General features: G+C 65.4%; 119 protein-coding genes, 1 tRNA gene, 5 pseudogenes and 1 riboswitch (2 of these 126 only partly in view). Of the genes and pseudogenes, 78 read left to right on the top strand and 47 right to left on the bottom strand.

All coding sequences use genetic code 11. From position 1 onward, the window contains the following. The 5 genes in view from pcaD to Ga0609869_RS16200 are tightly spaced (at most 56 nt apart) and all read right to left on the bottom strand, a layout consistent with a single transcriptional unit that may run on beyond the window. Positions 1-694, bottom strand: the 5' portion of a protein-coding gene (gene pcaD / locus Ga0609869_RS16220; protein WP_125404565.1) for a 3-oxoadipate enol-lactonase. The gene continues 95 nt to the left of window position 1, outside the view; only the first 694 of its 789 coding nucleotides appear in the window; its start codon is at positions 692-694; its stop codon lies beyond the left edge, outside the window. Between the two features lie 56 nt (positions 695-750). After that, complete coding sequence (locus Ga0609869_RS16215) at positions 751-1,938, bottom strand: endonuclease/exonuclease/phosphatase family protein (RefSeq protein ID WP_125404567.1); 1,188 nt, start codon at positions 1,936-1,938, stop codon at positions 751-753. After that, positions 1,935-2,915 carry a threonine ammonia-lyase gene (locus Ga0609869_RS16210; RefSeq protein WP_125404569.1) on the bottom strand — a complete coding sequence of 327 codons (981 nt, stop codon included), beginning with the start codon at positions 2,913-2,915 and terminating at the stop codon, positions 1,935-1,937. The genes Ga0609869_RS16215 and Ga0609869_RS16210 overlap by 4 nt, the downstream gene beginning before the upstream one ends. Next, positions 2,900-3,742, bottom strand: a complete 843-nt coding sequence (locus Ga0609869_RS16205) for an alpha/beta fold hydrolase (RefSeq protein WP_125404571.1) — start codon at positions 3,740-3,742, stop codon at positions 2,900-2,902. Before Ga0609869_RS16205 ends, Ga0609869_RS16210 begins: the two co-directional genes overlap by 16 nt. 2 nt (positions 3,743-3,744) lie before the next feature. Beyond that, on the bottom strand, positions 3,745-4,431 hold the full coding sequence (locus tag Ga0609869_RS16200; RefSeq protein ID WP_125404573.1) for a haloacid dehalogenase type II: 687 nt from the start codon (positions 4,429-4,431) through the stop codon (positions 3,745-3,747). A 192-nt stretch (positions 4,432-4,623) separates the two neighbouring features. Here Ga0609869_RS16200 and Ga0609869_RS16195 point away from each other — a divergent pair, with 192 nt between their 5' ends. The 3 genes from Ga0609869_RS16195 (at position 4,624) to Ga0609869_RS16185 (ending at position 6,020) form a co-directional block, all read left to right on the top strand. Then, complete coding sequence (locus Ga0609869_RS16195; RefSeq protein ID WP_125404575.1) at positions 4,624-5,052, top strand: FKBP-type peptidyl-prolyl cis-trans isomerase; 429 nt, start codon at positions 4,624-4,626, stop codon at positions 5,050-5,052. Between the two features lie 69 nt (positions 5,053-5,121). Then, positions 5,122-5,715 carry a hypothetical protein gene (locus Ga0609869_RS16190; protein WP_125404577.1) on the top strand — a complete coding sequence of 198 codons (594 nt, stop codon included), beginning with the start codon at positions 5,122-5,124 and terminating at the stop codon, positions 5,713-5,715. A gap of 116 nt (positions 5,716-5,831) precedes the next feature. Beyond that, positions 5,832-6,020, top strand: coding sequence for a hypothetical protein (locus Ga0609869_RS16185; protein ID WP_148102862.1), 189 nt, complete (start codon positions 5,832-5,834; stop codon positions 6,018-6,020). 287 nt (positions 6,021-6,307) lie between these two features. On the opposite strand, the gene Ga0609869_RS16180 is transcribed toward Ga0609869_RS16185, so the two are convergent. The 3 genes from Ga0609869_RS16180 to fabA are packed head-to-tail and all read right to left on the bottom strand — an operon-like array spanning position 6,308 to position 8,864. Then, positions 6,308-7,096: an enoyl-ACP reductase FabI gene (locus Ga0609869_RS16180; protein WP_125404581.1), complete on the bottom strand. Its 789-nt coding sequence runs from the start codon at positions 7,094-7,096 to the stop codon at positions 6,308-6,310. 6 nt (positions 7,097-7,102) lie between these two features. Further along, positions 7,103-8,332 (bottom strand): beta-ketoacyl-ACP synthase I, encoded by a 1,230-nt coding sequence (gene fabB, locus Ga0609869_RS16175; RefSeq protein WP_125404583.1) that lies wholly within the window; start codon positions 8,330-8,332, stop codon positions 7,103-7,105. A 22-nt stretch (positions 8,333-8,354) separates the two neighbouring features. Continuing rightward, entirely contained in the window at positions 8,355-8,864 is a 510-nt protein-coding gene (gene fabA / locus Ga0609869_RS16170; protein WP_125404585.1) for a bifunctional 3-hydroxydecanoyl-ACP dehydratase/trans-2-decenoyl-ACP isomerase, read from the bottom strand. Positions 8,865-9,022: 158 nt separating this feature from the next. Here fabA and irrA point away from each other — a divergent pair, with 158 nt between their 5' ends. Continuing rightward, positions 9,023-9,463, top strand: coding sequence for an iron response transcriptional regulator IrrA (gene irrA, locus Ga0609869_RS16165; protein ID WP_125404586.1), 441 nt, complete (start codon positions 9,023-9,025; stop codon positions 9,461-9,463). Between the two features lie 36 nt (positions 9,464-9,499). Here irrA and Ga0609869_RS16160 read toward each other — a convergent pair whose 3' ends face one another. Next, positions 9,500-10,381 (bottom strand): hypothetical protein, encoded by an 882-nt coding sequence (locus Ga0609869_RS16160; RefSeq protein ID WP_125404588.1) that lies wholly within the window; start codon positions 10,379-10,381, stop codon positions 9,500-9,502. A gap of 121 nt (positions 10,382-10,502) precedes the next feature. Between Ga0609869_RS16160 and miaB the strand changes: the two genes are divergently transcribed. From miaB to Ga0609869_RS16050, 22 genes and pseudogenes are all read left to right on the top strand, one after another. Further along, the gene (miaB, locus tag Ga0609869_RS16155; RefSeq protein ID WP_125404590.1) at positions 10,503-11,828 is read left to right on the top strand and encodes a tRNA (N6-isopentenyl adenosine(37)-C2)-methylthiotransferase MiaB; all 1,326 of its coding nucleotides are present in this window, start codon (positions 10,503-10,505) and stop codon (positions 11,826-11,828) included. A 288-nt stretch (positions 11,829-12,116) separates the two neighbouring features. Next, on the top strand, positions 12,117-12,620 hold the full coding sequence (locus tag Ga0609869_RS16150; RefSeq protein WP_125404782.1) for an OmpA family protein: 504 nt from the start codon (positions 12,117-12,119) through the stop codon (positions 12,618-12,620). A 13-nt stretch (positions 12,621-12,633) separates the two neighbouring features. After that, positions 12,634-12,933 carry a hypothetical protein gene (locus tag Ga0609869_RS16145; protein ID WP_125404592.1) on the top strand — a complete coding sequence of 100 codons (300 nt, stop codon included), beginning with the start codon at positions 12,634-12,636 and terminating at the stop codon, positions 12,931-12,933. 229 nt (positions 12,934-13,162) lie between these two features. After that, the gene (locus tag Ga0609869_RS16140; protein ID WP_125404593.1) at positions 13,163-14,179 is read left to right on the top strand and encodes a PhoH family protein; all 1,017 of its coding nucleotides are present in this window, start codon (positions 13,163-13,165) and stop codon (positions 14,177-14,179) included. Positions 14,180-14,253: 74 nt separating this feature from the next. Beyond that, positions 14,254-14,754: an rRNA maturation RNase YbeY gene (gene ybeY / locus Ga0609869_RS16135; protein WP_125404595.1), complete on the top strand. Its 501-nt coding sequence runs from the start codon at positions 14,254-14,256 to the stop codon at positions 14,752-14,754. A gap of 37 nt (positions 14,755-14,791) precedes the next feature. After that, a complete protein-coding gene (locus Ga0609869_RS16130; RefSeq protein ID WP_125404597.1) occupies positions 14,792-15,688 on the top strand; it encodes a hemolysin family protein in 897 nt (298 codons plus the stop codon). Positions 15,689-15,691: 3 nt separating this feature from the next. Continuing rightward, the gene (gene lnt, locus Ga0609869_RS16125) at positions 15,692-17,206 is read left to right on the top strand and encodes an apolipoprotein N-acyltransferase (RefSeq protein ID WP_125404598.1); all 1,515 of its coding nucleotides are present in this window, start codon (positions 15,692-15,694) and stop codon (positions 17,204-17,206) included. A gap of 41 nt (positions 17,207-17,247) precedes the next feature. Then, positions 17,248-17,297, top strand: a riboswitch (SAM-SAH riboswitch). Between the two features lie 6 nt (positions 17,298-17,303). Continuing rightward, entirely contained in the window at positions 17,304-18,455 is a 1,152-nt protein-coding gene (metK, locus tag Ga0609869_RS16120; protein ID WP_125404600.1) for a methionine adenosyltransferase, read from the top strand. A 369-nt stretch (positions 18,456-18,824) separates the two neighbouring features. After that, on the top strand, positions 18,825-19,535 hold the full coding sequence (gene trmB / locus Ga0609869_RS16115) for a tRNA (guanine(46)-N(7))-methyltransferase TrmB (RefSeq protein WP_125404602.1): 711 nt from the start codon (positions 18,825-18,827) through the stop codon (positions 19,533-19,535). 150 nt (positions 19,536-19,685) lie between these two features. Then, a complete protein-coding gene (gene aroA, locus Ga0609869_RS16110) occupies positions 19,686-21,038 on the top strand; it encodes a 3-phosphoshikimate 1-carboxyvinyltransferase (RefSeq protein WP_125404604.1) in 1,353 nt (450 codons plus the stop codon). Continuing rightward, complete coding sequence (locus Ga0609869_RS16105; RefSeq protein WP_125404606.1) at positions 21,035-21,436, top strand: GFA family protein; 402 nt, start codon at positions 21,035-21,037, stop codon at positions 21,434-21,436. The genes aroA and Ga0609869_RS16105 overlap by 4 nt, the downstream gene beginning before the upstream one ends. Continuing rightward, a complete protein-coding gene (gene cmk, locus Ga0609869_RS16100; RefSeq protein ID WP_125404608.1) occupies positions 21,433-22,053 on the top strand; it encodes a (d)CMP kinase in 621 nt (206 codons plus the stop codon). The genes Ga0609869_RS16105 and cmk overlap by 4 nt, the downstream gene beginning before the upstream one ends. Position 22,054: 1 nt before the next feature. Then, on the top strand, positions 22,055-23,053 hold the full coding sequence (locus Ga0609869_RS16095; protein WP_125404610.1) for an aldo/keto reductase: 999 nt from the start codon (positions 22,055-22,057) through the stop codon (positions 23,051-23,053). Positions 23,054-23,421: 368 nt separating this feature from the next. Then, on the top strand, positions 23,422-23,655 hold the full coding sequence (locus Ga0609869_RS16090; RefSeq protein WP_125404611.1) for a hypothetical protein: 234 nt from the start codon (positions 23,422-23,424) through the stop codon (positions 23,653-23,655). 220 nt (positions 23,656-23,875) lie between these two features. After that, positions 23,876-25,576, top strand: a pseudogene (rpsA, locus tag Ga0609869_RS16085) (30S ribosomal protein S1); the annotation flags it as partial. A 281-nt stretch (positions 25,577-25,857) separates the two neighbouring features. Beyond that, entirely contained in the window at positions 25,858-26,139 is a 282-nt protein-coding gene (gene ihfB / locus Ga0609869_RS16080) for an integration host factor subunit beta (RefSeq protein ID WP_125404614.1), read from the top strand. A gap of 14 nt (positions 26,140-26,153) precedes the next feature. Then, positions 26,154-26,519: a LapA family protein gene (locus Ga0609869_RS16075; RefSeq protein WP_125404616.1), complete on the top strand. Its 366-nt coding sequence runs from the start codon at positions 26,154-26,156 to the stop codon at positions 26,517-26,519. A 9-nt stretch (positions 26,520-26,528) separates the two neighbouring features. Further along, positions 26,529-27,176 carry a phosphoribosylanthranilate isomerase gene (locus Ga0609869_RS16070; protein WP_125404617.1) on the top strand — a complete coding sequence of 216 codons (648 nt, stop codon included), beginning with the start codon at positions 26,529-26,531 and terminating at the stop codon, positions 27,174-27,176. 1 nt (position 27,177) lies between these two features. Continuing rightward, positions 27,178-28,398 (top strand): tryptophan synthase subunit beta, encoded by a 1,221-nt coding sequence (trpB, locus tag Ga0609869_RS16065; RefSeq protein ID WP_125404619.1) that lies wholly within the window; start codon positions 27,178-27,180, stop codon positions 28,396-28,398. A gap of 152 nt (positions 28,399-28,550) precedes the next feature. Next, a complete protein-coding gene (locus tag Ga0609869_RS16060) occupies positions 28,551-29,219 on the top strand; it encodes a PepSY domain-containing protein (RefSeq protein ID WP_125404621.1) in 669 nt (222 codons plus the stop codon). Positions 29,220-29,332: 113 nt separating this feature from the next. After that, on the top strand, positions 29,333-29,899 hold the full coding sequence (locus Ga0609869_RS16055; RefSeq protein WP_125404623.1) for a hypothetical protein: 567 nt from the start codon (positions 29,333-29,335) through the stop codon (positions 29,897-29,899). Positions 29,900-29,932: 33 nt separating this feature from the next. Then, a complete protein-coding gene (locus tag Ga0609869_RS16050; protein ID WP_125404625.1) occupies positions 29,933-30,454 on the top strand; it encodes a helix-turn-helix transcriptional regulator in 522 nt (173 codons plus the stop codon). Here Ga0609869_RS16050 and Ga0609869_RS16045 read toward each other — a convergent pair. Genes Ga0609869_RS16045 through pth form a run of 3 tightly spaced genes read right to left on the bottom strand, consistent with a single transcriptional unit; the run spans position 30,433 to position 32,564 of the window. Continuing rightward, positions 30,433-30,816 (bottom strand): DUF2237 family protein, encoded by a 384-nt coding sequence (locus Ga0609869_RS16045; protein WP_125404626.1) that lies wholly within the window; start codon positions 30,814-30,816, stop codon positions 30,433-30,435. The genes Ga0609869_RS16050 and Ga0609869_RS16045 overlap by 22 nt on opposite strands. 10 nt (positions 30,817-30,826) lie before the next feature. Further along, a complete protein-coding gene (locus Ga0609869_RS16040) occupies positions 30,827-31,903 on the bottom strand; it encodes a DUF2332 domain-containing protein (RefSeq protein WP_342772217.1) in 1,077 nt (358 codons plus the stop codon). Further along, entirely contained in the window at positions 31,884-32,564 is a 681-nt protein-coding gene (gene pth, locus Ga0609869_RS16035; RefSeq protein WP_125404628.1) for an aminoacyl-tRNA hydrolase, read from the bottom strand. Before pth ends, Ga0609869_RS16040 begins: the two co-directional genes overlap by 20 nt. Before the next feature lie 91 nt (positions 32,565-32,655). On the opposite strand from pth, the gene hmuQ reads away from it, so the two are divergent. Both hmuQ and Ga0609869_RS16025 read left to right on the top strand, forming a co-directional pair. After that, complete coding sequence (gene hmuQ / locus Ga0609869_RS16030) at positions 32,656-32,967, top strand: heme-degrading protein HmuQ (protein WP_125404630.1); 312 nt, start codon at positions 32,656-32,658, stop codon at positions 32,965-32,967. A gap of 285 nt (positions 32,968-33,252) precedes the next feature. Next, a complete protein-coding gene (locus Ga0609869_RS16025) occupies positions 33,253-33,804 on the top strand; it encodes a hypothetical protein (protein WP_125404632.1) in 552 nt (183 codons plus the stop codon). Between the two features lie 72 nt (positions 33,805-33,876). On the opposite strand, the gene Ga0609869_RS16020 is transcribed toward Ga0609869_RS16025, so the two are convergent. Together Ga0609869_RS16020 and Ga0609869_RS16015 are read right to left on the bottom strand one after the other, a co-directional pair. Beyond that, positions 33,877-34,515 carry a 50S ribosomal protein L25/general stress protein Ctc gene (locus Ga0609869_RS16020; RefSeq protein ID WP_125404633.1) on the bottom strand — a complete coding sequence of 213 codons (639 nt, stop codon included), beginning with the start codon at positions 34,513-34,515 and terminating at the stop codon, positions 33,877-33,879. Between the two features lie 104 nt (positions 34,516-34,619). After that, entirely contained in the window at positions 34,620-35,783 is a 1,164-nt protein-coding gene (locus Ga0609869_RS16015; RefSeq protein ID WP_125404635.1) for an alpha-hydroxy acid oxidase, read from the bottom strand. A gap of 104 nt (positions 35,784-35,887) precedes the next feature. Between Ga0609869_RS16015 and Ga0609869_RS16010 the strand changes: the two genes are divergently transcribed. Beyond that, complete coding sequence (locus Ga0609869_RS16010) at positions 35,888-36,661, top strand: ZIP family metal transporter (RefSeq protein ID WP_170168800.1); 774 nt, start codon at positions 35,888-35,890, stop codon at positions 36,659-36,661. 5 nt (positions 36,662-36,666) lie between these two features. Here the strand turns inward: Ga0609869_RS16010 and Ga0609869_RS16005 are convergent, their stop codons facing one another. Further along, positions 36,667-37,815, bottom strand: a complete 1,149-nt coding sequence (locus tag Ga0609869_RS16005; protein WP_170168801.1) for an MFS transporter — start codon at positions 37,813-37,815, stop codon at positions 36,667-36,669. 118 nt (positions 37,816-37,933) lie between these two features. Between Ga0609869_RS16005 and Ga0609869_RS16000 the strand changes: the two genes are divergently transcribed. After that, a complete protein-coding gene (locus Ga0609869_RS16000; RefSeq protein WP_125404638.1) occupies positions 37,934-38,695 on the top strand; it encodes a TIGR01458 family HAD-type hydrolase in 762 nt (253 codons plus the stop codon). A 4-nt stretch (positions 38,696-38,699) separates the two neighbouring features. On the opposite strand, the gene trpA is transcribed toward Ga0609869_RS16000, so the two are convergent. Next, complete coding sequence (trpA, locus tag Ga0609869_RS15995) at positions 38,700-39,491, bottom strand: tryptophan synthase subunit alpha (RefSeq protein ID WP_125404640.1); 792 nt, start codon at positions 39,489-39,491, stop codon at positions 38,700-38,702. 194 nt (positions 39,492-39,685) lie between these two features. On the opposite strand from trpA, the gene ychF reads away from it, so the two are divergent. Next, entirely contained in the window at positions 39,686-40,783 is a 1,098-nt protein-coding gene (ychF, locus tag Ga0609869_RS15990) for a redox-regulated ATPase YchF (RefSeq protein WP_125404641.1), read from the top strand. 13 nt (positions 40,784-40,796) lie between these two features. Here the strand turns inward: ychF and Ga0609869_RS15985 are convergent, their stop codons facing one another. Beyond that, positions 40,797-41,771, bottom strand: coding sequence for a LysR family transcriptional regulator (locus Ga0609869_RS15985; protein WP_125404643.1), 975 nt, complete (start codon positions 41,769-41,771; stop codon positions 40,797-40,799). An 88-nt stretch (positions 41,772-41,859) separates the two neighbouring features. Between Ga0609869_RS15985 and Ga0609869_RS15980 the strand changes: the two genes are divergently transcribed. From Ga0609869_RS15980 to Ga0609869_RS15915, 14 genes are all read left to right on the top strand, one after another. Further along, positions 41,860-42,726: an ABC transporter permease gene (locus Ga0609869_RS15980; RefSeq protein ID WP_125404645.1), complete on the top strand. Its 867-nt coding sequence runs from the start codon at positions 41,860-41,862 to the stop codon at positions 42,724-42,726. Continuing rightward, positions 42,726-43,511 (top strand): ABC transporter permease, encoded by a 786-nt coding sequence (locus Ga0609869_RS15975; protein ID WP_125404647.1) that lies wholly within the window; start codon positions 42,726-42,728, stop codon positions 43,509-43,511. Before Ga0609869_RS15980 ends, Ga0609869_RS15975 begins: the two co-directional genes overlap by 1 nt. Positions 43,512-43,564: 53 nt before the next feature. Continuing rightward, a complete protein-coding gene (locus tag Ga0609869_RS15970) occupies positions 43,565-44,704 on the top strand; it encodes an ABC transporter substrate-binding protein (RefSeq protein WP_125404649.1) in 1,140 nt (379 codons plus the stop codon). A gap of 54 nt (positions 44,705-44,758) precedes the next feature. Beyond that, positions 44,759-45,835, top strand: a complete 1,077-nt coding sequence (locus tag Ga0609869_RS15965) for an ABC transporter ATP-binding protein (RefSeq protein ID WP_125404651.1) — start codon at positions 44,759-44,761, stop codon at positions 45,833-45,835. Between the two features lie 7 nt (positions 45,836-45,842). Beyond that, positions 45,843-47,198, top strand: coding sequence for an aminotransferase family protein (locus tag Ga0609869_RS15960; RefSeq protein WP_125404653.1), 1,356 nt, complete (start codon positions 45,843-45,845; stop codon positions 47,196-47,198). 9 nt (positions 47,199-47,207) lie between these two features. Beyond that, entirely contained in the window at positions 47,208-48,134 is a 927-nt protein-coding gene (gene kce / locus Ga0609869_RS15955; RefSeq protein ID WP_125404655.1) for a 3,5-dioxohexanoate:acetyl-CoA acetone transferase, read from the top strand. A gap of 3 nt (positions 48,135-48,137) precedes the next feature. Further along, positions 48,138-48,620 (top strand): GNAT family N-acetyltransferase, encoded by a 483-nt coding sequence (locus Ga0609869_RS15950; RefSeq protein WP_125404657.1) that lies wholly within the window; start codon positions 48,138-48,140, stop codon positions 48,618-48,620. Beyond that, positions 48,617-49,648 (top strand): histone deacetylase family protein, encoded by a 1,032-nt coding sequence (locus Ga0609869_RS15945; RefSeq protein WP_125404659.1) that lies wholly within the window; start codon positions 48,617-48,619, stop codon positions 49,646-49,648. Before Ga0609869_RS15950 ends, Ga0609869_RS15945 begins: the two co-directional genes overlap by 4 nt. 228 nt (positions 49,649-49,876) lie before the next feature. Beyond that, positions 49,877-52,747: a monovalent cation/H+ antiporter subunit A gene (locus tag Ga0609869_RS15940; protein ID WP_125404661.1), complete on the top strand. Its 2,871-nt coding sequence runs from the start codon at positions 49,877-49,879 to the stop codon at positions 52,745-52,747. Position 52,748: 1 nt separating this feature from the next. Beyond that, positions 52,749-53,114 carry a Na+/H+ antiporter subunit C gene (locus Ga0609869_RS15935; RefSeq protein WP_125404663.1) on the top strand — a complete coding sequence of 122 codons (366 nt, stop codon included), beginning with the start codon at positions 52,749-52,751 and terminating at the stop codon, positions 53,112-53,114. Further along, positions 53,111-54,673: a monovalent cation/H+ antiporter subunit D gene (locus tag Ga0609869_RS15930; protein ID WP_125404665.1), complete on the top strand. Its 1,563-nt coding sequence runs from the start codon at positions 53,111-53,113 to the stop codon at positions 54,671-54,673. The genes Ga0609869_RS15935 and Ga0609869_RS15930 overlap by 4 nt, the downstream gene beginning before the upstream one ends. A 3-nt stretch (positions 54,674-54,676) precedes the next feature. After that, entirely contained in the window at positions 54,677-55,168 is a 492-nt protein-coding gene (locus Ga0609869_RS15925; RefSeq protein ID WP_125404667.1) for a Na+/H+ antiporter subunit E, read from the top strand. Further along, complete coding sequence (locus tag Ga0609869_RS15920) at positions 55,165-55,434, top strand: K+/H+ antiporter subunit F (protein WP_125404669.1); 270 nt, start codon at positions 55,165-55,167, stop codon at positions 55,432-55,434. Before Ga0609869_RS15925 ends, Ga0609869_RS15920 begins: the two co-directional genes overlap by 4 nt. A 9-nt stretch (positions 55,435-55,443) precedes the next feature. Beyond that, a complete protein-coding gene (locus Ga0609869_RS15915) occupies positions 55,444-55,863 on the top strand; it encodes a Na+/H+ antiporter subunit G (protein WP_125404671.1) in 420 nt (139 codons plus the stop codon). Between the two features lie 62 nt (positions 55,864-55,925). Here Ga0609869_RS15915 and Ga0609869_RS15910 read toward each other — a convergent pair. The 10 genes and pseudogenes from Ga0609869_RS15910 to Ga0609869_RS15865 all read right to left on the bottom strand — a co-directional run. Beyond that, a pseudogene (locus tag Ga0609869_RS15910) lies at positions 55,926-56,336 on the bottom strand (DDE-type integrase/transposase/recombinase); the annotation flags it as partial. Positions 56,337-56,523: 187 nt separating this feature from the next. Further along, positions 56,524-57,087, bottom strand: a complete 564-nt coding sequence (locus Ga0609869_RS15905) for a contact-dependent growth inhibition system immunity protein (protein WP_125404674.1) — start codon at positions 57,085-57,087, stop codon at positions 56,524-56,526. Beyond that, positions 57,084-58,706 (bottom strand): endonuclease toxin domain-containing protein, encoded by a 1,623-nt coding sequence (locus Ga0609869_RS15900; RefSeq protein ID WP_125404676.1) that lies wholly within the window; start codon positions 58,704-58,706, stop codon positions 57,084-57,086. The genes Ga0609869_RS15905 and Ga0609869_RS15900 overlap by 4 nt, the downstream gene beginning before the upstream one ends. Before the next feature lie 177 nt (positions 58,707-58,883). Beyond that, positions 58,884-59,807: a transglutaminase family protein gene (locus Ga0609869_RS15895; protein ID WP_125404677.1), complete on the bottom strand. Its 924-nt coding sequence runs from the start codon at positions 59,805-59,807 to the stop codon at positions 58,884-58,886. Between the two features lie 258 nt (positions 59,808-60,065). Then, positions 60,066-60,599 carry a hypothetical protein gene (locus Ga0609869_RS15890; protein ID WP_125404679.1) on the bottom strand — a complete coding sequence of 178 codons (534 nt, stop codon included), beginning with the start codon at positions 60,597-60,599 and terminating at the stop codon, positions 60,066-60,068. 79 nt (positions 60,600-60,678) lie between these two features. Further along, positions 60,679-60,858: a hypothetical protein gene (locus Ga0609869_RS15885; protein WP_125404681.1), complete on the bottom strand. Its 180-nt coding sequence runs from the start codon at positions 60,856-60,858 to the stop codon at positions 60,679-60,681. 90 nt (positions 60,859-60,948) lie between these two features. Continuing rightward, positions 60,949-61,755, bottom strand: a complete 807-nt coding sequence (locus Ga0609869_RS15880; protein ID WP_125404683.1) for a transglutaminase-like domain-containing protein — start codon at positions 61,753-61,755, stop codon at positions 60,949-60,951. A gap of 34 nt (positions 61,756-61,789) precedes the next feature. Continuing rightward, a complete protein-coding gene (locus Ga0609869_RS15875; protein ID WP_125404685.1) occupies positions 61,790-62,650 on the bottom strand; it encodes a hypothetical protein in 861 nt (286 codons plus the stop codon). Positions 62,651-62,697: 47 nt separating this feature from the next. Continuing rightward, positions 62,698-63,042, bottom strand: coding sequence for a hypothetical protein (locus tag Ga0609869_RS15870; protein WP_125404686.1), 345 nt, complete (start codon positions 63,040-63,042; stop codon positions 62,698-62,700). Then, positions 63,039-63,353 carry a hypothetical protein gene (locus Ga0609869_RS15865; RefSeq protein ID WP_170168802.1) on the bottom strand — a complete coding sequence of 105 codons (315 nt, stop codon included), beginning with the start codon at positions 63,351-63,353 and terminating at the stop codon, positions 63,039-63,041. The genes Ga0609869_RS15870 and Ga0609869_RS15865 overlap by 4 nt, the downstream gene beginning before the upstream one ends. 272 nt (positions 63,354-63,625) lie before the next feature. Between Ga0609869_RS15865 and Ga0609869_RS15860 the strand changes: the two genes are divergently transcribed. The 5 genes from Ga0609869_RS15860 to Ga0609869_RS15840 all read left to right on the top strand — a co-directional run bounded on the left by Ga0609869_RS15860 (position 63,626) and on the right by Ga0609869_RS15840 (position 65,669). Continuing rightward, positions 63,626-64,051 carry a hypothetical protein gene (locus Ga0609869_RS15860; RefSeq protein WP_125404688.1) on the top strand — a complete coding sequence of 142 codons (426 nt, stop codon included), beginning with the start codon at positions 63,626-63,628 and terminating at the stop codon, positions 64,049-64,051. After that, complete coding sequence (locus Ga0609869_RS15855; RefSeq protein WP_245972221.1) at positions 64,048-64,461, top strand: hypothetical protein; 414 nt, start codon at positions 64,048-64,050, stop codon at positions 64,459-64,461. Before Ga0609869_RS15860 ends, Ga0609869_RS15855 begins: the two co-directional genes overlap by 4 nt. Positions 64,462-64,676: 215 nt before the next feature. Beyond that, a complete protein-coding gene (locus Ga0609869_RS15850; protein ID WP_125404690.1) occupies positions 64,677-64,865 on the top strand; it encodes a hypothetical protein in 189 nt (62 codons plus the stop codon). 132 nt (positions 64,866-64,997) lie between these two features. Beyond that, positions 64,998-65,171, top strand: coding sequence for a CsbD family protein (locus Ga0609869_RS15845; RefSeq protein ID WP_125404691.1), 174 nt, complete (start codon positions 64,998-65,000; stop codon positions 65,169-65,171). A gap of 333 nt (positions 65,172-65,504) precedes the next feature. Then, a complete protein-coding gene (locus Ga0609869_RS15840; protein ID WP_125404693.1) occupies positions 65,505-65,669 on the top strand; it encodes a DUF3309 family protein in 165 nt (54 codons plus the stop codon). Positions 65,670-65,694: 25 nt separating this feature from the next. Here the strand turns inward: Ga0609869_RS15840 and Ga0609869_RS15835 are convergent, their stop codons facing one another. Beyond that, positions 65,695-66,429 carry a Crp/Fnr family transcriptional regulator gene (locus Ga0609869_RS15835; protein ID WP_125404695.1) on the bottom strand — a complete coding sequence of 245 codons (735 nt, stop codon included), beginning with the start codon at positions 66,427-66,429 and terminating at the stop codon, positions 65,695-65,697. Between the two features lie 150 nt (positions 66,430-66,579). On the opposite strand from Ga0609869_RS15835, the gene Ga0609869_RS15830 reads away from it, so the two are divergent. The 4 genes from Ga0609869_RS15830 (at position 66,580) to Ga0609869_RS15815 (ending at position 69,220) form a co-directional block, all read left to right on the top strand. Next, positions 66,580-66,816, top strand: a complete 237-nt coding sequence (locus tag Ga0609869_RS15830; RefSeq protein ID WP_125404697.1) for a hypothetical protein — start codon at positions 66,580-66,582, stop codon at positions 66,814-66,816. 194 nt (positions 66,817-67,010) lie between these two features. Further along, positions 67,011-67,298, top strand: a complete 288-nt coding sequence (locus tag Ga0609869_RS15825) for a co-chaperone GroES (protein ID WP_125404699.1) — start codon at positions 67,011-67,013, stop codon at positions 67,296-67,298. A gap of 44 nt (positions 67,299-67,342) precedes the next feature. Then, positions 67,343-68,980 (top strand): chaperonin GroEL, encoded by a 1,638-nt coding sequence (gene groL / locus Ga0609869_RS15820; RefSeq protein ID WP_125404701.1) that lies wholly within the window; start codon positions 67,343-67,345, stop codon positions 68,978-68,980. Between the two features lie 105 nt (positions 68,981-69,085). Next, positions 69,086-69,220 carry a hypothetical protein gene (locus tag Ga0609869_RS15815; RefSeq protein ID WP_093164402.1) on the top strand — a complete coding sequence of 45 codons (135 nt, stop codon included), beginning with the start codon at positions 69,086-69,088 and terminating at the stop codon, positions 69,218-69,220. Between the two features lie 326 nt (positions 69,221-69,546). Here the strand turns inward: Ga0609869_RS15815 and Ga0609869_RS15810 are convergent, their stop codons facing one another. Together Ga0609869_RS15810 and Ga0609869_RS15805 are read right to left on the bottom strand one after the other, a co-directional pair. Then, the gene (locus Ga0609869_RS15810; RefSeq protein WP_438826886.1) at positions 69,547-69,792 is read right to left on the bottom strand and encodes a hypothetical protein; all 246 of its coding nucleotides are present in this window, start codon (positions 69,790-69,792) and stop codon (positions 69,547-69,549) included. After that, a complete protein-coding gene (locus Ga0609869_RS15805; RefSeq protein ID WP_438826893.1) occupies positions 69,789-70,475 on the bottom strand; it encodes a YcbK family protein in 687 nt (228 codons plus the stop codon). Before Ga0609869_RS15805 ends, Ga0609869_RS15810 begins: the two co-directional genes overlap by 4 nt. Here Ga0609869_RS15805 and Ga0609869_RS15800 point away from each other — a divergent pair. Beyond that, positions 70,391-71,176 carry a phage minor head protein gene (locus tag Ga0609869_RS15800; RefSeq protein ID WP_125404707.1) on the top strand — a complete coding sequence of 262 codons (786 nt, stop codon included), beginning with the start codon at positions 70,391-70,393 and terminating at the stop codon, positions 71,174-71,176. The two genes, Ga0609869_RS15805 and Ga0609869_RS15800, sit on opposite strands and share 85 nt — an antisense overlap. Before the next feature lies 1 nt (position 71,177). Further along, positions 71,178-71,480, top strand: coding sequence for a hypothetical protein (locus Ga0609869_RS15795; protein WP_125404708.1), 303 nt, complete (start codon positions 71,178-71,180; stop codon positions 71,478-71,480). A gap of 2 nt (positions 71,481-71,482) precedes the next feature. Here Ga0609869_RS15795 and Ga0609869_RS15790 read toward each other — a convergent pair whose 3' ends face one another. The 7 genes and pseudogenes from Ga0609869_RS15790 to Ga0609869_RS15760 all read right to left on the bottom strand — a co-directional run bounded on the left by Ga0609869_RS15790 (position 71,483) and on the right by Ga0609869_RS15760 (position 74,701). Then, positions 71,483-72,112: a DUF6441 family protein gene (locus tag Ga0609869_RS15790; protein WP_125404710.1), complete on the bottom strand. Its 630-nt coding sequence runs from the start codon at positions 72,110-72,112 to the stop codon at positions 71,483-71,485. After that, a pseudogene (locus Ga0609869_RS15785) lies at positions 72,109-72,419 on the bottom strand (head-tail joining protein). Before Ga0609869_RS15785 ends, Ga0609869_RS15790 begins: the two are co-directional and overlap by 4 nt. Then, positions 72,419-72,658 carry a DUF2190 family protein gene (locus tag Ga0609869_RS15780; protein ID WP_369022874.1) on the bottom strand — a complete coding sequence of 80 codons (240 nt, stop codon included), beginning with the start codon at positions 72,656-72,658 and terminating at the stop codon, positions 72,419-72,421. Before Ga0609869_RS15780 ends, Ga0609869_RS15785 begins: the two are co-directional and overlap by 1 nt. A 55-nt stretch (positions 72,659-72,713) precedes the next feature. Continuing rightward, positions 72,714-73,205, bottom strand: coding sequence for a hypothetical protein (locus Ga0609869_RS15775; RefSeq protein ID WP_245972223.1), 492 nt, complete (start codon positions 73,203-73,205; stop codon positions 72,714-72,716). A 27-nt stretch (positions 73,206-73,232) separates the two neighbouring features. Continuing rightward, entirely contained in the window at positions 73,233-73,595 is a 363-nt protein-coding gene (locus Ga0609869_RS15770; RefSeq protein WP_245972225.1) for a hypothetical protein, read from the bottom strand. Continuing rightward, entirely contained in the window at positions 73,595-73,807 is a 213-nt protein-coding gene (locus tag Ga0609869_RS15765) for a helix-turn-helix transcriptional regulator (RefSeq protein WP_074219579.1), read from the bottom strand. Before Ga0609869_RS15765 ends, Ga0609869_RS15770 begins: the two co-directional genes overlap by 1 nt. A 210-nt stretch (positions 73,808-74,017) precedes the next feature. Continuing rightward, positions 74,018-74,701: a hypothetical protein gene (locus Ga0609869_RS15760; protein ID WP_125404712.1), complete on the bottom strand. Its 684-nt coding sequence runs from the start codon at positions 74,699-74,701 to the stop codon at positions 74,018-74,020. Positions 74,702-74,809: 108 nt separating this feature from the next. Here Ga0609869_RS15760 and Ga0609869_RS15755 point away from each other — a divergent pair, with 108 nt between their 5' ends. From Ga0609869_RS15755 to Ga0609869_RS15725, 7 genes are all read left to right on the top strand, one after another. Further along, positions 74,810-75,487, top strand: a complete 678-nt coding sequence (locus Ga0609869_RS15755; protein WP_115394950.1) for an XRE family transcriptional regulator — start codon at positions 74,810-74,812, stop codon at positions 75,485-75,487. Between the two features lie 26 nt (positions 75,488-75,513). Then, positions 75,514-77,721, top strand: coding sequence for a KAP family P-loop NTPase fold protein (locus Ga0609869_RS15750; RefSeq protein WP_125404714.1), 2,208 nt, complete (start codon positions 75,514-75,516; stop codon positions 77,719-77,721). Positions 77,722-77,918: 197 nt separating this feature from the next. Further along, complete coding sequence (locus Ga0609869_RS15745) at positions 77,919-78,137, top strand: hypothetical protein (RefSeq protein WP_125404716.1); 219 nt, start codon at positions 77,919-77,921, stop codon at positions 78,135-78,137. Next, the gene (locus Ga0609869_RS15740) at positions 78,134-78,631 is read left to right on the top strand and encodes a DUF2924 domain-containing protein (RefSeq protein WP_125404718.1); all 498 of its coding nucleotides are present in this window, start codon (positions 78,134-78,136) and stop codon (positions 78,629-78,631) included. The genes Ga0609869_RS15745 and Ga0609869_RS15740 overlap by 4 nt, the downstream gene beginning before the upstream one ends. Beyond that, entirely contained in the window at positions 78,628-79,326 is a 699-nt protein-coding gene (locus Ga0609869_RS15735) for a recombinase family protein (RefSeq protein ID WP_342772220.1), read from the top strand. Before Ga0609869_RS15740 ends, Ga0609869_RS15735 begins: the two co-directional genes overlap by 4 nt. A 3-nt stretch (positions 79,327-79,329) precedes the next feature. Continuing rightward, positions 79,330-79,953 (top strand): recombinase family protein, encoded by a 624-nt coding sequence (locus tag Ga0609869_RS15730; protein WP_369022879.1) that lies wholly within the window; start codon positions 79,330-79,332, stop codon positions 79,951-79,953. Then, positions 79,953-80,336: a hypothetical protein gene (locus Ga0609869_RS15725; protein ID WP_125404719.1), complete on the top strand. Its 384-nt coding sequence runs from the start codon at positions 79,953-79,955 to the stop codon at positions 80,334-80,336. Before Ga0609869_RS15730 ends, Ga0609869_RS15725 begins: the two co-directional genes overlap by 1 nt. A 3-nt stretch (positions 80,337-80,339) precedes the next feature. Here the strand turns inward: Ga0609869_RS15725 and Ga0609869_RS15720 are convergent. Further along, a pseudogene (locus tag Ga0609869_RS15720) lies at positions 80,340-80,957 on the bottom strand (protein NO VEIN domain-containing protein); the annotation flags it as partial. Between Ga0609869_RS15720 and Ga0609869_RS15715 the strand changes: the two are divergent. Next, positions 80,956-81,573 (top strand): annotated as a pseudogene (locus Ga0609869_RS15715) (protein NO VEIN domain-containing protein); the annotation flags it as partial. The pseudogenes Ga0609869_RS15720 and Ga0609869_RS15715 overlap by 2 nt on opposite strands. A 1,015-nt stretch (positions 81,574-82,588) precedes the next feature. Here Ga0609869_RS15715 and Ga0609869_RS15710 read toward each other — a convergent pair. The 7 genes from Ga0609869_RS15710 to Ga0609869_RS15680 form a co-directional block, all read right to left on the bottom strand. Further along, positions 82,589-83,857, bottom strand: a complete 1,269-nt coding sequence (locus tag Ga0609869_RS15710; protein ID WP_125404723.1) for a DUF6538 domain-containing protein — start codon at positions 83,855-83,857, stop codon at positions 82,589-82,591. Positions 83,858-84,011: 154 nt separating this feature from the next. Then, positions 84,012-84,101 (bottom strand) — tRNA-Ser (locus Ga0609869_RS15705). 137 nt (positions 84,102-84,238) lie between these two features. Beyond that, positions 84,239-85,219, bottom strand: a complete 981-nt coding sequence (locus Ga0609869_RS15700) for a 2-dehydropantoate 2-reductase (protein ID WP_125404725.1) — start codon at positions 85,217-85,219, stop codon at positions 84,239-84,241. A gap of 109 nt (positions 85,220-85,328) precedes the next feature. Beyond that, complete coding sequence (locus Ga0609869_RS15695; protein ID WP_125404727.1) at positions 85,329-86,861, bottom strand: acyl--CoA ligase; 1,533 nt, start codon at positions 86,859-86,861, stop codon at positions 85,329-85,331. Positions 86,862-86,891: 30 nt separating this feature from the next. Continuing rightward, on the bottom strand, positions 86,892-88,409 hold the full coding sequence (locus tag Ga0609869_RS15690; RefSeq protein WP_125404729.1) for a tripartite tricarboxylate transporter permease: 1,518 nt from the start codon (positions 88,407-88,409) through the stop codon (positions 86,892-86,894). Between the two features lie 12 nt (positions 88,410-88,421). After that, a complete protein-coding gene (locus Ga0609869_RS15685) occupies positions 88,422-88,916 on the bottom strand; it encodes a tripartite tricarboxylate transporter TctB family protein (protein ID WP_125404731.1) in 495 nt (164 codons plus the stop codon). Between the two features lie 81 nt (positions 88,917-88,997). Further along, positions 88,998-89,975, bottom strand: a complete 978-nt coding sequence (locus Ga0609869_RS15680) for a Bug family tripartite tricarboxylate transporter substrate binding protein (RefSeq protein WP_245972226.1) — start codon at positions 89,973-89,975, stop codon at positions 88,998-89,000. 178 nt (positions 89,976-90,153) lie between these two features. Here Ga0609869_RS15680 and Ga0609869_RS15675 point away from each other — a divergent pair, with 178 nt between their 5' ends. Together Ga0609869_RS15675 and Ga0609869_RS15670 are read left to right on the top strand one after the other, a co-directional pair. Continuing rightward, positions 90,154-91,560, top strand: coding sequence for a helix-turn-helix domain-containing protein (locus Ga0609869_RS15675; protein ID WP_125404734.1), 1,407 nt, complete (start codon positions 90,154-90,156; stop codon positions 91,558-91,560). 308 nt (positions 91,561-91,868) lie between these two features. After that, on the top strand, positions 91,869-93,776 hold the full coding sequence (locus tag Ga0609869_RS15670; protein ID WP_125404736.1) for an elongation factor G: 1,908 nt from the start codon (positions 91,869-91,871) through the stop codon (positions 93,774-93,776). Positions 93,777-94,037: 261 nt separating this feature from the next. On the opposite strand, the gene Ga0609869_RS15665 is transcribed toward Ga0609869_RS15670, so the two are convergent. Next, the gene (locus Ga0609869_RS15665) at positions 94,038-94,913 is read right to left on the bottom strand and encodes a helix-turn-helix transcriptional regulator (protein WP_125404738.1); all 876 of its coding nucleotides are present in this window, start codon (positions 94,911-94,913) and stop codon (positions 94,038-94,040) included. A gap of 516 nt (positions 94,914-95,429) precedes the next feature. On the opposite strand from Ga0609869_RS15665, the gene Ga0609869_RS15660 reads away from it, so the two are divergent. The 9 genes from Ga0609869_RS15660 (at position 95,430) to Ga0609869_RS15620 (ending at position 104,142) form a co-directional block, all read left to right on the top strand. Beyond that, a complete protein-coding gene (locus Ga0609869_RS15660; protein WP_125404739.1) occupies positions 95,430-95,612 on the top strand; it encodes a Flp family type IVb pilin in 183 nt (60 codons plus the stop codon). 245 nt (positions 95,613-95,857) lie between these two features. Further along, positions 95,858-96,670 carry a Flp pilus assembly protein CpaB gene (cpaB, locus tag Ga0609869_RS15655; RefSeq protein WP_125404741.1) on the top strand — a complete coding sequence of 271 codons (813 nt, stop codon included), beginning with the start codon at positions 95,858-95,860 and terminating at the stop codon, positions 96,668-96,670. A gap of 14 nt (positions 96,671-96,684) precedes the next feature. After that, positions 96,685-98,274: a pilus assembly protein TadG-related protein gene (locus tag Ga0609869_RS15650; RefSeq protein ID WP_369022873.1), complete on the top strand. Its 1,590-nt coding sequence runs from the start codon at positions 96,685-96,687 to the stop codon at positions 98,272-98,274. A gap of 5 nt (positions 98,275-98,279) precedes the next feature. Beyond that, positions 98,280-98,804 (top strand): TadE/TadG family type IV pilus assembly protein, encoded by a 525-nt coding sequence (locus tag Ga0609869_RS15645; protein WP_170168803.1) that lies wholly within the window; start codon positions 98,280-98,282, stop codon positions 98,802-98,804. After that, positions 98,801-99,454: a TadE/TadG family type IV pilus assembly protein gene (locus Ga0609869_RS15640; protein WP_125404747.1), complete on the top strand. Its 654-nt coding sequence runs from the start codon at positions 98,801-98,803 to the stop codon at positions 99,452-99,454. Before Ga0609869_RS15645 ends, Ga0609869_RS15640 begins: the two co-directional genes overlap by 4 nt. A 36-nt stretch (positions 99,455-99,490) precedes the next feature. Beyond that, positions 99,491-100,738, top strand: a complete 1,248-nt coding sequence (locus Ga0609869_RS15635; protein WP_170168804.1) for a CpaE/TadZ family protein — start codon at positions 99,491-99,493, stop codon at positions 100,736-100,738. Positions 100,739-100,753: 15 nt separating this feature from the next. Next, positions 100,754-102,154, top strand: coding sequence for a TadA family conjugal transfer-associated ATPase (locus Ga0609869_RS15630; RefSeq protein WP_211336800.1), 1,401 nt, complete (start codon positions 100,754-100,756; stop codon positions 102,152-102,154). After that, on the top strand, positions 102,154-103,125 hold the full coding sequence (locus Ga0609869_RS15625) for a type II secretion system F family protein (protein ID WP_125404750.1): 972 nt from the start codon (positions 102,154-102,156) through the stop codon (positions 103,123-103,125). Before Ga0609869_RS15630 ends, Ga0609869_RS15625 begins: the two co-directional genes overlap by 1 nt. A gap of 21 nt (positions 103,126-103,146) precedes the next feature. After that, entirely contained in the window at positions 103,147-104,142 is a 996-nt protein-coding gene (locus Ga0609869_RS15620; RefSeq protein ID WP_125404752.1) for a type II secretion system F family protein, read from the top strand. An 18-nt stretch (positions 104,143-104,160) separates the two neighbouring features. On the opposite strand, the gene Ga0609869_RS15615 is transcribed toward Ga0609869_RS15620, so the two are convergent. Then, positions 104,161-105,273: a polyhydroxyalkanoate depolymerase gene (locus Ga0609869_RS15615; RefSeq protein ID WP_125404753.1), complete on the bottom strand. Its 1,113-nt coding sequence runs from the start codon at positions 105,271-105,273 to the stop codon at positions 104,161-104,163. 155 nt (positions 105,274-105,428) lie between these two features. On the opposite strand from Ga0609869_RS15615, the gene fabI reads away from it, so the two are divergent. The 3 genes in view from fabI to Ga0609869_RS15600 are tightly spaced (at most 12 nt apart) and all read left to right on the top strand, a layout consistent with a single transcriptional unit that may run on beyond the window. Further along, positions 105,429-106,193, top strand: a complete 765-nt coding sequence (gene fabI, locus Ga0609869_RS15610; protein ID WP_125404755.1) for an enoyl-ACP reductase FabI — start codon at positions 105,429-105,431, stop codon at positions 106,191-106,193. 12 nt (positions 106,194-106,205) lie between these two features. Beyond that, positions 106,206-108,626 (top strand): DUF3141 domain-containing protein, encoded by a 2,421-nt coding sequence (locus Ga0609869_RS15605; protein ID WP_125404757.1) that lies wholly within the window; start codon positions 106,206-106,208, stop codon positions 108,624-108,626. After that, a protein-coding gene (locus tag Ga0609869_RS15600; protein WP_125404759.1) for a bifunctional enoyl-CoA hydratase/phosphate acetyltransferase crosses the window boundary here: on the top strand, positions 108,623-109,304 show its beginning. It continues 728 nt past the right edge of the window; only the first 682 of its 1,410 coding nucleotides appear in the window; the start codon lies at positions 108,623-108,625; its stop codon lies off the right edge, out of view. The genes Ga0609869_RS15605 and Ga0609869_RS15600 overlap by 4 nt, the downstream gene beginning before the upstream one ends.

Here is a 109,304-nt window from a genome sequence, read left to right as displayed (position 1 = left end):
GGTGGAATTTCGACCCCTTGATCAGCTCGGCCGTCTCGCGCACCAGATCGGGCGGGGTCGAGCCGTCTTCGGTGCCCGCGATCGCCAGCGTGGGCAGGCCCAGGCCCGAGGTCGGCGTGTAGAGGTCGGTGCCCGAGATCGCCGCGCAGCAGCCAAGGTAGCCCTCGACCGGCTGCCGGGCCAGCATGTTGCGCCAAAGCTCGCAGTCGGGGCTTTCGCGGAACGGGCGCGAGAACCAGCGCTCCATGGTGGGCTCGACGATGGAGGGCAACCCGTTCTGGCGGATCGCCGCCATCCGGCCCTCCCACAACTCGACGGTGCCGATCTTGGCCGCGGTGTTCGACAGCACCAGCCCGCGCACCAGGTCCAGCCGCTTGACCGCCAGCCCCTGGGCGATCATCCCGCCGATGGAAAGCCCGACGAAGGTGCATTCGGCGACGCCGAGAAAATCGAGCAGCCGCTCGGCATCGCGCACCAGCGCGCCCATCGCATAGGGCCCCTCGGGGCAGGACGACAACCCATGGCCGCGCTTGTCATAGCGGATCAGGCGCAAGCCCGCGGGCATCAGGGCCACGACCTCGTCCCAGAGGCGCAAATCGCAGCCCAGCGAGTTGGCGAAAACCACCGCAGGCCCGTCCGGGTCGCCGTCCTCGCGGTAGTGCAGCGCCACGTCGCCCAGGTCTGCTATCTTCATGGTCTTCACCCTCGTCCTTCGGCGGCGAAGATGACGCCCGCCCCGGGGCCTGTCAATCAGACCAGCCGAAGATGGGCCATGATCTGGCCGTGGTCCGACGCAAGCTTGTTATAGGGCGCCTCGGGGTGGATGCCGTCGGTGATGTGGTCGTTGAAGACCGAGAAATAGTCCATCTCGGCGATGTGCCCGTCCCAGTCGGGGTGGAAGTGGCGCGACATCAGGATCGCGTCGATCGACTCGAACACGCCGCCAAAGGCCGAGGTGTAGACCATGTCGCGCAACGACTTGCGCACGAACAGTTTTTCGGCCGAGTGCAGCCGCACGCGCTCGACGCTTTCGCGAATTTGCGCGGCCTCCTGGTCGCTATACCGGTCGTCGGGGGCGGTGGCGTCGTGGCGGCGCATCCAGGCGTAATTGACGAAGGGCGTCTCGCCGGACACGATCTCGGTCGTCACCGAATGCTCGTTGTCGTTCATGTCGCCCAGCACGATCACCGGGCGGCCCTTGTCCAGCTCGGCCAGCACCTCGCGGCGCAGGACCCAGGCCTCGGCCATGCGCCGGAGCGCGGCCCTAAGAAAGCCCATCGCCCGGCCTTCGGCATGGTATCTCAGCAGATCCACCTCGGGCGAGAACCGCGCGCCCTGGGGGCGGACGAATTCGCCCAGCTTGGATTTCAGATGCGCGTTGAAGACGGTGACGACCGTGTCGCCCACCGGCACCCGGACCTTGAGGATGGGCCGCGACAGGCGCTTGATCTGGTAGCTGCCCGCATCGCCCCCGCCGAGATGGTGAAACGGGACGTCGACCGGCGGGTCGAGCAGCTGGATGACCTCGGGCTCGCCGGCAAAGCCGAAGCGCGAAAGCGTGGCCAGGCCCGGTCGCCGCTCGCCGGGGCCGGCATCGGCGATGTTGGGCGCAAAGGCCAGTTCGGCGCCGTCATAGGGGGCGTATTCCAGCTTGCGAAAGATCGCCTTCTTGGCATAGCCCGCGCGCTTGCCCGGCAGGCTGGCCGCGTTCGAGGCGCGGCCGCGGTCGTCGGCGCCCTTGATGACATCGCTCAGCGCCTCTTCCTCGAAGATCTCCTGAAAGCCGACGATGTCGGGGTTCATCGCAGTCAGCTGGCTGGCCAGCCAGTCTTCCTTCCAGGCGTATTCCTCTTGGGTGTATTGTTCGAAACGGTAATATTCGCGGCCCGGCCCGATCAGGTTTTTCACGTTGAAGGTCGCAATCGTGAAACCCGTCATGGCCCGTCTCCGTACCGTTCCAGCGCCATGCGGAACATGCCCGCATCGACATTGCCGCCCGAGGCGACGGCGATCACGTCATCGCCATTGATCGCGGCGGGATGATAGAGCGCGGCGGCCAGCGCCACCGCGCCCCCCGGTTCCAGCACCAGTTTCAGCCGTGAAAAGGCGGCTTCCATGGCGCGCAGCGCCTCGTCCTCGGTGACCACGAGGCCGGCGCCGCAGAGCCGCGACATGATCGGGAAGGTCAGCTTGCCCGGGCTCGGCGTCAGGATCGCATCGCAGAGCGAGCCCGCGGTGGCGGCGTTGCGTTCGATCCGCCCCGAGGCGAGCGACCGCGCGGCGTCGTCAAAGCCTTCGGGCTCGACCGGGCGCACGGTCAGGCCCGGCGCGCGGGCCTCCAGCGCCAGGGCCACCCCTGCCGTCAGCCCGCCGCCGCCGCAGGGCACCAGCACCTCGGCGCGCGCCACCCCCGCCTCGGCGGCCTGTGCGGCGATTTCCAAGCCGGCAGTGCCCTGGCCCGCGATCACGTCGGCCATGTCGAAGGGCATGACCGGGGTCAGCCCCCGTTCGGCGGCGATCTTGCCGCCGATGGCGTCGCGGTCGTCGGTCGCGCGGTCGTAGATCACCACCTCGGCGCCCATCGCGCGGGTGTTGGCAAGCTTCAGCCGGGGCGCGTCGGCCGGCATAACGATCACCGCCGGCACCCCCATGATCTGCGCCGCCCGCGCCACGCCCTGCGCATGGTTGCCAGAGGAATAGGCGATCACGCCGCGGTTCCGCGCCTCGCGGGGCAGGGCCGACAGCGCCGACCAGCCGCCGCGGAACTTGAAGCTGCCGGTGTGTTGCAGGCATTCGGCCTTGACCCAGACCCGCCGGCCGGCGATCTCGTCGAGAAAGGGCGACGACAGCAGCGGGGTGACCCGCGCCCGCCCGGCCAGCCGCCCGGCGGCGGCCTCGATCAATGCGATCCGCATGGCAGGCGGTCCAGAAAGGCCGAAAGCGCGGCCAGCGACTCGGGCTCGTCCAGAAAGGGCACATGGCCCCGGTCGGGCACCTCGGCGGCGATCATGTCGGGGCGGCGGCGCTGCATCTCGTGCAGGGTCTCGGCCGAGAGGATGTCGGAATTGACCCCCCGGATCACCGCCAGGGGCAGCCCGTCCAGCGCATCGAAAAGCGGCCAGAGATCGGGCATCGCGTCGGTGGCCGATGCCTCGGCCACCGCGTGGCGCAGATTGGGGTCGTAACGCAGCGCCAGCCCGTCGGGCGCCTCGTCCCACAGCCGGGTGGCGTAGGTGCGCCAGGTTTCGCGGCTGACGCCGGGAAAGCGCCTTGCCATCTTGGTGACAAGCTGGTCGGCGGCGTCGTCGAAATCGGCATAGCCCGGCCGCTTGCCCAGGTAGCTCATGATATAGCCCAGCCCCGCCGGGTCGATCATGGGGCCGATATCGTTGAGGCAGACACCCGTCAGCCTCTGCTTGTGGCCCACGGCCAGCGTCATCGCGATCAGCCCGCCCCGTGAGGTGCCCAGGATCGCCACCTTCGCCAGCCCAAGATGGTCGAGCAGGTCGAGCACGTCGCGCCCTTCGCAAAGCAGGCTGTAGTTCATGAAGTCGGGATCGTGGTCCGACCCGCCGCGCCCGCGGCTGTCCAGCCGGATAATCCGCGCGCGATCCGCGAAATGCTCGATCACCGGTTCGAAATCGTCCATGTTCCGCGTGAGCCCCGCTAGGCACAACAGCGGCGGGCCCGACCCGGCGACGTCATAGGCGAGCCGAAGCCCGTCACGAGACCTGAAATGCATGCCTACAGCCTTTGCGCCAGCTCCGGGATGGGTCCGAGATCGTCCAGCCGGTGCGGCGGAACCCAGGGCAGCCGGTCGACGGGCGCGCCGGCGCGGTTGACCCACGCGGTGGTAAAGCCATAGCCGGCAGCGGCCGCCGCGTCCCAGCCGTTGGACGAGACGAACAGCACCTGATCGGGCGTGCAGCCGAAACGCGCGCCCACCAGGTCGTAGACGCTGGGGTGGGGCTTGAACACGCCGACGCTTTCCACCGACAGCACATCGTCGAGCAATGCGCCGATGCCGGCCGAGGTTACCGCGTCGTCCAGCATGCCCGGCGACCCGTTCGACAGGATCGCCGTCTCCTTGCCCGCCTGTTTCAGGGCCGACAGCACCTCGGGGACCTCCGGGTAGGCCGAAAGCGCCCGGTAGAGGGCCAGCAGCCGGGCCCGCAGGCCGGCGTCGTCCAGCCCTGCGGCCTCCATCGCCCAGTCCAGGCCGTCCTGCGTGACCTGCCAGAAATCGGCATGCGCCCCGGTGATCGCCCTGAGCCAGGTGTATTGCAGCTGCTTGTCGCGCCAGTCGGCGGCCAGCCGCGGCCAAAGCTCGGCCAGGGCCTCGTTGCCGGGTTCGGCTGCGGCCTCGCGCGCCGCGGCCGCGACATCGAAAAGCGTGCCGTAGGCGTCGAAAACGCAGGTCGTGATCGTCATGCCGTCCTCCCTCGGCGGCGAGAGTGGCACAGGCGGGGCGGTGGGGGAAGGGCTGACGCGGTCGCTAGGGCCGCCGGGGCCGGGGGGTTTACATCAGGAACGCGCGGTTTAGGCTATTGCCACGTTTAGAGTACCTGCGCGAACGGCGCGCGGCCTCTGCAAACCCATCCCTCAGCATGAAAGAGAGACCCAATGGCGGAAGTCAAACAGGGCGATACTGTCCGTATCCATTACACTGGCACGCTGGCCGACGGCAGCACCTTCGACAGCTCCGAGGGGCGTGACCCGCTCGAATTCACCGTGGGCTCGGGCCAGATCATCCCCGGCCTCGACAAGGCCCTGCCGGGCATGAACGAGGGCGAGAAGAAAACCGTCGAGATCGCCTGCGCCGAGGCCTATGGCGAGCCCAACCCCGAAGCCACCCAGGCCGTGCCCCGCGAACAGGTGCCCGAAAACATCCCGCTGGAAATCGGCACCCGCCTGCAATTGCAGACCCCGCAGGGCCAGGTGATGCCGGTGACCGTGGCCGAGGTGACCGAGGAACAGGTCGTGCTGGACGCCAATCACCCGCTGGCGGGCGAGGACCTGACCTTCGCGATCGAGCTTGTAGCGATCGTCTGATATCCCCGCTACCGTGGCGCGACCGCGGCGGGCCCCGTCCGCCGGGGTCCGGGCCACGGAGGGAACGCCATGACAAGTGCGGTCGAGCGGATGCTCGCGCGGGTGCGCGAGTTGCAGCAGAGCCTTCAGGACGAGCTCGAGGAAAAGCGCGACGAGTTCCGCTACCGCATCGACGGGGGCCGAGTGCGCTTCGAGGGCGAGGCGCTCAGGCGCCACCGCGAACTGCGCGTCACCGTCCTGAGCTGGCTGAAACGCCCGCGCCCGCTCGTCATCCTGACCGCGCCGATCATCTACGGGCTGATCCTGCCGCTGGCGCTGCTCGACCTGTTCGTATGGGCCTACCAGGCGGTGTGCTTTCCGGTCTACGGTATCGCCAAGGTGCGCCGCGGCGAGTACGTCTTCATCGACCGCCATCAGCTGGCCTATCTGAACGGGCTGCAAAAGCTCAACTGCCTCTATTGCGGCTACGCCAACGGGCTGATCGCCTGGGTCCGCGAGGTCGCCGCCCGCACCGAGCAATACTGGTGCCCGATCAAGCATTCCCGCCGCGTCGCCGAGCCCCACGCGCTTTACGGAGGCTTCGTCGATTTCGGCGATGCGGAGGGGTTCCACGCACGCCAGGGGGCGCTCAGGTCGGATCTGCGGCGGGTGAAGGGTCGGTAAGGGCCTGCGATAAGGGGCCCGGGCGCGCGAAGCGCGCATTCGCCGATGAATCGTCGCCAGAATTGGAATATAATCGAAACGTCGCAGCTACCGCACTGGCAGAAGGGCTGATTGCAGTGGTGAACCTCAAATTCAAACGAAGAGAACTTCAGGGTGTGAATGGTGCGGTCGGGCTCGTCGCCGGATTGGCCGGCTATGTCGGCCATCTCTATTCGTTCTCTCTGGCCACGTTCCTCATGCTTGCCATCTGGATCGTCGGGGCAACGCTGGTCAACCTGCTGACCGATCCGCCTGAAAAAGGTTAGAAGCCGGTGCTCCGGGGGTGCCGTTCGGTCGGCTTGGCGGACGGAGCGGACACTCGTATCGTGGCGTCGCAGGGGGCTCTGCCCCCCGTCCTTCGGACTCCCCCCGGGATATTTGGGGCCAGAAGAAACCGCTGCCTGCTTCTTCTTGGTCCAAATACCCATTCGGTCGCCATCGGTCCGAGTGACATTGGCGACGGGGCAAAGCCCCCGACGGGTCGCGTTGCGAAGCACCGCGAAACCTATGGTCGCAAAGGGCTCCCTTCGATCCTCGGGCTTCAGACAGGCGCTCAGATATTCTCGAACCGCGGCATCCCCAGCACGTGGTACCCGCCATCCACGGTGATGATCTCGCCCGTGGTGCAGGCGCCGTGGTCGGAGGCCAGGTAGACAGCCGTGCCGCCGATGCAGTCCAGCGTCGCGTTCTGGCGAAGCGGCGCGTTCATTTCCGTGTGGCGGAAGGTCTTGCGCCCGCCGCCGATGGCCGCGCCCGCCAGCGTCTTCATCGGGCCCGGCGATATGGCGTTCACCCGGATCCCTTCGGGCCCGAGGTCGGACGCGAGGTAGCGCACGGTCGATTCCAGCGCGGCCTTGGCCACGCCCATGACGTTGTAGAACGGCGTCACCCGGTTCGAGCCCTGGTAGGTCAGCGTCAGGATCGTGCCGCCGTCGGGCATCATGGGCTGCGCCCGGCGCGCCACGTCGATCAGCGAGTAGCAGGAGATCGTCAGCGAGGTCTTGAAGTTCTCGCGGCTGGTGTTGATGAACCGGCCCGAAAGCTCGGTCTTGTCGGAATAGGCGATGGCGTGGACCACGAAATCGAGCTTGCCCCAGGCCTCCTCCAGCTTGGCGAACGCGGCGTCCAGCGCGGCGTCGTCGGTCACGTCGACATCGACCAGCAGCGACGAGCCCACGCTTTCGGCCAACGGCCCGACGCGTTTGCCGAAGTTCTCGCCCTGGTAGGAAAAGGCCAGTTCCGCGCCCTCGTCGGCCATCGCCTTGGCGATACCCCAGGCGATCGAGCGGTCGTTGGCGACGCCCATGATCAGGCCGCGCTTTCCCTTCAACAACTCAGGCATCGGGCATCATCCGTGATACTTGCTCATGACGAGCGTGGCATTTGTGCCGCCAAAGCCGAAGCTGTTGGACAGCACGCTGTCGATCTCCACGCCGTCGCGCAGCTCGGTGACGATTTCCTCGGGCCGGATTTCGGGGTCGAGTTCGGTGACGTTGGCCGAGGCCGAGATGAAACCGTTCTGCATCATGATCAACGAATAGATCGCCTCGTGCACGCCGGTGGCGCCCAGGCTGTGGCCGGTCAGCGACTTGGTCGAGGCGATGGGCGGCGTCGCGCCATCGCCGAAGACATTGCGCACCGCCTTCACCTCGGTCACGTCGCCGGCCACGGTCGAGGTGCCGTGGGCATTGATGTAGTCCACCCGGCGGTCGTTGGGCAGGGTGGCCAGCGCCAGCTTCATCGACCGTTCGCCGCCTTCGCCCGAGGGCGCGACCATGTCGTAGCCGTCCGAGGTGGCGCCGTAGCCGGTGACCTCGGCATAAATCTTCGCCCCGCGGGCCTTGGCGTGCTCCAGCTCTTCCAGCACCACCGTTCCGCCGCCGCCGGCGATGACGAACCCGTCGCGGGTGGCGTCGAACGGGCGCGAGGCCGTCTCGGGCGCGTCGTTGTATTTCGAGCTCATCGCGTTCATCGCGTCGAACAGGCACGACAGCGTCCAGTCCACCTCTTCGCCGCCGCCGGCGAAGACGATGTCCTGCTTGCCCATCTGGATCTGCTCGACCCCGTTTCCGATGCAATGGGCCGAGGTCGAACAGGCCGAGGTGATCGAGTAGTTCACGCCCTTGATCTTGAACGGCGTCGCCAGGCAGGCCGAGTTGGTCGACGACATGCAGCGCGTCACCATGAAGGGGCCCATCCGTTTCGGGCTGCCCTTTTCCTTGACGATGGAATGGGCGGTGAAGAAGTTCGAGGTCGACGGCCCGCCCGAGCCCATGATCAGTCCCGAACGCTCGTTCGAGACGTCACGCTCTTCGAGCCCGGAATCCGCGATCGCCTGTTCCATGGCGATGTAGTTATACGCGGCACCGGGCCCCATGAAGCGCAGCTGGCGCTTGTCGATCTTTTCGGCCAGGTCGATCTGCGGGATGCCCGCGACCTGGCTGCGAAAGCCGTTTTCGGCGTAGACCTCTTCAAACCGGATGCCGGACCGGCCGGCGCGCAGGGACGCCTCTACCTCTTCGGCGTTGTTGCCGATGGGCGAGACGATGCCGATGCCCGTGATGACGACGCGGCGCATGGCGCTCTCCTTTCGTGGTGGCTCAGCTTTCGGACAGGGCGACCTTCATGTCCTTGACATGATAAATGGTTTCGCCGTCGGCTTCGACCCGGCCATCGGCCACACCCATGGTGAGCCGCCGGGTCTGCACCGCCTTGGTGAAATCGACGTAATAGGTCAGCATCTTGCGGTCGGGGCGCACCATGCCGGTAAGTTTCACTTCGCCCACGCCCAGCGCATAGCCGCGCCCCTGCCAGCCGCGCCAGCCCAGGTTGAAGCCGGTCAGCTGCCACAGCCCGTCGAGGCCCAGACAGCCCGGCATGATCGGGTTGCCGGGAAAGTGGCAGGCGAAAAACCACAGGTCGGGGTGGATGTCGAACTCCGCGACCACGTGACCCTTGCCATGGGGGCCGCCATCGGCGCTGATATCGGTGATGCGGTCCATCATCAGCATGGGCGGTTCCGGCAACTGTGCGTTGCCGGGGCCGAACAGCTCCCCCCGGGCGCAGCTCAAGAGCGCATCCTTGTCGAAGCTTGTCGGATAGTCGGCCATGCCTTGCGTGTGCCCCCTTGGCAGTGTCGGAAATCGGTCTGGCATCCTCTATCACCCGGCTTCGGGCAGTGGCAATAGCGGCAGGGGGGCGCGGTAAACAGTCGCTGCAAGTGAAAATTATTTGAAATCCAGCTACCGAGCGCTCACATTGCCGCACTATGGAACAGTTGAACCTTACCCCCACCACGGCCGAGGGCGCCGAGCGCAGCGCCAAGTGGCTGGCCGAAGCCGGATTGCGCCCGACGCGTCAGCGCGTCGCGCTGGCTGCGCTCCTGATCGGCGACGGGCTGAACCGGCACGTGACCGCGGAAAGCCTGTTCGCGGCCTCCTGCGCCAGCGGCGAGAAAGTGTCGCTGGCGACCGTCTACAACACCTTGCGCGCCTTTTGCGAGGCCGGGCTGATGCAAGAGGTGATGGTCGATGGCACCAAGAGCTATTTCGACACCCGCGTCGACGACCACCCGCATTTCTTCTGGGAAGACGAGGGCGCGCTGACCGACGCCCCCGGCGACCAGCTGGAAATCACCCGCCTGCCCGATGCGCCTGAAGGGGCGGAGATCTCCAGGGTCGACGTGGTCATCCGGCTGCGCCGGATCTGATCGGCGGCGCCTCCGGCCGATGTCGGCCGGGCGCGCCTAGAACCATTGCCCCGGCTCCATCAGGCCGAGGTCCAGCAATTGCTGCGACGACCATTCGAAGGCCGTCGAATTGTGCCACTTGAAATCGCGGATGTCGAAGGTCGAGCCCGGGTTCGCCTTCAGCGCCTTGGCGGTGCGGAACGAACAGATCGCCGCCGTCAGGTTGTGATGCCAGGGGCAGGCATAGGTGTTGTATTCTTCATCGTCGAAGGTGTGATCGGGCCTCGCGGTCAGCCCCGGCTTGGCGCGGAACAGCGCGATGCGGTCGATCTTGCGCTTGCCCTTGGGGATATGCTCTTCGAACCGCCAGCGCAGCCCGCCGAAGAAATCCAGCTGGCGTTCCTTGGGATAATTGTGGTTGGCGGCATCGGGCCGGGCCAGCGCGTAATAGCCCGATTTGTCGAGCAGGGCGGTTTCCAGCGAAACGGCGCTTGGAAAGGCGCGCAGATTGCCCGCGTAGAGGTCGATCACGTAGGTCAGCATCGCATGGCGGCGTTCGTCGGTGTGAAAGGCCAGCATCTCGCCCACCGTGCGCGTCTCGCAGAACGGGTAGAACAGGTACTCGGCGTTGAAGCAGTAGTAGAACCAAACCCCCGGTGCCGCCGCGATCACCCGGTTCAGCGCCGCCGTCAGCGCGCCGTCGGCCAGCGCGTCGTACCGCACGCGGTGCACCTCCGGCCGCTCCAGGTCGCGCGGCAGTTCCAGCGCGTCGGGCGCGAAGAGCACGATCTCGCGGAAACCCAGCGACTGGTGGTGGCGGATCGTGGTATCGACCTCCACCAGATCCTCGACAAAGATCAGTGCGACCGGCCCCTTGGCCAGCGCCGCCTTGCCCCGGCCCAGAAAATCGTCCAGCCCGTCATAGGTGGTATGCTCCATCGCGCGCCTGCCGATTTTTTCTGCCCGTCCGCAAGGTCGGCCAAAGCCCGGCGCGATGCAAGCCGTTGCGGCGGATCGGCGCATTGTGTAGACCGGCGACCCTGAAGCGGGAGTGAACGCGATGACCAGCGCCAAGAAGCTTTTCATCAAGACCTATGGCTGCCAGATGAACGTCTATGACAGCGAGCGCATGGCCGAGGCGCTGGGCGGGCAGGGCTATGTGGCGACCGACCGGCCCGACGAGGCCGACATGATCTTGCTGAACACCTGCCATATCCGCGAGAAGGCGGCCGAGAAGGTCTATTCCGAGCTTGGCCGGCTCAAGGGCCTCAAGGCGGCCAATCCCGACCTCAAGATCGGGGTGGCGGGCTGCGTCGCGCAGGCCGAGGGGCAAGAGATCATGCGCCGCCAGCCGCTGGTCGACCTTGTGGTGGGCCCGCAAAGCTATCACCGCCTGCCCGAGCTCGAGGCCCGAACCCGCGCCGGCGAAACGGCGCTGGACACCGATTTTCCCGAGGAGGACAAGTTCGACCGCCTCGCCGGACGTCCCAAGGCAAAACGCGGCCCCAGCGCCTTTCTGACCGTGCAGGAGGGCTGCGACAAGTTCTGTGCCTTCTGCGTGGTTCCCTATACCCGCGGTGCCGAGGCCAGCCGACCGGCGGCCCGTGTGCTGGCCGAGGCGCGCGACCTGGTCGAGCGGGGCGTGGTGGAGATCACGCTCTTGGGCCAGAACGTGAATGCCTACCATGGCGAGGGGCCCGACGGGCGCGACTGGGGTCTGGCGCGGCTGATCCGCGAATTGGCCGAGATCGAGGGGCTCAAGCGCATCCGGTTCACCACCTCGCACCCGAACGACATGGAAGACGACCTGATCGCCGCCCATGGCGACTGCGACAAGCTGATGCCGTATCTGCACCTGCCGGTGCAGTCGGGCAGCGACCGCATCCTCAAGGCGATGAACCGCAAGCACACCGCCGAGTCGTATCTGCGGCTGGTCGAGCGCATCCGCGCCGCCCGGCCCGACGTGTTGCTTTCGGGCGATTTCATCGTCGGGTTCCCCGGCGAGACCGAGGCCGATTTCGAGGACACGATGGCGCTGGTACGCGCGGTTGGCTACGGTCAGGCCTACAGCTTCAAGTATTCGCCGCGCCCCGGCACCCCGGCGGCCGAGCGCGGCCAGGTGGACGAGGCGGCCAAGGACGACCGCCTGCAGCGGCTGCAGGCGCTGTTGAATGCCCAGCAGCAAGCGGAGCAGGCGGCGATGGTGGGCCGCACCGTGGGGGTGCTGTTCGAGAAGGCCGGCCGGATGGCGGGCCAGCTTGCCGGCAAGTCCGATCACCTGCACGCCGTTCATGTTGCGGCGGAGGGCGAGTGGCTGGGCCGCATCGCGCCTGTCAGAATCGTCGAGAGCGCCCCCAACTCTCTGCATGGCGAACTGGCCGCCTGAGCGGCGCGGCCCCGGCGAATTCGGGCGGGACCTGGCCCGGTTTCGCCCCAACGACGCGACAGTCGTCGCAAGGGCGAGGGTATTGTCAGCCAATTGGACACAATATCTGGAAATGTTTCTTCACATGACCACGAAATTTGCTAGACTTTGCCATATTCTGTGGCTGCGGTCCGGCTCGCTATTTCCCGGGTCCATAGGCCGATGCAACGCACGGAGGCCGTGGTGGAAAGCTATTTCGGTAAATTGCGCTGGGCTGCCCGTATCGCGTTGCTGGCCTGGGCGGGTGCGATGCTGGCCGGCGGCGCCGTCCAGGCGGAACAGAAGATCATCAAGGGCGAACGCTACGTGCCGACGATCTGGGTCGATCCCGACGGGTGCGAGCATTGGGTGATGGACGATGGCTGGGAGGGTTACATGACCCCCCATGTCACCCGCCAGGGCATCCCCGTCTGCCGCAGGGGCAATGTCTGCGGCGTGATGAATTCCGATCAGCTCTTCGCCACCGACAAACACAACATCTCGGCCGCCGGAAGGCAACGGCTGCGCCAGTTCTTCAACAGCGCGACCGCGCGGGCCTTCGTCATCACCGGCCATACCGACAGCCGCGCCAGCGACGAATACAATCTGGCCCTCTCGCTGCGCCGGGCCAACGCGGTGGCCAAGGTCGCCCAGAGCACCGGTGCCAAGGTCGTCGACGTGCGCGGCTATGGCGAGCGGATGCCGCGCGCCACCAACCGCACCGCGGCCGGCATGCAGCAAAACCGCCGTGTCGAAATCATCTGCATTCGCTGAAGGAGGCAGGGCGATGAAACTGATCAAGGGCCTTGCACTTCTGGCCGCCGCCGCCTCGCTGGCCGCCTGCGATGCGCCGAAAAAAGACAAGACGGTCGATAACTGGATGGATTCCAAAGATCTCAGCCAGTTGCGCGCCGGCATCTGGGTCGATCCCAACGGCTGCGACCACTGGATCATCGACGATGGCATCGAGGGCTACCTGTCGCAGCGGCTCGACAAATACGGCAAGCCGGTCTGCTCGGGCGTGGCGCCGCCCAACACGGCCGTGGGCCCCTTCAAGGCCGGCTCTCCCATCGAGGACCCGATCTGAGCAAACCTGTCTCGTGAGCGATCCGGCGTCGGGTTCTGCGCCCGGCGCCTCTGGCTTGATTCCGGCCCGCGCCGCCTGACGAACGGCGGTTTCTACCGCATGTCGGACCGAAAAGGCGGCGGGAACCGGCCTTTTTTTATCAATTCCATGAAACCTTTCAGCTATCGCTTGCGCCGGAACAAGGCTGTTGGCACCATATCTGCGCAGGCTTTAACCGACGGAGTCCTTTTTGGGCATCAGCGCTCTGACCCCCCCGCCGCCCTCCGAAGATGCGCATGAGACGCTTCTGGAGTTTTCCGACAATCGTTTGTTGATCGACCTCTGCGGCGAATTCGACCGCAACCTTGCCCAGATCGAGCACCAGTTGGACGTGCATATCCTGCGCCGCGGGAATCTCCTGGCCATTGTCGGCGACGCCGCCGCCCGCGATCAGGCGGCGATGGTGCTGCACCAGCTTTACGAGCGGCTCGAGGCCGGGCGCGAAGTCGATGCCGGCGACGTGGACGGCGCGATTCGGCTGGGGGACGCGGGCGAGGTGGGCGCCAAACGCTCGGGCGAGCAACTTGAGATGTTCCAGGGCGGCCGGATCGAGATCCACACCCGCAAGAAGCTGATCGAGCCGCGCACCGAGGCGCAAAAGGCCTATGTGGCGGCGCTCTTCGCCCATGAGATGGCCTTTGGCATCGGCCCGGCGGGCACCGGCAAGACCTATCTTGCCGTGGCCGTGGCGGTGAACATGTTCATCAACGGGCAGGTCGACCGGATCATCCTGTCGCGCCCCGCCGTCGAGGCGGGCGAGCGGCTGGGCTTTCTGCCCGGCGACATGAAGGAAAAGGTCGACCCCTACATGCAGCCGCTTTACGACGCGCTGAACGATTTTCTGCCGGGCAAGCAGCTGGCCAAGCTGATGGAAGAAAAGAAGATCGAGATCGCGCCGCTGGCCTTCATGCGGGGGCGGACGCTGTCGAACGCTTTCGTGGTGCTCGACGAGGCGCAGAACGCCACCACGATGCAGATGAAGATGTTCCTCACCCGCCTTGGCGAGGGCTCGCGCATGGTGATCACCGGCGATCGGTCCCAGGTGGACCTGCCGCGGGGCGTGGCCAGCGGCCTGGCCGATGCCGAGGGCCTGCTCAAGGGCATCGACGACATCGCGTTCACCTATTTCACCTCCAAGGACGTGGTGCGCCACCACCTGGTGGCCAAGATCATCGAGGCTTACGACGCAGCCGACGGCACGGCCTGAAAGGTGGCGACCGGACGTTTCGACAATACTCCTGGCAAGATCCGCCTGAAGGATCGTGCAATGCGCCTGTGACGATGACGGTCGATACCCTGATCGAGGACGCGCGTTGGGCGCAAGCAGGGCTGGACCCCCTGGCCGAGGCCGCCTGCGCGGCCGCACTGGCGCATCTGGGGGTCGACCCAGAGGCCTGCGAGATCAGCCTTCTGGGCTGCGACGACGCCCGCATCGCCGCGCTCAACGCCGATTTCCGGGGCAAGCCCGCGCCCACCAACGTGCTGTCCTGGCCCGCTGAGGAGTTGGCGGCAGAGGAGGACGGCACGGCGCCGCGTCGCGCGGCCGCGGCGTCCGGCGGGATGCCCGCCGAGATTGGCGACATCGCCATCGCGTTTGACACCTGCGCGCGGGAGGCCGAAGAGCAGGGCAAGCCCCTGGCCGACCATGTCACGCATCTTCTGGTGCATGGCTGTCTGCACCTGTTGGGTTACGATCACATTCGCCCGGCCGATGCAGAGCTGATGGAGCGGCTTGAGGTGGAAATACTTGCAAAGTTGGGTGTGGCTGACCCATATGACTGATCACGGGCCAAGAGCCCGGTGAAAGTGGTAAGGACTGATGGGCGACGACGAGACCGACGGGTCGTCTCCGGCAGCGCAGGGCGCGCCGGATTATGAAATACCTGAAAACCGCGGACTGCTGGGCCGTCTGGTGGCGGCTATCCGTGCTCCGGACGACGGGGATGGCGACGAGACCGGGGCGCTGTCGCCGGTAAACGGCGCGATGGCGTCGGCCTTGCCGCCCGGCATGATCAACCTGCGGCGGATGCGCGTCGAGGACGTGGCGATCCCCAAGGTCGAGATCGTGGCGGTGCCGCTGGACATCACGCGCGACGAACTGGTGCAGGTGTTCCGCGACAGCGGGCTGACACGGGTGCCGGTCTATGACGGCACGCTGGACACGCCGGCGGGGATGATCCACCTCAAGGATTTCGCACTGCGCTACGGGTTCGACGGCACCGACAGGGCCTTTTCGCTGAAAGAGATGCTGCGCCCGCTGATCTATGCGCCGCCCTCGATGCCAATCGGTGTGCTGCTGCAGAAAATGCAGACCCAGCGCATTCACATGGCGCTGGTGATCGACGAATACGGTGGCGTGGACGGGCTGTTGACCATCGAGGACCTGATCGAGCAGGTGATCGGCGAGATCGAGGACGAGCACGATGTCGCCGAGGGGATGCACTGGACGCTGGAAAAGCCGGGCTGCTATCTGGTGCAGGCGCGTGCCCCGGTCGACGAATTCGAGGCCGAGATCGGAATGAAGCTCGCCGATCCCGAGGACGAGGAAGAGATCGACACGCTGGGCGGGCTGGTTTTCATGATGATCGGCCGCGTTCCCGCTCGTGGAGAGGTGATCCGCCACGAGGAGGGCGCCGAGTTCGAGGTGGTCGACGCCGACCCGCGCCGCATCAAGCGGCTTCGGGTGCGCCTGCCCGCCGCCCGCCAAACCGCCTGAGCCATGGCGGCACGCACGGCCCTGACCGCCGTGACCCGCCCGCGCCGGCTTTGGGCCGCATTCGGGCTGGGCGCGGCGGCGGCGCTGGGCCATGCACCGCTGGGCCTGTGGCCGGTGGCGCTGCTCGGGCTGGCCGGCATCGTGGCGCTGGTGGCCGGCGCCGACACCGCAGGCCGTGCCGCCCGCCGCGCCTGGATCGCGGGCGGGGGCTATTTCGCGGCATCGCTGAACTGGATCGTCGAGCCGTTTCTCGTCGACATTGCCCGGCACGGCTGGATGGCGCCCTTCGCGCTGGTGCTGATGGCCTTTGGCCTCGCGCTTTTCTGGGCGGCGGCGGGCTGGCTCTCGGCGCGGCTGGTCGCGGGCCGGGCCGCGCGCGGGCTTCTCTTCGCCATCGTCTTGGTGCTGGCCGAGGCGCTGCGCGGCTATGTCTTCACCGGCTTTCCCTGGGCGCTGATCGGCCATGTCTGGATCGGCACGCCGGTGATGCAGCTGGCCGCGCTGGGCGGGCCGCACCTGTTGTCGCTGATCGCGGTGCTGGCCGCGACGCTTCCGGTGGCCCTGGCCGCGGGGCAGGCGCGCGCGGCGGGGCTGGCGCTGTCGGTCCTGCTGGTGGCCGGTACCTGGGGCGCGGGCGCGCTGCGGCTGGCTGCGCCCGTGCCCGGCCGGCCCGATGCGCCGCTGATCCGGGTGATCCAGCCCAACGCCGCGCAGCACCTGAAATGGCGGCGCGACATGATCCCCCTTTTCTGGGAGCGCCAGCTCGCGCTGACCGCTTATCCGCAGGGCCCGCGGCCCGATCTGGTCATCTGGCCGGAAACCTCCGTGCCCTTCATGCTCGAGCGTGCCGGCGGTGCGCTGGACGAGATCGCCGCGGCGGCGCGCGGCGCGCCGGCCATTGTCGGCGTTCAGCGCCGCGAGGGGCGGCGCACCTTCAACAGCCTTGCGGTAGTCGGCCCGGACGGCGCGCTGGGCCAGGTCTACGACAAGCACCACCTGGTGCCCTTCGGCGAATACGTGCCCTTTGCCGGCGTGCTGGGGCGGCTCGGCATCAAAGGGCTGGCGGCAAACGATGTCTATGGCTATGCGGCCGGCCCCGGCGCGGCGCTGATCGACCTCGGCCGGCTCGGCCAGGCGTTGCCGCTGATCTGTTACGAGGCGATCTTTCCCCGGGATGTGCGCGCCGCACCGGGGCGGGCCGACTGGCTGTTGCAGATCACCAACGACGCGTGGTTCGGCCGCTGGACCGGTCCCTATCAGCACCTCGCCCAGGCGCGCCTGAGGGCGGTCGAGCAGGGGCTCCCAATGGTGCGCGCCGCCAATACCGGCGTCTCGGCGATGATCGACGCGCGCGGTCGGTTTGTCGACAGGCTTGCGCTGAACAGCGCAGGCCAGTTTACCGCGCCGCTGCCGCCCGCGCTGCCCGCGACCCCCTACGCGCGCACGGGCGATGCGCCTGCGCTCTTGGTGCTGGTGCTGGCGGGCGCCGGTTTGGTCGCAGCCCGACGTCGCAAATAGCGATTGACCGTTTCGCGCCGCGCGCTTAAGCGAGGACCGTCGAACCGTCACAACGGCTTCCTGGCGTGGCGGGGGTAATCATAACGGAGCACTTTCCATGACCCGCCAAAACTACGTCTTCACCTCCGAATCCGTGTCGGAGGGGCACCCCGACAAGGTCTGTGACCGTATCTCGGACGCCATCCTCGACGCCTTCCTGGCCGAGGACCCCTATTCCCGCGTCGCCTGCGAGACCTTCGCCACCACCGATCGGGTCGTGATCGGCGGCGAGGTCAATGGCCCCGGCGCCGCGATCCGCCGGGTCGAGGAGATCGCCCGCGATTGCGTGCGCGATATCGGCTACGAACAAGAGGGCTTTCACTGGGCCAACATGAAGGTCGACAGCTACCTTCACGCCCAGTCGGCCCATATCAGCCAGGGCGTCGACAAGGACGGCGCCGGCGACCAGGGCATCATGTTCGGCCACGCCGTCGACGAGACCGACGCGCTGATGCCCGCGCCGATCCACTATGCCCACGCGATCCTGCGCCGGCTGACCGAGGTGCGCAAATCCGGCGCCGAGCCCAGCCTCGGCCCCGACGCCAAGTCGCAACTGTCGCTGCGCTACGAGGGCGGCAAGCCGGTCGAGGTGACCTCGGTCGTGCTCTCCACCCAGCACAGCAGCGAAAACCAGACCTCCGAGGATATCCGCGCCATCGTCGAGCCCTATATCCGCGAGGTCCTGCCCGAGGGCTGGCTGACCGGCGCCACCGAATGGTGGGTCAATCCCACGGGATGCTTCGTCATCGGCGGGCCCGACGGCGACGCGGGGCTGACCGGCCGCAAGATCATCGTCGACACCTATGGCGGTGCGGCCCCGCACGGCGGCGGCGCGTTCTCCGGCAAGGACCCGACCAAGGTCGACCGCTCGGCGGCCTATGCCGCGCGCTACCTGGCCAAGAACGTGGTGGCCGCGGGCCTTGCCTCGAAATGCACGCTCCAGCTTTCCTACGCCATCGGCGTGGCCAAGCCGCTGTCGATCTATGTCAACACCTACGGCACCGGCGCGGTGGCGGAAGAGGCGATCGAGGCGGCCGTGGCGCAGGTGATGGATCTCACGCCGCGCGGCATCCGCGAGCATCTGCAACTCAACCGCCCGATCTACCAGCGCACCGCCGCCTATGGCCATTTCGGCCGCAACCCCGAGGCCGATGGCGGCTTCAGCTGGGAACGCACCGACCTGAGCGAGGCGCTCAAGGCTGCGATCTGACGGCGCAACGGGCCGCGCCGCGCGCGGCCCGCTTACCGTCGGGCGTGCGCCTCTCCCGGCGCCGGTCTGGCGATACGCCCGATGCGCAGAGCCGGGCCCGTGTTCCCCGGCGGTCGCGCGCTGTCCATTGCGACGCCGCCGCCATCCAACCGCCTGCGCGCTGGGCGGACCGACAGGCCCGCCGAGCGGATTACCTCCCCCGGCGGGCCGCGCGCCCGGCGCCGGCCGACCGGGTATGAGGTCCCGCTTCGGGTCGCTGCCCAAGACAGGGCAAAGGTCGTCGCCCGCTCCGCCGCCGTCGCCTTCATCTGCAAAACCGCCCCCGCCCGGCGTTGCGCCCCCGCGCCGAGGCGGCTAAACCGCCGCCCCATGAGCGAGGCAAAGCATCCCCATGCGCCCTGGCGCAACTTCTACGGCCGCATCCGGGGCAAGACACTGCGCCCGTCCCAAGAGGCGTATCTTGACGAGGATCTGGACCGGCTCTCCCCCGGTCCCGTCGGGTGGCAGGAAAACCCCGACCGCCGCCCGCTGGACCTTTCCGCCCGCTTCGGCGGTCGGCCGGTCTGGCTCGAGGTGGGCTTCGGCGGCGGCGAGCACCTGGTACACCAGACGGGCCTGCACCCCGAGATCGGCTTTATCGGCTGTGAACCCTTCGTCAACGGCGTCGCCATGCTGCTGGGCAAGCTGCGCGAGACGGGGCGCGACAATATCGCGGTCCACCCGGGCGACGTGCGCGACCTCTTCGACGTTCTGCCGCCCGAAAGCCTCGACCGCGCCTTCGTGCTCTACCCCGACCCCTGGCCGAAAAAGAAACACCACCGCCGCCGCTTCGTGACGCCAGAGTACCTCGGCCCCCTGCGCCGCGCGCTGCGTCCCGGCGCGCTGCTGCGCATCGCCACCGACATCCCCGATTATGTCCGGCAAAGCCTCGAAGAGGTGCCGCGCGCCGGTTTCGACTGGTTGGCCGAGCGTCCCGCCGACTGGCGCACCCCATGGGACGACTGGCTCTCCACCCGCTACGAGCAAAAGGCCCTGCGCGAGGGCCGCACCCCCCATTACCTCACCTTCCGCCGCCGCTGAGGTCGCCGCGCCGCCCCTCGCTTCTTCTTGGTCCAAATACCCAATCGGCGCGCCGCCTGCCGCCCGGCGCCGCGTCTGGGGCAGAGAGGCTGGACGCGTCCCACGCCATTCGCTAAGCCCGGGCGGGCAGAGAGAGCGAGGAGTGCGCGCATGTCCGCCCATGGCGACCCGATCCCGATGACCGCGCGGCGCGCCGGCCCCTTGAAGGGCACGGCCCGGGTGCCCGGCGACAAGTCGATCAGCCACCGCGCGCTGATCCTCGGCGCGCTTTCGGTCGGCGAGACCCGGATCACCGGCCTGCTGGAAGGGCAGGACGTGCTCGACACCGCCCGCGCCATGCGCGCCTTCGGGGCCGAGTTGACGCATCTGGGCCCCGGCGAATGGGTGATCCACGGCGTGGGCGTGGGCGGCTTCGCCGAGCCCGAGGACGTGATCGATTGCGGCAATTCCGGCACCGGCGTGCGGCTGATCATGGGGGCGATGGCCACCTCGCCGATCTCGGCCACCTTCACCGGCGACGCCTCGCTCAGGAAACGCCCGATGGCGCGGGTGACCGATCCGCTGGCGCTCTTCGGCGCGGCGGCCCACGGGCGCGCGGGCGGCCGGCTGCCGATGACGATCGTGGGCGCGGCCCAGCCCGTCCCGGTGCGCTATGGCGTGCCCGTGCCCTCGGCCCAGGTGAAATCGGCCGTGCTGCTGGCGGGGCTCAACGCCCCGGGCCAGACGGTGGTGATCGAGCGCGAGGCGACGCGCGATCATACCGAGCGGATGCTTGCAGGCTTCGGCGCCGAGCTCGGCGTCGAGGACACCGACGAGGGCCGGGTGATCACGCTGACCGGCCAGCCGGAACTGGCCCCGCAAACCATCGCCGTGCCCCGCGACCCCAGCTCGGCGGCCTTTCCCGTGGCCGCGGCGCTGATCGTCGAGGGCTCCGAGGTGCTGGTGCCCGGCATCGGGCTGAACCCCACCCGCGCCGGCCTCTTCACGACGCTGCGCGAGATGGGGGCCGATCTGGTCTACGAGAACGAGCGCGAAGAGGGGGGCGAGCCGGTGGCGGACCTGCGTGCGCGCTTTTCGCCGGCCATGACAGGCATCGAGGTGCCGCCCGCGCGCGCGCCCTCGATGATTGACGAATACCCGATCCTGGCGGTGGTCGCGGCCTTCGCCGAGGGGCCCACGGTGATGCGCGGCGTCAAGGAGCTGCGGGTCAAGGAAAGCGACCGGATCGCGGCTATGGCCGCGGGGCTTGCCGCCTGCGGCGCCGGGGTCGAAGAGGGCGAGGACTGGATGATCGTGCACGGCCGCGGCCCCGGCGGCCTGCCCGGCGGGGCGAGCTGTGCCAGCCATCTCGACCACCGCATCGCGATGGCGTTCCTTTGCGCGGGCTTCGCCGCGCAGCGCCCGGTGACGGTGGATGACGCCGGCCCCATCGCCACATCGTTCCCCGATTTCGAGCCGCTGATGGAAAGGCTGGGCGCGCATCTGGCCCGGGCCAACCGGTGACCGGCGGCTCGTGCCTCTGCGGCGCGGTGCGGTATCGCGTCTCGGGCCCACTTCGGCCGGTGATCGCGTGCCACTGCACCCAGTGCCGCAAGACCAGCGGCCACCACGTCGCCGCGACCTCGGCGCCGCGCGAAAACGTCGAGATCGAGGGCGCGGTCACCTGGTACGCCTCGTCCCAGTCCGCGCGGCGCGGGTTTTGCGGGACATGCGGCTCCAACCTTTTCTGGGACGGGCCCGGCGAAAATCTCGGCGTCTTCGCGGGCAGCTTCGACGGCGACCCGGGGGTTCGGCTGGCCGGCCATATCTTCTGTGCCGACAAGGGCGCCTATTACGAGATCGAGGGCGATACGCCCCGGGCGGCCGGCGCCGACCCGCGGATGACGGTGCAGGTGACATGAGCTTTACGGTGGCCATCGACGGGCCCGCGGCGGCGGGCAAGGGCACGATCAGCCGCGCCGTGGCCGATCATTTCGGGTTCGCCCATCTCGACACCGGGCTGCTCTACCGGGCCGTTGGCGCGCGGATGCTGGACGGCACGGACCCGGCGGAGGCCGCCGAAACCCTGACCCAGGAGACGCTGGCGCGCGGCGACCTGCGCACGCCCGAGGTGGCCCAGGCCGCCAGCAAGGTCGCGGCGATGCCCGAGGTGCGCGCCGCGCTGGTCGATTTCCAGCGCGCGTTCGCCGCGCGCGCCGGCGGCGCGGTGCTGGACGGGCGCGACATCGGCACGGTGATCTGCCCCGAGGCGGCGGCCAAGCTCTTCGTCACCGCCTCGGACACGGTGCGGGCCGAGCGGCGCTATCGGGAACTTGCCGATAAGGGCGTCGAGACCACCTTCGACGAGGTGCTGGCCGACACGCGCGAACGCGATACGCGCGACAGCGCCCGCGCCGCTGCGCCGCTCCGGCCCGCCGAGGACGCGGTGGTGCTGGACACCTCGCAGATGAGCATCGAAGAGGCCGTAGCCGCCGCCATCGGGGCGATCGAGGCCGCACGCAAAGGACAGGGGCGCTAAAATGCAGACACGCCGCTTGGGCAAGGACGGCCCGCAGGTTTCGGCGCTGGGCTATGGGGCCATGTCGTTCACCGATTTCTACGGCCCAACCGACGAGGCCGAGAGCCACGCCATCCTCGACCTGGCGATGGAGACGGGGGTGACCCATCTCGACACCTCGAACGTCTACGGCATGGGCCGGTCGGAATCGGTGATTGGCGCCTATCTGCATGCCCGCCCCGAGGCGCGCGATTTTTTCAGCATCGCCACCAAGGCCGGCATCGCCACCGATGCCCAGGGCCGGCGCGCGCCGGACAATTCGCTTGCCCATCTCGAGGCGGAACTGGACAAGAGCCTGAAACGGCTGGGGGTCGAATGCGTCGATCTTTTCTATGTCCACCGACGTCAGGTCGACATGCCCATCGAGGCGGTGACCGAGGGGCTGGCCACGCTCGTGGCCAAGGGCAAGACGCGCGGCATCGGGTTTTCCGAGATCGCGCCGACCTCGCTGGCCCGCGCCCACGCGGTGCATCCGGTCGCGGCGGTACAGTCGGAATATTCCCTTTCCACCCGCGCGCCGGAACTGGGGCTGGTGCAGACCTGCGCGGCGCTTGGCACCACGCTGGTGGCCTTTTCCCCCGTCGGCCGGTCGCTGCTGACCGACACGCCGCTCGGGCTCGACGCGATCGCGGATATCGGCTTCCTGCGCGACAACCCCCGGTTCCAGGAGCCGAATTATAGCGCCAACATCGCCGCCTCTGACCGTCTGAGACGGTTGGCCCGCGACATGGGCGAGCCCACGCCGGCGCTGGCCATCGCGTGGCTTCTGACCCGCGGCGATCATGTGCTGCCGATCCCGGGCACGCGCTCGCCCGCCCATTTCCGCGCCCTGCTGCGCGGGGCCGAACTGACGCTTTCGCAGGGCGATCTCGACGCCATCGAGCGGGCGCTGCCGGTGGGCTGGACCCATGGCGACCGCTATGGCGATGCCTACTGGACCGGGGTCGAACGGTATTGCTGACCGGGCCCGGTGTGGCCTCCGGGCCGCATCTGCGCGCGGCCCGGACTTGAGAGGCTAGGCGACCGGGCCGGTTCGTGGCATAAGGCGGCCATCCGAAACACGCATTACTCAAAGGAGGCGTGACATGCAGATCACCTATCGCGCCTTTGTCTCGCGTTTCGGACCCCGTGGCGCCCATTGGGTATCGCAGCGAACCCGCACCCAGCGATGACCCGCCCGGCCTGATCCGTCAGGCCACCGACGCCACCCTTTCAGACCAGCAACCGTCCTGACATCGTCTGCCCGCGGCACCCGTCTGTCCGGACTCCATTCATCTCAGCCATAGGGCACGGGGGTCCCGGCTTCGGGTCGATCCGTGCAAAGGAACCATGAACGCAATCGCAGACCGGCAGGCGGGCCGGACAGAACCGCCGACGCCCATCGCCCTTGTCATCGAGCAGCACGGCGCCTGGCGCGTGCTGGCCGCCGCCATACTCGGCATCTTCGAGGGCAGGGGCAGGCCGGGCCACTGCAGGCTCGGCGACCTGAACAACCATCTGCGGCAGGATATCGGCCTGCCGCCAATGCCACCGCGCCGGTCCGAACCGCTGCGCTGGATGTGACCCGGGCCCCGTCCCCGGCATGGGGGCGGGGCGCATTCCCCTTGCGAAAAGGGTGAAAACGTCCTATAGCCACGCGCGTCGACAAGGTGCGCAAGCCGAATAACAAGACGAGCAGGGGTCGGACATTTCCTCCGGCCCTCTTTGTTTTTCTCTGAGCGGCCTGAAATGACCAACCCAAGACCGGCGGAGACAACCGCCCGGCCGGAAAAAGCGTAAGTCAAAGGAAACCCGAGACCACATGGCTCAGAACACATCCATGGAGGAATTCGAAGCCCTCCTGAACGAAAGCTTCGAAATCGACACGCCCAGCGAGGGCAGCGTCGTCAAAGGCAAGGTGATCGCCATCGAGGCGGGCCAGGCCATCATCGATGTCGGCTACAAGATGGAAGGCCGCGTCGAGCTCAAGGAATTCGCCAACCCCGGCGAGGCCCCCGAAATCGAGATCGGCGACGAGGTCGAGGTGTTCCTCGACCGTGTCGAGAACGCGCGCGGCGAAGCCGTGATCAGCCGCGACAAGGCCCGCCGCGAGGAAGCCTGGGACCGCCTGGAAAAAGCCTATGCCGACGACGCCCGCGTCGAGGGCGCGATCTTCGGCCGGGTCAAGGGCGGCTTTACCGTGGATCTGGGCGGCGCCGTTGCGTTCCTGCCCGGCTCACAGGTCGATGTGCGCCCGGTGCGCGATGCCGGCCCGCTGATGGGCCTCAAGCAGCCGTTCCAGATCCTCAAGATGGACCGCCGCCGCGGCAACATCGTGGTCTCGCGCCGCGCCATCCTCGAGGAAAGCCGCGCCGAACAGCGCGCCGAGGTCATCGCCAAGCTCACCGAGGGTGACGCGGTTGACGGCGTGGTCAAGAACATCACCGAATACGGCGCCTTCGTCGATCTCGGCGGTGTCGACGGCCTGCTGCACGTCACCGACATGGCGTGGCGCCGGGTCAACCACCCCTCGGAAATCCTGTCGATCGGCGAGACCGTCAAGGTGCAGGTCATCAAGATCAACAAGGAAACCCACCGCATCAGCCTGGGCATGAAGCAGCTGCAGGACGATCCGTGGGATACAGTGGGCGCGAAATACCCGATCGCCACCGTGCACAAGGGCCGCGTGACCAACATCACCGACTACGGTGCTTTCGTCGAGCTGGAGCCGGGCGTCGAAGGTCTGGTCCATGTCAGCGAAATGTCCTGGACCAAGAAGAACGTCCATCCCGGCAAGATCGTCTCGACCAGCCAGGAAGTCGACGTCATGGTGCTGGAAATCGACCAGGCCAAGCGCCGGGTTTCGCTGGGCCTCAAGCAGTGCATGCGCAACCCTTGGGAGGTCTTTGCCGAGACCCATCCGGAGGGCACCGAGGTCGAAGGCGAGGTCAAGAACATCACCGAATTCGGTCTGTTCATCGGTCTCGACAACGACATCGACGGCATGGTCCACCTCAGCGACCTGAGCTGGGACCAGCGCGGCGAAGAGGCGATCCAGAACTACCGCAAGGGCGACATGGTCAAGGCCGTGGTCACCGAGGTGGATACCGACAAGGAGCGTATCTCGCTGTCGGTCAAGGCGCTGGAGGGCGACCCCTTTGCCGAGGCCGTGGGCGGCGTCAAGCGCGGCTCGGTCATCACCGTGACCGTGACCTCGATCGAGGAAGGCGGGATCGAGGTGGAATACGAGGGCATGAAGTCGTTCATCCGCCGCTCTGACCTCAGCCGCGACCGTGCCGAACAGCGCCCCGAGCGTTTCCAGGTCGGCGACCACGTCGATGTGCGCGTGACCAATATCGACAGCAAGTCACGCCGTCTGGGCCTGTCGATCAAGGCGCGCGAGATCGCCGAGGAGAAAGAGGCCGTCCAACAGTATGGCAGCTCGGACTCGGGCGCCTCGCTGGGCGACATCCTGGGCGCCGCGCTGAAGGGCGACGAAAAGTAAACCGGCTGAATCGCCGGCAGAGCGGCCCCGCCCGGCTTCGGGCGGGGCCGCGCCTTTTTGGAACGAATCATCTCGCGTTCAACCTGCGGGGGATTGCCCCTCGAAGGCCGATTCGCCGGTTGCATCGGCGAAAAGGCCTTGGTCCATGCGTCCCGTCGCCGCGATAGATGCCGCCGCGACGCGGTTTTCAAAGGCTTTTTCTTTCTCCGGACCGCAAAGCCGCCTATAGTCGCCAAGCGCCCACTTGCGCGGCGCGGGGTGCTCAAACGGGACCAAGTGACATGATCCGATCGGAATTGATTCAGAAGATCGCCGAGGAGAACCCGCATCTCTACCAGCGCGATGTCGAGCGCATCGTGAACACGATTTTCGAAGAGGTCATCGCGGCAATGGCCCGCGGCGACCGGGTCGAACTGCGCGGCTTCGGGGCATTTTCGGTCAAGAAACGCGACGCGCGCATCGGCCGCAATCCGCGCACTGGGGAATCGGTGCATGTGGAAGATAAATACGTGCCGTTCTTCAAGACCGGCAAGCTGCTGCGCGACCGTCTGAACGGCAAATAAACGGAATCCCATCCATGCGCTACATCCGCTACCTGTTTCTGCTCGTTCTCGCCGTCTGCCTCATCACCATGGCGATCGCAAACCGCGAGGTGGTCACGCTGACGCTTCTGCCCGAAGAGGTGGCGGTCTTTGCCGGCGTGAATTACTCCACGGAGCTGCCGCTGTTCATGGTTGGGCTGATGGGGGTGGCTGCTGGCCTGTTGCTGGGCTTTCTGTGGGAATGGCTGCGCGAGGCCAAGTTCCGCAGCGAGGCATCCAAGCGCCGCCGCGAGGTCAACAAGCTCAAGCGTGAGGTGGGCCGTCTGAAAAAGGACAAGCACCGCGACGAGGGCCGCGACGAGATCCTTGCGCTGCTTGAGGATGGCGGCAAGGCGGGGTAAACCCCGCCCATGGCCTATGACATCCGGGTAAAGATCTGCGGCATCACCGACGCCGCCGCGCGCGACGCGGCGGTGGGTGCGGGCGCGTCCTATGTGGGTTTCGCCTTCTTCCCCAAATCGCCGCGTCACCTGACCCACGAGGCCGCCCGTGCGCTGGCCCTCGGCGTGCCGCCGGGGGTGGCCAAGGTGGCGCTGGTCGTCAATGCCGACGATGCGGCGCTGGATGCGCTGCTGGCCGCGGTGCCGATCGACATGCTGCAGCTTCACGGCGCCGAAACCCCCGCACGCGTGTCCGAGGTCAAGGCGCGCACCGGCCTGCCGGTGATGAAGGCGGTGGGACTGGCCGACGAGGCCGACCTGCCGGCGCTGGCCGAGCACGCAAAGGTGGCCGACCAGTTGCTCGTCGACGCCAAACCGCCGAAAGGGGCGGAGTTGCCGGGCGGCAACGGCCTTGCCTTCGACTGGCGGCTGATCGCCGGGCGGCGCTGGCCGGTGCCGTGGATGCTGGCCGGGGGGCTGACGCCGGCAAACGTGGCCGAGGCGATCCGCCTGACCGGGGCGCGGCAGGTCGATGTCTCTTCTGGCGTCGAAACCGCCCCAGGGGTAAAGGATGCAGACCGGATCGCGGCCTTCGTCGCTGCGGCCAAGGGAGGATGAAATGGCCGAAGACCTGATCAACAGCTTCATGACCGGGCCCGACGAAAAGGGCCGTTTCGGCATGTTCGGCGGCCGCTTCGTCAGCGAGACGCTGATGCCGCTGATCCTGGAGCTTGAGGCGCAGTACGAGCACGCCAAGACGGACCAGAGCTTCTGGGACGAGATGCACGATCTCTGGACCCATTACGTCGGCCGGCCCTCTCCGCTTTACCATGCCGAGCGCATGACAGAGCGGCTGGGCGGGGCCAGGATCTATCTCAAGCGCGACGAACTGAATCATACCGGTGCGCACAAGATCAACAACGTGCTGGGCCAGATCATCCTTGCCCGCCGCATGGGCAAAACCCGGATCATCGCCGAGACCGGCGCGGGCCAGCACGGCGTGGCCACCGCAACGGTCTGTGCCAAGTTCGGGCTGAAATGCGTGGTCTACATGGGGGCCCATGACGTCGAGCGGCAAAAACCCAACGTCTTTCGCATGAAGTTGCTTGGCGCCGAGGTGATCCCGGTGACATCGGGCCGCGGCACGCTGAAGGACGCGATGAACGACGCGCTCCGCGACTGGGTTACAAATGTGCGCGACACCTTCTACTGCATCGGCACGGTAGCGGGCCCGCATCCGTACCCCGCGATGGTGCGCGATTTCCAGGCGATCATCGGCCAAGAGGCGAAAGAGCAGATGATGGCCGCCGAGGGCCGTCTGCCCGACACGCTGATCGCCGCCATCGGCGGCGGGTCGAACGCCATGGGCCTGTTCTACCCGTTCCTCGACGATAAGTCGGTCGCCATCATCGGCGTCGAGGCCGGCGGCCGCGGCGTGAACGAGAAGATGGAGCATTGTGCCTCGCTTACCGGCGGACGACCGGGCGTGCTGCACGGCAACCGGACGTACCTTTTGCAGGACGAGGACGGGCAGATCCTCGAGGGCCACTCGATCTCGGCGGGGCTGGATTATCCCGGCATCGGGCCCGAGCATTCATGGCTGCACGATATCGGCCGGGCGGACTATGTCTCGATCACCGACGACGAGGCGCTGGCCGCATTTCAGTTCTGCTGCGAGACCGAGGGCATCATCCCCGCGCTCGAACCGAGCCATGCGCTGGCCCATGTGATGAAGATTGCGCCCGAATTGCCCGGCGACCATCTCATCTGCATGAACATGTGCGGCCGCGGCGACAAGGATATCTTTACCGTCGCGCGCCATCTCGGCGTCGATATGTGAGCGACGCTGTAAACTCAGGTTTATATCGGTAGGTCAGTGGTTTAAATCTCCGGGCCTAAACCCTCTCTCGATAGCCGCGCGCCCTCGGCTCCGGCCAAGCTCTCCTTATGCGGACGGGAATGTCTCCCGCCGGTTGATAAGGGAGTAAGAATATGAGGGCGAAATTCATTGCAGTGACGGGCCTGGCGATCATGGCTGGGACGGCACCTTGGGCCGACCGTGTGACCGACCGGGTGATCGAGCAGCTGCGGGCCGACGGCTATGTCGATATCGAGATCGACCGCGCGGGCAGCCGGCTGGAGGTCGATGCCAAGCGGCGCGGGCGCGAGCGCGAGATGGTGATCGACGCCGAAAGCGGTGCGGTACTCTCTGACGAAACCGGGCGCTATGGCGGCATGGTCCGCAATCGGGTCGAGATCGCGGACGGTCTGCGCGACCCGGAGCGGGACCGTTCCCGCATGATCGGGGACAACATGCGCGAACGGTCCCGGGACCGGTCGGGCTACCGCGAATTCGACGATGACAGCGTGTCCCGCGACCGCGGGTACGACGACCATGGGTCCGACCACGATTCCTCGGGGCGCGACCATGGCCGGTCTGGGTACGATGACAGTTCGTCCCACGACAGCGACCATGACGATGACAGCTACGATGACGATTCCTCGGGGCGCGACGATAGCGGCCGCGATTCGTCCAGCCGGGACCGCGACCATGACCGCGACCATGACCGCGACCATGATCGCGATCATGACCGCGACCACGACGACGACCACGACGACGATCACGACGACGATCACGACGACGATCACGACGATAGCTGACACCGGACGTGGCGATGCCCGTCCTCAACCCCCTTGGGCGGGACTTGCCACAGTGCCCCTGGCCCGATCATAAAGGCCGGGGGCGCGATATTGGCGCATAAACGGGACGCATCATGAAGCGCAGACGCTTTATCGTAGGTCTAATCGCGCTCGGCCTGACGGCCGGGGCGCCAATGGCCGTCGCGCAGGGGCTGAAAGATCGCATCATCGACCAGCTCAAAGGGCAGGGCTACACCGAGATCCGCATCTCGCGCACGCTGCTGGGCCGCACCCGTATCGTGGCGACCGGCCCGGAGGCACGCCGCGAGATCATCGTCAATCTTCGGACCGGCGAAATCCTGCGCGATTTCTGGGAAGAGGCTGACAGCGCCGACGACGATCGCCCCGGACGCCTGTTCGAGCGACGCGACTCCGACGACCGCGACCCAACCGGTAGCCGCGATGACGACTCGGGTGGCGGCGGCTCGGATGACGGCGGCTCGGATGATGGTGGCTCGGGCGGCGGCGGCTCGGATGACGGCGGCTCGGGCGGTGGCGGCTCGGGCGGCGGCGGCTCGGGTGGCGGCGGCCACGATGAAGAAGACGAAGAAGACGAAGAAGACGAAGAAGACGAAGAAGACGAAGAAGATGAGGAAGATGACAGCAGCGACGACGAAGGGGACGACGAAGATGAAGATTGATCCGTGCAGGGCCCGCAACTGGCCCAGGGTCTGGTGAGGGACGGTTTCTTCATCCTCGCAATTCTCTCCGTGCAGGCCGTCTGCGCGGTGTTCTTCGTTTCCGATATCGCGCTGACCGTGTTGGGGCTGCGCAGCCAGCCGCTCAGTTGGCAGACCCGCGAATTTCTGGAAATCGGGGCGGCCGTCGGGCTGATCCTGGGGTTGGTTCTGGGCGGGCTGGCCTTGCGGCGCACCATGCAGAAGGCCGCCCGCGCCAAGGCGCAACTGCGCGTCGCCGCGGGGGCCTTTGCCGAGTTGATGCAGGAACGGTTCGACGAGTGGGCGCTGACCCCCGCCGAGCGCGAGGTGGCGCTGTTTTGCATCAAGGGGCTGTCCACACCCGAAATTGCCGGCCTGCGCAACACCTCGGAGGGTACGGTCAAGGCGCAGACCAACGCCATCTACCGCAAGGCCGATGTCAGCGGGCGGCCCCAGTTGCTGGGCCTCTTTATCGAGGATCTGCTGGCCGAAGACCTGGTGCCGGCCTCCGGCTTTCAGTCCGAAACGCAGGCATAACGCCGCAGGATGTCGAGCGGGACAACCTCCGTCGCGCGGATATGGGTGGCCTCCAGGTCGATCTGCGGCGCGCAGCCCTCGTCATGGGCCTGCAGAAAACGCCCGGCGCAGAGACACCAGCGGTCGCCCGGCCTCAGCCCCGGAAAACGGAATTCGGGATGCGGGGTGGACAGGTCGTTGCCCACGTATTTCGAATAGGCCAGAAATTCTGCCGTCATCACGGCGCAGACGGTGTGGCTGCCGCGGTCTTCGCGGCAGGTGTTGCAATGGCCGTCGCGGAAAAAGCCGGTCAGCGGCGCGTTCGAGCAAGGCGCGAGCGCGCCGCCCAGTACGTTGACCGGTGGCTCCATCTTGACCGTCATGGCTGTCCTTTCATCGCGTTGCGCCTGCTGCTGCCGGGGCGGGGTTCCACCTGACCCAGCGGCCGTGAAAATCGACCCGGCCGAGATCGACCCGCTTGCCCCCGGGCCAGAGCGTGACGGCCAGGCCCGCACCTGGATCGTCGCCGTCCGTTTCCATCGCCACATGAGCGAGGGGGGCCGAAGGGGTCGCACGGGCGCCCGCCACGGCCAGCATCTCCGCCCCCGCCGCCCGGGCCGGGGCGGACAGATACTGCCACGCCACGGTGTGGAATACCACATGCAGCGCGCCGGGCCGGGGCCGGGCCAACCGTCGGGCCAGCCAGGGCAGGGCATCGCCCCGGTCGACCGGGGCCGCCGGCGCGCCGAGCGCGGCGCGCGTCAGCGCCAGACGCTCGGGCTGGTCGGGCCAGAGATAGGCGCAGAGCCTGAGCGCGCCCTCGGGGGTGTCGGCGTCGATCGGGCTGAGATCGACCCCGCGCCGGCCGACGACACGAACCTGCGCATCGGGCGGCAGCAGCCCCTGCCAATCGGGGTTTAGCGTCAGCAGCGCCGCGCGCGGGCCGCGCCGGCTGCCGTCGGGCAGGGCCAGGGCAAAGCGATCCCAGTTGAGGTTCAGCCCGGCGCTGGCGCCGATTTCGGACAGCACGAAAGGCAGGCCGACACGCGCCGAAAGCCAGTGCCCCGCCGCGATCAGCGCTGCAGAGCGGCGGACCTCGTTGGTTTGCGGCGGCCTGTCGAGCCATTCCAACAGCCGGGGTTCATGGGCGCGAAAGGCATGTTCGATTTCCCTCCAGAGCCAGTCGTCGTCGACGGCATGGGGCGGGTAGGCGGCCGCAAGCCCCGGCGCCAAGCCGGACAGCACCAGCCCGTGCAGCGCCCCGGCCAGCCTGAGCGGCACCGACTGGCCCGCGGGCCCCAGATCGCCCTGCCAGCCCAGCAGGCGCTCTGCCACTGGCAAGCCGGGTGCCAACCGATCCGCCGCGAGCCGCAAAAGCCGCGCCATGAAGGGCGACCCGAGCCCGGCGCAGGCCGTTGCCTGCGCTCGTAGCGCCGCGATCAGCGCGGGCTCAGCGGAACCGGTCGGCAAGCTTTTGCAGGGGCGAACGGGTGTCTTGCGGCGGCTCGGGCTCGGGCTGGGCGGGTTTCGCCTCGGGCTTCGGCGCCGTGGTGCTGCTGCGCGGGGGTGCCACCCGCAGCGCCACGGCGTTGAGGAATTTCCCGCTATCGCCGCGCGCGAGGTCGGCCGCCCCGTCGGAAATGCCGCGCATCAGGTCGTCCAGCCAGTCGCGGTCGGCCTTGGCGAAATCGCTGAGAACATAGCCCGACACCCTGGCCTTGTCGCCCGGATGCCCGATGCCCAGCCGCACCCGGCCATACTCGGCCCCGATATGGGCGTGGATCGAGCGCAGGCCGTTATGGCCGGCATGGCCGCCGCCCTGCTTGACCCGGCACTTGCCCGGCGCGAGGTCCAGCTCGTCGTGGAACACCACGACATCCTCCGGTTCCAGTTTGAAGAACTGCACCGCCGCCTGCACCGCGTCGCCCGAGCGGTTCATGTAGGTTTCGGGCTTTAAAAGCACCACTTTCTCGGGGCCCAGCCGCCCCTCGGCCACCTGGCCCTGGAACTTGTCCCGCCAAGGCGAAAAGCCGTGATCCTCGGCGATCCGGTCCACGGCCATGAAGCCGATATTGTGCCGGTTGGCCGCATATTTGGCGCCGGGATTGCCCAGCCCGACGAAAAGTCGCATTCGTGAACTCCGCCCGGTTGCACTCGGTCTCTTGATGCCCTGAATTGGCACGAAAGGCCAGCCATGGCCGGCAGCAGCGAAGGGACAGCCCATGTATCTGACGATGAACCGGTTCAAGGTGGTCGCCGGCAGGGAAGCGGAGTTCGAGGCGGTCTGGAAGACCCGCGACAGCCATCTCAAGGCGGTGCCGGGCTTCGTGTCCTTCCATCTGCTGAAAGGGCCCGCGAAAGAGGGCTACCGGCTTTACGCCTCGCATACCTTCTGGGAGAGCGAGGCGGCGTTTTCCGCCTGGACGAAATCCGACGCGTTCCGGGCCGCGCACAAGGGGGCCAAGGGGTCGTCGGAGCTCTATCTCGAACCGCCCGAGCTGGAGATTTTCCAATCGGTGCAGGAACTGAGCTAGGCCGCTGACAGGCGAAAAAGGCGGCGCCGGGGCCGCCGGCCCCCGTTCGGTGAGCGATTAAGAATTGGGCAAACGGCCCGAAACGTGCACGGGTTTTTTCCAATCATCCGATTTTGCACCTGCAGCAATTAGGTCAGAAGTGCTGTTCATTTAACCTCGTGTCACATTGTGGTGACGGCACCGTGAAGAGCGCCGTCGCGTCAAGACACACCGGCCCGGAGGGAGGCGGGCCGCGCGAAGCGAAACGGATGGCCTCCCATGTGCCCGACACGACAGACTTCTCCCTTGCCGAACTCCCGCCCGGGGCGCCAGGCAAGAAAACGCGCGCTTGCGCGCCTCGGCTTTGGCCTGGTCCTGGCCACCCACCTTTCGGTCCCGGCCACGGCCGGTGCCCGTCCGCCGCAGCTGGCGACCGAAATCGCCCGGCTCGTCCTGGCCGATGACTGGGTAGAGGTGGAGGGCGAGCTTTCCGACGCGGTGGAAACCGCACGCCTGAAGGCCGGCATCCTGTGCGTGTCCTGGGCGCGCGACATGATCGACCAGCACTGGCACCTGATCGACCGGAGCGAAGGGGCCGGCTCATGGCCCCCCGAGCGGCAGAACCTGTGGCGGCAGATCGGCTGGGTGGACGCGTTCGAAACGCAGTACCTGCGCCCGCGCATCGATGCAGACAGCCAGGCGGCGCTGCGCGCGGCCTGGTGGCCCGAAGGTGTCGCCACCCGCGCCACCAGCGACGCGGCACGGGAGATGCACCGCTTTTGCATGTCGCTGCCGGGGCTTCTGGGCAGCATCGACCCGTATTCCCCCTATTTCGACTACGTCATGGCCTCGCAATAAGCGCGGGCCGGCGGGTGGAACGAAAACGGGGCCCCGAAGGGCCCCGCGCGTAACCTTCTGAGGCCGAAAGGATTACTCCTCGGTGGCCTCCACCTCTTCTTCGGTCTCGTCCTCGGCCTCGTCCTCGGACGCGCGCAGGCCCGACGGGGCCGAGACGTTGGCAATGACGAAGTCGCGGTCGGTGATCATCGGGCGGGTGCCCTTGGGCAGCTCGATGTCCGAGATGTGCACGATATCGCCGATATTCATCGCCGAGACGTCGACGGTCAACTTCTCGGGGATGTCGCCGGCGGTCACCTTGAGTTCCACCTCGGGGCGCACCACGGTCAGCACGCCGCCTTTCTTGAGGCCCGGCGACGTTTCTTCGCCCACGAATTCGACGGGGATGTAGAGGTTGATCCGCGAGTTGCGGCGCAGGCGCATCAGGTCGACATGGACCGGGAGGTCCTTGACCACGTCGCGCTGAACGCCGCGGCAGATCACGCGCACGTCCTCTTCTCCATCGACCTTGAGGTTGAACAGCGTCGCCAGGAACCGGCCCGCCTTGAGGCGTTTCAGCAGCGCGTTGTACTTGATGTTGATCGGCAGCGGGTCGCTGCCGCCGCCATAGACGATGCCCGGTACGAAATGCTCGCGGCGAGCTTGACGAGCGGCCCCCTTGCCTGTCCCCGTCCGTACCGTGGCGTGAAGATCTGGGATCTCACCAGCCATTGGTTGTTCTCCTAAAATGAAAGGGCATCCTCCAAGGGTGTATGCCCGGATGAGGCCGTGCCCTTAGCCGAGATGGGCGCGGTTGGAAAGGGTAAAACGCCCGCTCAGGTCCATTTGCCCTCGAAATCGTCGGGCACCAGCAGGATGTCGCGGCTCAGACCCTCGATGGTCTTGCGGCCGCACAGCGCCATGGTGGTGTCCAGTTCCTTGTGGATGACCTCCAGCGCCCTGGTGACGCCCGCTTCGCCCATCGCGCCCAGCCCGTAGATATAGGCCCGGCCGATATACGTGGCCCTGGCCCCCAGCGCGAGCGCCTTGAGCACGTCCTGGCCAGAGCGGATGCCGCTGTCGAAATGCACCTCCACCTGGTCGCCGACGGCGCGCACGATCCCGGGCAGCGCCCGGATCGCCGAGAGCGCCCCGTCGAGCTGGCGCCCGCCATGGTTCGACACCACGATCGCGTCGGCGCCCACATCCAGCGCGCGGCGGGCGTCTTCCTCGTCGAGGATGCCCTTGAGGATCAGCTTGCCGCCCCATTGCTCTTTCAGCGCCTTCACCCGGTCCCAGTTCAGGCGCGGGTCGAAATTCTCGTGCGTCCAGCTCATCAGCGACGAGGCGTCGGTCACGCCCTTGGCGTGGCCCACGATATTGCCGAACTGGCGGCGTTTCGTGCCCAGCATCTCCAGCCCCCAGCCCCATTTGGTGGCCAGGTTCATCATCGTGGGGATCGTCAGCTTGGGCGGCGCCGAGAGGCCGTTTTTCAGATCCCTGTGCCGCTGGCCGAGTATTTGCAGGTCGAGGGTGAGCACCAGCGCCGAGCATTTGGCGTCTTTCGCGCGCTGGATGATGTTGGCGACATATTCCTCGTCGCGCATCACATAGAGTTGGAACCAGAAAGGTTTCGTCGTGTGTTCGGCCACGTCCTCGATGGAACAGATCGACATGGTCGACAGGGTGTAGGGCACGCCGAATTTCTCGGCCGCGCGTGCGGCCTTGATCTCGCCATCGGCGCATTGCATCCCGGTCATCCCGACGGGCGCGAGGGCCACGGGCATCGCCACATCCTCGCCCACCATGGTGGTCGCGGTCGACCGCCCCTCCATGTCGACGGCGACCCGCTGGCGCAGGCGGATATCGGCGAAATCGCTGGTGTTCTCGCGGAAGGTTTGCTGGGTCCAACTGCCCGTTTCGCAATAATCGTAGAACATCCGGGGCACGCGCCGGTGGTAGATGCGGCGCAGGTCTTCGATTTCGGTGATGACGGGCATGGGCGGACTCCGGGGCTTTGGTAAAAAACGATTACCAATCGGGCGCAGCACAGGCAACGGGCATTACCGCTTGCCGCGTTGGGTCGATTGCGCGAAGAAACCTCATGAGCATCGTCGCCCTGGGCCTTTTCGCGTCGCTTGCCGCCGGTCTGATGACCGGGGTCGGGGCCTTGCCGGTGCTGGTGGGGCGCTCCATCTCGCGCCGCGCGAACGACACCATGCTGGGCTTTGCCGCGGGTGTGATGCTGGCGGCCTCGTTCTTTTCGCTGATCCTGCCCGGCATAGACGCGGCGGAAGACCTGTACGGCAGCGTCCTGCTGGCGGCGCTGATCGCGGGGGCCGGGGTCGCGCTGGGCGCGTTCGCCGTGGCCATGATGAACGAGGCCCTGCCGCACGAGCATTTCATCGAGGGCCGCGAAGGGGCCGAGGCCGCCGCGCTGGCCAAGATCTGGCTCTTCGTCATCGCCATCACGATCCACAACTTTCCCGAGGGTATGGCCGTGGGCGTGGGCTTTGGCGGCGGAAACGTCGCCAACGGGATCTCGCTGGCCACCGGCATCGGGTTGCAGAACGCGCCCGAGGGGCTGGCCGTGGCCGTGGCGCTGGCGGGCCAGGGCTACACGCGGATGCGCGCCTTTCTCATCGCGCTTGCGACCGGGCTGATCGAGCCCGTGGGCGGCGTGCTGGGCGCCGCGGCCGTGTCGGTTTCGGCGCATGTGCTGCCCTGGGGGCTGGCCTTTGCCGCGGGCGCGATGATCTACATCATCAGCCACGAGATCATCCCCGAGACGCACCGCCACGGTCACCAGAACCGGGCGACCGTCGGGCTAACGGGCGGTTTGATCCTGATGATGATCCTGGACGTGACGCTGGGCTGAGCGCCTCACCGGCCCCGCAGGCGGAACGCAACGAGCGAAAGCGCGGCGATACCGAGACAGGCAACGGCGATCCAGAGCGGTGCGGCGGGGGTCCCCGTGATGTCGCGCAGCCACCCTGCCAGCGGCGGCACCGCGGCCATGCCCAGGTAGTAGCAGGTAAAGTATATGCCCATGCCCAGCGCGCGGGCCTCGGGGCGCACCGCCTGCACCGGCAGGGTCATGATCAGCGGGCCCGGCGGACCGAAGACCAGCCCGATCAGCGCCAGCAGCGGCAGCGCCGGCGCGCCCGCGGGCAACAGCAGAATCGAGGCGCCGACCAGCGCGAAACAGCCCAGCACCGTGGTGTCGGGCCGGCCCACCCGCGCCGAGATCCACCCGCCCAGCGCCAGGCTGGGAATGATCAGCCAGCCCACGAGGCTGACCATTGCGGTGGCCTCGGCCGGGGGTGTGCCGCGCGCGATCAGCAGGTCGGGGGCGAAGGCGATCACCGCGATCAGCCCGGCATTATAAAAGGTCCAGACCAGCCCCGCGAGGATCGCGCGCACGGTCTCGTCGCCCGTCAGGCGGACCCGTCCGGGCCTTGTGGCGGCCGCACCTTGCGGCGGCGCGCGGTAGATCGCCGCGACCAGCACGAGGGCGAATCCGGCCAGCGCGGCGGCGATCAGCGCACCGGCCCCCACAGGCAGGCCCGCCCCCAGCACCGGCAGCACGACCATGGCCAGCGCGATGCCCATCGGCCAGCTCGTGATCAACAGGCCCATCGCCGGCACGATCTCGTGCTCTGCGAACCAGTCGGCGACCATCTTGGTGACCAGCACGTTCAGCAGCACCGCGCCCGCGCCCGACACTGCCCGGCCGGCCAGCATCGGCCCTGTTTCCTGCGACAGACCCAGCGCCGCGCCGCCCAGCGTCATCAGCCCCAGCCCGATCAGCACCAGCCGCTTGTCGCCGAACCGCTGGCCCAGCCAGCCGCCCGGCAGCGCCAGCAACGCGCCGGGCAAAAGGTAAAGCCCGATCAGTGTGCCCAGCATCGTGTGGCTCAGCCCGGCCTCGCCGGTCAGCCGGGCGCCCACGGCGGCCACCGACTGGAACTGCACCCCCATCGCCGCCCGCGCCAGCGTCAGCACGGCGAGCATTTGCCAGCGTCCCGCCACGACGGTTCCCCTTGCAGCTTTTTTCCCGGCGGCGAACGTAGCATGGCCGCGCAGTCCGCGATAGACGGCCGGGCAGGGCGCTTGACCCGGGCCCCGGGCGGCAGGCAGGCTGGCGGCGATGGTCAAGGGCGTCCTTCTCGACATTTCCGGCGTCATCTACGCGGGTGACGAGGCCCTGCCCGGCGCGGTCGAGGCGGTGGCCCGGCTGCGTGCCGCGGGCCTGCCGGTGCGGTTCCTGTCAAACAGCACGCGCAGCCCCAGGCGTCGGCTGGTGGAAAAGCTGACGAAGATGGGCGTGCCGCTCGACGCGGGCGAGTTGTTCACGCCGGCCGCCGCCGCGCGCCGTTGGCTGGAAGAGACCGGTCACAGTGCCCATTTCCTGATCCATCCCGACCTGGCGGAAGATTTCCAAGGCGTGCCCGAGGAGGGGCCCAAGGCGCTGGTTCTGGGCGATGCCGGGCGGTTTTTCACCTACGAGGCGCTGAACGCGGCCTTCAGGGTGCTGGAGGGCGGCGCGCCGTTTCTCGCGCTCGCCGCCAACCGGGTGTTCCGCGATGCCGATGGCGGGCTCAGCCTGGATGCCGGCGCCTTCGTGCGCGCGCTGGAATATGCCAGCGGTACCGAGGCGCGGATCCTGGGCAAACCCGCGCCGGGCTTTTTCGCGGCGGCGGCGGCGGATATGGCGCTGGAACTCGGTGCGGTGGCAATGGTGGGCGACGATGCCGAGGCCGATGTCGCCGGGGCGCGCGCCGCCGGCGCGGGTGCGGCCTATCTGGTGAGGACCGGCAAGTACCGGCAAGGCGACGAGGCCCGCGTCACGCCTCCGCCCACTGCGGTCGTGGACGATCTGGCCGCGGCGGCCGCGCGCATCCTGGGCTGATCGCTCAGGCCCGGTGGGCGCCGTCGGCCAGCCCCTTCACGTAGTCGAGGATCTCGGTCACCGGCCGTCCGTCCTCGATCTGCTTGACGATGGCCGAGCCCACGACGGCGCCGTCGGCCACGCCTGCGATCGCCTCGGCCGCCTCGGGGCTCTTGATACCGAAGCCGACGATGACCGGCAGGTCGGTCTGCGCCTTGATCCGCGCCACCTCTGGCCCGACGTCGCCGGCCTGGGCGTTGGCCGCGCCGGTGATGCCGGTGATCGAGACGTAGTAGACGAAACCGGAGGTGTTCTGCAGCACCTTGGGCAGGCGCGCGTCGTCGGTCGTGGGCGTGGCGAGGCGGATGAAGTTCAGCCCGGCCGCCTGGGCGGGGATGCACAGCTCGTCGTCCTCTTCGGGGGGCAGGTCGACCACGATCAGCCCGTCGATCCCGGCCTCTTGCGCGTCTTTCAGGAAGGTCTCGACGCCGCGGTTATAGATCGGGTTGTAATAGCCCATCATCACGATCGGCGTGGTGTCGTCCGCGGCGCGAAAGGCGCGCGCCATGTCCAGCGTCTTTTGCAGGGTCTGGCCCGCCTCCAGCGCGCGCTGTCCGGCCAGCTGGATGGTCGGCCCGTCGGCCATCGGGTCGGTAAACGGCATGCCCAGTTCGATGATATCGACTCCAGCGTCCGGCAGCCCCCTCACGATCTCCAGCGACGTGGCGTAGTCGGGGTCGCCCGCCATCACGTAGGCGACGAAAGCCTTGCGGTTCTCTGCCTTGAGCGCGGCGAATTTGGCGTCGATGCGGGTCATGGGGTCCCCCTCTTTCTGGCTTATGCGGTTTGCGGCAGCAGCGCGGGAAAATCAATGGGCGCTTTGGTCTCCATGGCCGCAAGAGGTTTCGAAAAGCCCTGGCAAAATTCTTCGAAGAATTTTGCGCGGCACTCCGGCTTGACCTTCGTGCCCCCCGACCCCTACATGCGCGCGGACCAAGCGGAGAGACGGAAATGGGCTTCAAGACCGGCATCGTCGGCCTGCCGAACGTGGGCAAATCGACCCTTTTCAACGCGCTGACCCGGACTGCGGCGGCGCAGGCGGCCAATTTCCCCTTCTGCACCATCGAGCCCAACGTGGGCGAGGTGGCCGTGCCCGACCCGCGGCTGGACAAGCTGGCCGGGATCGCCGGGTCGAAGGCGATCATCCCGACGCGCATGACCTTCGTCGACATCGCCGGGCTGGTGAAGGGCGCCAGCAAGGGCGAGGGGCTCGGCAACCAGTTTCTGGCCAATATCCGCGAATGCGACGCCATCGCTCATGTGCTGCGTTGTTTCGAGGATGGCGACGTGACCCATGTGGAGGGCCGCGTCGACCCGGTGGCCGATGCCGAGGTGATCGAGACCGAACTGATGCTGGCCGACCTGGAAAGCATCGAGAAACGGCTGCAGAACATCGTGCGCAAGGTGCGGGGCGGCGACAAGGAGGCGGTGCAGCAGGAACGCCTGCTGAAAGTGGCGCTGGCGGCGCTGGAAGCGGGACGGCCTGCGCGCACCGTCGAGGTGGCCGAGGACGACCGCAAGGCGTGGGACATGCTGCAACTGCTGACCGCCAAGCCGGTGCTCTACGTCTGCAACGTGTCCGAGGACGAGGCGTCCGAAGGCAACGAACATTCCGCGGCCGTGGCGAAGATGGCCGAAGAGCAGGGCGCGGCCAGCGTGGTGATCTCGGCGAAGATCGAGGAAGAGATCAGCCAGCTCGATGCCGATGAGGCCGAGATGTTTCTTTCCGAACTCGGGCTTGAAGAGGCCGGTCTCGACCGGCTGATCAAGGCAGGTTACAAGCTATTGGAGTTGCAGACCTATTTCACCGTCGGACCCAAGGAGGCCCGCGCCTGGACGATCCCGACCGGGACGACCGGGCCAAAGGCGGCGGGCGTGATCCACGGCGATTTCGAGCGCGGTTTCATCCGGGCCGAGACAATCGCCTATGACGATTTCATAGCCTGCGGCGGCGAACAGGGCGCCAAGGATGCCGGCAAGATGCGCGCCGAGGGCAAGGCCTATGTCGTGCAGGACGGCGACGTGATGCACTTCCTGTTCAACGCCTGACCCCGCCTGCGCCTCAGGCGTAGGTCCGCTCTTCGATAGGGGTCGTTTCGATCATGCGATTCAGGGTGGCCAGCATCGCCTCTTCGGCGCGGTTCATCCTGGCCTGCGGGTTCCAGACGACATGCACGTCGATGGCCGGGCGCCGGTCATAGGGCGGCAGGGCCCAAAGCAGCCCGTCCTCGACGTCGCGGCGCACCACGTGCACCGGCAGCGGCCCGACGCCCAGGCCGGCGATGATCATGCGCCGGACCTCTTCGAGATGGCTCGACTGGCCGACGATCCGCTCGCCCAGCTCGGCCTCGGCGCGCATCAGCGTGACCGGGCGCAGCACGTCATGCAGCCTGTCGGTCTCGAAACTCACCGTCGGCAGGCCGGCAAGATCCTTTTGCTGCACATCCGCGCGCCCGAACAGCGCATGGGGCGGGCCGCAATAAAGGCCGAAGAACTCGCGATAGATGCGGCGGTATTCCAGCCGGGGGTTACGGTTGCGCACGAGGCAGATCGCCAGCGTCGCCGCCTTGGCGGTGACGGCGGCCAGCGCATCGCGGCTGGCCATGACGTCGATCGACAGCGTGGCCCGGGGATGTCGGGCGTGGAACTCGGCCAGGGCGGCGTCGAAGAGCGGACAGACAACGTGGCTGGCCACGGCGATCTTGACGCGGCCCTGCACCTCGTCGGCGACCTCGCGCATCAGGGTCGACAGCCGCAGGATCGAGCCCTGGATATCGACCGCCTCGCGGTACAGCAACTCGCCCGCCTCGGTCAGGTGGAAATGGCCCGGCCGGCGTTCGACCAGGCGCTTGTCCAGCCGCTCTTCCAGACGTTTCAGCGCGGCCGAAACGGTGGGTTGCTTGAGCCGCAGTTTCTCGGCGGCGGCGGTGACCGACCCCGATTCCGCCAACACGACGAAGGTACGCAGCAGGTTCCAGTCGAGTTCGCGCATCAGCCGGTCGGGGGCGTCGGGCGAAGGGTTGAGTATAGGTTTCATCTATAGCAGAAATTCCAATTATCTATTTGATCTATGTGTGGCATCCCGCCACGCTTCGTTCAACACCTCCTTGAACACGCAGGCTGGAATGTCCGTCGAAACCCGCGAAGCGCGACAGCCATGGATCTTGCTATCCCCCGCGCTCGGCGCGGTCGCGCTGCTGCTCTTCGTGCCGCTGGTTTTCATCGCGGTCTATTCGTTCTGGCTGCGCACGGCCACCGGGGCCGACCAGGTGGGGTTTTTCCTGGACAACTGGGCCGAGGCGCTGACTGACGAGTTTTACCGCGACATTCTGCTGAACACGCTCAAGATCGCCGCAATCACCACGCTGGTATGCGCGCTGATGGGGTATCCTGCGGCGTATTTCATCGCGCGGTCGAAGGGCAACAAGGCGGTGTTGCTGCTGCTTTTGATGCTGCCCTTCTGGATCAGCTACATCATCCGCACGATGAGCTGGATCAACATCCTCGGCGTCTCGGGGGCGGTGAACTGGCTGCTGACCGGCCTCGGGATCGTCTCCGAGCCGGTCCAGATGCTTTATAACGAGACCACGGTCATCCTGGGGCTCGTGCATTTCCTGCTGCCCTTCATGGTGCTGAACGTGTTTGTCAGCCTCGACGGGATCGACACCACGCTGGAAGACGCCGCCAATTCGCTGGGCGCCACGAAATGGCAGGCGTTCCTGCAGGTCACGCTGCCCCTGTCGCTGCCGGGGCTGGCCGCGGGGGGGCTGCTGTGTTTCGTGCTGGGGGCGGGCACCTATATCACGCCGCTGGTTCTGGGCGGACCCACCGACGCGATGTTCGCCAATCTCGTTTTCGAGGCGATCATCACCCAGCTCAACTGGCCGCTGGGCTCGGCGCTGTCGCTGATGCTGCTGGCTGTGCTTGGCGCGCTGGTGCTGATCTACAACCGCTACCTCGGCATGGCGCAGTTGATGAAGGGGCTGGGCTGATGGGCTGGACGCTGGTGCGGATATGGACGCTGCTGGTTTACAGCTTCATGTTCCTGCCGGTTGCAGTGGTCGTGCTGCTCAGTTTCAACGCCTCGCAGTTCGGCAGCTTTCCGATGACCGGGTTTTCGTTCCGCTGGTTCGTGGAACTGGCCCAGAACGAGGCGATCCTGAGGGCGTTCCGCACCTCGATCATCCTGGGGCTGATGACGGCGGCGATTTCGACCACGCTGGGCGTGCTGGCCAGCCTGGCCCTGGTCCGCTACCGGGTGCCGGGGGCGAACATGATCTCGACCCTTCTGATCGCGCCGATCCTGGTGCCCGAGGTGGTGCTGGCCGTCGCGCTGCTCTTGTTTCTCAACTTCCTCAACGTGAACAAGAGCTTCGCGCTGCTGTTGGCGGGCCATGTCATCTTTACGCTGCCCTTCGTCATCCTCGTGGTGCAGGCGCGGCTCGTCTCGATCCGGCGCGACATCGAGGAGGCGGCGCTGAGCCTGGGCGCAAGCCCGCGGCAGACCTTTTTCGAGGTGACGCTGCCGCTGATGCTGCCGGCGGTGCTGGCCGGGGCGCTTTTCGCCTTCACGATCAGCTTCGACGACATCACCGGCACGCTGTTCTGGAAACCCGGCGGTGTGGAAACGGTGCCCACCCAGATCTTCGCCATGCTCAGAAATTCCATCAGCCCCGAGATCAACGCGCTGGGCACTGTGATGATCCTCTTGACCGTGGGCCTGCCGCTTCTGGGCCTCGCCCTGGCCCGGGCGCTTTCGACAAGGCGCGGCGGATAGAACCGCGCCACGCATAAGAGATATCCAACAAGGAGACCGACATGACGAGACATATGGACGACACAACACGCTACGAACGCCTGCGCGAGCGCTACCTCAACGGCGATCTCGACCGCCGCGGCTTTTTGGGGATGCTGGGCGCGGCGGGGCTGGCCTACGGCGTACAGACGCCGTTTGCCAAATACGCCCGTGCCGCAGCCGAGCAGGTGCGCTTTGACGGCTGGGGCGGCGTGGTCAGCGAGGCATTCCGCGAATATGCCTTCGACCCCTATACCGCCAAGACCGGCGTCAACGTGGTCGACGGCACCTTCGGCGGGGCCGACGAATATCTCAGCCGCGTCAAGGCCAGCCAGCCCGGCGAGTACAACATCGCGCACCTGTCGGGCGTGTTCGACTATGTGCGCTACCACAACCTGGAGCTGTCCAGCGAGTTGAACGAGGCCAATATCCCCAACCTCGAAAACGTCATCACCGCGCTGGTCGATGTCTTGCGCAAACCCACGGGCGGGTCGCTCTCGGCGGTGCCCTACGATTACGGCACCACCGGGCTGGCCTATAACCGCAAGCATATCTCCGACGAGGAGATGAAGGAAAAAGGCGCCAAGCTGATGATCGATCCGGCCTACGAGGGCAAGATCGGCGGCTGGGGCGAGTGGAAGACGCGCATCTGGTACGCCGCGCTGCAGACCGATCAGGACCCCAACGCGGTTGCCGATATCGACGCCGTCTGGGACGCCGTGCGCACCCATCGGGACCTGGCGCTGAAATACTGGTCGTCGGGGGCCGAGCTGATGAGCCTGCTGGCCGAGGAAGAGATCTACGTCACCGAGGCGTGGTCGGGCCGGGTCAAGGCGTTGCAGGACCAGGGCCACGACATCGGCTATTACGACCCGCCGGGGGGCCTGGGCTGGCAGGAATGCCTGTTCGTGCTGCGCGGCTCGCCGATGCCGGAATGCGAGGAGTTGCTGAACTTCATGCTGGCGCCCGAAACCGCCATCGCGGTGGCCGAGGGACAGAACTATCCGCCGGCGCTGGACCCCAACAAGGTCGAGCTGACCGAGCAGGTCAAGGCGCTGCCGGCGTTCGACCCGACGGGCACGCTGGCCGGGCTCAACTTCTTCGACCCGCCTTACTGGAACAGCAAGGAGGCCGAGTGGTCCAAGACCTTCGGCCGCGTGCAAAAGGGCTATTGATGCCAGACGCCCCCGCCGGTTTGCGGCGGGGGCACCCTTCTGAAAGGTCCGGCCATGAGTTCCGTCATCCTGCGCGATATCGTCAAGCGCTTCGGCAGTTTCACCGCCGTCGAGAAAACATCGCTGGAAATTCCAGAGGGCGAGTTCGTGACCCTTCTCGGGCCGTCGGGCTGCGGAAAGACCACCACGCTGAGGATGATCGCGGGACTGCTGGACCCGACCGAGGGCGATATCGAGATCAAGGGCAAGCGGTTCAACGACATCCCGATCCACAAGCGCAATCTCGGGATCGTGTTTCAGAACTACGCGCTGTTTCCCCACAAGACCGTGGCCGAGAACGTGGCCTTCGGGCTGAAATACCGCGACGTGCCGCGCGACGAGGCGGCGCGCCGGGTGGCCGAAGCGCTGGCGCTGGTGCAGCTTCCGGACGTGGGCGACCGCTACCCCAAGCAGCTTTCGGGTGGTCAGCAACAGCGGATCGCGCTGGCCCGCGCCATCGTCATCGAGCCCGACGTGCTGCTCCTGGACGAGCCGCTCTCGGCGCTCGACGCCAACCTGCGCGAGGATATGCGGGTGGAGCTCAAGCGCATCCAGGACCGGATCGGCGTGACCACCGTGTTCGTCACCCATGACCAGTCAGAGGCGCTGGCCATGTCCGACCAGATCGTGGTGATGAGCGACGGCCGCGTGGAACAAGTCGGCCCGCCGCAAGAGGTTTACAACACCCCCGCCTCGGAATTCGTGGCCCAGTTCCTCGGCGCGTCCAACATCCTGCCCGCCCGCTGCACGGCGCGGGCCAATGGCCATGTCGCGCTCGATTCCGATGTTTTCGGCCAGATCGACGTCCCTGCTGAAAAGGCGCCGCTTGTGGTCGGCGAGGGCCCGGCCAAACTGGTCCTGCGGGCCGAAAAGCTTTTGCTGGCCGCGCTGGACACGCCCGCCAACGGCGAGATCGCCGTCGATGCCACGGTGGAAACCGTCGATTACCAGGGCCAGGCGGTGCGCTATTTCGTGCGCGCCGGCGACGCCCAGTTGCAGGCGATCAACATGATCGACCAGCGTCCCTTCTCCGAAGGCGCCCAGGTGTCGCTGCGGCTGCGCCCGCAGGACTGTGCAGCCCTTCCCGCATGAGGCCACGATGATCGACCGCCCGCCCAGCCACCTGTTCTACCAGGGCCGCAACCGCAAGCCCGTTCTCGACCAGGCCCGCGGCGTTTACATGTGGGACGTCGACGGCAAGCGGTATCTCGACGGCTCGTCGGGGGCGATGGTGTGCAATATCGGGCATTCCAACCCGCATGTGCTGGCCGCGATGCGCGACCAGATGGAGCGGGCGACCTTTGGCTATCGCCTCCATTTCGAGACCGAGGCCAGCGAGAAGCTGGCCGTGATGACCGCCGCCCGCACGCCCGAGGGGCTGAACAAGGTGTTCTTCGTTTCCGGCGGGTCCGAGGCGGTGGAAAGCGCGATGAAACTGGCGCGGCAATGGGCGGTGGCCACCGGGCAGGGGCAGCGGTGGAAGGTGATCTCGCGCACGCCGTCCTATCACGGCTGTACGCTTGGGGCGCTGGCGATCACCGGCTACGCGCCGCTGACCGCGCCTTTCGACCCGATGATGCGGCCCATGCCGAAAATCCCCGCGCCGCGCGCCTATCTCGACGGGCTTGACCCGGGCGACCCGCTGACGGGCCTGCATTACGCCGACATGCTGGAGGACTGCATCCTGCAAGAGGGCCCCGAGACGATCCTGGCCTTCATGGTCGAGCCCGTCGGCGGCGCGTCGACCGGCGCGCTGGTGCCGCCCGCGGGCTATTTGGAACGGGTGCGCGAGATCTGCGACACCTATGGCATCCTGATGATCGCCGACGAGGTGATGACCGGGGTGGGGCGCACCGGCCGCTTTCTGGCGACCGAGCATTGGGGCGTGGTGCCCGACCTGATCGTGATGTCGAAGGGCTATGCCGCCGGCTACGTACCGCTGGGCGCGATGGTGGCCCATGACCGGCTGGTCGACCCGGTGCTCGACGAGGGCGGGTTCCAGCACGGGTTCACCTATGCGGGCAACCCGCTGTCCTGCGCGGCCGGCGTCGCGGTTCTGGAAGTGGTCGAGCGGCAGGGCCTTTGCGCCAATGCCGATGCGATGGGCGACGTGCTCAAGGCCCGGCTCGAGGGCTTGATGGCGCGGTACCCGGTGATCGGCGACGTGCGCGGAAAGGGGCTGCTGCTTGCCTTCGAATTCGTTGCCGACCGCCACGGCATGAGACCGCTGCCGCGCGAGATGGCGGCCTATGACCGTTTCGTGCAGATCGCCTACGGCAACGGGCTGATCGTCTATTCGCGCCGCACGCGCGGCGGGATCGAGGGCGACCACATTCTCGTCTGCCCGCCGCTGATCGTGACCGAGGCCCATATTGACGAAATCATCGAAAAGCTGGACTTGTCGCTCGGCCAGTTCGTGGCCGAGATAGAACCGGCGCTGGCCGTGGGGGCGTGAGGGCAAACCATGTCGAAGATCATAATCACCTGCGCGCTGACGGGCTCGATCCACACGCCCTCGATGTCGCCCTACCTGCCGGTGAGTGCCGGCGAGATCGTCGAACACGGTCTCGCGGCGGCCGAGGCGGGCGCTGCGATCCTGCACCTGCACGCGCGCGACCCCGAGACCGGCCGGCCCTCGCCCGACCCGGCCCATTTCCGCGCCTTCCTGCCGCGGTTGAAACAAGGCTGCGACGCGGTGCTGAACATTTCGACCGGGGGCAATGCGACCATGACCCTCGAACAGCGGCTGGCCGCACCGCTGGAGGCCGAGCCCGAGATGTGCTCGCTCAACATGGGCACGATGAATTTCGCGCTTTATCCGATGGCCGAACGGCGCAACGAGTGGAAGCACGACTGGGAAAAGCCGTTCCTCGAAGGCTCGAACGATCTGGTTTTCAAGAACACGCCGCTGGATATCGCTACCGTGCTGGACAAGTTGGGCCGCGCGCGCGGCGCGCGGTTCGAGTTCGAGTGCTACGATATGAGCCATCTCTACATGCTGGCCCATTTCGCCGAGCGCGGCGCGGTCGAGCCGCCGTTTTTCATCCAGTTCGTCTTTGGCGTGTTGGGGGGGATGGGGGCCGACCCCGAGAACCTGACCCACATGGTGCGCATCGCCGACAAGCTGTTCGGCGACGGCTACATGTTCTCGGTGCTGGCCGCCGGGCGCCAGCAGATGCCGATGGCCGCGCAATCGGCCGGGATGGGCGGGCATGTGCGCGTCGGGCTGGAAGACAGCCTGATGATCGCCCGCGGAGAACTGGCACAAAGCAACGCCCAGCAGGTCGAAAAGGTGCGCGGCATCGTCGAGGCGCTGGGCCGCGAGGTGGCCACGCCCGCCGAGGCGCGCGCGATGCTGGGCCTGAAAGGCGCGGACAGGACAGCGATCTGAGCGATGGGCGAGACGATTATCCGCCCGGCGACCGAGGCCGACATCGACATGCTGGACGCGGGCCTGAGGCGCCTGTCGGAAGGGATGGGCGACAGCCACCGCGCCAGTGTCGCGGATTTGCGCCGGGCGGGTTTCGGCCCCCGGCCGTCCTTCCGGGCGCTCCTGGCCGAGGTCGACGGGGCGCTTGGCGGCCTCGCGCTGTTCTCGCCGGTGTTCTCGACGATGCGCGGGGCGGCGGGGCTATATGTCTCTGATCTGTGGGTCGCGGAGGCGGGCCGGGGGCAGGGGCTGGGCCGGCGCCTGCTGGCCCGCGCCGCGGGCGAGGCCGAAACGTTATGGGGCGCGCGTTTTCTGCGGCTGGTCGTCTACGACGACAACCCGGCCGCGCAGCGCTTTTATCGCCGACTGGGCCTGAGCGCGGACCGGCGCGAGATCCTGATGACACTGGACGAGGACGGGCTCGACGCCCTGGAAGGACGCATATGAAGGCGGTTTTCGACGAGCGGCAATGGGGCCACGACCCAAAGCATTTCATGGCCAACGGCGCGCGGCTGGCGAACCCCGAACAACCCCGCCGCATCGAGGTGCTGAAAGCGGCGGCCGAGGCGGCCGGCTGTGGCTTCGAGGTGCCGCAGGACGCCGGGCTTGGCCCCATCGCGGCGCTGCACAGCGCCGAATACCTGACCTTCCTGCGTAACATCTACACCCGCTGGCGCCGGATCGAGGGCGCCGGTGAAGAGGTGATCCCGAACATCCACCCGGCCAATCGCAGCGACAGCTATCCGAAATCGGCCGTGGGCCAGGCGGGGTACCACCAGGCCGACACGGCCTGCCCGATCGCCGCGGGAACCTGGGAGGCCGCCTATTGGTCGGCGCAAAGCGCGATCGCCGGCGCCGACCTGATCGCGGGGCCCGAGCGGGCGGCCTACGCGCTGTCGCGCCCGCCGGGGCACCACGCGTTCGGCGACCTTGCGGGCGGGTTTTGCTTTCTCAACAATTCCGGCATAGCGGCCGAGCGGCTGCGCGCGCGCGGGCTGCGCCCCGCGATCCTCGATATCGACGTGCATCACGGCAACGGCACCCAGGGCATCTTCTACGACCGGGACGATGTGCTGACCGTGTCGATCCATGCGGACCCGGCGCGGTTTTACCCCTTTTTCTGGGGCCATGCGCAGGAACGCGGCAGCGGGCGCGGGATGGGCTGTAACCTCAACCTGCCCCTGCCGCGCGGCACCGCGGACGACGACTATTTGCGCACGCTCGATACCGCGCTGGAGCGGATCGCGAATTTCGGCACCGACGCGCTGGTGGTTGCGCTTGGGCTTGACGCCTATGTTGGCGACCCGTTCAAGGGGCTCGCCGTCACCACGCCCGGCTTTGCCCGGATCGGCGCCGCGATCGCGGCGCTGGGCCTGCCGACGCTCTTCGTGCAGGAGGGCGGCTATATCTGCGATGGGCTGGGCGGCAATCTGACGGCCGTTCTGTCCGGATTTGAGGGCGCGCACCCATCCTGACCCGGCGCCGTGGCCGACGCTCCGCGCTGCTGCCATGTATCGCCTCTTGCCATCGCGCACCGCCGCGAACTGTCGCGGAAAACGGGCCCGACACCCGACCGGGCATATAGTGTCGGTCCACGGAACATTCATTGACAACAAGATTACATCAGGCAATTCGTCCAAGCGCGTTGGACCTCCGCAAAAAAAAAGATATGCAACTCTGAAGTCTCAACACAGGTGCACTGCATGAACGGCGGCGGCAACTCTCTTCTGCTCATTGCGCTTCTCCCCTTTCTGGGTGCCCTCGTGCCCGGCCTCATGATCCGCGCCGGCCGCACCGCCTGCGCGACATTCACGGCGGTTCCGACGATCCTGGCCCTGATCCTGCTGGGTGGCCTCGTGCCCTCGGTCCTGGCCGGAGAGACAGTGCAGGCCGAGATCGCGTGGCTGCCGCAACTGGGCCTGTCGGCCAGCTTCTTCCTCGACGGGTTGGGCCTGCTCTTTGCCGGGATGATTCTCGGCATGGGCCTCTTGATCACGCTTTACGCGCGCTACTACCTTTCCGGCGACGACCCGATGGGGCAGTTCTATACCTATCTGCTGCTGTTCCAGGGTGCGATGCTGGGCATCGTTATCTCTGATAACATTCTGCTTTTGCTTATTTTCTGGGAACTGACCAGCCTGACGTCGTTCTTGTTGATCGGCTATTGGAAACACCTGCCCGAGGGCCGGCAGGGCGCGCGGATGGCGCTGGCGGTGACCGGGGCAGGCGGGCTGGCGATGATCGGCGGGATGCTGATCCTGGGGCAGATCGCGGGCAGCTACGAGCTGACCGACATCCTGTCGGAAGGTGACGCGATCCGGGCGTCGGACTGGTACCTCCCGGCGCTCATCCTGATCCTGATCGGGGCCTTTGCCAAGTCGGCGCAGTTCCCGCTGCATTTCTGGCTGCCCCATGCCATGGCGGCACCGACGCCGGTGTCGGCCTATCTTCACTCGGCCACGATGGTCAAGGCGGGCATCTTCCTTATGGCGCGGATGTGGCCGGTGCTGTCGGGGACCGAGGCCTGGTTCTACATCGTCTCGACCACCGGTCTGGTAACGATGGTCCTGGGTGCGCTGATCGCGCTGTTCAAGGATGATCTCAAGGCGCTTCTCGCCTATTCGACGGTCAGCCACCTTGGGCTTTTGACGATGCTGCTGGGGTTCGGCACCAAGATTGCCGCGGTGACTGCCGTCTTTCACGTCATCAACCATTTCACCTTCAAGGCCGCGCTTTTCATGTCGGCCGGGATCATCGATCACGAGACCGGCACGCGCGACATCAGGCGGTTGGGCGGGCTCGCACGGCTGATGCCGGTGACGGCCGCGCTGGGCGCGGTCACGGCGCTGTCGATGGCGGGTATCCCGCTGCTGAACGGGTTCCTGTCGAAAGAGATGATGCTGGAAGAGGCCGCGCACACCGTCTGGGCCGGCAGCCATCTGGCGGTGCCGGTGGTGGCGACGCTGGGCGCCTTGTTGTCGGTGGCGTATTCGTTCCGCTTCGTGGCGCATGTGTTCCTCGGACCGGAGCGTGACGACTACCCGTCCAAGCCGCACGACCCACCCTTCGGCATGTGGGCGCCGCCGGCGCTGCTGGCGCTGCTGGTGGTGCTGATCGGCATCTTGCCGGCGGCCGTCGCGGGGCCGCTGGTGGCGGTGGCCGGCGGTGCCGTGGTCGGCGGGGAATTGCCCTATTATTCGCTCAAGATCTGGCACGGGATCACGCCGGCCCTGTTCATGTCGATCGCTGCGGTGGCCGGCGGTGCGGTGTTGCTGGCGTTGCATCGCCCGCTCGACCGCGCCTGGCGGGCCGCGCCCCGCCCCGAGGCCAAGGCCATCTTCGATGCGTTCGTCGCGCGGGCCGTCGCGCTGTCGGGCCGGATCACCACCGGTCTGCACAACGGCGCGATCAGCCGCTACCTGGCGATCTTCGTCTTGACGACCGTCGCGCTGGGCTTTCTCGCCTGGATGGGCGGCGACATGTCCGCGCCGACGCGCGCGCTGTTGCCGGTCCCGGCCGTTGTGGGCGTGGGATGGGTGCTGCTGATCGTGGCGACGATGCTGGTGGTCACGATGCATCGCTATCGGTTTCTGGCGCTTGTCCTGATCGGGGTCGTCGGGCTGATGGTCTCGTCGGGGTTCATCTACCTGTCCGCCCCCGACCTTGCGCTGACGCAGATCTCGGTCGAGACCGTGACGATCATGCTGCTGCTGCTGGCGCTGCATTTCATGCCAAAGACAACCCCGAGGGAAAGCCCGGTGATGCTGCGCGTGCGCGACGGGGCGATCGCAATTGCCGCCGGCGTGGGCGTCGCGGCCCTGTCGATGGTCTTTCTGCTGCGCGACTTCTCTTCGATCTCGCAATACTTCCTTGCCAATTCCTATGAGGGCGGGGGCGGCACGAATGTCGTCAACGTGATCCTCGTCGATTTCCGCGGCTACGACACCTACGGAGAGATCATCGTGCTGGGCATCGCCGGTCTGACGATCTTTGCGCTGATGGAAACATTGCTGAGCGGGCCCGCGGGCCGGCGGTTGCTGAACCGGGATTATTCCCGCGACCGGTCGCGCGACCGGCACCCGCTGATGATGGTGGTGGCCACGCGGGCGATGATGCCGATTGCGGCGATGGTGGGGGTCTTCATCTTCCTGCGGGGCCACAACCAGCCCGGCGGCGGGTTCGTCGCCGGGTTGGTCATGTCGATCGCGCTGTTGATGCAATACATGGCGTCGGGCTTTGCCTGGACGCAGGCGCGGCAACGGATCGAATATCACGCGATGATCGGCATCGGCGTGCTCGTCGCCGGGCTGACCGGGGCCGGTGCCTGGTTTGCCGGACAGCCCTTTCTGACCAGCGCCTTCGGCTATGTGCACCTGCCGCCCATCGAGGAATTCGAGCTGGCGACAGCGATGCTGTTCGATCTCGGGGTGTTTCTGACCGTGCTCGGCGCGGTGATGCTGATGCTTTACAGCCTTTCGCGCATCGCGCGGCGCGCTGGCGAAACCGTGAATGTCGAACCGATGGATTACGACCCCTCCAAGAGGGTGCAGGCCATCGAGCAGGAAGGGTCTTGATGTGGAGCTGATCGTCGCGAGTTCGGTCGGGATGCTGACCGCGGCCGGAGTTTACCTCGTGCTGCGGCTCAGGACTTTTCCGGTCATCCTCGGCCTCGCGTTTTTTTCCTACGCAGTCAACGTCTTCCTCTTTGCGACGGGACGGCTGGCCAGCGATATGCCGCCGATCCTGTCGAAATACGGCGAGGCCAGTTATACCGATCCACTGCCGCAGGCGCTGGTGCTGACGGCGATCGTGATCTCGTTCGGGATGACCGCGGTGCTGGTCATGGTGGCGCTCGGCGCCTACCTGGAGGCCGACCATGACCGGATCGACATGACCGACGACGAGACAGAACAGCCGCAGGGGACTGATACGGTCAAATGAACCACTGGATCATCGCGCCCGTCGTTCTGCCGGCCCTGCTGGCCCCGCTGATCGCCTTCGTGATGCGGCACGACTTCACATTGGCCCGCGCGGCGTCATTCGCCGGAACCATCGCCCTGACCGCCACCGCGCTGGGGCTGTTCGTTCTCGCCGCCGACGGGGGAACGCATGTCTACCGGCTGGGCGGCTGGCCGGCGCCGTTCGGGATCGTGCTGGTGCTCGACCGGTTATCGGCCATGATGGTCTTGCTTACCGCGCTACTTGCGCTTGTCGTATTGCTGCACGCGGTCTCGACCGGGTGGGATACGCGCGGCAGGCATTTCCATGCCCTGTTCCAGTTTCAGCTCATGGGGATCTGCGGTGCCTTCCTGACCGGCGACGCCTTTAACCTGTTCGTCTTTTTCGAGGTCCTTCTGATCGCCTCTTACGGGCTGATGATCCATGGCGGCGGCCGGGTGCGGATACAGGCCGGGCTGCAATACGTGGTGATGAACCTCGCAGGATCGACCCTTTTCCTGTTCGCCCTCGGCACGCTCTACGCGGCCACCGGGACGCTCAACATCGCCGATCTGGCCCTCAAGGTGGACAGCATTCCGGTCGAGGACGCGGCGCTTGTTCGCGTGGCGGCGACGCTGTTGCTTATCGTCTTCGCCATCAAAGCGGCGCTCTTTCCGATCCAGTTCTGGCTGCCGGCCACCTATGCCAACGCCCCCGCTCCGGTGGCTGCGCTCTTTGCGATCATGACCAAGGTCGGGGCCTATGCCATCGTGCGTATCTACACGATCGTTTTCGGCCCCGAGGTCGCCGCGACCACCGGCCTGCCCGAAACCTGGCTGTTCCCCGCCGCGCTGGTGACCATCGCCATCGGGTCTATCGGTGTGCTCGGCGCGCGCCGGCTGATGCCGATGCTGTCGTTCAGCGTTATCGCCTCGATGGGCACGCTGATGGTGGCGGTCGCGGTCTTCACGCCCTACGCCACGACCGCGGCGCTTTACTATCTGGTGCATTCCACCTTTGCGGCGGCGGCGCTGTTCCTGCTGGCCGATCTGATCGTCTCTCGCCGCGGCGGCGAAGACGGGCTGAGCCCGCGGAGCCCGACGGTGCAGAACGGGCTGTTCGCCGCGCTGTTTTTCGGCGCCGCGATCGGCATGGCCGGGATGCCGCCGCTCAGCGGGTTTCTGGGCAAGCTGATGGTGCTCGATGCGCTGCGCGACCCGTCCCATATGGTTTGGGGCTGGACCGTGATCCTTGTGGGCTCGCTTTTTCTCATCGTCGGGTTCGCGCGGGCGGGCAGCATCCTGTTCTGGAAATCGACGGTGACGCCCGTGCCCGAGGCGGCCGACAGCGCGGAAGACGAAGAGGAAGACGGCCAAGACCCGGCGAGCCCGCCACCGGCCGGCGCGCTGGAACTGGCGCCGGTGGTGGCCGCCATGGCGGCCATGGTCCTGCTTTCCGTACTGGCCGGGCCGGCGGCCTCATACCTCGAGGCGACATCGGCGCAATTGCACGACCGGTCGGGGTACATCACCGCCGTGCTGGGCATTCAGGAAAGGGACTGAGCAATGCTCAAGCGCGTCTTCCCACATCCGCTGTTGTCCCTCGCGCTGACCTTGGTCTGGCTGGGGCTGGTCAACACGATCACGCTGGGCAATCTCCTGCTCGGGGCCGTTCTGGGGATCGTGCTGTCCTTGTTGACGGCGCCCTACTGGCCGAACCGTCCGAAGATTCACAACCCCAAGGTGATCGTCGAATACGCCCTCGTCGTGCTGTGGGACATTGTCGTGGCCAATATCGAGGTTGCGCGGATCATCGCCTTCCGGCGCAATGCAGACATCCGCTCGAAATGGATCGTCGTGCCGCTGGAGCTGACCTCGGCCGAGGCGATCACCGTGCTGGCCGGCACGATCACCATGACGCCGGGCACGGTCTCGGCCATGCTTTCGGCCGATGGCGGCAGCATCCTCGTCCACTGCCTGCATACGGACGACCCCGACGCTGTTCGTGACACGATCAAATCCCGCTACGAGTGGCGGCTGAAGGAGATTTTCCAATGATTGAGGCCGCGCTGCACTTCGCTTTCGGCTGCTATGGGTTGGGGCTTCTCTTCAATCTCTGGAGGATCACGCGCGGGCCGGCCCTGGCGGACCGCATCCTTGCGCTCGACACGATGGTGATCAATCTCATCGCGCTGCTGATCCTTTTTGGGATATCGCAGGGCACCGTGATCTATTACGAGGCATCGATGCTGGTCGCGATGGTCGGCTTCGTTTCGACCGTCGCCTATTGCCGCTTTGTGTTGCGCGGCGACATCATCGAGTGAGGGCCGCAGATGGACGTTCTTATCGAAATCCTGGTCTCGCTCTTTCTCGTCATCGGGGGGCTGTTCGGCCTTGTCGGGTCGTTCGCGCTGATCAAGCTGCGAGACACCATGCAGCGCCTGCACGGGCCGACCAAGGCGACGACGCTGGGCGTGGGCGGGGTTCTCATCGCGTCGATGCTGTATTTCACCCTGGTGAAGGGCGGCTTTTCCTTCCACGAGCTGCTGATCACGCTGTTTCTGTTCCTGACCGCGCCGATCACGGCGAATTTCATCGCAAAGACGTTCATGCAGGCCCATGTGCGCAACGACGATCTGCCGGCGACCGAGCGCAGCTTCGGCTGGTCCCTTTTCGACGACCCGCCCAAAGCCATGGGCAACGGAGACGAGCCGGATGTCACGGAGGCCGAAAGCTATCCGCGCAACAGCTAACCGCTCCGCGGTGCTGTCAGACGAATGCGAACTGGTCTCTGCCAGGACGGTCACGCTGCCCCTTATCCCGCGCAAGGACCGCGCCACTCGGCGATAGCGGCGGTGCGGTTGGCCTTGAAGAGATGTCTGTTTGAGAGGCTGCGTTCCTGATTGGATTGGGTCGTGACGGAAGCGTGCACGGCGGCGAACTTCTGAAGGCTTCGTATCCACCGAAACCGAAGCATCGCTCACTCTCGTCATCGGAATGGCGAATGCGAATTCTCCGCTCTGTCGTTCATGCAACGACCGGTTTCCCGTCGAGCATCAGCACCGATCTTCCTAAAGGCGGCACAATCGGCACGGAGCTTGTCGCTGACGATGACCTCGGGTTGGCCATGCGTCCGCATGGCTTTCCTGCGGAATTTCAGCGCGGCGTTCTTGTCTCGTGTCTCAGCTACGAAGCTTTCGAGCACCTCGCCCTCATGATCCGTAGCTCACTGACGTGGCCACTGCTCAGCCCCTCCTTCATAACCCTCGAATACAACGGAAAAATCCGGCCGCAGCCGGATCGGGAGAACGCTTTCGCGGGGGCAAGTGGCGGAGGGGGTGGGTCTGGGGGCCAACGTTCTCCACCTCCTCGACGACTATTTTCAGGCAGTAAACCTATTTCGGATCAATAGGTTAGGATGCTCTGCTGATATCGATCGCCGCCGCGACTGCCTCCCCTAGTTCAGCATTTGAAACGGATTCCGGCAACCGAACCGGCTCGTGTCCCTTGATCCCCTCCCAAGCGCCGCGGCCGAGATGGAGCAACGGACGCAGTTCGATTGCGCCATCTCGCATGGTAACGGAAACCAGTCCTGCTCCGTTGTAGAGCGCCTTGCGGGTCTTGATGCCTGCACGACGTTTCAGGTCGTCCTCCTGCGCCCTGATCTCGTCTTCGGTCGGCGGGCGCATAACGGTGTCCCACTCGGGATGGTCGGGGGTGATGAAGCGGCTCGCGGCAAGCGCGTCGTGCACCGCTCTGCCGAGGTCCTCGCGCGGAGGTTCCGGATCCAGAAACGCCGCATAGCCCCTGGGATCGCCAACCGCCGCCCGATACACAGCCTGCGAGAAGATATGGGTAAAATGGCGGAGGGCTTCGACCGTCGCGACGCTCCTTCTCGCGGGTGGCGGCGAGGGTGGCGGTTTCGGCTTCCGTGCGTTCTGGGCCTTCAACTGGGCCAGTGCCTTTGCAAAGCTCATTGCACGAACCTCACGTTCACCTCGATCCCGCGATCGGTAGCATAGTCGATGGCGCGTTGAATTTGTATCACCTGTTCCGGGGTCGTGTTGAACGGCACAGCGAGTTCGAGGCGACGCGGCTCGATCTGCCCTGGTTGGATAGTGAAGTTGCGTCGCTGGCCATCCTCGAACAGCTCGATCCGGTCGATGTAGTCCCGCAGCCTGCCGAAGATGCGGCTCGGGCGATCGACATATGTGGGCGCTCGAGTGTCGAGCGTCTTGGCGCTCGTCGCGAGACCGCTATCAAAATCAAAGAAATCAAAGGTCGGGAACGTCGGCGGCGAACGCAGGCCATAGTCACCTCCGGCCTCCAGAAGGTCCTCCCACGGCTCGCCTTGCGACCGGATCGGGCCGGACCAGGCGATGCCGGGATTGTCGAGAACGTCCCAATCCGGCTCGGCCGGATGACGCCGCAGGCGCGCGATCTCCGCCGCGAGGGTGCCCACGAGACCATCTGGCGCATCGGGGCGGTGCCGCCGACCAAGTCGAGCCAGAAGTTTCGGCGCCAAAATGCCCGGCGCAATGTTGAGCCCCAGCATGGTCTCGAGCCACGCCCGTTCACGGATCGCATCCTCCAGTTGCGCTTGCGTCGCGAGACCCTCGCGATAGGCCTCATCGATCAACGCCACCCGGCGTTCGGTGGCCAAGACGTAGTCGGCAAATGCCTCTGCCAGCTCAGTCGCATTCTGAAACGCCGCGACGAACGTGGCGACGGCGGCGTCGATCCGGCGTCGTATCTCGGCAAGGTCTTCCGCCTCCTGCGGCGAGAGCGTGCCCAAGGCCTCTTCGACACGAAGGTTCACATAACGCCCGACTGCGCGGGCTTGGTCGGGGAACTCGGAAATCGACGTTACGACCTGCCCGAGGAATTCGCCGACGGCATCCCACGTGCCATCCCATTCCGCCGCCGCCCGTCCCGCCCAATAGGAGGCGCCCGTGTCAGGCAGATAATCGGGTTCATCCGGTAGATGGGGTACGGCCCAGCAGCGACAGTTGATGTCCTGGCCCGGGTGCTTGCCCTCCGGCGGCGGCGTGTCCCAATCGAAAACCTGGCCGGAATAATCCGCGTGGCTCTCGCGATCCTTTCCGTCGCCCTGCGATCTCCAGATGTATTGTTCGATTCCGAGCGCGCGCTGGCGCAACTCGTTGACCAGCCCGCGAAACCCGAGCGCGAGCCCCGCCTCCATCGCCTGCCGCACCGGCCGGAGCCTGGCGGGATGCGAATGCCATTCCGCCCATAGCGTTTCCATCCGCTGGTCCCAAGCGTCCAGCGTTGCCTCGCGGGCTTCGGTAAAGTCGGCTAGGTCGTCCCCGGTCAGGGGCGGCGAGAACGAGTCTGCGATCGCCGCGAGCAGCAGCCTGGCGTTTTCGGCGGCGATGTCGTCGAGTTGCTCCGCGAAGGCGTTCCGAAGCATCAGGTAGTTCGGGATCTCGGCCTTGATCGACAGATCGACCCGGCGCCCGAACCAGCCATGCGCCGATTTTAAAAACACAAACTCCCCGTTTCCCCCTGTCCGAAGAAACCGGTTGAAATCGTTCTGCATTAGGACACCGGTCATGGATTTCTTGGCCGGCAGCATGCCGCGTACCAGTCAACGGGTCGGCAACCGTGCGTGCGCACCCGATAAACGGTTGGATTTCAGGGGCGTTCGGGTGGCGGAGGGGATGGGCCTGACGTCCAACCTTCGCCAGTTGTTAAGTAATTGATATTGCTTGACTTAAATCAGCTGGCGCATGCCAGCCCTTCCGTGATGTCATCAGACAAGCCCGATGTCCGTCCCGCCTCTTTGGGCTAGGAACGCGTCGTTTTGAGCCGAAGCACTCTCCACTCTTACACATACATCCATCGACAGCAGATCGACGTTCGAACCAAGGAACGTGCCTGCCACCGGCGTGACCTGCGCGATGTTCCGGGCCACTGCGAGAGGTATTAAGTTTCCGGACCCGACGCTCCGGTTCGTTGGATCGAAGGCAATCCAACCAGCACCGGGGATAAATATTTCGACCCAGGCATGTGTAGATCCTGAACCCGCCGACCCTACGAGGCTTGTTTCGGGATCCGACAGATAGCCCGAGACGATGCGGGCCCCGAGGCCAAGACGGCGGGCTGCCTCTGCCAGCAGGACCGCGAAATCGCGGCACGAGCCCCATCCCCGGTCGAGGGTCTCGATCGGCGACTGGGTGCCTTCGTCATCGCGGCTTTGGTAGGAAATCTGCGTGAACACGCCATTGCTGATGTCCTTCAGCAGAGACAGTGTGTCGGTTGGGCGCGCCATGACAAAGCCCTCGACCCATCGGGCAAGGCGGTCGTCGGCGTCACCGTATTGCGGTACCGTCAACGCCCCCAGATCCGTCCATTCGTCGACGCCATAGACAAAGGGGTACTGGGCAGCCGATGCAGCGATGGCAAAGACCGGCCAGGCTGGCGCGGTCAGTTCCACGCTGGCGCGGCTTTCGATCACCAGATGATCTGTCGGACCGTCAAAGACGGCGGTGGCGATGGCGTTGCCGGCCACATCATGCGCCCAAGTTACGGTCGCAGTCGGCGCAATGGACAGATCATGCGAGAAAAGCCGCAATTCCCGTGTTTCGCGGGGACGCAACATCAGCCTGTGTGGTCCGAGAGAGACCGCATGACGGTATCGATAGGTTGTGGTGTGAACGATGTCGAGGCAGGCCAAATGAGGGTCCAGTGTGGTTCGAGGAAGACGGCACGCACGTCGATGCGGATCAGCGGCGGCGCGATGACCCGGAGCTATCGGGCACGGCGTTTCGCCAGGCGTTCAATCCCTTGCAGCGCCGGCAGATCCGCTCTCCGAAACCTTCGCTCCAGAACATGGTTTTGCACCGCAGGCATTGGCGTTCCTGCGGAACGTCGCGCCGGGCCCTTACGGTCACAATGTATGGCATTGCGCCTTCGGCCATGGCCCTGTCCGACATCAAATCTGTCCCGCTAAGTGGCGGCTGCGCGATCGCGACAGTGTTTCCGATCTTGAAGGCATTCCTTCGTTTTCGGCGGCCCGGATTGACGCATCGTCCCGCGTTCTTCGGGTGGTCGTCGCCGACGCCGGCACATTCAGATCGGGATCAGGCGTCCGGAGCCCAGAATAGAGATGTCGCAGATGTGCCTCGGAGACACCGTCGGCCTCCATAACGAGGCGCACCATCGGATCGGCCAGCATTTCCTCGAGAAAGAGGTCGGACAACGCCTTGCCCGTCAGCTTGTCTCTGGCGCGTGCGTGGTCGAGGTCGGCAAGGGAAACGGTCAGGGCCCGCGCAAGCCCGGGATGCGATATCCGCGGATGAAGCCTCACCAGGACGGAAGCCTTCCAGGCTGCGGGATCCTTTTGATCCGGGGGTGAAACCAACTCCGTTTCGATCTCGTACTCTCCCGCCGGTAGCGTCTCGTTGAAGCCGGGTACAGTGAACGGTCGGGCGAACACCGCGACGGTCTTGCTCGTCAGATCTTCCATCGACGTGTTCTTCCGTGCTGCTGCTGCTGCGGTTGGTTCGCGCCCCCTTTGAAAAGGGGGCGCGTGGCTTGTGTACGTCTCAAGATGTCTTGGACTTCGCTGGCGCTTCCTTGCCGGCGGCCTTGGACTCGTTCTCCTTGGCAGGGGTCTTCGCGGTCTCGGCCGGCTTCGGCTTCATTGCGGCCGCAGCCCTGGCGGTCAGGTCCTTGAAGGACATGTCATCGATCCTTTGATTGGCCGACGCCATCTCCTCGTCCATGGCGGACCGGGATGCTTGGCATCGGCACTATCTATATGGGGATCGACGACCCGATTTACGATGGCGCATCGACAAGGAGGCCGAGGTGAGTCAGGCCAATTCATCCGTCCACACCTTGAATTCCGTCAATATGTTCTGACCGAATGTCTGGGTCAAAGGGACATCGGCGGCATCGCGGCCGCGCGCGATCAGAATTCTCGCAAACCTCGGCTTGTTGTTGCGCGGGTCAAACATGTGCCATTCACCAGAAAGAAAGACCTCCATCCACGCGGCGAAATCGCCGGGCGGGTGAGGAAGAGGCTCCCCGATGTCGCTTAGATATCCGGTGCAGTAGCGGGCCGGAATGTTCATGCAACGGCATAAGGCGATGGCGAGGTGGGCAAAGTCGCGGCAAACACCCTGCCGCTCGGCCAGGGTCTGCGATGCGGTTCGCGTCGCCTTCGCCTGCATGTAGTCGAAGCGGACATTTCCGTGCACGAAATCGCAGATCGCCTGAACGCGCGGCCATCCGGGTTCAGTGATCTCGAAAAGGCGCCACGCTTCCTCAGACAGAAGGTCGGTATCGCAATATCGGCTTCCCTGCAGAAACACGAGGGTCTCGAACGGCAGATCCTGAACCGCGTGCTGCTGCGCGCCCGGGGACGCGGGATCCGGCAGGCCCGTGTCGCGGAAGATGCCATCCGTTGAGATGCAGAAGTCGCCCGCCGGCGCCATGAGGCGCGTACACCAGTTGCCGAAGCCGTCCCGGTAGCTTTCGAGCGGCACGCTCGGCGACGCAACCAGGTAATCGGCGCGCTCCAGATCGCCAAAGCGCGAGTAGTGGACGTTCAGCAGCGCGATCAGCGGCGTCGGCTGGGGGAAGCTGTATCGCAGACGACACCCGATGCTGACGCGCATGCCGGATACAGGGCCGCGCCTTGTCATATCACGATCACCGTCCAAGGATGCACGCCCCGTCGGAGAGCTGGAAGCCTCTATTGCAGCTCCACCGATTGCCGGATCGGTCGAGATAGGCGTTCAACGGCAAATCGATAGCGACGCAGGCGCCGCTCAGCGGCTTGTATCCACGCTCACAGCTCCAGCCCCGTCCATAGGATGCTTGGTCGAGAAACGCGTTTGCAGGCACCACGATGGCATCGCATCGGTCGTCGATCCTGACGAACCCTCTCTCGCAAGCCCAGACAGCGCCATAGTTTGCGTTGGTCAGATATGCGTTGGCCGGCACGGCAATCGGCACGCAGGCGCTGGAACTGGCCGTGAAACCGCGCTCGCAGGTCCAACCGGAGCCTGAGGTGTCGTCGGTGAGATAGGCGTTGTCTGGCAGGACGATTGGCACACATGCGTCGCGCTCTTGCCGGTAACCGCGTTCGCATTTCCAATCGTAGCCCGAAGACCGGAGGAAGGCGTTGGCGGGCACCGGGATGGAATTGCAGGACGTCCCGCTCACTTCCTCATATCCACGGTCGCACTCCCACCCCGTCCCGTAGGAGCGCCCGGTTGGATAGGCATGCTCGGGGATATCAAGCGCCAGGCATTCGTCGCCTTCCACCCGGTAGCCGAGATCGCAGACCCATCCGCCACCATAACTGCGCGCCTGAGCGTTCTGAGGCATCGGGCCGGTGCCATCCTGCGCAAGGACGGGGAAAGCGAAGGATGCGATCACACCGGCCGCGAAAGAGAGTTTCGAGATCAGTCGTGCCAGCGGATGCCTCCTTGGTTTCCTGTCGAGCGCTCGTCTTCCGGGTTCGGTAGGCTCCGAAGGTGTCGCCAGCGGGGTTTCCGCGTGCAACATGGACTGTTCCGCTCTGAATGACGTGGCGTGAACCATTTCGTTGCCGCTCAAAGCTCGAGGGCCGCGAGACAGGCTTGCGCGATGTCCCGGTCAGGCGCGTCGGCTCCGGGAACCGTCGCCCAGCCCGCCGCCATGACGGCGTCGCGCCGCTGAAAGGCCGAGGCGGCCCGGATCGTTTCCAGCTTCTCCGCCCGCGCCGGATCGGACTGCGCCATGTCGAGGCACACCGGTACCATGGAGGCGACGACATCGTCTCGGAACATCGCCATCGCCCGGTCATTTGCGGTTCCGCCGGTCACCCAGCCGCCCCACGAAAATCCGACGACGCCGACGAAGACAGCGCCGATCACGGCACCATAGATACCGGGTTTTAGCCATTCGGGAGTGTTCATGTTTCATCCTCCTGCGGGGAAAGCGCCGCATCGCTGTGATCGTTCTTCTTGGTTGCGCCCTGGTCCCGGCTCAGCGCCTCTTTAAAGTCGCTGTCGGAAATTGCGCGTAGCTCGGAGCGTCCCGCATGACGGCCCCTGCCGCGCACCGTCAGGTAGGTCGCCGTCCGACGGTAAGCCTCGAAGCTCAGCCCGCGGAGAAGCTCCTCTTCGACGAGAACTTCGTATTCACCCGCGGGCAAATCGCCCGGGTATCCCGGCACGGTGAACGGGTTCGAAAACCTCACCGTCGATCTGGTCGACCGCATGTTCATATCTGGTCTCCGCAATTTTGGCAGATGCGTCGCTCATCACTGTCGACGGCTCCTTGGAGTCCGGGCGCGACCTGTCGAACGCTTTCCCCGTTTGTAGTTCATGATCGTTCGCCTTGCGCTGACACAGGTTAGTCCCTGGCACCGAACCGTTTGCGAACTCACTCGGAACACTCAACGACACTGACCTGTGTAAGGGCGCAAGGATCGACCTGCGTCTATGCATGGGGAAACAGAGGCGAGCTGCGTCCCTGCAACCAAGGAATGGAACGACGATGGCCACACCCAATGTCCTCAACCCGCACCCGCCCGAATTCGAGCGATTTCTCTATGCCTCGGTCGGCGAGGACCGAAACGGTTATGTCGTGACGGTCCTCTCCACGCTCGCGCGCCTCGGCCTCGATCCATGGAAAGAAGCCGCTGAACTGGTCACGCTGGGACGTGACGCGGCGCAAGCGCGGTTGGGAACGCGGCTTGCCCGATTTCGGGATGTTCCCACGCTCGCAAGCGATCACGGCAGAGTCGCGCGAGACCTGAGCCAACTGCTCCCAGATGGCCCGACATCAGGTACCCTGAAGCGAGCTTCCGCGACGGTGGCGGACGGCCACTCGGGCACAACCGGGGTGATCTGGGCGGTACTCGCGATCATCTTTGTGCTGTTTCAAGTGCTTACGTTTGGCGGATCGGGGTCAGGCGAATGACCGTTTCCACTCAGACCACCAAGACAAAAGGTCATGCGGCGCACAAGGCTGGGACGCTATCGCCTGGCGAACAAGGCGTACTATGGGACATGGAGGAACACTTCTGGACCAGTGGCACCGACAATGCGCGGGCGACGACAGCAACCAACGCCGTCATGGTCTTCCCCTATCCGCCCGGCATCCTCCAGGGCGACCAGATCTGGCCCCATCTTCGCGAGAGAACGGGCTGGCGCTCCGTCGTCATGGCCGAACGGCGCGTGACGCGGTGTCATGACATCGCCATTCTCACCTACCGGGTCTCGGCAGAGAAACCCGATGTGCCGATCTACAAGGCGCTCTGCGCCTCTACGTACCTCAACGATGACGACACCTGGCTGAGGATCTCCCACCAGCAAACCATGGTGGCCTGAGGGCCGCAGTGTCATTCGACCTGCCGCACGCGCCGGGACTAATCTGCGTCAGTGCGGCGGGGCGCTGACATCGGCTAGGTGAGATGTGCCCGCCGTATATTTGGTAAGGCATTTTTTTCCGAGTACCTGAGAAGCGTGTGGGCGTGCCGAACCCCAAAAGGTCGGCATGTCGGCGCGCTTCTTATTCTCGGAACGTCCATGAAAGGACAATCCCAATGACTCGCGAACAGACGAAGATCGCCGACAAGATGACCTCCGTGAAGGCCGCGTGGGACAAGGCGCCCGCTGGTCCGAAGAAGGACGCGGCGCTGAAGCATTACCAGGCCGCCGAGAAGGCGAACACGGCGAAGAACGACGCCGAGACCAACAAGGAACTCGATGCGGCGACCCACGCCCTCGCGTGACGTGATGGCGCGACTGCCTGGAGCCACGACCCGGGCGGTCGCACGCGGGAATACGAGCTCGGCGTCATTGCCGCAGGATATTTTTGGCCACCAAACGTTTTGGCGGCCGCAACCCTTGGAAAGGGATAGACAATGGACAAGGATCGGGTGATCGGCTCGGCAAAGGTCGTCAAAGGCAAGGCCAAGGTTGCACTTGGCAGGGCGATCGGCGACGCGAAGCTCGAAGCGGAGGGTGAGGCCGAAAAGATCGAGGGCAAGAGCCAGAACGCGGTCGGCAGCATCAAGGATACGATCCGTGACGCTTGAAGAACCGCAACCCATGCGCGTGTCTTGCCTTTGTGGCAACGGGCCAGACAGCAAGGCCATGGACCGGCGCGTGTCCGCCCGGGCCGCAGTCCCCGAAAACTGTCAGGAATGATGTCAATGAGCCGAAACTTGCTTCTTATCCTGACAGGAGTGCTCGCCGTCTGTCTGATCGGGGCAGGCTATCTCTACTATCAGGAACGCCAAAGCGGCATCGATATCGAAATCAACGAGGACGGTGTCACAGTCGAGGGCAACTGAAACGCCCCGTAAAGACAAAGTCACCACCCGAGCGCAATCCCCTATTGGGCGCGCGCCAACAAAGGAGAATGCGCCATGTCACTCGGCACGATTCTGATCATCATTCTTGTCATCTTTCTGCTCGGCGGGTTCAGCGGGCGCTTCGGGGGCTACGGATATGGCTTCGGTCATGCCGGGACAGGTGTCGTCGGCACGATCCTGATCATCGTGGTCATCCTGATGCTGCTTGGCCGCATCTGACCTCCTAGCCGCGTCTCCTGCGGTTTCAGGCGAGCAGCGGCCCCGTCTGATCCAGGTATTCCGGATCGAAGTCGGCGAAATCCGTCAACCTGCCATAATCATGAAATGCCACGTGGCCGTCTCGAAAGGTCACCAGCCCACTCTCACGAAGCTGGCGCAGGACGCGGTTCACGTGGACGGCACTTAGCCCGAGAGCATCCGCCAAGTGATACTGCGTCAGCGGGCAGTCATACCCTTCCTTGCTGCCCATGCCGACCAGCGCAAGCCTCGATCCCAGTTCCAGCAGGAAATGCGCCATTCGGGCGTCGGCATCACGCCGACCGATGCCGACGAGATGCTCGACGACCATCGCCTCGTCCCTTGATGCCGCCCAGAGTATGGCTGTCGCCAAGCGAGGGGTCTGCGCGAACGCTTCCAGCAGGTCGCTCGTCAGCACTTCGGCAGCCTCGATGTCCACGATAGGCTCGAAGCTGTGGTCCGAGGTGCGTAATAGAACACTCCGCAACCCCAGAAAATCCCCGGGTACCTGGAAATCCACGATCTGCCGCGTCCCGTCGGCCTGTAGCTTGTAAGAACATACCCAACCCGCGGACAGAATATAGGCTGCCCGAGCCGTCTGGCCTTGATGCACCATGTCGCGCCCCGCGACGAAGGATCGACGACGCTGGTGCAGTCGTTCAAGGACGGCCAGCTCGACCTCCGACAGAGCGACGAAGGCCGAGAGCTTGCGCGTCAGAGGGCTGTGTTCAACTGATGTCATGGGGCCTCCCGGCGTGTCGTGACCCAAGAGCGGAAATCGGCCCGGACACTGCTCTGGATCAGTCCAGCATAAGGCACTTCCTGCAAGAAGTACGGATGCATTTGAACCTCACCTTTTCCCGGGTTCACGATGCCAGGGAAGGAAATCCGTATGACAACGGCGAGTAAACACGCGGGCCAGGCCGCCCTATCAATCTGCGAGGCGCTCCTGCTTGCCATGAACGATCGCGGGTTGCTTCCGGAGCACGAGATCGTGGGGGTTCTTCGCGACGCCGCAGCTACGCATGAGAACGCCGTAGGCACCGAATTCGAAACGGAAAATCACCGCGCCGTGGCAGATTTGATCAACGCGATCATCGCCGGCGGAAACTCGGTTCGTCGCTTGTGAAGTCGAGCTTCGACGATGTGTCGGAGCATCTACAGCTTCAAATTGATAGGAAGCAGATAGATATTCTTGAGACGCTATTGTGGAACCCCTGCTGAGCCATCATTTCAATACAATTGGCACTCCGGCATGGCGAGTGTCAAAGCGCTTCCGAACATCGCCATGCTCCCTTGGAAATCCGACGAAGGAGCACCTAAGTGCCGTTCACTCCACTCCACGACCGAGTTCTCGTCCGCCGCATTGAAGGCGAAGCGAAGACCTCAGGCGGGCTTATCATCCCCGACACCGCAAAAGAGAAGCCGCAGGAGGGTGAGATCGTCTCGGTCGGCGCCGGCGCCAAGGACGAGGACGGCGACCGCATCGCCATGGATGTCAAGGCCGGCGACCGGATCCTGTTCGGAAAATGGTCAGGGACCGAAATCAAACTCGATGGCGAAGATCTCGTGATCATGAAGGAGAGCGATATTCTCGGCGTCATGGCCTGACCCCGACCGCGACGCCGAAATTTCATTCTCAGGAGCACCCGACCATGTCCGCCAAAGAAGTCAGATTCAGTACCGACGCCCGCGACCGCATGCTGAAAGGCATCAACATGCTGGCCAACGCCGTGAAGATCACCCTTGGACCCAAGGGCCGGAACGTCATCCTGGACAAATCCTGGGGTGCGCCGCGCATCACCAAGGACGGTGTGACCGTCGCCAAGGAAATCGAGCTGTCGGACCATTTCGAGAATATGGGCGCGCAGATGGTCAGGGAGGTCGCGCAGCGTACCAATGACGAGGCGGGCGATGGCACGACGACCGCAACCGTGCTCGCCCATGCGATTGTCCGGGAGGGCATGAAATCGGTCGCGGCCGGCATGAATCCGATGGATCTCAAGCGCGGGATCGACAAGGCCGTCGCCGCGGTTGTGGCCGAGATCAAGACCATGTCCCGACCCGTCGGCGACAGCGACGAGATCGCGAAGGTCGGCGCCATTTCAGCCAACGGAGAGGTCGCGATCGGCCGTCAGATCGCAGATGCGATGGCCAAGGTCGGCAATGAAGGCGTGATTACCGTCGAGGAAAACAAGGGACTGGAGACAGAAACCGAAGTGGTCGAGGGCATGCAGTTCGACCGCGGATACCTCAGCCCCTATTTCATCACGAACTCTCAAAAGATGGTCGTCGAGCTGGATGACTGCGTGATCCTGCTTCACGAGAAGAAACTGACCTCTCTCGCATCCATGGTGCCGCTGCTGGAGGCCGTGATCCAGGCCGACAAGCAACTGCTGATCGTGGCCGAGGACATCGAGGGCGAGGCGCTGGCGACGCTGGTCGTCAACAAGCTGCGCGGCGGGCTGAGGGTCGCGGCCGTCAAGGCGCCCGGCTTCGGCGACCGCCGCAAGGCGGTGATGGAAGACCTGGCCGTGCTGACGGGCGGTCAGGTGATTTCCGCGGAGTTGGGCACCAAGCTGGAGAATGTCACCATGGACATGCTCGGCACGGCGAAGAAGGTCGCGATCACCAAGGATGACACGACGATCATCGACGGTGCCGGCGACAAGAACGCGATCGCGGCGCGCGTCACGCAGATCCGGGCGCAGATCGAGGAGACTACTTCGGACTACGACAAGGAGAAGCTGCAGGAACGGCTGGCCAAGCTTGCCGGCGGCATTGCCGTGATCCGGGTCGGCGGAGCGACCGAGATCGAGGTGAAGGAGCGCAAGGACCGCGTGGACGATGCGCTGAATGCTACCCGCGCTGCGGTTCAGGAAGGTGTCGTGCCCGGTGGCGGCGTGGCACTGGTTCACGCTGGCAAGGTGCTGGCGACGCTGAAGGGTGAGAACAATGATCAGGATGCCGGCATCAAGATCGTCCGCCGCGCGATCCAGGCACCGCTGCGCCAGATTGCCGAAAATGCCGGGGTGGACGGATCGGTTGTCGTCGGAAAGGTGATCGAGAACGACAGCCCGAGCTTCGGTTTCGACGCACAGGCCGAAGAATACGGCGACATGCTGAAGGCCGGTGTCATCGATCCGACGAAAGTCGTCCGGATCGCACTCGAAAACGCCGCGTCCATTGCCGGGCTATTGATCACGACCGAAGCGATGATCGCGCAAAAGCCGGAAAAGGCCGGCGCCGGCAGCGAAATGTCCGACATGGGTGGAATGGGCGGAATGATGTGAACGGCTGCGTCCTGTGGGCAGGAGCCTCGGGGCGCGAAATCACATAGTTGATGGAATAGGCTCCGGTTAATTCGCCATGAAAAACCGGAATCAGGAGAAACTGAAATGTCCAAAGGTGACAAGCAACGCGGCAACCGTGAAGCGAAGAAGCCCAAGAAGGTGAAGGAAAAGGTCGTTGCGACAGCCGACTTCACGAAGGGCAAGGCATTAACCAATCTTGGCGAGCACAAGAAGAAATAGGTAGCGGTCCGAGAGATTACCTATCACTAAGGACGGAGCCAGATGGCAGAGGGAGACGCGGCGACTTGCCCGATCGGAAAGCCTCTGGCTCGCCAAAAAGAACGATGATGAAGAGTTGCCGGAGAGAATGCGCGACATGCGTATTTTATCGAGAAGCCGCGAGGTAGCGAATGCAACCCCGCGCCTGGTCTCGCATCACTGCGTAGTCGCTCAACATCTCCGCGATCGCAGAGCCCTCTGGCAGCAAGGCCAGCTCTTCTGCCGCCCGTGCCTGGAACTCCCGGCTGTACTCGACGACCGGCGGACAGGCACCGAGCCCGCCCCCGTCAGAACTGACCGTCGCGCAGCCGCTCAGCCAGATCGTCGCGAGACCGAGGGCGACGCGCCGCAGCCTCGAGCATCCGTCGTTGTGCATCATGGGTCTTCTCCATGGCTTCGAGCCGTTCGGCCAGACGCCCGGCGTGCTCACCGGATCGGCGCAGGGCCAGCAGGAACAGAAGGAGCGCAAGTGCGGTGACGCCGTAGCGGAGCGCCGTGCGCGCCCATGCTGATCGGGCGAGCGCGGCGATCACCGCCGCCCCCGGCGCCAGTCATCGAGGCGCGCGTAGATCGTGACTGCGATGCCCCCGAGCGCGACGGCGATGAACACCCAGCGAAGCGTGTCGAGATACGGAATTAGCGGTAGGATCGCGGTCTGGGTCTCCGCCAGGACGCTCTGCGCGACCTCGACCCCGGCTGCACCCAAGGTCGCGACACCGGCCGCTCCACCGCCCTTCATGGTGCGGCTCTCCGCGAGAACCTCACGCGCCGGCGGGGTCTCGGCGGCGAAGGACACCGGCCGCGCCGGAAAGTGTTCCCCCCACTGGCGTGCCGGGCCGAGGTCGACATGCATGAACCTCGATCGGGGATAGAAGCCGAAGCCGAGGAACCCGACTTCGCGCGCCGCTGCCTCGAACGCCACCGGGTCGTGGTTCGCCATGGCAATGTCGAAGGCGGCGCCGTCGAGGTGCTTGGAGCGGGTTGCGCCGCCCACCGCCCGGTTGTGCTCTGGGCTGCGATAGGCCGAGCGGACGATCAACGGCTTGCCCCGCCGGTCCCGCAGCGCCTGCAGCTTGTTGAGGGCGGGTAACCGAAGCCGACCTGCGCGACGTTTCGGACGCAAAGGAAGAGGTGCTGCGCCAGTGGGACGCGCGCCTGACGGCCATCTTCGAGGAATATGAGACCCACCCGCAACGCTTGCGTCCGTTGCGGACAGCGATGGAAGAACGCCTGCTTCGGGCCTTCGCGGGCTTGATCAACCAGCTTCGGCAGCAGGACCTTGGCATCGAACGTTACATCTGGCGCTCCCAAGACGACGCCAAGGTTCGCGAAAGCCATACCGAGTACGACGATCAGGTGTTCCGCTGGGACGAGCCGCCCGCAGGCGGACATCCGGGTCAGGCGCACAACTGTAGGTGCTATGCGGAGCCGGTCAGCCCCGATGTACCGAATGACGTCACACTTGTTGATTATGTCCCCACTGACGGGGGCTATCCTCTCCAAGACCTCGCCGAGCACGAGGCCTCGGGCGGGTACACCATCGCATTGCATGTCGGGAAGAGCGAAGAATTCCTGCTGAGAGCCGTTAGAACCGATCAGGTTCGAGGTCCATTCGTCAGTCAGTTCCGCCGACGCCACGGATCTTTTCCATCCTTTCAAGCCGCGCAGAGGCTTACCAACTCCAACCTTTCGCAGAATGCACTTGTTGTAAACGCAGTGGCTACGGGTCAGAGACGACGGGCCTTCATAACCCGCATATTCCCGACAGAAACGGGCGTCGAAGCCTATCGCATTGGACCCAGAGCGTCGGCACCCGTGATTGTAAGGCCTACATTCGGCATAGGTACAGTTATCGAACACGCACCCGACATGCCGAACGGCTTCATCATCATCACCTCTTATCCAAGGAACGACTGACGTGAAACCTCCTCAGGCCTTTTACGATTTCACGTTGCAGCTGCATCAGGATTTGGATCTTGTGTATCCCGGCTGGTCGTCAGAAGCATCAGACGCTCGTCGAGAGCTCTACGAGGACTTTCGGCAAGGATTTGGGGATCGATCTGTGGCAAAACTCTCCGCTTATTTTGGACTTCTGCTCAATGACGAATATGCCGACCTCGAAGCCATTTGGACAAAAGAGTCGAGAGCAGACTGGTTGTTCGAAAGACAGGGGATTCGTCGGCTACTTGAGGACTTCAGGGCTTGGGCCTCTGCCTCCTGACATTAAATCCTCGCCTCCACCCAATTCGCGACGATCAACTCCGGCAAGCTGTCATGCGCCCGGTCTGCGTGCCTCGCCAGATCCAGCCGCTTCGGCAGCTTGACCTGCGGCACCAGCAGGAAGATCGGCGCGGTGACCTTGCTGCGCCCGGTCTTGGAGCGCGACACCACCGCCTGACCCTTCGTGTTCAGCCGGCTCTCCGCCACCAGCAGGCTGGGGCCTGTGCGACGGTAGACGAAGCGCAGGCGAAGACCGCGTCGCCGCACCCATTCGACTGGAGTGATCCGGCGACCGCGCAGGCCTCGACCCGCTGCTTCCGTCGGGATCGCCAGCCAGAACCCATCTTTCGAGCGGATCAGAGGGCCTGCATCGTGTGCACCGACGATGGCCGGTGCTTTCGACCAGACCAGCGCCGCCGCGTCGAGGCTTTCGCCAGCGCGTGGGAAGGTCTGATTGCGGATCGAGTTGGCGAGCCGTCGCCCGAGCCCCGCACCGGTGATCTGAGCGCGCCAAGCAGATCTCAGCCCGGTCCCGGCCTCGCGCATGGCGGCGGTGACAGCCTTCTCGTCCGCCTTTACCTCCGCGGCCATGGCGGCGACGAGATCGGGCGTGATGTCGAGCTTCAGTTTCACGCGGGCCTCAGATCGACGGTCCAGACCAGCCGCTCGCGGTCGCTGACGGGCTCGCCCTGTATGAGGAAGGCGTCCCCGTCGATTTCCAAGCGGTCGCCGGGGCGCGGGTTCGCCACCTCGGCTGAGCGCAAGTCGATCCGAGTGGTCTCGGACCAGAGCCGCGCGTCGCCAAAGTCGGTGACCGCATCAGCCTGCCGAGACGCGACGCGTACCAGGACAGGCGCGCCGCCATCGGAGGTGTAGACCGCTTCCCGAACGATATTCGGATCGGCAAAAGCGCGTCAATCACGGCGGCAAACGCCGTCATCAGAACGAGGCGTTCAGGCGCACCCGGCCGATGGTGTCACCGGCTCCGCCCGCGACGGCTTCGGTTGCGACGCCAATCAACGTGTTCGATATGGCCACGCTCGTGGTGCGCTTATTGGTGTCGTTCCAATAGACCTTGGCGCCCACGGTCCAGGCCTGGGAGCCGACCTTGGTTATGTCGAACACGCCGGTCAGGGCGGCTTCGACAGGTTCGTTTAGAGCAGCGTCCCCGGCCGCCACGCCGACGATGGCACCGACGAGCAGACCGTCGCCAGAGGCACGGCGTAGGGCGCGGTCAGGGTGAGGGTGTTGCCGGTCTTGTCCGAATGCGCCTCCGGCTGGCCCTTGCACCACTGGAAGCAGAGCCGCCCACTACGGTGATCGCGTCGGGCCAGGCCGCGTATTTGCGCTCGGGCAACTTGAAGGCGATGTCGACATACTCGGCCGGGTCGTCCCCGGCGGCGCGGATCCGCTCGACCATGGCGGCCAGCCGGGACTGGTCCCATTCGACCCGTTTCGGCAGGTCGGCGACCACGGTGAAATCGCCGTCGTCGAAGCGGACCGTGCCGGTGTCCTTGGCCTGCGCCTGCCGCTCTTCGGCAGCGCGCGTGGCGTAGCGGACGGTCAGAGCGGCATCGAGCCGGGCCTTCGCGGCCTTGTCGTGCTTCAGGCGTTCGTCGATCTCGCGCTGGAGGATGGCCAGCAGTTCGACGGGCAGCCCGGCAATCTCCTGCGGGCTGAGGCCCGGCAGGTCATCGGGCGTGGGTGTGTTCTCGGGATAGGGCATTGGGGTCTCCGGAATGGGGGATGGGGATCAGGCGGCCTCGAGCAGGCGCATCGAGAGCGCCGCGCCGGACGGGCCGGGCTTCGGGCGGGCGACGGCGATGTAGGCAAAGGCGTCGGGGCCGAGCCGGGACTGTACGAGGTGGACGAGGTTCTGCTCGGCCGCGCGCCTTGCGGCGGCCGCCACCAGCTGCAGCGTGCGTTGGCGATCCGCCGGCAGCTTCGAGATGACCGACGTGGCATCGACGGCGAGGAAGCCGCGGTGATAGACCAGCGCCTCGCCGGGCTCGGCCTGCGCGATCCAGGCGGCGAGCCCGACCTCGTCGAGCCCCGGCCCGTTCGCGCCGTGCAGCGGCACGACCTCGGCCTCGGTGATGGGCGACAGGCGTCCCATCAGGCCGCTCCCGCGCGCGGCTGGGTGTCCATGGTATGCTGGAGCTGATCGCGCTCGAAAGCGACGATGTCCTCGAGCCGGTAGACGACCCGTCCACCGATCTTCATGTAGGCCGGGCCTTCACCCGCCCACCGCCAGCGCTCCAGCGTGCGATGCGAGATCGTCCAGCGCCGGGCGAGTTCCTTCTGGTTCAGGCAATGCTTCTGCTGCATCGGCTCTCTCCGTTTGCGTGTGCTTCGGAGAGAGATTGCGAAATCCCGCTATGGGATGTCGTCAGGATCGCAGGGGGATGTGGTGGGGGATGGATATGGCCTTGCAGGACAGGCTTGGACGGCGCGCTGGGGGATGGTCATCCCCTTCCATCCCCCAGCCGATCCCACACCAGTCGGGCCGGAGGCCACGCTCGTGGGATCGCAGGCGGTTCAGTCGATGTTCAGGCGGTAACCGCCGCGGCGGTCGGAGCGGATCAGCTGCCGCCAGTCCTTCTGCGACTTGAAGACGTCGGCCATGCGCAGGCTCTTCGAGCCCGCCGAGGACAGGATGGCCTTGCCGCTCTGCCAGGGCTCGCCCCGCTGCGCGGCCTCGTGCAAGGCACGGACAACCTGCGCCTGGATCGGGCCGAGTCGGAAGCGGTAGCCGTTGCAGCGCACCTCCTGGTAGTCGGCCGACGCGATGAAGGTGCTCTCTTCCATGGCCGAGCCGCCGGAGGAGAACCCGGACTGTAGCTCGAAACGGTCGCGTTCCTCGCGCCTTAGCAGCAGATCGCCGATCATCACGAAGACCGGCTGGGCCTCGCCGTAGAGCGACGCATAGTCCGCGCGCGGCGTGCGAAACTCGCTGACATGGAGCTCGCCGCAGCGGAACAGCTGGAAGACGTCACAGGCGTACAGGTCGAGCAGCCCGCTGAAGGGCTTCTGCTCCCACGGCACGCGGAACCGCTCGCCGTCCTGGCCCTCCTCGTAGTCACCGAACTCGACCGGCTCGCCGAAGACGCGCACCGACAGCCGGAGTTTGTCGTTCTCGGCCAGGTAAACGAGGTCCGTCTCGGAGATCCGCCAGCGCTCGAGCACCTCGGGGAGCGTGAAATACAGCTTGTCGATGTGCACGCGCCCCTCCGATTCCCCTGCCTGATGTTTACGTTATGTTCTTATTCGCTTGACGGGCGTCGATCAATCCGATTTTATCCTATTTCATCCACAGATGGGTGGGGAAACATGAACGAGCATCACACGCTTGCCGACCGTCTCAGGGCCCGGGCCAACCAGCTCGGCCTCAGCCCCGCCCATGTCGCCGAGATGGCCGGCGTGAACCGGTCCTTCGTCTACGACATCCTGCGCGGACGATCATCCCGCCCCGGCATCGACCGGCTGGCCGAGGTCGCCCGCGTCCTGAAGGTCGACCGCGACTGGCTGATCCATGGGATCGGCGATGTCGAGGGCACGCCCCCCTTCATAGAGAACCCGGACGAGGCCTTCGTCTCGATCGCGCATGCGAGCCCGCGCCCGTCGATGGGCGGCGGCGCCGTGGTCCTGGAACAGGACGACCCCGCCGGCCGCGCCTACCACTTCCGCCGATCCTGGATCCGGCACAGCCTGAAGGCCAGCCCCTCCCAGCTGCGGATCATGCATGTCGAGGGCGACAGCATGGCGCCTACGCTGCTCGACGGCGACACGGTGCTCGTCGACATGGCGCGCCGCGCGCCGAACCCGCCCGGCATCTTCGTGCTGGACGACGGCATGGGGCTGGTGGCCAAGCGGCTCGAGCACATCCCGAACAGTGACCCACCCGCGGTCCGCGTCATCTCGGATAACGGGTTCTACAGTCCCTACGAGCGAACGGCCGACGAGATCCACATCGTCGGCCGCATCCGTTGGTTCGCGCGAGAGATCTGAGATGGACTTAATTCGGAAGGCACAGAATGACTGATCAAGGAAACTTTGAGATCAAGGGCGACCGCGCTCTTTCCTCTGGGGACACCGATAAGCTCGGTTTCCGTCAGGTTTCCAGGAGGATAGCCGCATCACTGGTCGATCGCGCATCTCAAGATGGATTTGTGGTTGGCATCGAGGGTGCGTGGGGATCCGGTAAGTCAAGTCTTCTATTTCTCATTGGCGATGAGCTTCAAAAGCTGCCCTCCACTCAACGCCCATCAATAATAAATTTCCGCCCCTGGTTAATCGGTAGCAGGGACGCCCTTATTACTGGCCTATTTAGTGATCTTTCAAGTGAACTTGAAAAGTTTGCGTTGGAGGCTGGGGATGCGACACCACTTTACAAGTCGAAGGCACAGGAGGCCAGCAAGGCGCTTCGAAGCTTCATGAATGGCTTGAGCAGAACTGGCGCTGCAATTGAAGTCGTGGGCGAAGCTTCTGGATGGGCTCCAGCTAAATTGATTGGGAAGAGCGTCAGAGCCATTGGTGACATCACACGCGGGGAATCAGCATGCCCTCAACTCTCTGAACTCAAAGACAAGCTTGTAAAGTCACTCCGAGAACTGGACCACAGATTCATTATCACTATTGATGATGTTGATCGCCTTGAACCTGCTGAGGTAATTGAGATTTTGCGGCTTGTCAGATCGGTCGTCGACTTGCCGAACGTGATCTATATCTTATGTTACGATTCTGAAATCCTGGCGCAGAGCATCGAGCGAGCCGCAGGCGTAAAGAGCGGTAAAGCATATCTAGAAAAAATCGTACAGTTAACTGCTATGGTGCCACAGCCAGAGCCATTTCAGCTACGGCAATGGTTTACTGATGAACTCCATCTGATCGCTTCCGTCAAAGACGACGATGAACTTTCGAGATTGCATGCAGTAATAGATCATGAAGGTGGTAGGCAGCTTCTAACACCTCGGTCCGTGATACGCGCGCTTGATGCGGTTCGTTTCTTCTGGCCAGCGCTACGTGAGATTCGGGCAGACCTAGCTGATCTTGTGTGGCTCCAAATAATCAAAGATGGAAATCCAGCATTGTACCGTTGGATTGAAGCGTATTGCGCGACTTTTTCTGCAGTTTCAGTCGGAGCTGCACGCATCGAAGAAGCAGAGAAATCCAAAGAGCTTTCAGCATTGTTCGAGGCCGTGCCAGAAGGCCATTTTGACGACATGATGTATCGGTATTATTTTGCCGAGCAACTTCCCGGTGTTGAAGTAGACTATGCCGAAGAAGGACGCGGATTCAGTATATTTCAACGCATGTCTGAGCACGAACGTGACCTAGCCGTCAGGGCCGGAAGGCTTAGTAGCCCAGATCATTATCGGCTTTATTTTGCCTTAGCAGCTCCTTCTCATGCACTCACGAATGATGAGTTTGCGACTATATGGGAGGCATCCAATTCCGGGCCGCGGCAAACCAGTGATTCCTTACTGGACTTGCACAGCGCCGCCCAATCAGGATCGCTCACGAAGGCGGATGTTCTGCTTGAGAGACTGAAAGGTCAAGTTTATGAAGATCTTTCCGCAAAGCAATGCGAGAACTTTCTGACTGCGTTTTCTTATATGATGGATGAAGCATATCGCATGCACCCATTTGATCACTTTTGGATAAATTCATTTTGGGACAGAGCGGAACGCCTTGTGCCATTCTTTGTTTCAAACCTTGAAGATGACGATCGCAAGCGCGTTCTAAGATTGATGTTTGCACATGGCGATGCGATCGGCTGGCTAACATCGATGTTTCGGCGCGAGACGTTTGCGCACGGTCGGTATGGGGAACGACCCCGGCCGGAGGAGGAGTGGTTATTCCGGGAGGATGAGCTCGATGATATTAATGCGATCCTCTTGGAACGCTACCGCTCAATGAGTTTTCAGGACGTCATTTCTAGTCCAAATCCAGTTAGCCTTCTCTTTGCTTGGATGCAGGGAGGAGATAAGGAGGGGCCGTGTAATCTAATTGCACGTCATGCAGAGTCCGATGCAGGCTTCTTGGATGCGCTAGAAGGCCTCACCAGTTGGATCAACAGCAGCGACAGAGGCCGCTTTAAAGTCCTAAAAAGGGAAAACCTTGAGATTTTCATGGACCTGGAAAGTACGACGGCCAGGCTGCAGGGCTTAGTTGAAGATCCACAACTGGGCGAACGTGCTAGACGCATCGTGGAGGTGCTGAAGTTGGGAAACGAGTACTGATTTTTGAACCGCCAAGAGCCCCGAGCTTTTTGCGTTGTAAATCTCTTTGGGGACGCCCAATGCAGAGCGGTTGAAACATCCGCGTCCGCTCCGCTGCCTTAGTCTTCGCGCAACTACGACAACTCTCTGTTTTCACTTGAATTCCTTTGGCGCTCGCGGTGAACACGGAGCAAACCGCCTCAGGAGGTTCGCTCCCCATGCAAGACGACATCGCCTTCGCGCAGCCTGCCAAGACGCTCACCACCGATGAGCGGCTGGCGGAACTGGCCGCCATCCTCGCCGGCGCCATCGCTCGCACCAACCCACCGGAAATGAACGGGAATACTCCGCTCGGCGGAGACAGTTCGCTGGACATCCTCGCCCTGAGACGCCGTCGTCGGAGACAGGTTCGCAACCGAGATGGAGATGACTCATGAGGAAAAACACAAGAAAATCAGGCGTGGAGGCCGCGCGCACACGCCAGGTGGAGGGGATCGACGTCCTGGCCGAACTGGCGGGGCTGAAGGCGATGACGGTGCCCGAGCTGCAGGAGAAGTGGCAGGCCATCTTCGGGGAGCGCGCGCCGAACGCCAGCCGCGGCAATCTCGAGCTTCGGCTCGGCTACCGCATTCAGGAACTGGCCCATGGCGGGCTGCGCCGGGAGACGCGTCGCACGCTCGATGCGCTGGCCGACGAGGTCATGAGTGGCAAGCTGGGTGGCATGGTTGCGGACCCGCGGAAACCGGCGCCCGGCACGAAGCTGGTCCGAGAATGGGGTGGCGAGGAGCACATGGTCACCGTTCTGACGGATGGCTTCGAATGGCAGGGCCGGCGCTTCAAGTCGCTCTCGGCCGCCGTCCGCGCGATCACCGGCGCGCACTGGAACGGCTGGCGCTTTTTCGGACTCGACCGGACTCGAGGCGCGCGATGACCAGAAGGACCCAGACCGAACCGGCGCGCCGCCTGCGCTGTGCCGTCTACACCCGCAAGTCGAGCGAGGAAGGGCTCGACATGGAATTCAACAGCCTCGACGCGCAGCGGGAGGCCTGCGAAGCCTACATCGCCAGCCAGCGCGCCGAGGGCTGGGCCTGCCTGCGCGAGCGCTACGACGACGGCGGTGTCTCGGGCGGCACGCTGGACCGTCCCGCGCTGACGCAGCTGATCGCCGACATCGAGGCCGGGCTGATCGACGTGGTCGTGGTTTACAAGATCGACCGCCTCAGCCGCGCGCTGATGGATTTCTCGAAGCTGGTCGAGATCTTCGATCGCCATGGCGTGACCTTCGTGTCCGTCACGCAGTCCTTCAACACCACCACGTCGATGGGCCGGCTGACGCTGAACATCCTGCTCAGTTTCGCCCAGTTCGAGCGCGAGGTGATCGGAGAGCGGATTCGCGACAAGGTCGCCGCCTCGAAGAAGAAGGGCATGTGGATGGGCGGCTACGTGCCGCTCGGCTACGACGTGGTCGACCGCAAGCTGATCGTGAACGATACCGAAGCCACGCAGGTCCGGACCATGTTCGAGCTCTTCGCGCGCTCCGATTCCACCGCCGCCGTAATCCGGGAGCTGAACGCCCGCGGCATCCGGTCCAAGCGCGGCCGGCCCATTGACCGTGGGGCGCTCTAAAAGCTGCTGCACAACCGCATCTACCGCGGCGAGATCACCCACAAGGACGAGACCTATCCCGGCATGCACGAGCCCATCGTCGATGCGGACCTGTGGGATGCCGCCTATGCCGTGCTGGCCGGCAACCGGAACCAGCGCGCCGGGCGCACCCGGAGCACCGAGCCGGCGCTGCTGCGCGGGCTGATCTTCACCGAGACCGGCGCCGCGATGACCCCGCACCACACGAAGAAGGGCAACAGGCGCTACTGCTACTACGTCTCTATGGACGTGATCCAGAAACGGCCGACGGCCGAGTTGCGCGGGCCCCAGCGGCTGCCCGCCGCCATGGTCGAGGAGGCGGTCATCGGAGAAATCCGGCGGCTGCTGCGCACGCCGGAGATCATCGCGCGCACCGCGCGGGCCCTGAAGAAACAGCGGCCCGACCTCGACGAGGGCACTGTGACCGCGGCACTCACGCAGTTCGACGATCTCTGGAAGGCGCTGATCCCGGCCGAGCAGGCCCGTGTCGTCCAGCTGCTCGTTGCGCGCGTGACGGTGGGCGAGGACGGGCTCGACATCGATCTCCGCCATGACGGGCTCGGCGCGCTGGCAAGCCTGATGGCACCCGCGCGGGAGGACGCCGCCTGATGCCCGTGAACGAGACGATCCGCGTCCACATCCCGCTCACGATCCGCAAACGCGGTGGTCGGCCGCGCATCCTGCCGCCGAAGGATATCGAGACATCGGACCAGCCGCCGGGACAGGATCCCCGCGTGCTGCGCGCCATCGGCCGGGCATGGGCGTGGCAGCAACGGATGGAGCGCGGCGAGGTCACCACCATCGCCGATCTCGCCGCCGGGGAAGGCCTCTCCGACCGCTATGTTAGCCGCCTCTTGCGCCTCGCATGGCTGGCGCCTGATGTTCTCGAGCGGCTGGTCGTGCGCCGCGAACCCTGCGCGATCAGCCTCTACGACCTGTGCTTCGTCGCGTCCCTGCCGTGGGCCGAGCAGCCGTCGCGGGTGTTCGACTGACGGTCAGTGAAAGCTGGCCTGAAACGACGTCGGCGTCAGCGAGACATGCGCATCGAGCGGCGGGTACAACTCGAACGCCCGCGGCTCGCGCGAGAAATTCCACATCCGGAACAGGCACCACTCCGCGCGCCGTTCGTCGGCAACGGCCAGCTCGTTGCGCGTGGTGTGGAAGGGCGTGCGCTCCCAGCCGTTCTTCGTTTTCACCTCGATCAGCCGCTGGCGGCCATCGGGCGCGTAGCTGGCGATGTCGTAGCCCGCGCCGTCGCCGTCTTCTTCCGAGACCCAGCGGACCTTGCGCGCCAGGTCATCGCGCCCCGCGGCCTTCAGCGTGGCATGCTCGTGCGCCAGGACGCGCTCCTCACCCGCACGGCCGAGAGCGCGATTGCGCTCGTCCCGGCCCGCCACGTCGAACTTCCTGGCGATGTGCAACATCTGGTCCAGCTCCTGCGGCGGAGGCTGGTTGGAGAGCGTGGGCGGAGGACCGATCCAGATCTGCGCGGCCTCGCGCATGCCGGTCGCAGGGCGCGTTTCCGGCAACCGGCCCAGCCAGTCCGGGTTAAGCGCCAGCCACCGCGCTACCGCGTCGACCAGCGTCATCTGGAAATTGAAGGCGGGCTTGTACAAACCCGCGTTCAACTTCCAGGCCAGCTTGATCGACGCCGTCGCACGCTGGCTGGCGATGAACCCAGACTGGGCGCATCGTTCCCTTTCTTCCCGGCCGATGGAAGGCATGGCCGAGGCGGCGCAACTCTGGGTCGGGCCTGCACCGACTCTGACCAACCAGCCCCCGCCCGACGAGCTCGAGCAGATGCTCCACATCGCCAAGAAATTCGACGTGGCCGCGCGGGATGAACGCAACCGTGCCCTTGGCAAGGCAGGGGAGGAGCGCGTCTTGAAGCATGAGCGTGACACGCTGACTGCAGCGGGGCGGGAGGACTTGGCGCAGCAAATTCGCTGGGTGTCCGAAGAAGACGGCGATGGCGCGGGCTATGATATTGCCAGTTTCGATGCAGACGGACGGCAGCGTCTCATCGAGGTGAAGACCACAAACGGCTGGGAACGCACGCCGTTCCACGTCTCACGCAATGAACTTGCAGTGGCAGATGAACGGCGCGAGGAATGGTGCCTGTTTCGCCTCTGGAACTTCGCACGAACGCCCAAGGCTTTCGAGTTGCGCCCGCCGCTTGATGCGCATGTGTCGCTCACGGCGACCAGCTTTCAAGCAAGCTTTCATTGAATTGTGTTGACGAGACATGGCCTGAAAACGGCGCATCAATGGAGCGCGAGATAAAAGGGTTGCCGCATTCGGCACGCAACTGGTTGTGGTGACTGACTCTATTCAGCCGCACCCCTTTACGTGATGCGGCGACTATACGGTCAAGGCCCTGACTTCGCGGGAATAATTCAGCGGCACATTCCCCATGGGCGCTTTCTGCGGCGTCAAAATCAACGCAAAATCAGATATTTAGCTGCATTTAAACGGCAAGGATTGGAGGGTTGCCGTGCGATTTCTTCATCAACATCAGACACCTAGGCACGTGTTGCCGCACCTCTTTTATCTTGCGCTCCCATTGTTGGGCGCAAGATACCAACTCTTGATGCTCGGACTCTTCGCCTCGTCTACGGAGTAGCTGCCAAAAGCAGGTTTTCGCATTGTGCATACCAGTGGTCTGAAAACACTGCGAAATTGCAGGAAACCTGCACACGACCGATTTGCTTGCACGCGAAAACGCTAGTCACGTCAGTGACTTGCGGAATTCGTGGCAGGCGCTTTTATCTTGCCCTTCTTCCTGTTGTCTTCCGCAGCCCTCCTAAACCAGCTCTTGGCGCGCGTTCAAAGCCTCAAGATTGCAGGCTCGGGCGACGCTCCCAGACGCATGAGCCGGGCGCCACCGCCAAGATGCTCACTTCGGTGCTTCGATTTGAGCCGCGCGTTTGGAGGGCTCCCCATCCGATTTGCACGCTGTTACAGGCCGCTTTACGCGGCGCGTTCGCGCGCCCTGCACAAGCCAAATGCTTGGCCCCATGCTTGTCGGCATGACACCGTCTCGCCCATCCTCCCGATGTACGCGCTCGGCCCAACCGGTCGATGCCACGCGGCTCGAGGTGGCATTGATGAAGGTCGCGATGCTTGTTGCGGAGGACCCGGTCTTCGCGCCGATCTTCGAGCGGTTGGAGGCAGAACTGGCCGCGGCCGTGAAGAAAGAGAAGCGGCTTTCGGAGGCGCAGCGTCAGGCGCGGACGCTGTTGGCTCAGAAGGCGATGCGGGCGACGAGTTCGGCCACGTGTTCAAGCGATGCGCCCTTGCCGTACCGCTCCCGGTCGAGCCGGTGACCGAAGAGGTCGCGGCGGATAAGGTCGTCGATCCCGGCGGCGAGCATCCGGTCCTCGAAGGCATGGCGCAGCGAATACATCGAGTGGTGCGGCGTCTCGAGCAGGCCATTCGCGCGGAGAAACTTGTTCACGACCGCGCTCAGGGTGGCGCGGTTGCGGTAGCGGGGAAAGCCCTCGGGGTACTGCTTGAATGCTTTCAACGAGACGCCCGTCAGCGGGATCACCCGGCGGGCGTAGTGGCTCTTCAGCTGCCGTCCCTCGGGTTCGATGGAGATATGCGGCACGTCGCAGTCCAATCGGATCGTCTCGGCCGTCAGCGCCGCTCCTTCGGACGGCCGATAGCCGGTGTTGATCATCCCGAGCAGCAGGGCACGGGCCTGGCCGTTCAACCCGTCCAGCGCGCCGGGGGCGAGCAGACGCTTCCTGATCCAGTCCTCGCTGAACGGCGGGCGCGTCTGCTTCTCGCCTTCCTTGAAGGATAACTCGCCCAGCGGCAGGGACAGTCCCAGCCGCTTCATCGTGTTCACGGTCTTCAACACGTCGCCCAGGTGGATCAGGTCCTTGTTCGCAGAGTTTGCGGTCACTTCACCCGCCTCGATCCGGTCGAGCCAGTGCTGTCGAAAGTCCAGCATGTCGTCGCGGGTGATGTTGGCGATCTCCTTGTTGCCGACGACTGCGACAAAGTTCTTCACCGCCTTCTTGCGCGGCGCCTCCCAGCGGCGCAGCTGATCCTCGCTCTTGCCAAGCGTCTTCTCCTTGGCAAACGTCCAATAAAGCTCCAGTGCCTTGGTGACCGTGATACGGGGTTCCGGGACAGTTCCGAGTAGGGCGGCGGCTTCGACCGGGTCAGGCTGGTTCGCAGGCGCGGGGATCGCCTCGACGCGCTCGACGACATCCACGACAGGCAGCTTTGCCACCGCACCCGCGTCTAGATAGCGAAAGCCTCGCGCCTGGGCGAGGTCACGCGCGGCCTCGTAGCGCGCCTCGGCATCTTCACTGTTCCCGGCCAGCCGCGCCTCCCAGGCCTCGATCATCTGGCTCCACGCCCGATCCGCCTTGCTCCGAGCGATGGTCTCTGAGTCGGTGTGAAGGCTGATCCAGACGGTTTCGCGCGGCTCGATACCCCGATACCGGCGCGGCACGCGGCGGCGGAGGTGGAAAAGGCGGCCTCGTTTGGCAATGCTCATGGCGGAGAAATCCCCCGTTTGTGCAGCAAATTGTGTAGCAAATTGTGTAGCAAATTGTGCAGCAAATCAAGCGGACCAAACACCGCCGTCAGCGCGAAAACGCCGAATTTCGCCCTACTATCAGGCGATTATGAGATGGCGATATTGAGGAAAATGGCGGAGACGAAGGGATTCGAACCCTCGAGACGGTTTCCCGCCTACTCCCTTAGCAGGGGAGCGCCTTCGACCACTCGGCCACGTCTCCGCCGAGGGGTTTACCAGCATAAGCGTACGGAAAACAAGCCATGATATGGGCTTTGAGAGACACAGGCCACCGCCCCAGTACCAGGCCTCCGGCGGAGGCGATCCGGAGTTGCTCCGGCCCTGCAATTCGCGGTTGCCTCAGTAGAGACCGGCTACCCGTGCCCGCAGCTTGACCAGGGCCAACACGGTGTCGATCGTGGGCGTCGGCGTGCCTGTGACCTGCCCGAGTTCCTGTACCGATCCGACCAGCGCGTCGATCTCCATCGGCCGGCCCTGGTCGAGATCCTGCAGCATCGAGGTGCGGTGCGCCCCCACCGCGGCGCCGCCGTCGATCCGCCGTTCCACATCGATGGGGAATTTCACGCCCAGCTTTTCGGCGATCTCCTGCGCCTCCAGCATCATGTCTCGCGCCACCGCCCGCGTGCCGTCGTCGGTGCAAAGCACGTCGAGCGTCGCGTGGGTCAGCGCCGAGATCGGGTTGAACGACAGGTTGCCCCAAAGCTTCACCCAGATCTCATCACGGAGTTTCGGCCGCACCGGGGCCTTCAGCCCCGCCGCCGACAGCGCCTTCGACAGCACCGCCGCGCGCTCCGACTTCGACCCGTCGGGCTCGCCCAGGGAAAACCGGTTGCCCTCGATATGCTTGACCACACCGGGTTCGATCACCTCTGCGGCGGGATAGACGACACAGCCCAGCACCCGGTCGGGGCCAAAGCCGTTCCACTGGGCGTCGCCCGGGTCCACGCTTGCCAGCCGCGTGCCTTCGTAGTCCCCGCCGATCTTGTGGAAATACCACCAGGGCACCCCGTTCACACCGCTCACGATGGTGGTGTCGGGCCCGATCAGCGGCTGCATCTTGTCCACCACCGGCGGCACCGAATGCGCCTTGAGCGTGACGATCACGTAGTCCTGCGGGCCCAGGTCGGCGGCATTGTCCGAGGCATTGACCGGCACGGTCGCGTCCGTCCCGCTCTCCTCCTCGATCAGCCGCAGGCCGTTGGCCTTCATCGCCGCCAGATGGGGCCCGCGCGCCACGAGGCTGACCTCGGCCCCGGCCTGAGCCAGCTTGGCGCCCATATACCCGCCGATCGCGCCGGCCCCGAACACACAAATCTTCATCGTTCCGTCCCCGATTGCAGCGGCCGGGCCGATCGCCCGCCGCCCTGTCTTCTTCTTGGCTCAAATACCCCCGCCGGAGGCACCGGCCCGCGCAGGCGGGCCGGCCTCTTTACGCCGCGCTCTCGGCCAGGCCCAGCTTCTCGGCCAGGCCGATCCGCTGCAGCTTGCCGGTCGCGCCCTTCGGGATCTCGTCGAGGATCACGACCTTGCGCGGCACCTTGAAATCGGCCACCCGCTCGGCGGCGAAGGCGCGGATCTCTTTCTCGGTGGCCTCGGCGCCCTCTTTCAGCACCACCGCCGCGGCGACCTCTTCGCCGAGCTTGGGGTGGGGCAGGGCGAAGGTCACGCATTGGGCGATGGCAGGGTGGTCCATGAGCACGCCGTCCACCTCAAGCGGGCTAACCTTTTCGCCGCCGCGATTGATGATCTCCTTCAGCCGCCCGGTCAGGTGCAGGTAGCCGTCCTCGTCGAAGGCGCCCTGGTCGCCGGTGCGGAACCAGCGCCGGCCGTCGGCCTCGAAAAAGCTCTTGGCGTTGGCGTCGGGATTGCCCTCGTAGCCCGGAGTCACGTTCGGCCCCGAGATCACCACCTCGCCGGTGCCCTCGACCAGCCGGTCTTCGGTCTCGTGGGCGGTGCGCACCACCGGGCCCGCCTCGACCCCGACCGAGCCCGGCTTTTGCCCGCGCGGCGGCAGCGGGTTGCAGCACATCTGGTGCGCCGCCTCGGTCATGCCGTAGGCCTCGACCAGCGGCGCGCCGAAGGTCTCGACAAGCTTGGTCATCACCTGGGCCGGCAGCGAGGCCGAGGACGAGCGCAGGAAGCGCAGGTCGGCCGCCTCGATGATCTCGGCGTTGCGCGGAGCGCGCGACAGGATCGCCTGGTGCATGGTCGGCACGGCGGTGTACCAGGTGGGTTTGGCATCGGCGAGCCAGCCAAAGAACCTCAGCGCATCGAAGCCCGGGGCGCACCAGATCGAGGCGCCGGCCGAGAGCGATGCGGTAACCGCCGCCACCAGCCCGTGGATGTGGAACAGGGGCATCACGTTCAGGCAGCGGTCCTGGGGCGTCAGTGCCAGCGACTCGGCGATGTTGCGCGCCGACGCGGCAACGTTCGATTGCAGCAGCGGCACGATCTTGGGCCGCGAGGTGGTGCCCGAGGTGTGCAGGATCAGCGCCACGTCATCGGCTTCTGGCGCGGCGGTGTCGCAGGCGCCCCCGCTGCCCTCGGCGGTCAACTCGAACGTGCCGGCCGGCGCGGCCTCGTCGGCGCCGAGCCACAGAATGGTCAGCCCGGAGCGTTTGGCCGCGGCCAGCGCAGGCCCGTCATAGCCCGTGGCCAGGACGATCGCCTTGGCCTTCAGATCCTCCAGGTAAAAGGCGTATTCGTCCTCCCGGTAGGCGGGGTTCAGCGGCGCCGTGACGGCGGCCTGGGCGATGGTGACGAACGCGGTGGCCATCTCCGGGCCGTTCGGCAGCACGATCGCCACCCGGTCGCCCCGGCCAATGCCGGCGGCGTGCAGGTCCGCGGCCACCTTGTCGGCCTGCGCCTTCAGCCCGCCATAGCTCAGCCAGTCGCGTCCGGGTGCGCCAATGGCCGGAAGGGCGTCGTCATGTCCCGCGATCAAGTCCGTGATGGTCTGCACCTGGATTTCCTCTCTTCTCGTTTTGCCCGATCACTCGGCCGGGGCAGTGGATTTGGATCTTCTGCGGGCCACCATCTTGATGATCGGCAGAAGGAAGAACAAGACCGACAGTGCGACAAACAGCGCCGAGAGCGGACGCTCGACGAAGACCAGGATGTTGCCCTGCTCGCCGATCAGCGCCTGTCGAAAGCTTTTTTCCATCAGCGGCCCAAGCACCAGCGCCAGCACCAGCGGCGCCAGCGGGTAGTCGGCCTTTCTGAGAACATAGCCTGCGATGCCGAAAACCGCGATCAGCCAGACGTCGTGCATCTTCTGGCTGGGGGCGAAGCCGCCGACGATGCAAAGCACCAGCACCATCGCGCAGAGCACCGAGAACGGCATCCGCAAGGCCCAGACGAAGATCGGGATCAGCGCGATGTTGATCAGCACGGCGGCGAGGTTCGCGGTGTAGAGCGAGCTGATGAGGCCCCAGACGAAATCGGGGCTTTCGATGAACAGCATCGGCCCCGGCACCAGCCCCCACATCACCATCCCGCCCAGAAGCAGCGCGGTGGTGGGCGAGCCCGGAATGCCCAGCGTCAGCATCGGCAGCAGCGAGCCGGTGGAGGCCGCGTTGTTCGCCGTCTCCGGGGCGGCCACGCCCTCGATATTGCCGCGGCCGAAGGTCTCGGGCTTTTTCGACATCGACTTGGCCATGCCATAGCTCATCAGCGCGGCCGGCGTGGCGCCGGCGGCCGGCAACATGCCCACGAAAAATCCCAGCACCGAGCCGAAGCTCATCGTCCTCCACAGCCGGTTCATGCGAACCAGCCCTGCGCGCAGCTCGGCAAAGCTCAGCCGGGCCGGGGTAACGGCGGGCGAGGTGCGCGAGGTCTCGATGGTATAGAGAACCTCGCCCACGCCGTAGACGCCGATGGCCAGCACCAGAAACGAGATGCCCGAATAAAAGCCCGGCATGTCGAAAAAGATCAGCCGCGGCTGGCCCGAGATCAGGTCGAGCCCGACGGTGGACAGCACCAGCCCGAGGCTGATCATCACGATGGTCTTGAAGATGTCGTCGCCGCCGAGACCTACGAAGGTGGTAAAGGCCATCAGGACTAGCGCGAACTCCTCGGCCGGTCCGAAGGCGAGCGCCAGATCGGCCAGCGGCACGGCGAAGATTGTAAACAGGATCACCGAGATCGTTCCGCCCACGAACGACGCGACGGCCGCGGCGATCAGCGCCAGCCCCGCCTCGCCCTTTTGCGCCATGGGTCGGCCGTCAAAGGTGGTGGCCACGGCGGTCGAGGCGCCCGGGATGCCCAGCAGGATAGAGCTGACCGCGCCGCCGTACATCGCCCCGTAATAGATCGCGGCCAACAGGATGATTGCCGAAGATGGCGGCACGATGAAGGTGAGCGGCAGCACGATGGCCACGCCATTGACCGAGCCCAGGCCGGGCATCGCCCCGATGAACAGCCCGGCGGTGACGCCGATCAGCACGATCATGATGTTCAGCGGCGAAAGCGAGGTTGCGAAACCTTCGGCGAGAAGCGCAAGTATCTCCATTCCCGGGCCCCCTCAGAAGAACTGTGCGTAAAGCGGGATGAAAAGCGGCTCGGTGATCCCCTTGGGCAGCAGGATCTTCAGCGTGACCTCGAAGAAGAAGAACAGAAAGACCGGCGTGGCAATCGTGAGTATGCCGATCAGGAGCCAGCCGTGGTGCCCGAAGATACGCAGGTAAAACACGAGAAACGCCATCAGCGCCACATAGGCCCCGACCAGCGGGGTGGCCGCGATGGTTGCGATCAAGAGGCCCGACACGCCCAGGATCTGCGGGATCGCGTCGGCGTCGGGGATGAATTTCTCGTTCTTGTGCGGCGCCGCGCGGGTGAAGCTGCGCAATAGGACGATGGCCGATGCCCCCAACATGATCGCCGACAGCCAGAACGGGAACGACCCGCCGCCGGGCCCCGAGCCCTCGACCCATCCGATCGGCAGCACCGTGGCGTGCCACATGAAATAGAGCGACAGGCCCATCAGGGCGACAGCAATGATACGGTCGGCGGCCAGCATGGCGGCTCCTTGGCGTATGTGTAGATGCAAGGAGCCGGGCGGGCTGGCGAGCCCGCCCGGCCAATAAGGGTCAGAAGAGGCTTACGAGCCCAGTTCGCCCATGCCGTCGAGGATGTTGCGGTGAACCTCGCGGCCGTTCAGCAGGAATTGTTGCAGATCATCGCCGCTCAGGAACTGCGCGTCGAGCGCTTCGTCGGCGGCGTATTTCTGCCATTCCTCGGTTTCCGAGACCTTCTTGAACAAGTCGGTGTAGTAGGCAACCGCCGCATCGGGCATGTCCTTCGGGGCGACGAAGCTGCGCTGCATCGTGTAGACGAGGTCATGGCCCAGCTCGCGCATGGTCGGCACGTCCGGGAACGCCTCGAGCCGCTCTTCCGAGAAGGTGGCGATGGGACGCGACTTGCCCGCCTTGTAAAAGCCCATCTGCTCGGCCGGGTTGTTCACGGTCGAATCGATGTGGTTGCCGATCAGGTTCTTGGCCACGGTGCCGCCGCCGTCGAACGGAACGTAGGTGTATTCGAGGCCGAACTCGTTCTCCATCATGGCGGTGACGAGGCTGTCTTCCTGGCCCGAGCCGGTGCCGCCCATCTTCCACGTGCCGCCAGCTTCCTTCACCGCGGCGACGTAGTCGTCGAGCGTCTCGATATCGCTCTCGGAGTTGACCCACAGGATGAAGTTGTCGTTGGCCATCCGGGCGATCGGGTTGAAATCTTCGATGTCCACGCCGATGTCGGTCCGCAGCGGGGTGGTGTAATAGCTGTTCAGCGTCGCCATGATGGTGTGGGCGTCGCCTTCCTTGTCCTTGAGGTAGCGCAGCGCCTCGGCGCCGGAGCCGCCGCCCTTGTTGACCGGAAGCACGGGCATGTTGGACAGATTGTTCTTCTGGATGATCGACTGGAACAGCCGCGCCAGACGGTCGGCGCCGCCGCCCTGGCCGGCCATGATGACCATCTCGATCGGTTTATTGGGCTGCCAGTCTTCGGCCATCGCCGGGCTGCCGATGGCCAGTGCGGCCGCGGTCAGGGTGGCAAGCGCCGAGCGTCGTGTGAATTTGTTCATCATGTGTATCCTCCCATTTGGAAACGCTACGTTTGTCCGCCTGATCTGCGTTGGAATTATCGCCGACGGTTCGTCTCCCGCGCTGCAAACTATTGCGTTCTTGGAAAATTCCACGAAAAAGAGAGTCGGTGTGTTAATGTGTCATTTTACAAGGGCGGATCCTGTAAGGTTGTAAACGATGGCCAAGGCACTGATCGGGTCGCAGTTGCGGCAGTTGCGCCGCCAGCACGGCCATACCCAGGCCGAAATGGCCCGCCGGCTGGATATCAGCCCGGCCTATGTCAACCTGCTGGAAAACAACCAGCGCGCCCTGTCGGTGCAGGTGCTGATGGCCCTGACCGAGGTCTATGGCGTCGACATGCGCGATTTGGTTTCGGATCGCGACACCGCGCGGCTGGCCGATCTGCGCGCGGCGGTGGCCGACCCCGCCTTTGCCGAGGACAAGCCCGACCTGCAGGAGTTGCGATCTGTGGTCGACCACGCGCCGCGGTTCGCCGACCTGTTTCTGCATCTCTACCGCAGCCATCGCAGCGCGGTTGACCATCTGGCGCGGATGGGCGGCACCGGCGCCGAGGGCGATCTGTTGCGCACCGCGCCCGAGGCCGCCATCCACGATTTCTTCCGCGACAACCGCAACTATTTCGACCCGCTGGAAACCGCCGCCGAACAGACCCGCCACCAGATCGGCGGTGCGCCCGACGACATGTACGCTTTACTGAAACGGCACCTGCGGGTGCAATTCCACGTTGACGTGACCGTCAAGAGTACCGGCGAGATGCCCGACACCCTGCGCGTGTTCGACCGGGCGGCTGGGCGCGTTCTGCTGTCCCAGTCGCTGGACCATCCCAACCGGGTGTTCCAACTGGCGCACGTGCTGGCGCTGGTCACCGCGCCCGAGTTGCTGGACCGGCTGACCGAGGCCAGCGGCATCGCCGCCGAGGCCACCCGTGCCCGCTGCCGGGTGGAGCTGGCCAACTATTTCGCGGCGGCGCTGCTGATGCCCTACGAGCGGTTTCTCGACCTTGCCGAGACGACCGAGTACGACATCGACCGGCTGGCCGCCGCCTTTGGCACGACGTTCGAACAGGTCGGCCACCGGCTGACCACCTTGCAGCGCGACGGGGCGCGGGGCGTCGGCTTTTTCCTGCTGCGGATCGACCGGGCCGGCAACGTGACCAAGCGGGTCAACGCCACCGCCTTTGCCTTGGCCGAAAAAGGCGGGGCCTGCCCCGTCTGGAACATTCACAACGCCTTTGCCACGCCCGGCGCGATCCTGCCGCAGCTGGTCGAACTGCCCGACGGCGCGCGGTATTTCACTATCAGCCGCACCAGCGACCGGCCGTCGCTCGGCACCGGGGCGGCGGAGGCGCGGCTGGTGGTGGCGCTGGGCTGCGAGCGAAGCGAGGCGCACCGCGTGGGCTATGCGCGCGCGCTCAACCTCGACCGCGGCGGGGCGGCCGCGCGGATCGGGATCAATTGCCATCTTTGCCCGCGGCCGTCCTGCCCGCAGCGCGCGCATCAGCCCATCCACATGGAGCTGCCCATCGACGCCAATCGGCGCGGCAAGACCCGCTACGAAAGCTGACCCGCGCGACGTCGCACGATCCCCGGCCCCGGGCCGGGGGGCGGTCGAGCGACGTCCGCGCCCGCTTCGATACCGTGCGCAGGGGCCGCCGGTATCCCGGCTTGTGGCGTTTCGCCCGGCGGTTTGCCTTGACGCCGCCTGTGGCGCGCGCGAACACTTAACGTGACGCAATGACGGAGCTTTTCGCAGGCATCGCCCGACAGGGCGCGGGCCGTGGCCGGGCCGGCCCTCGGTGCGGAAAGACACCTCCGTTCGGCCCGGCTGCCCAAGGCGCGCCAGCTGTGCGCCGTGCCAAGAAGGAGGGGCTGATGCGGGTCTTTACTGTACTCGGGCCGTCGCATTCGGGGAAGACGACGCTGGTGGAAGCACTGGCCGGGCTCGACGGGGGCAAGCCCCGCAAGCTCGACTTCTTCGGAGGCGCGACGGCGACCGTTTTCGATTTCATGGACGAGCCCTGGGCGGCCTTCGACATCCCCGGCGGCATGGAAAACATCGCCGAGGCGGGCCCGGTGCTGGCCGCCAGCGATGCGGCCGTGCTGTGCGTTCCGCCCGAGACCGACGCGGCGGTGCTGAGCGCGCCCTACCTGCGTGTGCTGGAAGAGGCAGGATTGCCCGTGCTGATCTTCGTCAACCGCATCGATACCGCGGCCGACCGCATCAGCGATATCGTCTCGGCGCTGCAGACCTATTGCGCCCACGGCATCGTTCTGCGGCAGGTGCCGATGCGCCAGGGCGATCAGATCGTCGGCGCGGTCGACCTGATTTCCGAGCGCGCCTGGGAATATCACGAGGGCACGCGGTCTTCGCTGGTGGAACTACCCGAGGGGATGCGCGACCGCGAGCAGGAGGCGCGCGCCGAGCTTCTGGAACAGCTGGCCGATTTCGACGACGCGCTCTTGGAACAGTTGATCGAGGACCAGCGCCCGATGACCGGCGAGGTCTACGACGTGGCGACCAAGGTGTTGCAGCATCACGACCTGGTGCCGGCGCTTCTGGGTGCGGCCTCGCACGGTAACGGCATTCTGCGGCTGATGAAGACCCTGCGCCACGAGGTGCCCGGCGTAGACGAGGTCAAGGCCCGCCTGCCCGGCGGCGACGCGGTGCTGGCGGTGGGATGCATGGCCGATCAGGTCAAGCATCTGGGCAAGACCGTGCTTGTACGCGCGCTGGACGACGGGCTGGCCGCGGGCGCGCCGCTGTGCGGCACCTCGGTCGGCAACCTCACCGAGATCGACGCCCGCACCCAGATCCAGTCGTTGAACCCGGGCGAAATCGGGCTGACGGTCAAGACCGACCACCTGACCCTCGGCAGCCTTTACGCGTCCGACGGCGCGGCAGATATGCCGGGCTGGGCGCAGCCCCACGTGCCGGTGCACCGCTGGATGGTCTCGCCCGTCCACGAAAAGGATGAAACGCGCCTGTCCACGGCGCTGGCACGGCTGACCGAGATCGACCCCGGACTGGGCATCGACCAGGACGAGAATAGCGGGCACGCGATCCTGTCGACCCAGGGGCCTTTGCACCTGCGCCGGGTGATCGACAAGCTGGCCGATTGGGTGGGAATCGAGGTCGTCACCGAAGAGGTACCCGCCACGCTATACGAGACGATCTCGAAGCCGGTCGAAAAGCACCACCGCCACCGCAAGCAATCGGGCGGGGCCGGGCAATTCGCCGATGTGCTGATCGCCGTCGCCCCGCGAGAGCGCGGCGCGGGCTTTGCCTTTTCCGAAGAGGTCAAGGGCGGCGCGGTGCCGCGCAACTATATCCCCGCGGTCGAGGCCGGGGCGCAGGACGCGCTCAAGGAGGGGCCGAACGGATACCCGGTGGTCGATGTCGCGGTGGTGCTCAAGGATGGCAAGCACCACGCGGTCGACAGCTCGGATTTCGCCTTTCGCACCGCTGGCAAGAACGCCGTCCGCGAGGCGCTGGCCGAGGCCCGGCCGTTGCTCTTGCAGCCGATCATGCGGGTCGAAATCCACGTGCCCTCGGTGTTTGCCGGGGGGCTGGTGCCCGTGATCAGCGGGCTGAAGGGCCAGGTTCTGGGCTTTGAGACGCATCCCGACCATGCCGGCTGGGACGTGTTCCGCACGCTCTTGCCGAAATCGGCCGAGCCCGAGCTTTTCCGCACCCTGGGCGGCGCGACGCGCGGCACCGCCTGGTTCACCGCCGAGCTGGACCATTACGAGGAATTGCGCGAGGCCGCGCCGGCGCATTGAAGCCTGGTCAAGGCCCGTGCTGTTCGCGGGCCGGCGGCGGGAAACCCATTTGGCAAAGATGATACGGGGCGCTCCATGTGGGCGCCCCGATCATCAACGCGGGGGCCGAGGCCGGGCGCGTTTCCTGAAAATATCGGTCGGTCGAAGCGATGTGGCGGTCCTAGCCGCCGATGCCCGGCGCCGCCCGTAGCGCGACGTTGATCCGGCTGCGGCTGGCGCCTTGTTATCGTCCCGCCGCGAAGTACGGCTGAAGAACCGCGGTCAGGCGCCCAGCCGTTTGACGTTGCCGGTTGTGATCGCCGATGCGGACGGCCCGCTCTGCATCAGGCGGTGCATCAGCCCCACGATGCCCGTCGTCCCGGTCTTGCCGTAGATCGAGTGCAGGTGCGACCGCGCGGTGGACTCGCTGATGCCGAGTTCGCTTGAAATGTCGCCGGTGTTCATCCCCTGCATGACCAGGGTGCAAATGCGGTATTCCGACCGGCTGAGATCATAGGGGTTGGACATGTCTAGGATGGCGCAGACCTCTATCGCGTCGCGCTGTGTCCGGTTGCGCGCGTGCTTGCGCCCTATCTCGCGCGTGGCGATGCCGGGTTGGCGCTGCCGCCAGCTGGAGGCCAGGTTGGGCGCGACGATTTTCAGCAAGGTGGCGTCCTCGACGCTCGGGGCGCGGTCGGCGCACAGTTCCAGCACGTCGCAATGGCGCACGTTTACGTTGAGCACGACCACCACGACCTCGGTCAGTTTGCGCGACTCCAGCCAGTCGGTGAGCGCGGTGTCGATCAGCAGGTCCTGGCGCAGCTCGGACAAAAGCCAGATCGAGCCGGGGCGCGCCTTGAACAACTGATCGCCGAGCAATGTCTGGGCGAAATGCGGTGCGGTGGCGTGCACGCCGTCGCGGTGCAGCGCGCCCTGAGAAATAAGCCGCGGCTTGTCGTTGCCCTTGCCATAACGTACCAACTGGCCGATTTCGCTGTGCAGCGCACCGGCGAGCCGGGCGAGGGAATCCTCGAAGGCGCCTTGGTTATGCAGCGCGCCCACCCAGGCGGTGACGGCATCTATACTGCGGGCCAGGTCGGCCGCCTGAAATCGCGGCCCGGTGCCGAGGTCATCGAAAAATTTTCGGTCACTAATCATCGTTTTGCTACGCTTTCCAAATGTGGCCAGTTGTGGGCCCCGAGAGCCAGATTATTGCCACATTCCGGTCTGTGAACAAATCACGACTCACCTCCTGCAAGGCCGAATTTTTCCCCCTTTCCGGACGCTCTGACGCCAAGCCCATGAATTCTCACTGAAAACCCTCGGCCAGGTTTCTGCAGTGCAACACATGGCGTGGTGTCGCGTTGTTGCCGGGCGTGGCAACAATCGCCGGAGTTTCGCCTTATTTCTGCTTAAATCCAAAGGGTAACGAGTCGGCCGGGGCGATTCGCGTTCGACATGCCGCTCGCCAAAAACGCGGCAAAAACGCGCGGGGGAAGAAGTCGGCAAGATTTTGCGCAACCCAGGGGTGAAATCCTCGTTGGTTTGATGGATGCGGGCCGATACGGCCGAGGCGTAAAATGGGGTCGATACCGGGCGACATCCGGTGTCGCTGCGGGCAAGCGGACGAACAGCCCGACAAACGCGCGAAACTGGTTAACAAGGAGTAAGACCATGCGTATCGATCTTTCCAAAGCACTCAAGAAATTCCGCCGTTCCGAATCCGGCGCCACCCTGGTGGAATATGGCATCGCGCTCATCCTCGCCATCGCGGTCGGTGGCACGCTGCTGACCAACCTGGCCACTGCGGTGCAGACCCAGATGACCGACGCCGCCGATCAGATGACCGGCACCTGATATTGGTCTCTGCTTCTTGGAGGGAGCGGCTCTTGCAGCCGTTCCCTCAAATACCCGGGACATTGTCCGCGTAGACGCTACGCGGCCTTCACAAAAAGGGTTGTCCCGATATTTCGGGACACCGGAACGTTCGCAAGTATGCCCGTTGTGACGGGGGTGGTACGTGTCGTCTTGGCCGTGCCCGGCTGTTTGGGCCGGGGGCCTGCAAGGCGCCCAGTGCGACTAGAACCTGAGAGGAATTCACCATGCGCTTCAGGTCTCTGTTGATGATGCTCATCGGAATCGCAATCGCCGGGGGCTCGGTCTTCTTTGCACAGGATTTCCTGTCCGATACACAGTCGAACACGGCCAGCGCCAAGGTAGAGCCGGACCTCGTGGATATCGTGGTCGCCCGCGCTCCGATCAGCTACGGAATGGCCATCGAGTCGCATCTCGTGACCACCCAGAAATGGCCGAAAGAAGCCGTGCCGCCCGGTGCGCACACGTCCTATGCCGCAGTACTGCCGCAGGGTAGCGGCGCGCCGCGCCGCGCGAAATACACCATGGCGCCCGGCGAGGTGCTGCTCGATTCCAAGCTGTCGGGCTTTGGCGAAAAGGTGACGATCGTCCAGAAACTTGGCGCCAACAGCCGCGCGATGGCCCTCAAGGTCGACGCGGTCAGCGGTGTGGGCGGCTTCGTGACGCCGGGCGACCGCGTGGATATCGTGCTGACCCAGGGCCGAGGCTCTGACATGAGCGCGGTCACGGTTTTGCAGAACATCCTGGTGATCGGCGTCGACCAGCAGGCCGACCAGAATACCGACCAGCCCTCGGTCGCGCGCACGGTGACCGTCGAGGTGGCGCCGGACCAGAGCCAGATCCTGGCGCTGGCGCAAAAGGCCGGCTCGCTGAGCCTGACGCTGCGCACGCTCGACTCCGACGGCGAAGAAGACAAGCCGCTGGACAAGGTCAAACTGCGCGACCTGCTGCGTGAGAAATCGCCGATTCCGCAGGACGAGCGCGGCCCGACGATCATCATTCGCCGCGGCACGACGGCCGAGGTCGTCGACGTCAACTGAGAACGCATCGCGGCATGACCCGAAGCGTTTGCAACATTGTGAGGATTGGGGCGATGGAACGGCGTTCGAAAATTGCACAGTTCGCACATTCGACAAAGGGGTCGATAGCGGTACTGTGGGCGATGAGCCTGGTGGTCCTGCTGGGCCTCGTGGCGCTGTCGTTCGATTTCGGCCGCATGGCATCGACCCAGGCCGAGCTGCAATCCTACGCCGACCACGTGGCGCTGGCCGCCGGCGGCGAGCTGGACGGAAAGTCCGACGCGATCACGCGGGCCCAGGCCGCCGCGGCCAACCTGGTCTCCGACAGCCAGACCTTTGCCGAGGGCGTTCGGGCGCTGAGCGGCGACACCAACTACACCCTGAGCTTCCATTCCTCCCTGCCCAGCAGCGATCTTTCGGCGGTCGGCAGCACGACCACCGACCCGGCGCTTGCCAGCTACGTGCGCGTCCTCGTGAACACGCGCAATGTGCGCTACACCTTTTACAGTGCCTTCAACGCCCTACTGGACGGCACGACGCCGGCGGACGCGCAGGTCAATGCCGTGGCGGTGGCGGGCTACACGCAATACGCCTGCGACGTCACCCCGCTGATGTTCTGCCTGCCCGAGGTTCCGTTCCCGGCCGAAGACAATGTCGGACGGCTGATCCAGCTGCGGTCGGGCGGCAACGGCGCGGGGGCCTGGGGGCCCGGCGATTTCGGGTTTCTTCTGCCGCTCGGGTCGGGCTACGACATTTCCTCGGTTATCGACGACGAGGGCGCGTGCAGCGGTCTGAGCAGCGCGGTGCAGATCGCCTCGTGCATCATGGGTGCCTACGGCAACCTCGCACGGTGCTACAGCACCCGCGGCGTCGACGTGATGACGGGCCAGGGCAACGGCCTGACCTCGGCGGCGTTCAACACGCGTTTCGATCTTTACCGTGCGACGATGACCGGCGAGCGCAACGTCGCTGATTTCGCCCCGGCGCCAAACGTCATCAAGGGGATCATCCCGAACGGCGGAGGGTCGTGTATCGGCAATCGCGAACGGCCTTCGCCGACGTCCATGGGTTTGCCGCGCGACAACTGCTTTTACCCCTTTCCCGGCACCTGTACCAACCGCGTCGGCAGCGGGAACTGGAGCGATAATTGCAACGCCTATTTCCAGACGAACTATGTCGACAACGGCGTCGCCATTCCCGCCTGGGCCGCCGGCGCCTGCACCTGGGACCCGCTTGCCGGCGAAATGGGCATGACCCGCTGGGAGGTCTACAAGGCAGAGATCGACGCGGCCGGCGGGCTGGCCTCGACCACGCCGCTGTTGAACAGCCCCGACGAGACCGGCCGCGGGTCCTGCAGCAGCCAGCCGCAAATTCAGGATTACGATCGGCGGATGGTCATCGCGGCGGGCATCGATTGCGTTTCCCACCCGATCAACGGCCGCGCCACGGACGTGCCGGTGGAAGAGTATTACAAGGTCTTCATGACCGAGCCGGTCGGCGATGACGGCACCACGCCGCCCAATGTCGATATCTGGGGCGAGATCATCGGCTCTGCCGGTGGCAGCGGCGCCGGCAGCGGCGGGCTGGGCTCGGTTTTTCACGATGTCGTGCAGCTTTACCGGTGATGGACATGGCCGCTCTCAAACGCAACATCGGACGGTCACGGGCAGCACGCTTCGCGCGGGCCGAGGGCGGGGTGGCGCTGATTGAATTCGCCCTGTTCCTGCCGCTGGTTCTGCTTGTCTTTTCGGTGATGCTCGAGGCCTCGCGCACCTTCTGGTCTTTCCAGAGCGCGATCTCGGGCGTGCGGGACGCGACCCGCTATCTCAGCCGCGTCGTGCCCGGCGATATCTGCCAGCCGACGCCGCCGGGGCCGGGGGCGCTGGTGGGCTATACCGCGACCCTCACGACCATCGTCTCGCAATCCTACAGCTCGACGCGGTCGGCCTTCGGCACCGGGGTAAGCGTGGATTCCGTGACGCCCACGCTGGCCTGTATTGCAGGCTCTTACAGGGGCGGCTCGGCGCCCGTCGCCACGGTGACCGCCGCGGTGACCATCACCCACCCGCTGGCGGGGGCGTTCACACTGTTCGGGGCGCCCTTCGGCCCGACGACGACAACGATCAGCGACCAGGCGAGGATTTACGGCCAATGACCCGCGGTCCCCTCATATCCCTGCTGCGGCGCCGTCTTCGCCATGCCCTGCTGGATACCGCGGGCACGACCCTGGTGGAATTCGCCATCGTTCTGTCGCTGTTCCTGCTGCTGTTTCTCGGGCTGATCGATTTCGGCCGGATGTCGTTCAACTGGGTGATGGCGCAAAAGGCGACGCAGATGGCCGCACGCATTGCCACGGTGCGCCCGCCGGTCTGCGGCGGCTTGCCCGAGTTCCACTCCCGCGGCACGGTGCCGACGGGCACCACGGCGCCCGGCTACGGCACCTTTTGCCGCACCGCCTCGTGGGTTTGCGCGGACCCCGGCACGTTCAGCTGCCCCGGCGCGTCGACGAACGCCACGGCGCAGGAGATCTGGGACCGGGTCGCCCCGCTTTTGCCGAACACCGCGACCGTGGCCAACCTGCAGTTCACATACGATTTCGACTCCCAGTTGGGCTTTCTCGGTGGGCCGTACACGCCGATGGTGACGGTCGAGCTTCAAAACATGCAATTCGATTTCGTTTCGCCGCTGGGAGGGCTGGCGCAACTGGCCGGTGCCGGGTCGTCGAGCCTTGGCTCGCCCATCTCCATGCCGTCTTTCAGCGCGTCGCTGCCGGGCGAGGATCTGGCGGCTGGGAATGACGGGTAGGGGGCAGCCATGGAAAGCCGAAAACAGGAGAGCGACATGATTGAGAAACGACAGAGCGTGCTTGTCATCTCGGACAACACTTCGGTTGCCTCCGCGATCTCGGATGCGCTGAGCGAAGACGGGTCGATCTCGGTCAAGACCGAGCAGGGCGGATTTGCCCAGATGAACGGCCACGCCGCGTCGCTTGCCTTCGAGAACGACGTGGTCGTGTTCGATGCCGACCCCGCCAATCATGAAGAGATCCGCGCGATAGAGGCGCTGCTGAGCAAGCAGACCGGCCAGACCCGGTTCATCGCGTTGACCGGCGACGACCTGACCCTCGCCGAGGCCACCAAGCTGCGCAAGATGGGCATCGACGAAGTGCTGCCCTTCGCCTCTTTCGGGGCCGAATTGCAGAGGGCGATACACAGGCCGCGCGAAGCGTTGGTGCCCGAGACGCATGGCGGCGGCGGGCGGCAGGGCGAGGCTCTGGCGGTGCCGGAGTACCACGGCGGCGCCGGGCGGCAGGGCGAGGTTCTGGCGGTGGCGCAGGCGCGCGGCGGTATCGGCGCGACGACGCTGGCGGTGAACCTGGCCTGCAGCCTGCTGGACCGTCGCGGCCTGCGAAAGAAAGAGGTGCGCAACCGCGTCGCCCTCGTCGATTTCGATTTGCAGTACGGAAACGCCAACGTCTTTCTCGACATCGAGGACGATGGCGCGATGGTCGAGCTGATCCGCAGCCGCGGGTCGATCGGGTCGTACCTTACCGAGACCGTTATGGTGAAACATTCCTCGGGCCTGCACGTGCTGCCCGCGCCGGCGGATTTCGTGCCGCTCGACGCGCTGACCGAAGACCGGGTGGCCGAGATCATCGACTCGCTGCGGCGCGAATACGATTACGTCGTGATCGACATGCCCCGCGCGATGGTGAACTGGCTGGCGCCGATCCTGTCGCGCGCGACGCGGATGTTCGTGGTGACGGATTCATCGGTGCCCTGCATGCGCCACGCAAAGCGGATCATCGATTTCTACCGCGAAGATATCGTCAACTTGCCCGTCGAGATCGTCGTCAATCACGAGTCCAAGCCCCTGTTCCTCGCCGAGCACCACAAGGAGGCGTCCAAGCTTCTGGGTGTGAAGCTGACGCACTGGATTCCGAACGATCACAAGACCGCCCGGCGTGCGGTCGATCTGGGCAAGCCCGTCGTCATCGATTCCAGCGGATCGGCGATGGCCAAGGCTTTGAAGAACATTGCTTCTGCGACCCTCAAGTCGCTCGAAGTGCAAGATACTATTGGAAGATAGAAAGGGCGTCGGAACATGTTCAAGAATTTTAATGCGCAGGGCAATACCTCCGACGACCCGGTCGTAGCGATGTCCAAGACGACTGGCATCGCGGTCGCCAGGTCGGCGATGAAACCCGTCGTGACCGAGACGATCGACGAAGAGCTTCAGCACCATCTCGATCTGAAGAACCGCCTGCACGAGGCGCTGCTCGACCGTCTGAACCTGTCGGTGATCGAGAAGGTCGAGAAATCCGAGCTGCGCCGCCAGATAGGCAGCCTGGTTGCGGACATCCTGAAGGAAGACGGCATCCTGATGCGCGCCGACGCGACGGCACGCGTCGTCGACGAACTGATCGACGAGGTGCTGGGCCTCGGCCCGCTCGAGCCGCTGCTCGCGGACCCGACGGTGAACGATATTCTCGTCAACTCGCACAAGACGGTGTTCGTCGAACGGTTCGGTGTACTGGAACGCACACCTGTGCGCTTTCGTGACGAGCGGCACCTGCTGCGGATCATCGACAAGATCGTGTCGCGCATCGGCCGGCGCGTGGATGAATCGCAGCCCTGGGTGGACGCCCGCCTGGAGGACGGCAGCCGGGTCAACGCCATCATTCGCCCTTGTTCGATCGACGGGCCCTCGCTGTCGATCCGCAAATTCTCGCGCAATCCGCTGACGCTGGAGCGGCTGATCGAGCAGGGCTCGCTGACACCGATGACGGCCGAGCTGTTGCAGGGCCTCGTCGAGGCGCGGCTGAACGTTCTGATCTCGGGGGGCACCGGTTCGGGCAAGACGACGATGCTGAACGCGATGTCCTCGTTCATCGACCCGCGCCAGCGCATCGTCACCATCGAGGACGCGGCCGAACTGCAGCTTCAGCAGGAACACGTGGTGCGGCTGGAAACCCGCCCGCCCAGCACCGAGGGAACCGGTGCGGTCAGCCAGCGCGACCTGGTGCGTAACGCGCTGCGGATGCGGCCCGACCGCATCATCGTGGGCGAGGTGCGCGGCGCCGAGGCGTTCGACATGCTGCAGGCGATGAATACCGGCCACGACGGTTCGATGACCACGATCCACGCCAACAGCGCGCGCGATGCCATGGGCCGTCTGGAACAGATGGTTACCATGATGGGCGCCGATCTGCCCGCGCGCACGATCCGGGCCACGATCGCCTCGGGCATCCATGTGGTGCTGCAGCTGGCGCGTCTCAGCGACGGCAAGCGCAAGGTGGTGAGCCTGAGCGAGATCACCGGCATGGAGGGTGACGTGATTACGATGCAGGACATCGTGGTCTTCAAGCGCCGCGGCAAGTCGGAAGCAGGCGAAGTCCTGGGCGATTTCGTCACCACCGGCATCCGGCCGAAATTCATCGAGGACCTTCAGGCGGCTGGCGTCGACATCCCGCCGGAGATGTTCCTGCGCGATGAGGTGATGTGATGTTTCAGTATTTCGGCAATTCGGAGATCCTGTTCGTCGTCTACGTGCTGGTTTTCGTAGGCGTGCTGCTGGCGTTCGAGGGGTTGCGCCAGGCCCTGATGTATAATTCCAGCGACGCCGCGGCGCGAAACCGCCGCCTCAGGGCGATGCGTCGGGGTGCCAGCACGGCGGAGGTTCTGGAGCTCCTGCGACCGCCCAAGCAAGGCGGCCTTTTGGGCCTGATCCCCTATTTCGGCAACCTTCGGCAGCTGCTCAGCCAAGCCGGGCTGACGATTTCACCGCCGGTATTCATCGCGATTTGCCTGCTGTCCTCGGTGCCGGTCTACATTTTCGCGTCGCGCTACGTCGATCCGGGCCTGGCCGCCATGGGTGCCATCGCGGTTGTGCTGTTCTTTCCCATGGCCCTGGTCTACGACGCCCGGAAAAAGCGCATGGAAAAGCTTGAAAAGCAGCTTCCCGACGCGCTTGACCTCATGGCACGGGGTCTCAGGGTCGGCCACCCGCTGAACGCGACCGTGGCCAGCGTGGCGCAGGAAATGCCCGATCCCATAGGCTCTGAGTTCGGCATCCTCCTCGACCAGGTCAGCTACGGCGACGACATTGCGACAGGGTTCGCCGATCTTGCTGAAAGGATCGGCACCGAAGATGTGCAGATGCTGTCGGTCAGCGTCGGTATCCAGCACGGCACGGGCGGCAACCTGGCGCGGATCCTCGAGGTCCTCGCGCAAGTGATCCGCGACCGATCGACAATGCGCCGCAAGATCCGCGCCTTGTCCTCGGAAGGCCGGCTGTCGGCCAATATCCTGTCGGCGCTGCCGGTCCTGATCTATGCCATCATGTCGGTCCTCGTGCCCTCGTTCTACGGCGATATCAAGGACGATCCGCTGTTCCTACCGATTGCCATTGCCATCGTGACCCTCGTGTTTCTCAACTTTATCATGCTGAAAAAGCTGGTGAATTTCGATTTTTAAACGCCGAAAGGTGGGTGCGCCATGTACGAAGATTTCGTGGAACTTCTACAATCCTTTGAGCTGACGCCCAACACGCTGGCGTTGATGGGCGTGGGTGTCGGGGTTCTCATCATCTTCTACGGATTGGCGGGCGCAACCGCTGAACCCTCGCCGGTGACACGCCGTATGCGCGCGTCGCGTGCGAAAGCGGCAGCGGGCTTCGACGGCCAGCTGATCCGGGCGGGCGACAGCACACCGAGCGGCCTGATGAAGACCGTTGTACCCGTCTCGAAAGAGCGTCGGTCCGACATCGCGCGCAAGCTGGCGATGGCCGGCAAACGCGGCGACCACGCGGTGCGGAACTTCTTCCTCGTGCGTTCCGTGCTGGCCCTGTGCTTGCCGCTTCTGTTCATCGGCTTTCTTCTGCTGAACGCGGCGGTCGATCTGCCGGCCCCCATTGCCGAGTTCGTATCGCAAATCGGCCGCAACGATACGCTGAGGATTCTGACGGTTCTGGTCGCCGCCGGCTTTTTTGCCCCTTCGTTGTGGCTGAAATCGCGGATCGAAGAGCGACAGAAGGCGATCAGAAAGGCGTTTCCCAACACGCTGGACCTGTTGCAGGTCGCGGTGGAGGCCGGCCTCGGGTTCGACGCGGCGATGCTGCGGGTGGCGCAGGAAATGTCGAAAACCTCTCCGGAAATCTCCGAGGAATTCATCGCGGCGCAGCAGGAAATCAACGCGGGCAAGGAACGCGACCGTGCCTTGCGCGACATGGCCAACCGCATGGGCGTGGAAGAGGTGACAGCCTTCGTCAACGTGATCCTGCAATCGATGGAATTCGGCACCAGCGTTTCGCGTGCCCTGACCACCTACGCCGCCGAAATGCGCCTGCGCCGCGAGTTGAGAGCGCAGGAAAAGGCGAACCGCCTGCCGGTTCAGATGTCCGCTGTTCTGGCGACGCTGATGCTGCCCGCGCTGCTGATGATTTCGCTGACGCCGACGGTGATCCGCTACATTCGGTTCTTCGAAACCTACTGAGCGCGGCGCGGATCGGCCTCAGGCCGCATTGCGAACAAAGTCGATCAACGCTGGCGCGATCTCGTCGCGCCAGCGTGCGCCGTGAAACAGCGAGAAATGACCGCAATCCGCCACCACCAGGCGCCCGCGGCGCCGCGCGGGCAGGGCAGGGCAGAGCGCATGGGCGGCGGCCGTCTGTCCGGGTGCGGCGATATCGTCAACCTCTCCCTCGACGGTCATCAGCGCGGTGCCCGACATCGCGTCGGGCCGGACCGGCGCGCCCTCGAATAACAGCCGGCCGCGCGCCAGGGCGCGCTCGTGAAAAACCCGGGCGATGTTCTCGACATAGTTCTCGCCGTCGATATCCATCACCGAGGTGCACAGGTCGAGAAACGGAAAATGGCCGGGGTCGGTCCCGTCGTCGTGGCGCATCTTTCGCGCGATCTCGGCGTCGCCCGTGGCGCGGCGGCCGATATAGCTGTTGACCGCGGCAAGTTGCATCCAGGCGGGGTAGACCATGCGCCCGGCGCCGGCATAGCGGTGCGACACCGGCCAGAGCGGCACCGTGCGATACCAGCTGATCGGCCGGTCGCGCAAAAGCCGCACCAGGCCCGTGGGGTTGGCCATGGCGTCGACGGGCGCGGCGATCAGCGCCAGCGCCGCGGGCACCGCCGGGTCGCCCGCCTCGCTCAGCCGGGCGGTGGCGGCCAGCGCCGGCACGCCCCCCTGGCAAAGCGCCACCACGTGCCCGCCGGACCCCATGGCGCGGATTGCCGCATGCACGGCGGCGATATTGGCCTCGAAGCCGAAGCTGCCGGCCGTGCGCGGCACGTGGCGGGCGTTGACCCAATCCAGCACGAAGACCCGGTACCGGGCCAGAAGCGTCACGATCATGTCGCGCAAAAGCGGTGCGAATTGGCCCGAGATCGGCGGCACGATCAATAGGGGTTCCGCCGGCGGCGCGTCGAGCCGGGTGAGTTCGGACAGGATGTAGAACGGGTGCGCCCGCACCTCGCGCCGGCCGACGGGCGCGCCCTCGGTGCCGACACGCATCCGCGCCACGCCGAGCGCGCGCAGGGCAGGCTGGTCGGCCCCGGCCCAGAGCCGGCTGCCCGTCATCGGGCTGTCGCTGCGTGAATAGGCGCCGTCCATCCCACGTTGCCTCAACGGTAGCAGAACGCACAATAGCATGCCCCAGCCCGCTACCGGCGTTATAATTATTTCACGGGCTGCCTCTATGCTGCAGGTGCGAAATGGCGTATCCGCCCAGCGCGACACGCACCGCAGGCAGCAGCAGGAGACAGGCCATGTTTTCACTCCAGGGCACCACGGCGCTCGTGGTCGGGATCGCCAACGATCGCTCTATCGCATGGGGCTGCGCCCGGGCGCTGAAGGCGCAGGGCGCCAGGATCGCCGTCACCTATCTCAACGACAAGGCCGAGCCCCATGTTCGCCCGCTGGCCGAAGAACTGGGCGCCGAGATCATCCGGCCGCTCGACGTGCAGGACGCCGATCAGATGACGGCGCTGTTCGGCGAGATCGCCGAGAGGTGGGGCCGTCTGGATACCGCGTTGCATTCCATAGCTTTTTGCCCCCGCGAGGATCTGCATGGCCGCGTGGTGGACTGCTCGGCCAAGGGGTTCGGGCTGGCGATGGACGTCTCGGTGCATTCCTTCCTGCGGATGATCCGCCATGCCGAGCCCCTGATGCCCGATGGCGGCACCTGCATGACCGTCTCGTTCCAGGGGGCGAGCCGCGTGGTGGAGCACTACAACATCATGGGTCCGGTCAAGGCTGCGCTCGAATCCGTCGTGCGCTACGCCGCGGCCGAGCTGGGCCCCAAGGGTATTTCCGTGCATGCGCTCTCGCCCGGGCCGATGGCCACACGCGCCGCATCCGGCATTGCCGAATTCGACGAATTACTCGATGCTGCGGCGCAGCGAGCTCCCACTCACCACCTTGCCACCATCGAAGACGTGGGCGCCTATTGCGCCTTCCTGGCCAGCCGACAGGCGTCGAACGTCACCGGCGGCGTGCACCCCATAGACGGCGGCTACGGCATCGTCGGCTAAAGGAGACGACCCATGGAAAAAGTTCTCGGGCATTCGGCAAGTCACGATGCCAAGGACCTGATCAACGCGGCGCTCGATGGCGCGCGGGCGCTGCCACAGGAACGCATCGCAGCACTGGCCGATGCCTATGGCACCGGCGCGCTGGGCGGCGACATCCTGCGCGAGGCCGCCAGCCGCCACGGCAACGCGATCTATGCCGACCACACCGCGCGGGCCAAGTCCGCCCTCGACAAGATGGCCGCGCTGGCGGTCGAGGCGGCCACCGGACAGGGCCGCGAACGCGCCGCGGATTTCACCGCATACCTGCGCGACGCGTCCGAACGCTGGGTGCTGGCGATGGACGTGCTGCGCCGTCGCGGCGACATTTTCCGCGAGCACGAGGCCGCGGGTTGCCCGCCGGTGCTGATCTACGATTACGAGGTGATCGTCGACGGCGCCGATCTGCGCCATCCGTGCAACTACCAGCTGCTGCGGATCATCCCGCCCGAGGGCTGCCAGGTCTATGACACCAAGCGCCCCTATATCATCATCGACCCGCGCGCGGGGCATGGCGGCGGCATCGGCGGATTCAAGCCCGACAGCCAGGTGGGCGTGGCGCTGCGCGACGGGCACCCGGTCTATTTCGTGGCCTTCAAGCGGCTGCCCGAACCCGGCCAGACGCTCGCCGATGTCACCCGCGCCGAGGCCGAATTCGTGCGCGAGGTGACCCGCCGCCACCCCGACGCGGCCAAGCCCGTGATCACCGGCAACTGCCAGGGCGGCTGGGCGACGCTGCTGCTGGCCGCCACCAACCCCGACCTGACCGGCCCGATCGTGCTGAACGGCGCGCCGGTGGCCACCTGGTCGGGCGAGATCGGCAAGCACCCGATGCGCTATAACGCGGGTATCCTGGGCGGCACGTGGCAGCCCATGCTGTGGTCCGACCTCGGCGGGGGCGTGTTCGACGGCGCCAACCTGGTGATGAACTTCGAACAGCTGAACCCCAGCCGCAACTTCTTCCGCAAGTATTACGACCTGTTTTCCACCGTCGATCACGGCGCCGAGCGTTTCCTCGAGTTCGAACGCTGGTGGGGCGGGTTCTTCATGCTCAACGAGGCCGAGATCCACTGGGTCGTCGAACAGCTTTTCGTCGGCAACCGCCTGACCAAGAACACCGCGATGCTGGAGCCCGGCCGGCTGGTCGATATCAAGGCGATCCGCGCGCCGATCATCGTCTTCGCCAGCCACGGCGACAACATCACGCCCCCCCAGCAGGCGTTGAACTGGATCCTCGATGCCTATGCCAATGTCGACGAGATCCGCATCCGCGGCCAGCGCATCGTCTACATGGTGCATGAGGAGGTGGGGCATCTGGGCATCTTCGTCTCGTCGAAGATCGCCAAGAAAGAGCATACCGAGGTCTCGTCCACGCTGAAGACGATCGAGGCGCTGGCGCCGGGGCTTTACGAGATGAAGATCGACGCGGTCGAGGGCCATGGCCACGACAAGACCTTCCTCGTCAGCTTTGCCGAGCGGCGCTTTGCCGATCTCGAGGCGCTGAGCGGGGGCCGCCACGAAGAGGCCGCCTTTGCCGCCGTGGCGCGGGCCAGCCAGATGCAGTCGGAGGTCTATGATACGATGGTCCGGCCGTTCGTCAAATCCATGGTCAGCGCGCCCGTGGCCCAGGCGTCGCGCGCATTGCATCCGCTCCGCGTGCAGCGCTCGGTGCTGTCTTCGATCAACCCCTCACTCGCGCCGCTGACCACCGGCGCCGAACATGTGCGCGAGACCCGCCAGCCCGCCGACCCGTCGAACCCTTTCCTTCGGATCGAGCAACTGGCCGCCGACATGACCGAGCAATGGATGGACCTTGCCCGCGACATGCGCGACGCGGCCTACGAGATGACCTTTTACGCGATCTGGAACACGCCTTGGGCGCGCGCCTTCGGCCAGCCCAACGCGGTGCGCCGCACCCGCAAGAGCATCGAAGAGCTGCGCGCCCTGCCGATGGTGCAGAATGCGCTGTCGCACATCTCGCAGGGCGGGTTCGTCGAGGCGGTGCTCAGGATGCTGGTGCTGCTGGCTGAGAATCGCGGCGCGGTGCGGCGCGACCGTCTGGAACGCTCGGCCCGGGTGATCAACCGGGACGCCCCCTTCGCGGCGCTGAGCATGGAAGAGCGCGCGCGGATCATCCATGAGCAGACGCTGGTGGCCACCTTCGATCCCGAGGGCGCCATCGCATCGCTGCCCGACCTGCTGCCCGACCCCGCCGAGCGTGAATTGGCGGCCAAGGTGGTGCAATATGTGCCCGGCCCGGTCGACGAGATGGAACCACGCACCCTGACCATGATACAGCAGTTCCGCGAAGTTCTCGGCCTGCCGCCGGCGGTGGAAGACGTGCTGGACGACCCGCTGCAGCCGGCCGAAAAGCCCATCGGGAGTGCTGCCGAATGAAGATCGAGGAAAATCGGACCTACGACGAGATCTCTATCGGGGATTCCGCCGAGACGGTGCGGGCCTGCACGGTGGACGATTTCTATGTCTATGCCAGCTCGTCGGGGAACCATAATCCGATGCATCTGGCCAAGCATGACGGCGATGGCGACGGCAAGGAAGAAGCGGTGGCGCCCGCGATGTGGGTGGCCTCGCTGATCTCGGCGGTGATCGGCAACGTCCTGCCCGGGGCAGGAACGCTTTACCGCAACCAGACGCTGAGATTTCTCAAGCGCGCGCATGCGGGCGATGAGCTGATCGCGCGGGTCACCGTCACCGAGAAGCGCGCGGACAATTGCATCGTCATGGACACGGTCGTGACGCGCAAGTCCGACGGCGCGACGATCCTGGAGGGCGAGGCCGATGTCCTGGCGCCGCGCCGAAAGATGGTTTTCGACGATCTCGAAATTCCGGGTCTGCTGGTCGAGCGCCACCGCCATTTCGACGCGATGATCGAGCGCGCCGAGCCGCTGGCGCCGCTGCCCACCGCGGTGGTGTGCCCCGAAGAGATCAACTCGCTGGGCGGGGCGATCCTGGGCGCGCGGCACACGATCATCGCCCCGATCCTGGTGGGCAGCGCCGCCAAGATATCGGCCGCCGCGGCCGAGCTGGGCATCTCGCTCGACGACTACGAGGTGA

The sequence above is a fragment of the Rhodovulum iodosum genome (assembly GCF_041020385.1).
Classification (GTDB): domain Bacteria; phylum Pseudomonadota; class Alphaproteobacteria; order Rhodobacterales; family Rhodobacteraceae; genus Rhodovulum; species Rhodovulum iodosum.
Note: the sequence above shows the minus strand (reverse complement) of the source record. Positions and strands in the feature narration are given on the sequence as shown.

Excerpts from the sequence above, each read along its gene's own strand:
- Ga0609869_RS16010 (WP_170168800.1), top strand. The coding sequence starts at position 35,888 with ATGAGCATCGTCGCCCTGGGCCTTTTCGCGTCGCTTGCCGCCGGTCTG.
- hmuQ (WP_125404630.1), top strand. The coding sequence starts at position 32,656 with ATGTATCTGACGATGAACCGGTTCAAGGTGGTCGCCGGCAGGGAAGCG.
- Ga0609869_RS16145 (WP_125404592.1), top strand. The coding sequence starts at position 12,634 with ATGAAACTGATCAAGGGCCTTGCACTTCTGGCCGCCGCCGCCTCGCTG.
- groL (WP_125404701.1), top strand. The coding sequence starts at position 67,343 with ATGTCCGCCAAAGAAGTCAGATTCAGTACCGACGCCCGCGACCGCATG.
- Ga0609869_RS15665 (WP_125404738.1), bottom strand. The coding sequence starts at position 94,913 with ATGATTAGTGACCGAAAATTTTTCGATGACCTCGGCACCGGGCCGCGA.
- Ga0609869_RS15855 (WP_245972221.1), top strand. The coding sequence starts at position 64,048 with ATGACCGTTTCCACTCAGACCACCAAGACAAAAGGTCATGCGGCGCAC.
- Ga0609869_RS16095 (WP_125404610.1), top strand. The coding sequence starts at position 22,055 with ATGCAGACACGCCGCTTGGGCAAGGACGGCCCGCAGGTTTCGGCGCTG.
- Ga0609869_RS16150 (WP_125404782.1), top strand. The coding sequence starts at position 12,117 with ATGCTGGCCGGCGGCGCCGTCCAGGCGGAACAGAAGATCATCAAGGGC.
- Ga0609869_RS15740 (WP_125404718.1), top strand. The coding sequence starts at position 78,134 with ATGAGGAAAAACACAAGAAAATCAGGCGTGGAGGCCGCGCGCACACGC.
- Ga0609869_RS15890 (WP_125404679.1), bottom strand. The coding sequence starts at position 60,599 with ATGGAAGATCTGACGAGCAAGACCGTCGCGGTGTTCGCCCGACCGTTC.
- Ga0609869_RS16070 (WP_125404617.1), top strand. The coding sequence starts at position 26,529 with ATGGCCTATGACATCCGGGTAAAGATCTGCGGCATCACCGACGCCGCC.
- Ga0609869_RS15885 (WP_125404681.1), bottom strand. The coding sequence starts at position 60,858 with ATGGACGAGGAGATGGCGTCGGCCAATCAAAGGATCGATGACATGTCC.
- Ga0609869_RS15965 (WP_125404651.1), top strand. The coding sequence starts at position 44,759 with ATGAGTTCCGTCATCCTGCGCGATATCGTCAAGCGCTTCGGCAGTTTC.
- miaB (WP_125404590.1), top strand. The coding sequence starts at position 10,503 with ATGACCAGCGCCAAGAAGCTTTTCATCAAGACCTATGGCTGCCAGATG.
- Ga0609869_RS15635 (WP_170168804.1), top strand. The coding sequence starts at position 99,491 with ATGATTGAGAAACGACAGAGCGTGCTTGTCATCTCGGACAACACTTCG.
- fabA (WP_125404585.1), bottom strand. The coding sequence starts at position 8,864 with ATGGCCGACTATCCGACAAGCTTCGACAAGGATGCGCTCTTGAGCTGC.
- trpB (WP_125404619.1), top strand. The coding sequence starts at position 27,178 with ATGGCCGAAGACCTGATCAACAGCTTCATGACCGGGCCCGACGAAAAG.
- Ga0609869_RS15945 (WP_125404659.1), top strand. The coding sequence starts at position 48,617 with ATGAAGGCGGTTTTCGACGAGCGGCAATGGGGCCACGACCCAAAGCAT.
- Ga0609869_RS16075 (WP_125404616.1), top strand. The coding sequence starts at position 26,154 with ATGCGCTACATCCGCTACCTGTTTCTGCTCGTTCTCGCCGTCTGCCTC.
- Ga0609869_RS15900 (WP_125404676.1), bottom strand. The coding sequence starts at position 58,706 with ATGCTGCCGGCCAAGAAATCCATGACCGGTGTCCTAATGCAGAACGAT.
- Ga0609869_RS15765 (WP_074219579.1), bottom strand. The coding sequence starts at position 73,807 with ATGCAGCAGAAGCATTGCCTGAACCAGAAGGAACTCGCCCGGCGCTGG.
- Ga0609869_RS16060 (WP_125404621.1), top strand. The coding sequence starts at position 28,551 with ATGAGGGCGAAATTCATTGCAGTGACGGGCCTGGCGATCATGGCTGGG.
- Ga0609869_RS15670 (WP_125404736.1), top strand. The coding sequence starts at position 91,869 with ATGCGGGTCTTTACTGTACTCGGGCCGTCGCATTCGGGGAAGACGACG.
- Ga0609869_RS15690 (WP_125404729.1), bottom strand. The coding sequence starts at position 88,409 with ATGGAGATACTTGCGCTTCTCGCCGAAGGTTTCGCAACCTCGCTTTCG.
- Ga0609869_RS15700 (WP_125404725.1), bottom strand. The coding sequence starts at position 85,219 with ATGAAGATTTGTGTGTTCGGGGCCGGCGCGATCGGCGGGTATATGGGC.
- Ga0609869_RS15865 (WP_170168802.1), bottom strand. The coding sequence starts at position 63,353 with ATGAACATGCGGTCGACCAGATCGACGGTGAGGTTTTCGAACCCGTTC.
- Ga0609869_RS16055 (WP_125404623.1), top strand. The coding sequence starts at position 29,333 with ATGAAGCGCAGACGCTTTATCGTAGGTCTAATCGCGCTCGGCCTGACG.
- Ga0609869_RS15815 (WP_093164402.1), top strand. The coding sequence starts at position 69,086 with ATGTCCAAAGGTGACAAGCAACGCGGCAACCGTGAAGCGAAGAAGCCC.
- Ga0609869_RS15950 (WP_125404657.1), top strand. The coding sequence starts at position 48,138 with ATGGGCGAGACGATTATCCGCCCGGCGACCGAGGCCGACATCGACATG.
- Ga0609869_RS15745 (WP_125404716.1), top strand. The coding sequence starts at position 77,919 with ATGCAAGACGACATCGCCTTCGCGCAGCCTGCCAAGACGCTCACCACC.
- Ga0609869_RS15640 (WP_125404747.1), top strand. The coding sequence starts at position 98,801 with ATGACCCGCGGTCCCCTCATATCCCTGCTGCGGCGCCGTCTTCGCCAT.
- Ga0609869_RS15660 (WP_125404739.1), top strand. The coding sequence starts at position 95,430 with ATGCGTATCGATCTTTCCAAAGCACTCAAGAAATTCCGCCGTTCCGAA.
- irrA (WP_125404586.1), top strand. The coding sequence starts at position 9,023 with ATGGAACAGTTGAACCTTACCCCCACCACGGCCGAGGGCGCCGAGCGC.
- Ga0609869_RS15830 (WP_125404697.1), top strand. The coding sequence starts at position 66,580 with ATGACAACGGCGAGTAAACACGCGGGCCAGGCCGCCCTATCAATCTGC.
- Ga0609869_RS16045 (WP_125404626.1), bottom strand. The coding sequence starts at position 30,816 with ATGACGGTCAAGATGGAGCCACCGGTCAACGTACTGGGCGGCGCGCTC.
- ychF (WP_125404641.1), top strand. The coding sequence starts at position 39,686 with ATGGGCTTCAAGACCGGCATCGTCGGCCTGCCGAACGTGGGCAAATCG.
- Ga0609869_RS15725 (WP_125404719.1), top strand. The coding sequence starts at position 79,953 with ATGCCCGTGAACGAGACGATCCGCGTCCACATCCCGCTCACGATCCGC.
- Ga0609869_RS15880 (WP_125404683.1), bottom strand. The coding sequence starts at position 61,755 with ATGCGCGTCAGCATCGGGTGTCGTCTGCGATACAGCTTCCCCCAGCCG.
- Ga0609869_RS15615 (WP_125404753.1), bottom strand. The coding sequence starts at position 105,273 with ATGGACGGCGCCTATTCACGCAGCGACAGCCCGATGACGGGCAGCCGG.
- Ga0609869_RS16000 (WP_125404638.1), top strand. The coding sequence starts at position 37,934 with ATGGTCAAGGGCGTCCTTCTCGACATTTCCGGCGTCATCTACGCGGGT.
- Ga0609869_RS15980 (WP_125404645.1), top strand. The coding sequence starts at position 41,860 with ATGTCCGTCGAAACCCGCGAAGCGCGACAGCCATGGATCTTGCTATCC.
- Ga0609869_RS16210 (WP_125404569.1), bottom strand. The coding sequence starts at position 2,915 with ATGCGGATCGCATTGATCGAGGCCGCCGCCGGGCGGCTGGCCGGGCGG.
- Ga0609869_RS15605 (WP_125404757.1), top strand. The coding sequence starts at position 106,206 with ATGGAAAAAGTTCTCGGGCATTCGGCAAGTCACGATGCCAAGGACCTG.
- trpA (WP_125404640.1), bottom strand. The coding sequence starts at position 39,491 with ATGACCCGCATCGACGCCAAATTCGCCGCGCTCAAGGCAGAGAACCGC.
- Ga0609869_RS15675 (WP_125404734.1), top strand. The coding sequence starts at position 90,154 with ATGGCCAAGGCACTGATCGGGTCGCAGTTGCGGCAGTTGCGCCGCCAG.
- ybeY (WP_125404595.1), top strand. The coding sequence starts at position 14,254 with ATGACGGTCGATACCCTGATCGAGGACGCGCGTTGGGCGCAAGCAGGG.
- Ga0609869_RS15970 (WP_125404649.1), top strand. The coding sequence starts at position 43,565 with ATGGACGACACAACACGCTACGAACGCCTGCGCGAGCGCTACCTCAAC.
- fabI (WP_125404755.1), top strand. The coding sequence starts at position 105,429 with ATGTTTTCACTCCAGGGCACCACGGCGCTCGTGGTCGGGATCGCCAAC.
- Ga0609869_RS16200 (WP_125404573.1), bottom strand. The coding sequence starts at position 4,431 with ATGACGATCACGACCTGCGTTTTCGACGCCTACGGCACGCTTTTCGAT.
- Ga0609869_RS15920 (WP_125404669.1), top strand. The coding sequence starts at position 55,165 with ATGATTGAGGCCGCGCTGCACTTCGCTTTCGGCTGCTATGGGTTGGGG.
- Ga0609869_RS15735 (WP_342772220.1), top strand. The coding sequence starts at position 78,628 with ATGACCAGAAGGACCCAGACCGAACCGGCGCGCCGCCTGCGCTGTGCC.
- Ga0609869_RS16090 (WP_125404611.1), top strand. The coding sequence starts at position 23,422 with ATGAACGCAATCGCAGACCGGCAGGCGGGCCGGACAGAACCGCCGACG.
- metK (WP_125404600.1), top strand. The coding sequence starts at position 17,304 with ATGACCCGCCAAAACTACGTCTTCACCTCCGAATCCGTGTCGGAGGGG.
- trmB (WP_125404602.1), top strand. The coding sequence starts at position 18,825 with ATGAGCGAGGCAAAGCATCCCCATGCGCCCTGGCGCAACTTCTACGGC.
- pth (WP_125404628.1), bottom strand. The coding sequence starts at position 32,564 with ATGCGACTTTTCGTCGGGCTGGGCAATCCCGGCGCCAAATATGCGGCC.
- Ga0609869_RS15915 (WP_125404671.1), top strand. The coding sequence starts at position 55,444 with ATGGACGTTCTTATCGAAATCCTGGTCTCGCTCTTTCTCGTCATCGGG.
- Ga0609869_RS16020 (WP_125404633.1), bottom strand. The coding sequence starts at position 34,515 with ATGGCTGGTGAGATCCCAGATCTTCACGCCACGGTACGGACGGGGACA.
- Ga0609869_RS16015 (WP_125404635.1), bottom strand. The coding sequence starts at position 35,783 with ATGCCCGTCATCACCGAAATCGAAGACCTGCGCCGCATCTACCACCGG.
- Ga0609869_RS15875 (WP_125404685.1), bottom strand. The coding sequence starts at position 62,650 with ATGTTGCACGCGGAAACCCCGCTGGCGACACCTTCGGAGCCTACCGAA.
- Ga0609869_RS15840 (WP_125404693.1), top strand. The coding sequence starts at position 65,505 with ATGTCACTCGGCACGATTCTGATCATCATTCTTGTCATCTTTCTGCTC.
- Ga0609869_RS15835 (WP_125404695.1), bottom strand. The coding sequence starts at position 66,429 with ATGACATCAGTTGAACACAGCCCTCTGACGCGCAAGCTCTCGGCCTTC.
- Ga0609869_RS15775 (WP_245972223.1), bottom strand. The coding sequence starts at position 73,205 with ATGCCCTATCCCGAGAACACACCCACGCCCGATGACCTGCCGGGCCTC.
- Ga0609869_RS15625 (WP_125404750.1), top strand. The coding sequence starts at position 102,154 with ATGTTTCAGTATTTCGGCAATTCGGAGATCCTGTTCGTCGTCTACGTG.
- lnt (WP_125404598.1), top strand. The coding sequence starts at position 15,692 with ATGGCGGCACGCACGGCCCTGACCGCCGTGACCCGCCCGCGCCGGCTT.
- Ga0609869_RS15845 (WP_125404691.1), top strand. The coding sequence starts at position 64,998 with ATGGACAAGGATCGGGTGATCGGCTCGGCAAAGGTCGTCAAAGGCAAG.
- Ga0609869_RS15850 (WP_125404690.1), top strand. The coding sequence starts at position 64,677 with ATGACTCGCGAACAGACGAAGATCGCCGACAAGATGACCTCCGTGAAG.
- Ga0609869_RS15960 (WP_125404653.1), top strand. The coding sequence starts at position 45,843 with ATGATCGACCGCCCGCCCAGCCACCTGTTCTACCAGGGCCGCAACCGC.
- Ga0609869_RS15650 (WP_369022873.1), top strand. The coding sequence starts at position 96,685 with ATGACCCGAAGCGTTTGCAACATTGTGAGGATTGGGGCGATGGAACGG.
- Ga0609869_RS15750 (WP_125404714.1), top strand. The coding sequence starts at position 75,514 with ATGACTGATCAAGGAAACTTTGAGATCAAGGGCGACCGCGCTCTTTCC.
- Ga0609869_RS15940 (WP_125404661.1), top strand. The coding sequence starts at position 49,877 with ATGAACGGCGGCGGCAACTCTCTTCTGCTCATTGCGCTTCTCCCCTTT.
- Ga0609869_RS15620 (WP_125404752.1), top strand. The coding sequence starts at position 103,147 with ATGTACGAAGATTTCGTGGAACTTCTACAATCCTTTGAGCTGACGCCC.
- Ga0609869_RS15870 (WP_125404686.1), bottom strand. The coding sequence starts at position 63,042 with ATGAACACTCCCGAATGGCTAAAACCCGGTATCTATGGTGCCGTGATC.
- aroA (WP_125404604.1), top strand. The coding sequence starts at position 19,686 with ATGTCCGCCCATGGCGACCCGATCCCGATGACCGCGCGGCGCGCCGGC.
- Ga0609869_RS15905 (WP_125404674.1), bottom strand. The coding sequence starts at position 57,087 with ATGAGCTTTGCAAAGGCACTGGCCCAGTTGAAGGCCCAGAACGCACGG.
- Ga0609869_RS16130 (WP_125404597.1), top strand. The coding sequence starts at position 14,792 with ATGGGCGACGACGAGACCGACGGGTCGTCTCCGGCAGCGCAGGGCGCG.
- Ga0609869_RS16215 (WP_125404567.1), bottom strand. The coding sequence starts at position 1,938 with ATGACGGGTTTCACGATTGCGACCTTCAACGTGAAAAACCTGATCGGG.
- Ga0609869_RS15680 (WP_245972226.1), bottom strand. The coding sequence starts at position 89,975 with ATGAACAAATTCACACGACGCTCGGCGCTTGCCACCCTGACCGCGGCC.
- Ga0609869_RS15630 (WP_211336800.1), top strand. The coding sequence starts at position 100,754 with ATGTTCAAGAATTTTAATGCGCAGGGCAATACCTCCGACGACCCGGTC.
- Ga0609869_RS15770 (WP_245972225.1), bottom strand. The coding sequence starts at position 73,595 with ATGGGACGCCTGTCGCCCATCACCGAGGCCGAGGTCGTGCCGCTGCAC.
- Ga0609869_RS15755 (WP_115394950.1), top strand. The coding sequence starts at position 74,810 with ATGAACGAGCATCACACGCTTGCCGACCGTCTCAGGGCCCGGGCCAAC.
- Ga0609869_RS15930 (WP_125404665.1), top strand. The coding sequence starts at position 53,111 with ATGAACCACTGGATCATCGCGCCCGTCGTTCTGCCGGCCCTGCTGGCC.
- Ga0609869_RS15685 (WP_125404731.1), bottom strand. The coding sequence starts at position 88,916 with ATGCTGGCCGCCGACCGTATCATTGCTGTCGCCCTGATGGGCCTGTCG.
- Ga0609869_RS15710 (WP_125404723.1), bottom strand. The coding sequence starts at position 83,857 with ATGAGCATTGCCAAACGAGGCCGCCTTTTCCACCTCCGCCGCCGCGTG.
- Ga0609869_RS15975 (WP_125404647.1), top strand. The coding sequence starts at position 42,726 with ATGGGCTGGACGCTGGTGCGGATATGGACGCTGCTGGTTTACAGCTTC.
- Ga0609869_RS16190 (WP_125404577.1), top strand. The coding sequence starts at position 5,122 with ATGACAAGTGCGGTCGAGCGGATGCTCGCGCGGGTGCGCGAGTTGCAG.
- Ga0609869_RS16205 (WP_125404571.1), bottom strand. The coding sequence starts at position 3,742 with ATGCATTTCAGGTCTCGTGACGGGCTTCGGCTCGCCTATGACGTCGCC.
- Ga0609869_RS16180 (WP_125404581.1), bottom strand. The coding sequence starts at position 7,096 with ATGCCTGAGTTGTTGAAGGGAAAGCGCGGCCTGATCATGGGCGTCGCC.
- ihfB (WP_125404614.1), top strand. The coding sequence starts at position 25,858 with ATGATCCGATCGGAATTGATTCAGAAGATCGCCGAGGAGAACCCGCAT.
- Ga0609869_RS15645 (WP_170168803.1), top strand. The coding sequence starts at position 98,280 with ATGGCCGCTCTCAAACGCAACATCGGACGGTCACGGGCAGCACGCTTC.
- Ga0609869_RS15860 (WP_125404688.1), top strand. The coding sequence starts at position 63,626 with ATGGCCACACCCAATGTCCTCAACCCGCACCCGCCCGAATTCGAGCGA.
- Ga0609869_RS15925 (WP_125404667.1), top strand. The coding sequence starts at position 54,677 with ATGCTCAAGCGCGTCTTCCCACATCCGCTGTTGTCCCTCGCGCTGACC.
- Ga0609869_RS16195 (WP_125404575.1), top strand. The coding sequence starts at position 4,624 with ATGGCGGAAGTCAAACAGGGCGATACTGTCCGTATCCATTACACTGGC.
- kce (WP_125404655.1), top strand. The coding sequence starts at position 47,208 with ATGTCGAAGATCATAATCACCTGCGCGCTGACGGGCTCGATCCACACG.
- Ga0609869_RS16160 (WP_125404588.1), bottom strand. The coding sequence starts at position 10,381 with ATGGAGCATACCACCTATGACGGGCTGGACGATTTTCTGGGCCGGGGC.
- fabB (WP_125404583.1), bottom strand. The coding sequence starts at position 8,332 with ATGCGCCGCGTCGTCATCACGGGCATCGGCATCGTCTCGCCCATCGGC.
- Ga0609869_RS15985 (WP_125404643.1), bottom strand. The coding sequence starts at position 41,771 with ATGAAACCTATACTCAACCCTTCGCCCGACGCCCCCGACCGGCTGATG.
- cmk (WP_125404608.1), top strand. The coding sequence starts at position 21,433 with ATGAGCTTTACGGTGGCCATCGACGGGCCCGCGGCGGCGGGCAAGGGC.
- cpaB (WP_125404741.1), top strand. The coding sequence starts at position 95,858 with ATGCGCTTCAGGTCTCTGTTGATGATGCTCATCGGAATCGCAATCGCC.